We start from the raw sequence: 115343 nt of genomic DNA on the forward strand, positions 1-115343 counted from the left end.
GCCCGCAATCGCTGCAAAAGAATTTGTACTGGGTGAATGAGCCTTATAAGTTCGACGTCGTACGCTGGATGAATCATTTGGGCGAAGATAAAAAACCGTACAAATGGGAGACGGTCCCCGGGCAGTATAAACGGGAATTTACCCAACAGGCCAGCGGAGTCGTCACCGTAAGTGCGGAACGTACGATGGAAGAAGAGTACAACCAGGCGAGAAGCGCGGCAAGCAAGCGGACGAACAAGAAGTCGCAGTATGACAAGGCGGTTTTTGCAACCGATAAAGAACTGCAGAAATATGATTACCCGATCAAATCGGGCTATTATTTTAACCCGGCCGGGGAATACACTTTTACCGTTAAGACGGTGACTTATAAACAGACCACGGACGAAACCGCAGACCATCAGGATCTGGTAGACTCACTAATCAACTCTTTTAAATATGAATCGGACCTCATTTATATTAATGACGCCAAGGAACCGGTCAACGTCCGGAATGAAAAACTGGATTCCAATAACCGCGGAGGCTTTGCGAAAAAGACCGGGGTTTTGACGGCAAAGAATAACACCGGAGTGAATGGCGATGTACTGTTAAAGGTGCTGGACAGAAGCGATACGACACAAGAACGCTATACGAAAAAAGTGAACGAGATCCCGCACTCCCAAGAACGCGGGGGCTATACCCATAATTTTTGGAAAATGGTAATGGAGGGTTATAGCCTGTCCAAGACGGAAGGCAAGAACTTGTATTACAAATACCGGGAATACGTTAAAGATGGCCAGCATATTTACAGAATTACCGAGACGACGAAAGTCACGATCAAGATCAATCCTGATAATCTTCCGCTATATACGCATGCGAACATGCAGGATGGCGAGTATTACATTCGTGTTTCGATGGACAGCATCGATTTGACGAAAGGAAATCACGCCTACAAAACGCTAAGCAGCATGGAAGGCGTGGAAGAACTGGATCAGATCTGGATTACCGCAGTAGGTTCCATGTTTGACGACTTGAATAATTAGCTGCAAAGCAAGTGCATGATCCCGTCTTACTTCTTATGTCTTTTTCATCGTGTTGGGGAAGAGATATCAAGATAAGGCGGGATATTTATATTTTTGGGGGGAGCCGATGGATGGAGCAACGGGTGGATCCCGATCGGATTTTGGGATTAGCGCAAGTACTGATGCGCTTTAATCGAACGATTGAAAATAACGAGACAGGACTTTCCGGAGAGATCCGTTCTTTTCTGGCCGATATTCGAAGATCCTATCCTGAACAGGATGTCGGGCTTGCCATTCTTGAAGTGGAGAGGGCACTGGACGAAGTGCATGATTCTGCTGTCCTGGTCTGTGATGGTTTGGATCAAAAAACAACGATTTTGAAGAAAACCGCAGACGAATATACGGAAACTGAACAGCTTGTGGTTCAAATGGCATCCCGGAAACCGTCCGTTAGCTGGAGTGCCAATCTAGCCAAACTAAGTTCCTCTAATACTTCCCGGTTTGGTTCTTCCGCAGATCGAACGGATAAAACGGAAAAACCTTCGGTTGTTCAGATGCTGAAGGGATATTTTCATCAGGCACAGAAGTGGTTTCTCCAAATTCGGCTAGCGTCGTTTCAAAACGATCCGCAGATCGGGGAACTGTTGGCTCAAATGCAAAACGGAACGATGGCGGAGCAGCAGCAAGCAGCGGCACAATTGATGAAAATCAACTCGGCCATCCAAAATCTTGCGCGCTGCCAGGCCGCCTATTCCGTGTACAGCCAATATGGGAATAAGCCGTATATGAATGAGGTGCATTCGCAAGCGGAAGAATTCCGTAAAAAATTGCGGGAACTGGGGATTTCCGACTCCCTGGTCTCGGCAAACCTTTCCGCGTATTATACCGATTCCGCGCTGAATGCCTGTGTTTACGATCCGCGTCTGAGCGACTGGACGTTATTGCCGAAAGCCATATGGAGCAGTGAGGATGCCAAGCTGTCCGAAGACAAGCAAATCGCGATCCTGATGTTGACCGATCTGTATTTCAAGGCAACGACTCCCGAAGCGCGAGACGAAGTCTTGTCTATGGCTGACGGGATCCGGAACGGGTCCCTCAGTACCTACGCTTTGTTTGGCAATAAGCTGGACAGCTCGGCGGTATCCGAAATTGTGCAAAATCTGGTGAACAGCGAATGGGCGTTTCCGGAGACGATTTTGAGCATTGGGCACGATTCCAAGTTTGCCGTGTTTGCAAATTCCAATTTGTCGTATCATGAAGAAGACGTGAATGCAGTAATGGCCGATTTAAGCGGCGACTTGATTCAGGCTGAGGAAGCCTATTGGAACAGCGGCATATATACCGAGGAAAATTGGTGGCTCGATGAAGCCAAGCTTGTGGAGGCATTGGCCATGATTAGCCGGGATGCGCGCGCTGGCGGAATTTCGCTTCCGGAAGTAAGCGGGAACAAGATGGCTGCCATTCAGTATTTGTTAAAAGTCCCCGTAACCAAGGAGTGGGGAATGGACACCCTCCTTCCGCTGGAAGCCGCAATGACCAAGCAAAAGCTAGAAGGAGATTCGCTGGTTCTTACAGAAGAAAACTTAAAGGCAATTATAGACCGGTATGTCGAAATAGAGACTTCTCCCGGCGTTCAATGGGGCCAGGTCGGGGTCGGCGTATTGCAGACCATCGGCGGAGGGCTTGAAGCGGCCTTTGGCGTTACGGTAGGGACGGTAACCTCCCCGACGGTCGCCGGCGGTTTATTCGGGGCCTTTATTGCAACCCATGGAGCAAGCAATTTTACCGGCGGCCTATCGCGCATATGGAATGGTTTTCAAGGCTCCAACGCAGGCGATACCGCCAATTTCATGAAAAATGCGTACGTTGCTGTTGGAGGGGAAACCGGGGAAATGATCTACAACGGCGTAGATCTGGCCGTAGCCTTCGCGCAACCCGCCGACATTGTGACGAAAATGATCTACAAGAGCCCGACCGCTGCTATCGATGCTTATCGGGCTGAAAAGATGGTTAGTTCGGTTATGGAGGGGGCGGGTGAAGGTAGACTTAATACTTATGGAGATGCTCTTCGTAAAAATCTTGGTTCAGCCGCAGATTCACATGCAGATGAGTATAATAAAATTTTAAGACATGTAGAAGAGTCAGGAGTCAAAGTTGATTATCGTTCAGGTACACTTGCCTACGAACCTTCATTTGGTAGCCCCGGACGCTTGATTCTTGACCCTGACGCTTCAATCGGTGCAGTTCGACATGAATACAGGCATATGCTAGATGATTTTGATTTAGGTCATCCAGGAATGAGAGTGATTGCGGATAGCGACTTATTTTGGCGACTTGAATACAGGGGTTATATGGAAGAAATAAAATTAGCTAGGGAAATTCGTGATTATGATGCAGGTAGATTCATCTTGCAAGAAATGAGAGCAAGGAGACAAGAAATACTGGGGAGGTAAAAGGATGGGAGACATACAACAGATAATTGACAAAATTAAAAAGAATGACATTTCCAAAAATGATTTATTTAGTTACCTTGATAATTCAAATATTTTAATTAAAGCTAATGCTATATTCCAAGTTGTAAAGTTGAAAATACATGATGAAATCGTTTTGGAAAAATTAGCTCATCTAGCTAAAAGGTTAGATGAAGAGCCAAAGGTTCTAGGACAATACAATAACGCCTACTTTGCTTTGGCAGCATTAAGTTGGCTAGAAACGGAGCACTCAGTAAAAAGATTTGAGGAAATTGTGTTTAATATTGAACCCGATAAGCGAAGCATACTGACAAAACTTATCGAGGAAAGACCTTATTCATATCTATGAACAAAATTAACCTTGATTGGCTTTTTGCCTCTCAAGGTTTTTTTCTTCGGTGGGGCTACCCAGTGCCGAATGAACCAATCATTCAACCAATATCACATATAACCCATGTAATATATTATTGATAGATATGGCCCAATAGACGAATAAAATTTTACGAAGGGAAGATATTATGGCCTCAATAGCTGAATTAGCAGAGGAAATTAAGGCTGATACAATAAAAAATGAAGATTTATTAGTATGCTTGGAAGCTAAAAATTTAAGGGTTGTTACTATGGCAATGTTTAAATTGATTGAGAGAAATTACTGTGATATAGGAATTGTAGAGAGGCTGGCCGAACTCGGAAAACTCCTAACAGACAGTAAGTTTATTGGACCATGGCAATTCGGACATGTTGCAATAGCTACGCTATCTCTTTTAAGTCATAAGGATGCAAAGATTAAGTCTAACGAGATTTTTGAGGGACTTAGTGAAGATGATAAATTTTTAGTGGACAATTTTATTAAATCAGAATCATATAAAGCATAGGGAATATGTGTAGATTTGTAAGATTGGAGGTTACAACTCCATCAACAAACGTACAATATAACCAACACACCAAACACTAAACCATTCAAACACTTGATAAACTTTATTCCATATCCAACCTCCGTTTCTCCGACTAATCGCAATACAATTGCTCCCCCAAGTTATGCTATACTTGGAACAAATGTTCTACTAAAGTGCAGCAGGTGAAAAGATGACCAATCCGGTGGTAAATATAGCGGTAAGACCCCTGGTGGAGTATGTGTTCCGTAGCGGGGATCTGGACAGCGGGTTCCGTACAATGACCGCGCTGGCCGAGGGGACGAAGGCCCATCAAAAAGTGCAGCGGCAGTACAGGGATGCGGACCAGAAGGAAGTGTACGTATCGGCGGAGATTCCTTGCGGGGATCTCCTCTTTGTCGTGGATGGACGTTGCGACGGGCTGCTTGCGGAAGAGGACGGGCTGCTGACGATCGATGAGATCAAGTCCACCTCGGGGGACCTGGCGTTCATTACGGAAGAGACGTATCCGGTGCATTGGGCGCAGGCTAAATGCTATGCGTATATGGTGGCCAGGGAGCGCGATTTGCCGCGGATGAGGATTCAGTTGACGTACATGCAGCTTCCGACCGGTGAACTGAAACGCTATCGCCGGGAGGCGGATTTTGCCGAGCTGGAGTCTTTCGTGCAGGAAGTGGTAGCCCAATATGCTCCATTCGCCAACATGCTGCGAAACCATCGGGAAGCAAGGGATCTGAGCATCTCGGAACTCTCCTTCCCGTTCAAGACATACCGGGCAGGTCAAAGGAAATTAGCGGGAGCCGTCTACAAGACGATTGAAGAGAAAGTCAGCCTGTTCGCCAAGGCGCCTACCGGAATCGGAAAAACAATCTCCACCACGTTTCCTGCTATAAAAGCGATCGGGGAGGGACATTTGCAGCATCTGTTTTACCTGACCGCCAAGACGATTACCCGGACCGCGGCCGAGGAGGCCTTTGCGCTTATGCAGTCGGGAGGGCTGCATCTGCATGCCGTTACGATTACCGCAAAGGAAAAAGTCTGCTTCCGGGAGGAGGTCAGCTGCCGTAAAGAGGACTGTCCGTATGCCGACGGATATTACGACCGGATTAATGGCGCCGTGTTGGATATCCTGGCCCATGAGACCTTAATCGGGCGGCAAGTGATCGAGAAATACGCCCGGAAACACCGGGTTTGCCCGTTCGAATATTCGCTCGATCTCGCCTATGCGGCGGATGCGGTGATCTGCGATTATAACTATATTTTTGACCCCAAAGTGTCCTTAAAAAGAATGTTCGGCGAGCAAAAGAGCCGGACGGCGCTGCTGGTGGACGAAGCCCATAACCTTGTGGACCGGGCGCGCGAGATGTACTCGGCCGAGTTGAACAAAGCCGACTTTCTGGCCTTGCAGCGCGGATACAAAGGGGTGAATCCCGCGGTATACCGCGCCGCTAAGGCGGTCAACGGGTTCTTCATCAAGCTGCGCAAAGAGATGGAAGGGCCGCACCGGATCGACCGGAATAAACCGGAGGAACTGCTCAACCTGGCCGAGGATTTCATCCTCCACGCGGAGCAGGAACTGGCATCTCCCGGGGCGGCATCCGCAGGCAGTGAAGAGGCGGCGTTGCTGCTGCAAACCTATTTTGCCGTACAGAGCTTTGTCCGAACCGGCAAATTGTATGACGAGCGCTATGTCACTTATGCGGAGGTAACTCCCAAGGACTTGAGAATGAAAATGTTCTGCCTCGATCCCTCGCACCTGCTGCGGGAGATGGGAAAAGGATTCCGCTCCCGGATCCTGTTTTCGGCGACCCTGTCGCCATTGTCCTATTACCGGGATATGCTTGGCGCGACGCCGGAGGATTATACGGTGTCGATCCCCTCGCCGTTCGCCCGTGAGCAGCTGGACGTGCGGCTTCATCCGCTCTCGACCCGTTATCGGGACCGGGAGCAGACCAAAGATGCGCTCGCGGAATTGCTGAGGCAGCTGGCCCTCGGGCGTTCCGGCAACTATCTGTATTTTTTCCCTTCCTATGCCTACATGAATCTTATCTATGAGCAGGTCACCGCCGAGCCCATGGAGAACGTCCGCTTCCTGTTGCAGCAAGGAGCGATGTCCGAACCGGAGCGGGAGGATTTTTTGGCTGCTTTTGATGCCGGCAATAAGGAGACGCTGGTCGGGTTTGCGGTGATGGGCGGCATATTTTCCGAAGGGATCGACCTGGTCGGTGACCGGTTGACCGGGGTGGCCGTGATTGGCGTCGGGCTTCCGCAAATCGGCCTGGAGCGGGATATCATCCGGGATTATTTTAATGAACAGGGCAAGGACGGATTCGATTATGCCTATGTTTTTCCCGGGATGAACAAAGTGCTTCAAGCCGGAGGCCGGCTTATTCGTTCGGAGAACGATCACGGCGTACTGCTTCTGGTGGACGACCGGTATAAGCACCCCCATTATGCCCGGTTGCTTCCTGAAGAGTGGTCATGAATGGAGGCTTGCGTGAATACAATGTGAGGAATCAAGCGTTTGAACTTTTTGTGAAAAGTTGAGGTGAAGCGCATGACGATTACGGGAGTCACGTATATTAAAGTTTCGGTGGTTTATTTTGTCATCGGGGTGTTGCTGGGGATGTACATGTCCATGGCTCATGATTACAAGCTAACAGGGGTACATGCGCATGTCAATCTGCTCGGCTGGGCTTCCTTTGCTCTTGCAGGCTTAATTTATTGGTTATTTCCTAAAGCGGCGGCAAGCATGTTGGGCAAAATTCAGTTTTGGGCCCACTCCATCGGCCTTCCGATTATGATGATCGGTCTCGCGTTTGTGCTGGAGGGCAAGGAATCCTTTGAAGCGATCATCCCGATCGGTGCGACGCTGGTTGTGGTAAGCGTCATTTTGTTCGCCATCAATGTTTTTATGAACGTGGGGCCGCGGGCGGGAGTCCGGAAGAAATGAGGCCGTAAAAAAGCCCGCCATCCAGGTTTCATGGATGGCGGGCTTTTCTATGGGAGCATAGCCGCTTACTGCGGGTTGGTGGTCCAGATGCCTGCGGTTTTGACGAAAACCCGCTTCGGCAGCTTCAGCGTAGCCAAGGCCAGCTCGGCAACATCCTCCGGCTGCATCATCCGGTCTTCGTCTCCGATTTTGAGCCCCGCCTTTTCGGCAAGTTCGGTATTCACCGTACTAGGAGTAAGGGCGACGACGCGGATGTTGGACTTGCGTACCTCCTGCAGCAGAGATTCGGTCAACCCGAGCAGGGCGAATTTGGAGGCGCAGTAGGCCGAACCCGTAGCAAAGCCGCGCTCCCCGGCTGTCGAGGCAACATTGATGATATCGCCGCTTTGTTTTTCAAGCATATGAGGCAGGGCGGCACGGGTAACATAATAAGTACCCATCAGATTCACTCGGATGATTCGCTCCCAGTCTGCAGGGTCCATATCCATCAAGGTGCCGAATTGGGCGATCCCTGCATTGTTGATCAAGATATCTACGGAACCAAGCTCCTCAATGAGCTTGGACACGGCAGCCGCCGCCTCGGGTTGCTCGGAAATATCGGCCGGAGCGATATGTACCTTAATCCCATATTCTTTGCCGAGCTCCTGCTGTAAGGATTCCAAGTCAGCTGCGGTACGTGCGATCAAACCGAGATTTACGCCTTCTTTGGCGAGAGCAACCGCTAGCGCCTTACCGATCCCTTTACCTGCACCTGTGATAATAGCTGTTTTGTTTTGAAGTTCCATTTCTATTCCCTCCTAATATATTTAGTTTATTGTGTTTATTTATTATAAAGGATAATCCGGTTCATCTTCCATGCCAAAGGCTACAGAGACAACAACTCCCATAGTGACATTCTTGACTCGTTCTAAAACGAGAAGTATTATTAAATTATAATAGTTAAAAGGTATTAACTATTTAAGAATAATATTTATTATATTGGTGTCGAGGTGATCAGTCTGGACAAAGGAGATTTGCTTTCATTGATGCTTTCGCAACAGATGACTAAGTTCGTGGTCTCGTACGGCAAATTGTTGGATCCTGATCTGACTGCGCAGCAATATCTGATTCTGCAGATTTTGAGCAAAACCGAACAGCGAAATAGCTCGGAGTTGGCTCAAGAGCTGGATGTAACCTTGCCCGCAGTGACGAATCTGACGAATAAATTGGTGCGTAAGGGGTACCTTGAACGGAGAACGTCCGAAACGGATCGGCGTAGTGTAAACCTGTCCCTGACGGAACAGGGCCGGGAAGTTGAGAACCGGTTGTTAGCAAAGTACAAGGAACTGACGCGTCACCTCTGGTCTCAATTCACCGAGCAGGAGTTGGATTTGCTAGTGGCATCCTACCAAAAGATGCTTGTCGCCTTGCAGCAAAATCCCGGTATGGAACCGGATACCATCGAGCCTAAATAAAATCAGGAGGAATCAACATGGGAAGATTAGATAATAAAGTAGCTATTATTACAGGCGCCGCCGGAGGCATGGGGAAATCCGATGCGCTTCTTTTTGCCAAGGAAGGAGCCAAGGTAGTCATTACGGATATCCAGGAAGATAAAGTCTTGGCTGCCGCGGAAGAAATTAATCAAAACGGCGGCGAAGCGCTCGGCGTGGTTCATAACGTTACTTCCGAGGAGGACTGGAAGCGGGTAGTGGATGAAGCGATTGCGAAATTCGGCAAAATCGACATCCTGGTCAACAACGCCGGCATTTCCAGTCCTACGCCGATGATGGACACTACAGTCGAGCTTTGGAACAAGGTTATGGACATTAATATCAAGAGCGTGTTCCTGGGTCAAAAATACGTCATCCCGCACATGATCGACAACGGCGGAGGTTCCATCGTCAATATTTCTTCCATCGCCGGTTTGACCGGCGGGAATGGCGCAGGCCCGTACACCGCAAGTAAAGGTGCCGTACGCATGCTTACAAAAGCAACGGCGGTTGACTTTGCTAAGCACAACATCCGCTGCAACTCCGTGCATCCTGGCATTATCCAAACGCCGATGACCGAAGGATTGATGGAAGACGAGAAAATGAAAGCCTGGTTCCACTCCGTAACCCCGCTTCCTCGCTTGGGTCTCGCTGAAGACATCGCGGCGGGCGTGCTGTTCCTGGCTTCGGACGAATCGTCCTACATTACCGGGGTCGAGCTTCCGATCGATGGCGGATATACGGCGAAATAAGCAAGTTGCAATGGAATAGATGGTGGTAAGGAAAGTATGGAGAGCCCGGCAGATTGCCGGGCTTTTTTGCTGCGTGATCCTACTCGCGAATGGGGAATTAACTGGAAAATCTCCAGTTAATTTCGCTGTTTTATGCGATTTGCGAAAATTAGCTGTAAAACCTACAGCTAATTCCTCCATTTCCGCTAAGATTCATGGATTTCGGTAAAATTAGATGGAAGTTTTCCATTTAATTTAGTTCAATGGAGGAAGACGAAGAAATTAGCTGGAGGGTATACAGTTATTTTTGCGGACGCTGAACGTGACGAAGGGTCATGATTACTTGGAAAAGGAATGGATACTCCAAGCTCCGCGTACTCAGGCGCATACACGATAAAACGAGTCTTCAACGGTAGCTAGTCCTGAAGAGAAAGGAGGAGGCCGCGGTGAAAATGGAACGTTTGCTGGCTATGACGGTGCTGCTGCTGAACCGGGGCCGGATGAGCGCCAAAGAGCTGGCGGAACGGTTTGAAGTGTCCGTCAAAACGATATACAGGGATATGGAAACGTTGAACCGGGCAGGCATTCCGGTAACGGCGGTACAGGGAAATAGCGGCGGGTTCGAAATTATGGACCGGTATAAGCTGGACCGGCATCTGGTGTCCCCGGGGGAAGTCTCTTCGCTTCTCGCTGCTCTCCAAGGAGTGACTCATGCGATGGAGGACCGGACTTACAGCGATTTGCAGGAGAAATTCAAAACGCTGCTGCAACCCGCGGACAAATCGGTTTTGGAGTCCGGAGGGGGAAGCCTTGTTTTTGATTTTCAACCTTGGGGTCAGGGACCTGCCATCAAGCAAAAAGTAACGCTGCTCAGACAGGCGGTTCAAGACAAACAACTGGCGAAGCTAAGCTATATTAACCAGGATGGGACGGAGAGCATCCGAATCGTGGAGCCGTCCGCTTTGGTAATGAAAGGATCGGCATGGTATCTGCAGGGATATTGCCGGCTGCGCGGGGATTTCCGGATGTTCCGGCTGTCCCGGGTAACGGAGCTGTCGCTGCTGCCGGAATCTTTTACTCCGCGGGACGCTCCCGCATTGGACGGTTATAGCTGGGATCCCGCTTGGTCCCGCAAGGAAGAATGCGAGATCAGGCTGATCTTTCGGCCCGAGGCCCGTTATCGGATGGGCGAGATGTTTTCTCCGGAACAAATTATCCCGCTGCAGGGCGGAGATTTTGCGGTTCAGGGGAGCTTTTCTCTGGACGAGTGGTTCTATTCCTTGATACTCGGCTTCGGAGATCTGGTAAAGGTCGAGTACCCTGATTCTTTGGCTAAGGAAATTAAAGCACGGGCGGAGCGGATCGTCTCCCTATATGGATCTGGATGTTGAAATATCGGGAAGAAGAGCCGGTACATAATTTGACGCCAATTATTCTACCCTGTCTTCCCGGTAAACTGGACATACAGATGTCCACGTTCCCCTTGTAGAATGTAAATATTCATGGGGGAGGGTGCAAAGAATCATGACGACAAAATATGTACGACAAACCGAGATCAAACTGGCCGGAATCGGAGCCAGAACGACGAATGCGGCGGAAGCGGGGCCAAACGGACGCTTGCCGGAGTTATGGGAACGGTATTATCGTGAAAATATAGCCGCGGCTGTCGGCGGAGCGGATTCTACAACGCTTTATGCTTTATATACCGATTATGAGAGCGATGCGTCAGGGGCTTACACCGTAATCATCGGGCATGAACCTCAGGAGACAGGGGAAGGTCAGGAATCCGGTAAGGGGACCGAGGTCGGAAACGGTACTGGAATCGGCACGGAAATCAGCTATGGAACAGGTATAGAAACCGGTCTCCAACAGGCAGTAATCCCGGCTTCCGACTACCTTGTATTCCAATCCCGCAAAGGGCCTGTTCAAACCGTAGTGGCGGAAGCATGGGGGCAAATTTGGGCATATTTTCAGGATTCAGCGGAGAAGCGGACTTTTACCGGGGATTATGAGCTATACGATCTGCAGGATTTCGACCCTGGGAACGCAGTCGTTTCAATCTATATTGCCGTGGAATTTTAACGAAGGGGAGAAAGTCATGGAATGGGTGGAGATGACGCCGGAAATGCTGGACAGGGAGCATATCTGCTGCGCTTTAGGGGCCAAGCCTTATGAAGAGGCCGTGAATGGCAAGAAAAACTGGCTCAAAGACAGAATGGCGGAAGGGCTTGTGTTTTACCGGCTGGATGAACGGGCTAAAGTGTTTATTGAGTATTTGCCCGCGGAAGCGGCATGGGTCCCCGTGGATGCGCCGAATTACATGATGATTAATTGCCTCTGGGTTAGCGGAAAATACAAAGGGCAAGGTCACGGCCGCCTGTTGTTGGAGCACTGTATTGAGGATGCGAGGAATAGAGGCATGGACGGAGTCGTCCATGTGCTTTCCGGCAAGAAGATGCCGTATTTGAGCGACCGGAAGTTTTTTCTGCACCACGGATTCCGGATAGCGGACGAAGCAGGCCCTTATTACGAATTGGCCGTGTTAAAATGGAATGCCGCCGCGCCGGATCCCATATTCCGGGACACTGCCAAATCGCTTGCCGTTGACGAGCAAGGGGTCGTTATTTACTATACCCCGCAATGTCCGTTTGCAGCGGGCATTCTGCCCGAGTGGAGACAAGCTGCAGAAGAAAGAGGCATTCCGTTTCGGGCTTATCCGTTTCGGACCAGGGATGAGGCGCAACGGGCCCCCGCCCCTTGGACGACGTTTGCCTTCTTTTACAATGGACATTATGTGAGCCATGAGATGATGAGCCGGGCGAAATTAGAGAAGGTTCTGGACGGGATGGGCGATATTCCATGATCAACGCCCATTTTTTTTGAAATGCTTGACAAAGGTTTTTAAATATATTATCTTAATATCAAGATAAATGATATCGAGATAAAACAGATCGAGATAACTGGAGTGCAAAGGAGGTAATCTTATGGCTTACGATCAGGAAGATGCGTTGAATTTGCATATCGCTTTGACTCGGGCGAGCCAATGGGTAAGTGCCCACACGGACCGGGATATCCGCCAGTATGGGTTGACGCGTACGGAGTTCGGCGTGCTTGAACTGCTTTACCATAAAGGACCGCAGCCGATCCAGCAGATCGGGGGGAAAGTGTTGATGAGCAGCGGCAATATCACCTATGTCGTCGACAAGTTGGAGAAGCGGAACTTCGTCCGCCGCAGAGCTTGTGCGGAAGACCGTCGCCTGACCTTCGCGGAAATTACGGAGGAGGGATCGAAGTTCATTGAAGAAGTATTTCCTAAGCATGTTGATGTGATTGCCGAAGCTACGAACGGACTCAGCGCCGAGGAAAAGAAGATCGCTTCAGAGCTGCTGAAAAAGCTGGGGAAGTATGCCCAAGAGGGATTCAAATAGCGGAGCCGGAACCTGAACCGGACTGAAGGTTCGGGGCTCTTTTCAGAACCAATATCTTAATATCAAGATTCTTTATATAAAACAAAAAACTGATTAAAGGAGAAATTCATAATGAGTATAGCTATTGGATTGTTGATTTTACGGTTGGTTGTAGGTTTGTCTTTCATGGCGCATGGTGCGCAGAAGCTGTTTGGCTGGTTTGGCGGTTACGGGCCGAAAGGCACGGGCGGTTGGATGGAGTCTCTGGGGTTGAAACCGGGCGTGCTGATGGCCGTTATGGCGGGTGCGGGCGAGTTTGTCGGCGGGATTTTGTTTGCTGCAGGATTTCTGACTCCTCTCGGTGCCGTGCTTATAGCGATTACGATGATTATGGCGATCGTCACGGTGCATGGCAAGAACGGATACTGGTCGACGGCGAACGGATATGAATACAATTTGTTGATCATTGCCGTTGCCGCCGGGGTGGCCCTGATCGGTGCGGGCGATTACTCGCTGGATGCCTTGTTGTTCTAATCGAGAGTGAAACATGAAAACCGAAGAAATGAGGAGACTATGAGATGAGCGATTTTACTACCTTATTACAAAACCGCAGATCGGCCAATAAATTTCTAAAGGGCGTAGAAATTCCCGATAAGGATTTGGATGCCATTTTCAATCTGGTCAAATATGCCCCGTCGGCGTTCAACCTGCAGCATACCCGTTATGTCGTAGTTAAGAACCCGGAACTCAAGGAAAAAGTATACGAAGCCGCGAATAAACAATATAAAGTGCAGACGGCGTCGGCGGTGATTGCCGTGTTGGGGGATCCTGAGGCATACAAGGACGTAGCCATGCTGAACGAAGGATTGCTCAACTTGGGAGTGCTCAGTAAACAGGAGTACGATATGACCGTGGATTCCACGCTTGCTTTCTATGAAGAACGGGGCGAGACGTTCCAGCGCGAAGACGCGATCCGCAATGCCAGCTTGTCGGCGATGCAGATGATGCTGATTGCCAAGGATCTGGGATGGGATACCTGTCCGATGATCGGTTTCGACCCGGAGGCTTTGCGTGAAGCATTGGATATTCCCGAAGCTTACGTACCGGTGATGCTGATCGCCATCGGCAAAGAAGATCGTTCCAGCCAGCGTCCGCGCGGCTACCGTAAACCTGTCGCTGAATTCGTAAAATACATGTGAGGGGGAAAATAAAATGACTCAACGTACAGCCGGAATTCATCATATCACTGCATTTGTTCAAAGCGCGCAAGCCACCGTCGACTTTTATTCGGGGGTGCTGGGATTGCGCCTGGTGAAGAAAACCATTAACTTTGACGCTCCTGAAGTGTACCATCTCTATTTTGGCGATGAGAAAGGGAGTCCGGGAACGATCATTACGTTTTTCCCTTCCCCGGGTTCACGGCGGGGCCGGATTGGCGGAGGTCAGGTCGGGATCACGACTTACGCGATACCGGTAGGAAGTCTTGACTTCTGGCATGCTCGCTTGCTGCGGTTCGGAGTATCCGTTGAAACCAGAGAGCATTTCTCCGAAAAAGTGCTGCATTTCCGGGATAATTCGGGCCTGCTGCTGGAATTGACAGAACGGGCGGAAGGCCCTGCCAGTACCTGGTCGTTCGGCGGCGTGCCGGCGGATAAAGCGATCAAGGGCTTCGGGGGCGCCGTATTGTACAGCGCCTTCCCCGAAAAGACGGCTCATCTGCTGGAACAAGTGCTTGGCATGGAAAAAATAGGCGAGGAAGGGTCCTACGCCCGATACAAAACGGCGGGAGAGTTAGGTAATATTATCGATATCAACGTGAAGCCGATAGAGTACGGGGCCGGGGGTGCCGGAACCGTCCATCACATTGCCTGGCGGGCCAAAGATAACGAGGAGCACGCGGCATGGAGAAATAAATTGGCGGGACTTGGCTATCAGGTCACCCCGATTGTCGACCGCCAATACTTCAATGCCTTGTATTTCCGGGAAGAAGGGGGCATCCTGTTCGAAATTGCCACCGATCCTCCGGGCTTTGCCCGGGATGAGCCTGCGGACAAATTGGGTGAAAAGCTCATGCTGCCGGAGTGGTATGAAGAGCAACGGGCGCTGATCGAAGCAAATTTGGAACCGATCGAGGTTCGGGTATTGGAGGAGGATAAGGAATGAAGCATATTTTTCAGCAAGGGACCAGCTCGGAAGCGCCGGTGCTGGTACTCTTTCACGGTACCGGCGGTACGGAGCGGGACCTGCTGCCGCTGGCGGGAATGATCTCGCCGCAATCCTCGGTGCTGAGCGTGCGGGGGAATGTACTGGAGAACGGCATGCCGCGTTTTTTCAAGCGGCTTGCGGAAGGCGTCTTTGACGAGGAGGATCTCGTATTCCGGACGAAGGAGCTGAATGACTTCCTGGATGAAGCTGCCGTCAGCTATGGCTTTAACCGCCGAAATTTGGTGGCGGTGGGGTATTCCAACGGCGCGAACATTGCCGGGAGCCTGCTGTTTCATTACGGCGACGCGCTGCGCGGGGCGATCCTGCATCATCCGATGGTCCCGCGCCGGGGCATCGCGCTTCCGGATTTGTCCGGGGCGCCCGTCTTCATCGGAGCGGGACGGAACGACCCGCTTTGTCCGCCGCAGGAATCGGAGGAGCTCGAACGCCTGCTCGGCGGAGCCGGGGCAGCGGTAACGCTCCATTGGGAAGCCTCCGGCCACCAACTGACATCCTCCGAAATCGATGCCGCATCGGCTTGGTATCAGCGGACGTTTGCATAAGCAAGGAAGGGGGAATCTGGAGCCATGTTATCCATTAATCCGGATCAGCAAAGCGAACGGGATAACTATAAACTGCTGACGGGCAGCATTATCCCGAGACCCGTTGCCTTTGTGACCACGTTGTCCGGGGCAGGCATATTGAATGCGGCCCCCTTCAGCTATTTTAATATCGTGACGGCCGATCCGCCGATGGTGTCCGTTTCGGTCCAGCGCAAACAGGGCCACCCTAAAGATACCGCCCGAAACGCAGTGGACCAGGGTTCCTTCGTCGTCCATATCGCGGATGAGTCCTATATCCGGCAAATCAACGAGACGGCGGCCGCACTGCCCCCGGAGGAGAGCGAGATCGCTTTGGCGGGACTCACGCCGGTCCCGAGCGAGGTTATCCCGGTGCCCGGCGTGGCCGAGGCCAAGGTTCGGATGGAATGCGTGCTGGAGCGGGCGGTTCCGCTTGGCGGCACGGAGGAAGCACCGGCGGCCGATCTGTTGATCGGCCGGGTGGTCCGCTTTCATATCCACGAGTCCGTGTATGAGAACGGCCGGATCCATGCGGCGGAGCTGGGCGCGGTAAGCCGGCTTGCCGGCAACGACTATGCCAAAGTAGGAGCGGTATTCTCCATTCAGAGGCCGGAATAAAGAACTTTGTCCATGATAAAGAGCGTTTTCCGCAACCCGGGTTGCAGGAAAGCGCTTTTTTGATTACTCTCTTAATGTGCGAGCACAAAGGCAGATAAAGAACCTGGAGGGATGGACGGATGAAGTATCGGGCATTAGGGAATACAGGGCTGCAGGTCAGCGAAGTCAGTTTCGGCACGTGGGGGATCGGCGGGGACTGGGGCAACTCGGACGATGCCGAGGCGCTGCGCGGCCTGGAATTTGCCATCGGGCAGGGCGTCAACTTTTTCGATACGGCGGATGTTTACGGCGGGGGCCATGCGGAAGAATTGCTGGCGAAAGCGACACAAGGCAAAGAGGATGAGATTCATATCGCCACCAAGTTTTGCCGGGCGGGCGATATTCATGATCCCCAAACCTACTCCGCGGCTTCGATTCGCGAGTTCTGCGAGGGCAGCCTGAAGCGATTGCGGCGGGAGCGTATCGACCTGTATCAAATTCATTGCCCTCCGTTTGAGATATTGAAGGATGGCCGGGTGTTTGAAGAACTGGACAAGCTTCAGGCCGAGGGCAAAATCCGTCATTACGGCGTGAGCGTCGAAACGGTGGAAGAGGGTCTGTTCTGTCTGGACGTTCCCGGGGTGAAGGCGCTGCAAGTCATCTTCAACCTGTTCCGGCAAAAACCGGCGGAAGCCTTGTTTCCTAAAGCCGCGCAGCAGGGCGCGGGCATTCTGGTGCGGCTGCCGCTGGCGAGCGGGCTGCTGACCGGCAAGTTTACGAAGCAGACCACGTTCGGTACGAACGACCACCGGAACTTTAACGCGAACGGCGAGGCGTTCAATGTGGGCGAGACGTTTGCCGGATTGCCGTTTGCCAAGGGCGTGGAGCTGGCTTCCCGGCTGTCCTGGATCGCCGAGGGACGGGGCGATATGGCCCGTGCGTCCATGCGGTGGATCCTCGATTGTCCGGAGGTTAGCTGCGTCATCCCGGGCTTTAAAAACGTCCGCCAGGTCGAGGATAATCTGGGTGCGATTGACGTTCCTTCCTTTTCTCCGGAAGAAGCGGAGCGCTTGCGCGAATTTTACCGGAGCGAGGTTGCGGAGCATATCCGCGGAGGGTATTAAATTTCAAGTTTAGGAGGAGACCTGTCAGAATGCAGCGGTTTCCCTAAGACGGTTCCGGACTGCGCGACTGCCTTTTCCGTATAAACCTAAGATTTAGAAGATAAAACCTTTAATTCGGATACTAACTTCAAAGCGCCCATTTACTATAATTGGAAATAGGTATGGTTCTTATATCCATCCCGGTTTGCTAGAGATAGTTTTTGATAGGTTAGATCCAAATAATGCATATTTATGAATGAATTAGGACTGAATTAAACAGAATTGAATATAACGATAAGGGTAGCGCTAAATTTCCAGTGCTACCTTTATTTATGCAGTCCATGTATGTTTTAGTTTTCGCTACCATACAAGTATGGTAGCATTGAATTATGAGTACGCTTTCATAAAGATGAAGAGTCAACCAGGAAGGGGCGTGAAAATAGTGATGAACGTGCTTTTGGTGGATGATGAGCCTTGGGTGCTGGAGGGTCTCCGCACTATGGTTAACTGGAAGAATCACGGCTTTCAGGTATGCGGGGAGGCCTTGAACGGACCGGATGCTTTGAAGATGATTCAGGAACTGCGGCCGGAACTGGTCGTTACCGATATCAACATGCCTGTCCTGAGCGGGCTGGAACTGGTGGAGCAGTCCAACAAGACGCTGACACGGCCGCCCAAGTTCGTCATTTTAAGCGGTTACGATAATTTCAATTATGCTCTTACCGCGATGCGGCACAAGGTCACGGAATATTTACTGAAACCGATCGACGAGGAAGAGATCGAAACCATATTGGACCGGGTCGGAAAAAGAATCCGGGAGGAACACGCCGCGGAGCAGAGCCAAAGCCGCGTGCAGTTTCTGTTCAAGAATAATCTCCTGAACCGGTTGATTCAGGGAGAATATAACGAGGTTCTGGAGCACCAGGCGGCCCGTTCCCTCGATTTGGAGACGGAAACGGAGTTAAGATGCGTGCTGGTTGAGGCCGTTCCCGGTTGTGATGATCTAAGGCAGCGAATCCAGGGATATTTTGCGCAGGAGAAGGATCGGTCCTTTCAGGATATCTCGGGAAGAGTCGGGATAATCGTGCAGGAGGATAATTTCCCTTCTGCCGTGCTGGAGGAGATCTGTTTGCGGATGCACAGGGACTTGTCGGACAGCTTGCTGCGGCCCGTTATAGTAACGCTAAGCGAAACCCTGAAGGGGATTTCGTCCATCCGCGATCTGTACCTGCAAACGCTGGAGGTTGGCAAGTCCAAGCGCTGTCAGGGGAAAGAAGGCGTGTTTTACTATAAGTATTGCAAGCAGCCGTCAGGGACGGTCGATGTCTACAAAGAAAAGATCAAACAGCTGTCCGAAAAGGTTACGGCATATGATGAAAGCAAAATCCGCGGCCTGGTTGACGAGATCCTGAACTCTTTCGCCTCTGGTCTACAGGAGATAGAAATCGCAAAGGCTCATATTGCCGACCTTGAGCTGACGCTGTGCAGAGAGGTTGCGGATACGAACGGAGAGCCGGACGTTTTGATGAAAAGGATGTGGGAACAACATGGCAGCCTGAGCGGCATAAGCAATTATCCCGCGCTAAAGTCGTATGTTCGGGATTTGTGCCTGGAGGCGGCTTCCTTCCTTTCCCGGCTGACCTTGCAAAACGAGAATAATACGATTTTTCATGTCATTCAATACGTGGACAGGGAATACAAGAACAAGCTGCAGCTTCAGGACTTGGCCAAGCATTTTCATATGAACGCCACCTATTTGGGTCAATTGTTCAAGAAGGAAACCGGCAAACCCTTCAACGAATACTTAAACGAAAAACGGATCGAGGAAGCCAAAAGCCTGCTGAAGCGAACCCAGATCAAAATATCCGATGTGGCGCTGCAAGTGGGCTATCCGAACACGGATTATTTTATCAGCAAATTTAAAAGCAGCACGGGGATGCTTCCCTCGGCATATAAACATGAAGCGGAGAACAAGCAGGCAGATCATTAGCAGGACGGTGCGCACATGTTGAAAAGACGATTCAAGTTCAGAAAAATCGTGAACGATATCCCGCTCAATTATAAATTTATCCTGATCTATCTGGTCGGCGTGCTGCTGCCGATCATCATCATCAATCTCGTGGTGATGAACCGGATGTCCGACCTCATTAAGGAGCGGGAGCAGCAGAACCTGGAAATCTCGCTGGAACGGGCCAGAAAGGATATCCATGACTTCATGGACGGCGGAGTGGCGGTCAGCCATGCCTTAAATACGGACAAAACGCTTTACGAAATGCTGGACCGGACTTATCAAAACCCGGTGGATTTTTATGAAACGTTCGACGAACAGCTTCGCAACCGGTTAAGCAGCTATATTCCGGTAAACAATCAGCTTTTGCGCATCGGCATCTACACGGACAATCCGACGGTCGTCTCGGGAGGCAATTATCACGTAATCGACCGGGAGGTTAAAAACAGCGATTGGTACCGGTTATGGAACGAATCCAGCGACCCTGTCATGGTGGCCGCCTATCGGGCTACCGAAGTGAGCAACCTGACCTCCACGGTCCCTTATCTTAGCGTAATTGAAGAAATGGACTACTTCGATTCTTTCGATAAGTTTTACAAGCTGCTGCGGATCGATATCGACCTCAGTAAAATTTATGATGTAATCGTCCGGGAACAGGAGTATCTTGATTTATACCTGGTCAACGAGAAGAACGAAATCATTATGTCCGCGGAAAGCGGCTATCAGCGGGGAGTCACCGATGCCTACCCGTTGTTTCGTTTAAGCGGCGAACAGAAGGAAAAAGATGTCCATACGGTGTCCATCGGCACGGCCCGATACGTTAAGGGGTGGAAGCTGGTCGGGATCACCCAGGGAACGCGCGTGACGAAGGCCATGCTCGATATGCAGATTTCCATCGGCGTTTTGGCTGCGGTTATAACGCTTTTTACGTCCGTTTTTATCTACATCATGCTCAGATCGTATAACTACCGGGTGAAACGGTTGTCCCGGCATATGCAGAAGGTCACGAACGAGAAGTTCGACCTGATCCGGATTGATGAAGGCCGCGACGAGATCGGTGGACTGATCCAGAACTTCAATATGATGACCGCGCGGATCAACTCTCTGATCAATAACGTGTATAAATTGGAGATTCAGAAGAAAAGCCTGGAGATGGAGCGGGTAAGGGCAGAGCTGAACTTTCTGCAAAGCCAGATGAACCCTCATTTCCTGTTCAATACGCTGAATGCGATTCTGGTTGTCTGCACCAAATACAATTATTCCGAGGTGACGGATATTATCAAGAGCCTGTCCAAGCTGTTGCGGAGACTGCTTAGCTGGAAAGAGGACCTGGTGACCCTGGAGGAAGAGATCCTGTTTACCGAAATGTACCTAAAAATCGAAAAATTCAGGTTCAGGGATAAATTCCAATACCGGTTTGATATTGACGAGAATGTGCTTCACTATAAAATACCGAAAATGAGCATCCAGCCGCTTGTCGAAAATGCCTGCAAGCACGGAATTCAAGCCGTTGATGAAGCGGGAATCATCACCGTCAGCGCGACGCTCTCCGACGGACGGCTCCGCATTGCCGTTTCCGACAACGGGAAGGGGATCGAGCCGGGCAAGCTGAGGGAGATGATACTGGCCGTGCGGAGCGAGAATGTTTCCGGCAACAGCATCGGAATCCGGAACGTGTATCGAAGACTGGAGCTTTATTACGATGATTTGGTTCGCTTTGACATGGTGAGCCAACCGAATGAAGGAACGGAGGTCTCCTTTGAAATTCCGATCAAGCAACTGAATCAACAAGAAGGACTGGACGGGGAGGAATGAGCGTGAGATTTAAAGTGCTCTTGATTGACGATGAACCTGGAGCTTTGGAAGGCATGCAGCTGTGGATCGATTGGGAGCGGCTTGGCTATGAAATTTGCGGAACCTCCAGCAACGGGGCGGAGGGATTGAGAAGCATCGGGGAGCTGAATCCGGACCTCGTGGTAACGGACGTGAACATGCCGCTTATGGACGGGCTGGAAATGATCGAGTCCTGGCAAAAGAACGGCGACCGGAAAGTCAGCTTCGTCATTGTGAGCGGTTATAGCGAATTTGATTATGCACGGAGGGCGATGCGTTATGGCATCGTCCATTATTTGCTGAAGCCGATCGAACAGGATGAAGCCGAGAAGGAGCTCAAGGCGGTGTATCAAGAGCTTCTTCAGGAATATGAAAAACAAAACATCAGCCGGATCGCATCTTACGAAGAAACGGTCAGCTTGCTTAAAAAGGCGGTTATGGAGGAGCTGCAACCCCCCTCCGATTCGGCCATTCTGGAACACTTGTCTGCCAGCCGTGAGGCATGGAATTTCTGCCTCGTCAAATGTGATCCGAAGGCGTATGCGCTGCTGAGGGAAACTGCGGCTTCTTTGATACGGAATCAGGAAGCAATGTATCTGATCGATTTGGAGATGCACTGTTTTGGCATTGTATACGGCTATACCCCATCAAGGGGATATGCGGACGAAGCCTGGGAAATCCTGACCCGATTATCGCAGTCCTATTCTCCCTACCGCGTTTTTATTTCTATAGGAGCCGGAGAATCTTCGCTGGCAAACCTGGCGGGTTGTTATAAAAAGGCCAGCGAAGTCATTTTGCACAATTTTTATGACTCCGGATACGCCGAAATTAAGGAATACGAATCGGTCGGAGATGTCGTTTTTCAGTACCATTATGACCAAATCCGGCTTATGGACGGAATCATTGGCGCGATGAATTTGCTGGATATCTGCGGTTTGGAGGAAGCCATAGGTTCGGCAGTACAAAGCTTCCGGGAAATGGCGATAGCTCCGGAAATCGTAAAGAAGATTGTCATTCATCTGATGTACAAAATCATGGAGTACCTGCGGGGTCTGGAAGGAGAGCCGGCGTCTTCGCTATTGGCGAAATACAATTTGCTCCTGTCCAGCCTGTCCGACGCGGTTCTTCTCCTTGAGGACTTGATGGGGTATTTACTCGGTTGCGGCCAGGATACCATCAATCTCATGCTTCAGGAACAAGCGCGCAAATCGCAAGGTATCATCCAGGAAATTAATGAATACATTCGCGGACACTACCGGGAAACCTTGACCATAAAAATGCTGTCCGAGATATTTTACCTGCATCCGGTCTATTTGGGTCAGCTCCTGCTGCGGAAAAACGGCATCAGCTTTAACGAACTGGTACATAACCTGCGAATCGAGGAAGCTGTGACGCTCCTGCAACAGAACCGGCTAAAAAACAGCGAGATTGCCGAGAAAGTCGGTTATCTCAACTACGGACAATTTTTGAAACAATTTGAGAAGCGGATGGGAGTCTCGCCAAACGAGTTTAAAAACATGATCTAATATTTTTGGGGTTAATGCTTTAATTGCGATATAGTTCCATTTTGGTAGCGCTTTTAAAATAAAGATAAGTTACATGAAAGGGCTTTCAAGTCCGGATGTAACAAATATATGCGGAGGTGCTTTACATGGGGGGCAAGTCCAAATCAATTTTCCGGCTTAGCTTGATCATGTTGTTATCGCTCAGCGTCATCCTGTCGGGATGCGGCGGCAACAACAATACTGCAAATTCCGGAAACGGCAATAACGGCAAGCAGGCAGAATCCGGAAACAATACCGGAGACAAGGTTGAACCGCTCGAAATCACGGCATTTATCGGGGAAGCCGGCCAGCAGCCGACACCGGACAACAAGATTTACAAAAAGATGAAAGACGAGCTGGGAGTTACTGTCAAGATGGAATTCCTGGCCGGAGATATTAACCAAAAGCTCGGCGTTATGATTGCCGGTTCCGATTATCCGGACATTATGACGGCGAATACGAAACTGACGGCGGCCGGTGCCTTTATTCCGCTGGAAGACCTCATCGAAGAACACGCTCCGAATTTGAAGAAACACTATGAGAAGTACTGGAACATGATGAAGGACCCTAACGACGGCCATATCTACATCCTGCCGAACTATGGGGCATATAACGGCGAAGTGAGCACCACTTGGTATTCCGGACCGGCTTTCTGGATTCAAAAAGCGGTTCTGGAAGACGCAGGATATCCTCAAGTAAAAACGCTTGACGAGTATTTCGACCTGATCGCCAACTACAAAGAGAAAAACCCGACCATCGACGGCAGCCCGACGATCGGTTTTGAAATTTTGAACTATGACTGGAGAAACTGGGGCCTGTTCAATGCTCCTCAGCATCTGATCGGTCATCCGAACGATGGCGGCGTCGTCGTGAAGGACGGCAAAGCGGAAGTGTTCGCGGATAAAGACTATGCCAAGCAGTACTATCAAAAGCTGAACGAAGTCAATGCCCAAGGCCTGATCGATAAAGAAACATTCACTCAAAACTACGACCAATACTTGGCCAAAATTTCCAGCGGCACGGTTCTCGGGATGTTTGACCAGCACTGGAACTTCCAAAGCGCCGAGGATGCTTTGACGACTCAGCAAAAACTGGAAAGAACCTATGTGGGTCTTCCGTTAGTATATGACAAAAACACGAAAGACCACTATTTGGACCGTCCGGCACTTAACCTGAACAACGGTTTCGGGATCAGCGTCAACGGCAAAGATAAAGCCGTTCAAATTCTCAAAATGTGGGATCGTATGATTCAAGAGGATTGGCAAAAAGTCCTCTCCTGGGGGATTGAAGGCGAAGACTATATCGTGAACGAAGAAGGCCGGTTCATGAAAACTCAGGAGCAACGCGATGACTTTACGGATGCCACCTGGAAGTTGGCTAACAAAGCGGACGCTTTCTATAAATTCAGCCCGAAAATGCAAGGTTATTTCGAAGACGGCAATGCTACGGACGCAGCCGCTCAGCCGGAAGAATATAAAGCAGGCCTGAAAGAGTATGACAAGAAGTTCCTTGAAGCTTACGGCTTTAACAGCTATGTAGATTTCTTCAGCCCGGCGCCGGAGAACCCGATTTATTATCCGGCATGGTCCGTGGATCTGGTGGAAGGCTCCGAAGCCAAAATCGTCAATACGAAGCAAAACGATCTGTCGACCAAATATTTGCCGAAAGCGATTTTGGCCAAACCGGCGGAATTCGAATCCGTATGGAGCGACTATGCCAAGGAAATCGGCAAGCTCAATATCAAATCTTATGAAGACCGTATCAATGAAGTTCTGCAATGGAGAATTGACACCTGGACCGTGAAATAAGGTATTGGTTCAAAATCGGAAAATGGAAGGCTAACCGCCTTCCATTTTCCGAAATATTAGGCTTTGTGGGGAGAAAAGAACATGGATGAGACCTTAACAAAAAAAAGCGCCGTCCGGAAGCCGAAAAAAGCGAAGAAACAGCCGATTACATGGTCCCTCGTTAAAGACCAGAAACAATTGATTTTCATGTCGGTTCCTCTGTTAGCTTATATCATCCTGTTTGCCTATGTCCCTATTTGGGGATGGACGATGGCTTTTCAGGATTACAAGCCCGCTCTCGATTTCGGCGACCAAAAATGGGTGGGATTCAAGCATTTCAAATTTTTGTTCCAGGACGATAACTTCTTGCGGGTACTGAGAAATACGCTCGGGATGAGTATCATCAACCTGATACTCGGATTTGTAACCGCCATTATACTGGCTTTGCTGCTGAATGAAATCAAGAAGATTTTTTGGAAAAGAACGGTACAAACGATTTCTTATTTGCCGCACTTCTTGTCCTGGATTATCGTAACCGGGATCGTAGCTACATCGCTTGCTTCCGACGGGATTATCAACGACCTCCTGATGAAGCTCCATTTGATAAAAGAGCCGATTTTGTGGCTCAGCGAAGGGAAATACTTCTGGGGCGTTGTCGGAGCCTCGCATGTTTGGAAAGAGGTCGGCTGGAATACGATTATTTATTTGGCCGCTATGGCCTCTATCGACCCTGCTTTATATGAAGCGGCAGATATAGACGGCGCAAGCCGATACAGCAAGATGAGACACGTTACGCTGCCAGGTATTAAACCAACTATCGTTATCCTGCTGATCATGCAAGTCGGGCACATTTTGGAAGCCGGATTTGAAATTCAGTATCTGCTCGGGAACGGACTCGTCGTAGACTGGGCGGAAACGATCGATATCTTTGTCTTGAAATACGGGATTGCTCAAGGGAACTATTCCATGGCTACCGCCGGCGGTATATTTAAAACGGTCGTTAGCGTCACGATGCTGCTTATTGCAAACTGGACCGCTAAACGACTAGGGGAAGAGAGGCTGTTATAGACATGGCAAATCAATCAATCAGCCCTGGGCATGCAACTGCTGCCGCTGTGAATAGACGGATGGGAAGAAGAAAACTTGAGCCGATTCTTTTTAATACATTCAATACCCTCTTTATGATCTTTCTCGTGGTTGTCACTCTATATCCGTTTTTGAACACGATCGTCGTTTCCTTCAACGCCGGCAACGATACGATCCGAGGCGGGCTATACTGGTGGCCGAGACAATTTACGTTGCAAAACTACAAGGCGGTTTTTGCTTCAGGCACGATATACAATGCTTTTGGAATTTCAGTTGCTAGAACGGTTCTTTCGACGGTGCTTAACATTTTTCTGACAACGATGCTCGCCTACACGTTGAGCCGCAAGGAATATGTGTTCCGTAAACCGATTACGTTAATTTTCATACTGACGATGTATTTTAACGCCGGTCTGATTCCGGGGTACTTCCTGATGAAGGACCTGCACCTGATCAATACCTTCTGGGTCTATGTCATCCCTTCGATGATGAGCGCGTTCAACATGATCGTCATCCGTACCTATATCGGGACGATTCCGGAGAGCCTGGTCGAATCGGCGAGAATCGACGGCGCGGGGGATTTTAAGATCTTCTGGCGAATCATTTTCCCGCTGTGTAAACCGGTTCTGGCCACCATTGCCCTATTTGTGGCAGTAGGGGCCTGGAATCAATGGTTTGACGCCTTCCTGTACACGTCTTCCAGACAGGAGCTCAGTACCCTGCAATACGAGCTCATGAAGCTGATATCTTCCAGTATGAACGCGAACAGCAACCCGGCCGTGTCCAACGGGGCAGGCATGACCCAGGACTCCATCTCGATGGTAACTCCGTTATCCATCCGGGCTGCGGTAACCGTAGTCGCTTCCGTGCCGATCCTCTTGGTATATCCGTTCATGCAGAAGTACTTTGTAGTCGGACTGAATGTAGGGAGCGTAAAAGAATAATGACTAAACCCAAACAACAGGTAACCTACGCCAACCCGGTACTTCCGGGATTCTACCCCGACCCGAGCATCGCTCGGGCCGGGGATGATTTTTATTTGATTTGCAGTTCCTTCGAGTATTTCCCGGGCGTGCCGATCTTCCGCAGCCGGGATCTGATTCACTGGGAGCAAATCGGGCATGTGCTGGACCGGCCCGGTCAGTTGGATTTGCGTGGCCGGTTAAGCTCGGACGGCATCTATGCGCCGGCCCTCCGGTATCATGACGGAACGTTCTACATGATTACGACGGATGTACGGGGGATCGGCAATTTTTATGTGACCGCAACGGATCCTGCGGGTCCCTGGTCTGATCCGATCCTCGTTCCGTATGGCGGAATCGACCCGTCCCTGTTTTTCGACGATGACGGCAAAGTGTACGTGACCGCCCAGCAAGGTGCGGACTACGATTCGCATGCGATCCAGTACGAGATCGATATCGCTACGGGGAAGGCCTTGTCCGAGCCGGTCGTCATTTGGAGAGGCGACGGCGGTCCCTGGACGGAAGGTCCCCATTTGTACAAAATAGGCGGAATGTATTACATCATGACCGCCTCCGGCGGAACCGCGAAGGACCACCGGGAGATTATTGGTCGGAGCTCCAATCCGTACGGGCCGTTCGAGTTGTACGAGCAGCCGATCCTGACGCATCGGAGCATCGAGCATCCGATTCAGTACCTGGGGCACGCCGATCTGGTCGAGGACAGCAATGGCGATTGGTGGGCGGTGTTCCTTGGCGTGCGGCTCGTCGATTCGGGTTACAGCGTGCTGGGCAGAGAAACCTTCCTTGCGCCGGTAAGCTGGAATGAAGCGGGCTGGCCGATGATCGACAACAATGAAGGCATCGTGAATCTGGAAATGAGCGTAATGCGGCTGCCGGGGGGTTCGCCGGCAATGGCGAAGACGACGGCGTTTTCGGAAGGAAGCGACGATTTTGACAGAAGCGAGCTATCGCATATTTGGACCTTCCTGCGCAACCCTGCAGAGGGAAGCTGGTCCTTAGAGGAGCGGCCCGGTTGGCTCACTTTGCGCGGACAGGCCGCAGGATTGAATGAAGTCGGCCAGGTGGCTTTTGTCGGCAGAAGACAGCAGCATGTACAAGCGGAATGGAGTACCTATCTTGAATATGGTTCGATCATGGATGGGGAAGAGGCCGGAATTTGCGCCCGAAGGGATGAGAACGCCCACTACGAAATCTTCATGAAGCAGGAGGCCGGACGGAGAACGATCGGAGTCAGGTTGACCGTGAGGGGCGAATGGTTGATAGCTGCCGAAGTGCCGATGGATTCCGACGGGGTCTATTTAAAAATCCGTTCCGATGTCACCGAGTATTCGATGTACTACTCGTTGGACGGACAGGAATGGATTAGGCTCGGCGGCGGGCCTGCCCGTGCCTTGTCACCGGAAGACTTTGTGAAGAAAATGTGCTTTACAGGGGTAGTTATCGGCCTTTACGCCAGCGGTAACGGAAAAGCCGCTTCAGGAAAGGCTCATTTCGACTGGTTTGTGACCCGGCAGACAAGAGGAGGTAATTGAAGTGAGTTCAACCGACTTGGCCGTGTCTGCGCTTAAGGATTGGTTTGCAAATGATTTCCGGATCGGCGCGGCGGTGAATCCCCGCACGATCCGAACGCAAGAAAATTTGTTGGAGCGTCACTTTAACAGCATCACCGCAGAGAACGAAATGAAGTTTGTCAGCGTGCATCCGGAAGAGGAGACCTATACCTTCGATGAAGCAGATGAGCTTGTCGCCTTTGCCCGTAAGCACGGTATGGCCATGCGCGGCCATACACTGGTTTGGCATAACCAAACGGGCGACTGGCTGTTCAAGGACAGCCATGGCGGGACCGCCAGTAAGGCATTGCTGCTGGAACGGCTTCGTTCCCATATTCAGGCCGTGGTCGGGCGCTACAAAGATCATATTTATGCGTGGGATGTGGTCAATGAAGTGATCGCCGATGAAGGCGACGCTTTGTTCCGCCCGTCGAAGTGGCTTGATATCGCCGGCCCCGACTTTATTGCCGAAGCGTTTCGCTTTGCCCATGAAGCCGATCCGAACGCGCTGTTATTCTATAACGATTACAACGAGTCGCATCCGCTCAAACGCGACAAGATTTATACCTTGGTCAAGTCTTTGCTGGACCGGGGTGTGCCGATTCACGGTATCGGCCTGCAGGCTCATTGGAACCTGTACGATCCGTCGCTGGACGACATCCGGGCCGCGATCGAGAAGTACGCTTCCTTGGGACTGCAATTACAGCTGACGGAACTGGATGTATCGGTATTCCGTTTTGAAGATAAACGAACCGACCTGGTCAAGCCGGAACCGGGGATGCTGGCGAGACAGGCCGAGGTGTATGAGGCCGTATTCCGGCTGTTGAGGGAGTATCGCGAATTCATCAGCGGAGTTACGTTCTGGGGCGCCGCAGATGACTATACCTGGTTGGACGATTTCCCGGTGCGCGGCCGGAAAAACTGGCCCTTCCTGTTCGACGAGCAGCATCAGCCAAAGCCTGCGTTCGACCGTTTGGCAAAACTGGCCGGTAGATGAGTCCGGTTGCAGCATGCTAGGCGAAAGCGGAGCTATTTTAAATAAAAAGAAGCAGGAAAGAAGAAAGAAGCGCCCTCCATTGGGGTGTTTCTTTCCATTTTAAAGTACTTTTGCAGGAGGAAAACAGCATGGGAATGGAGAGTACGTTGTATAAAACCTGGCTTCAATATAACGAAGCTGCCGGTGCCGAATTTCGTCGCGAGTACGGAGAGTTACTGGGCCGGGTCGTTATGGCGGGAGATTCTTCGAGTCTTTGCGCGGCTGCGGCGAATGAACTGAAGGCAGGCCTGAAGTCCATACTGCGGATAGATCCCGTATTTATGAACAAAGCCCCTGCCGGCGGTTCTTTCCTGCGGATCGAATTAAAAGCGGGGGATACCGTAGGGACGGGCAGAACTGGACGAAGTTGGGAAAAGGAGGAAGACGCCTTTTCGCTGAAAGTGATCGCGACGGACGAGGGAGATCGGTTTGAATTGATCGGAGGATCTCCTTCAGGCGTATTATACGGAGTTTTCCATCTGCTTCGCGGCATTGCGCTCGGTCTTCGACCGGAAGAACTGGAGGCAGAAGAGCGACCGGTAAACCGGCTGCGGATGATCAATCAATGGGATAATGCCGACGGTTCGATTGAACGGGGTTATGCGGGCGACTCGATCTTCTATGAAGGCGGAAAAATCGTCAGCGATACTTCGCGGATTCGGGATTACGCCCGGATGCTTGCTTCGGTAGGCATCAACGCGATTTCGATCAACAATGTGAATGTGCATGAAATCGAAACCCGGTTCATTACGGAAGAGGGGCTGCCTGAAGTAGCCCGCGTGGCGGAAGTATTCCGCGATTACGGCATCGCGCTGTTCCTCAGCATTAACTTCGCTGCCCCACTGGCCATCGGAGGCATCGCCACCGCGGATCCGCTCGATCTAAACGTGCGGCAATGGTGGGTTGAAACGGCAAACCGGATTTATCGGCATATTCCCGATTTCGGCGGCTTTGTGGTCAAGGCCGATTCCGAGCATCGGCCGGGGCCATTTGCGTACGGCCGCGACCATGCCGACGGAGCGAATATGCTGGCCGAAGCGTTGGAGCCGCACGGCGGGCTCGTCATCTGGCGCTGCTTTGTATACAACTGCATGCAGGATTGGCGGGACCGGTCCACGGACCGCGCGCGTGCGGCTTTCGATCACTTTAGGCCGCTCGACGGCAAATTCCGCGACAATGTCCTGCTCCAGATCAAGAACGGTCCGATGGACTTTCAAGTACGGGAGCCGGTATCTCCTCTGTTCGGGGCGATGAGCCAAACCAATCAAGTGCTCGAATTCCAGATCACCCAGGAGTATACCGGACAACAGCGGCATTTATGTTATCTGGTGCCGCAGTGGAAGCAGGTCTTCGACTTTGATACCCATGCGGTGAGCGCAGCGGGAAAAGTAAAAAACATCATAGAAGGCTCCTTATTCGGCATGAAATTCAGTGGCGTGGCAGCGGTGTCCAATATCGGCAACGGGGAGTGCTGGACGGGACATCCGTTGGCTCAGGCCAATTTGTACGGTTATGGCCGGTTAATCTGGAACCCGGATTTGTCCGCCGAAGACATTGCCGATGAGTGGACGCGGTTGACGTTCGGAAACGACAAGGACGTCGTCGAAAAAATCGGTCAAATGCTCATGGCCTCCTGGCCGATTTACGAAAGCTATACGTCCCCGCTGGGCGTTGGCTGGATGGTTGTCCCTCATTACCATTACGGTCCTGACGTGGACGGCTACGAATATTCGCGCTGGGGGACCTATCATTTTGCCGATCGGGACGGTATCGGAGTGGACCGGACGGCCGCAACGGGTACGGGATACGTAACCCAGTATTATAACCCAAACCGGGAACAGTTCGAGTCGCTGAAAAAGTGTCCGGATGAATTACTCCTCTTCTTCCATCACGTGCCGTACAGCCACCGGCTACATTCCGGAAGCACGGTCATTCAACACATATACGACACGCATTTCGCGGGAGCCGAAGCGGCGGAAGGACTGAGTTTGATCTGGTCCGCTTTGGCGGGCAAAATCGATGCCGAGCGCTATGAAGCGGTGGAATCCAGATTAATGGAGCAGAGAGATCACGCCAAGCATTGGCGCGATGTGATCAATACTTATTTCTACCGTAAATCCGGGGTGCCGGATGAGCGGGGGAGAAGGATCTATTAAGAGATTCGCCATAATTTTAACCCTTTGTTTTCAATTATCTGTTCACTATTCTATGTTCTATGTTCTCTAATGATGGACAAATGGCTAAAATGTCTTTTAAAAGGTGGACACAAGGGGATAATTCCCCAATCCTTTTTGCGCTCAATATTTAGTTATTATAATCTTGAACCACGCTATATATAGGTTTTTGGGGAGAGGGGAGAATATATCCCTTTCACAGAAAAGTGTCCACTATTTGAAAGACATTTCTACGTTTATTCCACCCCTCGAGGACAATATTAAAGGCATCGCCTGGAATCTAATGCTCCGGGCGATGCCTTTTGGGTTTGAGTCCAAGGGGATTGCCCGCCATCGTCGCAGGACAGGACGATCTTTTGCTTGTAAGCGCGGCGTCCATTCCACCAGTTCCACTAATGCACCAGTTGAATAGATGTTACTTGTAGGTCCTATTTGTCGAACTGATATCGAGTTGCACCAGCTAAAGACAATTCCAGCCAACGCGCAAAGCAAACCTAACTTCTTACAACCAAGTAAATGGTCTTCACGGTATTCTTGCTGGGTAGAACATTAATGTGAACTTCGGACAAAGATTAACTGGAAAACTTCCAGTTAATTTTGCCTTTATCTCGCTGTATAGAGAAATAACTGGAAAACCTCCAGTTATTTTGTCCTTTTTGCGCTATAAAGCGGAATATCGAGCTAATTAACTGTAGGAAATCCAGTTAATTGGCTCGATCGGTCTGATCAGGGGAAATTAGCTGTAGTTTTTCCAGCTAACTTCAGCAACTCTAGCGCAAGTGAGGCGGTTTACCGGGACCGGGTACTGCATACTGCAAGCTGACCCGCCTCGCCCGGAGCTCTATACGGGCGCAGCACGCACCTGAATTCGCCTCCGCTGTCCCCGTCCCGCGAGCTCGCCATCGTGCTACCTTCCCATCTCGTCCCCGCCCCGTACGTGGCACTGCCCTACGTCAGCGGTATCATTCCCGTCGGTGCAACCTCGTGCCCGCCCCCCATGACCCGCCTCGCCCGGCATCTCGCCCGTGTCTCATATGAGCACCAGTCCGCATCTGCCTTCGCCTCCGCCGGCCCCATCCCGGCCCCATCAGCCACTGCCTCCGCCATCGCCGTCCCGGCCGCACCAGCCCCGCCGGCCCCATCCCGGCCCCATCAGCCACCGCCTCCGCCGTCGCCGTCCCGTCGCCGCACGCGCACTATCTCGCGTGCGGCCCGCTGCTCGGGCAACTACACGCCGGAGTACGCCATGAAGCCGCCGTCCACGGGCACGACCGTGCCGGTGACGAAGCCGGAGGTGTCGGCGTCGACGAGCCAGAGCAGCGTGCCGAGCAGGTCCTCCGGAACGCCGAAGCGGCGCATCGGCGTGTGGGTGATGATTTTGTGGGAACGCTCGGTGAGCGATCCGTCTTCATTAGTCAGCAGGCTTCGGTTCTGTTCCGTCAGGAAGAAGCCGGGGGCCATGGCATTGACGCGGATGCCGGACTCGGCCAGATGCACGGCCAGCCATTGGGTGAAGTTGTTGATCGCCGCTTTGGCCGCGCTGTAAGCGGGCACTTTGGTCATCGGGCAAGGGGCGCTCATGGACGAAATGTTAAGTACGGTCGCTCCGGGCCGCCCGATCATGTCTTTGGCAAAAATTTGCGTCGGGATCAACGTCCCGACAAAGTTAAGGTCCATGACGGTGCGCACGCCGTTCAGACTAAGGTCAAAAAAGGTGGCCACGCCAGGGTCCGCCAAGTCCTCATTCCGGAAAATTTCGTTTGTCGTATTGGCGCTGGCTTGGTTGCCTCCGGCACCGTTGATCAAAACGTCGCACGGGCCGAGTTTTTCACGCACGGCACGTTCGGCATCGCGCACGCTATCCGCATCCGTGACGTCGCAGGCCACCGCGATCGCGATGCCGCCGAGACGGCGGATTTCTTCCGCAACCTCTTCGCCGCGGCTCAGGGTGCGGTTCAATACCGCCACCTTCATGCCTTGGCGGGCCAGTTCCAGCGCCATCGCCCGGCACAGCACGCCTGAACCGCCGGTGATGACCGCTGTTTTCCCTTCTAAAGATGCATGTTTAGGCAGTGGGCACATAACCGTCTTCCTCCTTCAATGTGGACGCAGTTGCTTGTGAGGAAAAAGCGTCCCACAGCCCCCATAAATACATGATCCCGAGCGCCCGGTCGTACAGACCATAGCCGGGCCGGCAAATTTCGCCCCACAGATGGCGCCCGTGATCGGGCCGGCAATACCCATTGAAACCGCTGTCATAATAGGCTTTAACAATACCGCGAATATCGACCGTTCCGTCAGACGTACGATGGGAAGTCTCGATGAAATCCCCGTTTTCAAATACCCGGACGTTACGGATATGCGCAAAAGGAATCCGGCCCTGGAATTCATGGATCATGTCTACGATATCATTGTCCGGGTTGGCCCCCAGCGATCCGCTGCACAGCGTGATACCGTTGGCGGGACTATCGTGCAGGGCAAGGAATCTGCGGAAACCGGCCTGGTTGGTCAAGATCCGTGGAAGTCCAAAAATCGGCCAAGGCGGATCGTCCGGATGAACGCCCATCAGAATCCCGTTTTGTTCCGCGACAGGGATTACCGCATCCAGGAAATACTTCAAATTGTCCCAAAGATCCTCTTCCGACACGTCCCGATATGCCTCGAACAAGGAAGTCAGATGCTCGAGCCGTTCGGGTTCCCAACCCGGCATCGTCAGGGCACTGTTTTGATTGATCGTGTTTACCAGTTCGAAAGGATCGACGCCGCGGATTTTGGCCTGTTCAAAAAAAAGAGCGGTCGAGCCGTCATCCATCCCCTTGTGCAAATCGGTCCGCACCCAGTCGAATACGGGCATGAAATTATAGCAGATCACCTTTACGCCGGCCTGGGCCAGCTTTTCGATCGTCCGGATGTAGTTGCCGATATAATGATCGCGGGTGGGAAGGCCCAGCTTGATGTCCTCATGGACATTCACGCTCTCCACAACCTCAATATGCAAACCGTGTTGATGCGCCAGTTGCCGGACCTCCATAATCCGCTCCAACGGCCATTCTTCTCCCGCCGGGATATCGTGAAGAGCCCAAACAATGCCCTCCACACCGGGGATTTGTTTTATTTGTTCCAGCGAAACCGTGTCATTGCCTTCGCCGAACCAGCGAAATACCATTCGCATGACTTCACCGCCTTATTAAGTATGAAAATAGGAATGTAAGTTATGTGAGCCTCGTTACGGTTACTGTTACTTGGTTGCAGTGAAATAGTCCGGAAATTTCTCCTGAAGCACGTTCAGATTCGCAATGCTTAAAGTCAAATGTTCTTTCATCATCTGATCGGCACGGTTTTCATCCTGCGAACGGATGGCTTCGGCCATTTGACGGTGCTGCTCATACAAATGATCCCAATGCGGATCCGTCTTCAGCCACATAACCCGGGTCCGGTTCAGATGAGCGTTCATTTGCTGAATGACTGACCACGTGCCAAGCTTATGGCAGCCTTCGAACAATATGCGGTGGTACTCTTCGTCCAGCGCAAACATGGACTCTTCGTCATGCTTTTGCAGACTTTCCCGCTGCTGATCCAGGTTGCTGTCCATAGCGGCCAAATGTTCCGCAGGAAAGCTCCGGCAAGCCAACCGAATGACGGCCCGTTCCAATTGTTCCCGCATAAACCGCGCCTCTTCAACGAGGTCCGGGTCAATCAGCGAAACCCGCGTCCCCCGCTGGGGCAGTACCAGAACGAGCCCTTCTTGAGCCAGGCGAACGAAGCTTTCCCGGACAGGGGTTCGGCTGACCTGAAAGGCGACGGACATTTCTTTTTCCGACAAGGCCGTTCCCGGAGGGAGTTCCATAGAGACAATCTGCTGCTTTAACTGGGCATATACACTGTTCCCGGCTGAACCCGGCTGCGAATGTAACAATTCTTTCAAACGATCACCTCCTATTTTGTTCCATACTACCATACTTGTATGGTAGTATGGAACTGAAAAGATGGAAAAATTTTATCTCTTCATAAAACTGCCTCATTTCAATTATTTACTTTATTTGAATCCGCGGGGGGACGACGGAACATGCAGCAGTGGGACTTGGAAAATTTGCTTTTGAACGGCACCAGCGCCAAGAGACTTTATCATGGCTATGCCGCCGGGATGCCTATCTACGATTATCACAATCATTTGAATGCAGGCGATGTGGCCGCAAACCGGAGCTTTCGCAATCTGACCGAGCTGTGGCTGGAAGGAGATCATTACAAGTGGCGGGCGATGCGCTGGTTGGGCATTGATGAGTCCCTGATTACCGGCGACGCCGACGATTTGGCCAAATTCAAGGCTTGGGCAGGCGCCGTTCCGAGGCTTGCGGGAAATCCGCTTTATCATTGGAGCCATTTGGAGCTGCAGCGTCACTTTGGAATCGAGGAGCGGCTTAGCGGGGAAAATGCGGAAGACATCTGGCACCGCTGCAATGAGCAACTCGCGGACCGGTCGCTTCATGCTGCGGGCATTCTGCAAAAATTCGATGTGCGGGTGGCTTGCACAACGGATGATCCGGCGGACGGACTGGAGGCGCACCGGCAGATACGGCAAAGCGGCGGAATGCATACTACCGTCGTTCCGACCTTCCGGCCGGACCGGGCATTGGACATTCAAGCGGCTGATTTTAACCGATATATGAAGGAACTTGGATGCAGGGCGGAAGTACATATTACAGATTATGCAAGCCTGATCCAGGCCTTGGCACGGCGGATGGGGGAGTTCCACGAGATCGGGTGCCGGTTATCCGATCATGGTTTCGGGGAGTTCCCGTATGAAGCAGCAACGGAGTTGGAGGTACGGAGTATTTTTGCCAAAGCGATGCACGGAGAGACCCTGAATGCTTCCGAGGTAGCCAAGTACCGGACGTTCACCTTGCTGCGTCTGAGCGAAATGTATCATGCCCGCGGGTGGGCCATGCAACTGCATATTGGAGCGATACGCAATAATAATGAACGGATGACTGCGCATTTGGGGAAAAATAGCGGCTTCGACTCGATTCTGGACTATCATTTAGCGGTCTCGTTGAACGCGTTTTTGAACGAATTGGACAAAGCCGACCGCCTTCCGAAAACTATCGTATACAGTTTGTACCCTTACCATTACGAACTCATTGCCACGACGATCGGCAACTTTCAGTCCGGAGAGACGGCCGGAAAACTGCAGCTTGGAGCCGCATGGTGGTTCCATGATCAAAAGGAAGGGATGCTTCAGCAGCTTAAGGCGTTGTCTTCGGTCGGAGTCCTTAGCGCTTTTGTCGGCATGCTGACCGATTCGCGCAGCTTTATGTCTTTCCCGCGCCATGAGTATTTCCGGCGGGTGCTGTGCCGATTGCTCGGAACATGGATGGATGAGGGCGAATTGCCTGCGGATTACGATGATATCGGCGGAATGGTGCAAGACATTTGTTTCGGGAATGCGCAACGATATTTCGGCATCCCCGAAAGCAAAGCTTGATTTGGGTAAATTTCGGCGCGATCTGCACATGGATCGCGCCGGTTTCCTTTGGTACTTTTGTGGTAGCGCTATCATAAGGAAGATGAAAGGATGGTCAGTACATTGACTGGACAAACAGGAGCTTTTTATACGGGGAAATACAGGAACTTGCTGGCAGAATACGGATATGCCGAACAGGAAATACGCGAACGTTTGGAACAAACCTGGCAGGCGATGTTTGAAGGCGACGAAGACACGCGGATTTATCATCAGTCCGGTGACGATATGGGATACATGATGGATACGGGGAATTTCGATGCCAGGACGGAAGGGATGTCCTACGGTATGATGATGGCGGTTCAGATGGATCGTCAGGATATATTCGACCGCCTGTGGAGATGGACGATGACCTATATGTATATGACCGAAGGAGAAAACGCGGGTTATTTCGCCTGGTCCTGCGCTACGGACGGAACAAGGCTGTCGGACGGGCCTGCTCCGGATGGCGAGGAGTATTTTGCGATGGCGCTGTTTTTTGCTTCCCACCGCTGGGGTGACCGGGAAGCGCCTTTCGACTACGGAACGCAGGCGCGGGATTTACTCCGCATATGCATTCACAAAGGGGAGAAGGGTACGGGCCATCCGATGTGGAATCCGGATAACAAGCTGATTAAGTTCATTCCAAATTGCGAATTCTCCGACCCTTCCTATCATCTGCCGCATTTCTATGAATTGTTCGCGCTGTGGGCTTACCCGGAGGACCGGCAATTTTGGAAAGAGGCGGCTGAAGCCAGTCGGGAATATTTAAAAATCTCCTGTCACCCCGAAACCGGGCTGGCGCCGGAATATGCCCATTATGACGGGACGCCGAACAACGAGCGGGGATTCGGCCACTTCTATAGCGATTCGTACAGAGTAGCGGCAAATTTGGGGCTGGATTGGGAATGGTTTGGGGCGGAGCCTTGGGAACGCGGCGCAGCGGATAAAATCCAGGCCTTTTTCGCGGATAAGCAGCCGGACGATTATCGCAGATATACGATAGCCGGTGAACCGTTCGATGAAAAATCGCTGCATCCCGTCGGCCTGCTGGCGACGAATGCCATGGCGTCACTGGCCACAGAGGGACCGCAGGCAAAGGCAAGCGTGGATCTGTTCTGGAACACGCCGCTGCGGACCGGGGGCCGGAGATATTATGACAATTGCCTTTACTTGTTCGCGTTGATGGCTTTAAGCGGAAACTACCGGATCTGGAAGCCGTGACTCGCACTCGCTGAGGATCTCGGAAAGCCAATCAAGGATCACGAACTCAAGCTTAATCAGCCAGGGTTGGCTAGGGCTTCAAGGGCAATCGGCTACCCCGAGTGCTTAGCCAATTGCCCTTGAAGCATTCCTTCTTTCCATCGGCAAAATGCTTGCCAAGGCTGCCCGCTTTCCAACAGAGACTTGCTTGTGTAAATGCCTTCCTCCACGGAATCGGCGAGTCCGACCAGGTTGAGGCGAAGCGCTCCGTTCAGGATCACCTGGTTGATGAACGCCACAGGGGCTTCTCCGGTCAACACGGTTTCCGTGATCCGCAATTGCTCGGCGGCCGTCCAATCGGTGTCCGGAATAGTGGCTTCCAACCCGTATGCCTCCGGATCGATCACATGCAATTTTGCGTCTCCGTTTTCGACGTAGTAAGTGCGGGTAGGGCGGTCGATATATGCATCCTCCGAACCTTCCACGCCTTGGACGATCAAGGCTTTGCGGTAATTTAATCTTTGGAGAAGCTGGGCTGTCCGGTCAAACACCGTATTATGGAACACGCCGTACACGAGATAAGGGGAGTGGCTGTAGTCCACCAGCTTTTCCACGGTGTTTAGGATAGTTCGCAGACCCAGTTCTTCGCGGATTTCCCGCAGGCTTCCGAGTGGCGGGCACCATAATTCGGAAGGTACGAACAAAACTCCGGTCCGGTCGGCCGTTTGTAGCGCCCGGTCGCGGGTTAGTAGGGTATCGCCCAAGCCCATTTCCCGGAGCAGGTCGGGCAAAGTGACTCCCCATTTAGGGGGAAGCGACTCGGTGCCGTGCAAGGTAACGGGTGTTCCGGCAGCAGCTACGACAAAGGCAGTGGCGAAGCCGGCCATGAAGGATGATTTTCTTCCGTCGTAAGGGCCGGCGCAATCGAGTCCATCCGGGCGCGGCGAGCGGACGGCATGGCTGCGGCAGATTTTAACGAAGGCATACAGTTCATCCACGCTCTCCATCTTGATCCGTTCCGCCAGGAAAAAGGCGCCGATCTGAGCCGGAGATGCCGTTCTGTTCAAAATCATCTCCGCCGCGGCGAGAGCCTCTTCATAGTTCAGGTCGCGGGCACCTCGCTTGCCCCGGCCCACTTCCTTCAAGATCTCTGTCATGTTCATGGAAGATCCTCCTCTTGTACGTCTTGTTCAGGCTAAGTTCTTAATTGTTGGTGCGCTTTGACGATCGACGTTGCGATATCCACGATTCGTTTCCGCTCGTTCATCGCCCGCTTGCGGAGAACATCGTAAGCCTCCGCTTCCGGGATTCGGTTAATTTCACACAAGATCCCCTTGGCCAGATCGATCCATTTCCGTTCCTCGAGCCGGGAGACGAGCTGAGCTCGTTCATCCATCCAGTGCTGGCGTTCAAAAAAATGTTTGGCACCGAGATGAAGACCCCAATGCAGCTCGTGAGCAGACATGGATGGGGTCAGGATGCCGTCCACGGCGATGTCGTCTTCGCAGGACTCCAAAGAGGCAGCGGCCGTCGCTGGGCTGCACCACCAGAGGAGCGGAACGGCCTTCCATTTTGACAATAGATGTTCCCAGCCGGTAATGCCGGCAATAGGCAAGTCAAGGACGACAGCATCCGCTTCCCGGATTCTTTGCCGGATCTCCTCTTCCAAACTGGAGGTGAACACCTGGTATCCGTTACATTTCAGCATGACCTCAGGCTCGGCGATGGAATAGGAAGCGGAACTGGAATTGGAATTGGAATTGGAAATGTCCCTGACCGGATCCGTATCTTTTGGGGAAGTCTGTTCGCGAATAACCAGAAGAAAGCGCATCGGGAGTATAACCCTCCTCTCTTTAGCGGACTTTAAAGTTTTAGTTCCAAATATTTTTAGTCATAAAACCTGACACGGGTTCGGTTTGGCAATGATTTTAATTGTATTTTGGCGCTATATTTCTGAAAAATCAATATAATTTTCACAACATCTCTTAAAAAAGATGAAAAAAAGGCTAAGAGCAAGACCTTTTCCATTTAATTAACAATTTAAGTTATGAAACCTAACATATTTTAGATTTTATTTTATTTTTATGTTATATATATTGACATTATCAAAATTGTTGGTTATATTAACGTCAACAAATCAAATTTTATATTTCTTCCGGACACAATGGGGTGTTCGGTGAAGCGGCAACGGAGCCTGTCTTCGCATGAAAGAGGGAAAGTCATGAATGCTATATTCATGTCTGTTCCCCGGCGGAGCGGGCTTTTTGTGTTATTTTGCACTTCTGCGAGAGATGAGGAAAGACCGGGAGGAGAGAACCGAACATGGGTGAAAAAAAGAGATTAGTACTGGTAGGCAACGGGATGGCGGGAGTGCGTACGATTGAACATGTATTGAAATTGGCACCGGACACCTATGAGATTACCGTATTTGGCGCCGAACCCTATCCGAACTACAACCGGATTATGCTATCCTCGGTACTGGCAGGCGGATCCGACATGAAGGACATCGTGATCAATGATTGGGATTGGTATTCGGAAAACCGTATTAGCCTGTATACGGGAGACGAGGTTACCCGAATCGACACAGGGAACAAGAGGGTAATCTCCAAATCGGGAGTGGAGGCGAAATATGACGCACTAATTTTGGCGACCGGCTCCAATCCGTTTATGCTTCCGATCCCGGGTGCGGATAAAGAGGGCGTGATCGGGTTCCGGGATATTCGGGATTGCGATCTTATGATGGAAGCCTCCAAAAAATACGCCAAAGCGGCTGTCATCGGTGGCGGATTACTCGGACTCGAGGCGGCCAGAGGACTGCTGCATCTCGGCATGGACGTGACGGTGGTTCATATTCATCCCTTTTTGATGGAACGCCAGCTCGATGAACCTGCGGCAAAGATGCTGCAACTGGAACTGGAAGCCCAAGGAATGAAGTTTCTGATGCAAAAGCAGACGGCAGGCATCCGGGGGAATCGCCGGGCTGAAGGGCTGGATTTTGCTGACGGCAGCTCATTGTCTGCCGACCTTGTCGTGATGGCGGTAGGCATCAAACCGAACGTGGAGCTCGCGAAATCGGCCGGGATTCAAGTAGGACGCGGTATAGTAGTGGATGATTATTTGGAAACAAGCATGCCCGGCATATTCGCGGTTGGTGAATGCGCAGAGCACCGGGGAATTGCCTATGGTCTTGTTGCCCCGTTGTATGAACAAGGCAGCGTACTGGCCAAGCGATTGGCCGGGGTAGAAACAAACGGATATATGGGGTCGGTCACTTCGACCAAGCTCAAGGTGTCGGGTGTCGACGTGTTCTCGGCAGGCTATTTCCAGGATGCTCCCGGAACGCGGTCGCTGCGGATTCAGGACGATCTGGAAGGAACCTACAAAAAAATCGTGCTGCAGGACGACAAACTCGTCGGAGCCGTCTTGTTCGGAGATACGACGGACGGAGCCTCCCTTTTTTCGAAAATAAAGAGCGGAGAATCGGTGGCGGGAAAGGAAAAAGAGCTGCTGCTCGGATTTGCACCGGGGGGGTCGGGAGGAGATTCGCAGGGCGCGAGGCTTGCGGCCATGGCCGATGATGAAATCATCTGCGGCTGTAACGGCGTCAGCAAAGGCACGATCGTGAAAGCGGTCAAAGACGGCTGCGGCACGGTTGGTGAGATTAAAGCATGCACAAAAGCTTCCGGTTCCTGCGGCGGTTGTAAACCGCTGGTGGAAGGCCTTCTGCAGCTTTACGGAGACGGTGTGACCGGAGAACCGGTTAAAGAAGGAATTTGCGGCTGCACCTCCCTTGCCCGTGAGGAGATTGTGGATAGCATCAAGACAATGGGACTGAAGAGCGTCAAAGAGGTCATGAACGTACTGGAATGGCGGGTGCCGGAAGGCTGCTCCAAATGTCGTCCAGCCCTGAACTATTACCTGGGGATGCTTTGGCCTACCGAATATATGGATGAAAAAGAATCCCGGTTCGCCAACGAGCGGTATCACGCGAACATTCAGAAAGACGGTACCTTCTCCGTCGTGCCTCGCATATACGGCGGTGTGACTTCTCCTGCCGATCTCAAGAAAATCGCCGAGGTTGCAGAGAAGTACGAGGTGCCGATGGTGAAATTCACCGGCGGCCAGCGGATCGATCTGCTCGGCGTGAAAAAGGAGGATCTGCCCAAGGTATGGGCAGAGCTGGATATGCCGTCCGGCCACGCCTACGGCAAAGCGCTGCGTACGGTAAAAACATGCGTGGGCTCGACGTTCTGCCGGTTCGGTACGCAGGATTCCATCGGTATGGGGATTCGGCTGGAGAAAGCTTTTGAGCGGTTGAATACGCCAGGGAAGGTGAAGCTTGCCGTTTCGGGATGCCCGCGCAACTGCGCGGAAGCGACGATCAAGGATCTGGGCGTCGTCGCCATCGATGGCGGATGGGAGCTTTATGTCGGCGGAAACGGCGGTGTGAAAGTGCGGGCCTCGGATTTGCTCTGCACGGTCAAGACGGAGGATGAGGTCATGGAATGGACGGCCGCCTACCTGCAATATTACCGCGAACAGGCCAGTTGGAACGAACGTACCGCCCAGTGGGTGGAACGAGTGGGGCTTGGCACGATTAAGGCGGTGCTGGAAAATCCTGAGGAACGGCAAGTTCTGGCGGGCCGGATCGAAGAAACGCTGAGCCGGACGACGGATCCGTGGAAAGAGATTATTTCAAATGAAGGCTTGCGTAAAAATTTCGAACCTCTGCCCAGCGTTCAGCCGGTTGTTGGATAGCTTCGGCGCAGGTGCGGGAATTTGAGGAATTAAAATAGTTGGACTCATTCATAGGTTGGGAGGAAACGGCGATGTTGACGAAAATCAAGGTGGCCCATGTGCAGGAAATTGATGAGCAAGGGGCGCGTACTTTTGCGGTCGGGGATAAGGAAATCGCCGTATTCAAGCTCAGTGACGGCAGTGTCCGGGCCATAGAGAACCGCTGCCCCCATAAAGGAGGGCGGTTGTCGGAGGGGATGGTGTGCGGCTCGGCCGTTCACTGTCCGCTGCACGACTGGAAGATTGACCTGCACAGCGGCCGCGTGCAAGAACCGGATCACGGTTCCGTAACCGTGTACGACACGGAAGTAGATGCCGCCACCGGCTCCGTTTATATCACACTGGATTAAAAAGGAGGATGAGACCGATGGATCATGTAAAACCTGCCGAAGTGCTGGAATCGATGATTGAGGCGGGGGCGAATAAGGCCCGCTTGACTGCTTTTCAAATGCTGGTCAAAGGTTTTTTGGCCGGTGCGATTCTGGCCTGCGCTACGACACTGGCTTTTACCGCTACCTCGCAAACTTCGCTGGGGATCGTAGGCGCGCTGATCTTTCCTGTCGGTTTCGTCATCATTATTTTGCTCGGCCTGGAACTGGTGACCGGCAGCTTTGCGCTCATCCCGCTTGCGGTTCTGGAGCGTAAAACATCGGTATCCCGGATGCTGGCGAATTACGGCTGGGTCATTGCCGGTCATCTGCTGGGGTGCGCCGTATACGCAGCATTGTATGGCTTAACGATTACCAAAATGGGTACCGATATGAGCCATCCAATGATACAGACACTGATTCAGGCCAGCGAGACCAAGACGCTCGGCTATAAAACGATGGGCATGTCCGGTATGGGGCTGGTAGTCATCAAGGCCGTGCTTTGTAACTGGATGGTTACGCTGGGGGCCGTGATGGCTTTTACCTCGCGGTCCACGGCCGGGAAAATCATCGCGATGTGGCTGCCGATCCTGATCTTTTTCGCTCAGGGGTTCGAGCATGCGGTCGTTAATATGTTTGTCATTCCTGCCGGGATGATGCTTGGGGCCGATGTCAGCTTGTCGGACTGGTGGGTTTGGAACCAGCTTCCCGTATTGGTCGGCAATTTTGTCGGCGGGGTACTGCTCACAGGCTTAGGATTGTATGTTTCGCAAAAACAGAAAACCGCGTTAGGATCAAGCCGCACGTCTCCTTCCGGTTTGCACAGCCAAGGTTCTAATGATGCTCCGGCGGATCACAGGCTGATCCCGGCGGGCGCGCCCGGAACGGGAGAGAGAGCATGATCCGGCCGGGGATCGTAAGTATTGTCGGGGCGGGACCCGGGGATCCGGAACTGATCACGGTCAAGGCGCTCAAGGCCATTCGCGCGGCCGATGTCATCCTGTATGACCGCCTCGTCAACGAGGAACTGCTCTCCTATGCCGCTTCCGGTACGTTACGGATCTATTGCGGTAAAGCTCCGGGACAGCATGCGATGTCCCAGGAAACGATCCAGCGGCGCCTGGTCGAATACGCGCTGGAAGGGAGACGGGTGGTCCGCCTGAAGGGCGGGGATCCTTTCGTCTTCGGACGTGGCGGAGAAGAAGTCCTGGCGCTGGCGGCCCGGGGAATTCCTTACGAGGTGATTCCGGGCATCACCTCGGCGATCGGCGCGGCGGCGTCCAGCGGCGTCCCGCTCACGCATCGCGGGGTGGCGGCTTCCTTCGCCTGCGTGACGGGCAGCCGCTGCCCCGGGGAGAGCGATGGGCAGGGCGGGCCGCCCATCCGCTGGGATTTGCTGGCCCATGCCGTCGATACGCTCGTCATCTACATGGGCGTGGGCCAGCTCAAGGAAATCCGCGCCGAGCTGCTGCGGCACGGTAAGGCCGGATCGACGCCTGTGGCGCTCATCGAGAGCGGCACGACGGGCCGCCAGCGCACCTTCGTCAGCACGCTGACGGAGATGCACAAGCTGGCTGCCGCCGTTCAGCTCAGCAACCCGGCACTGATCGTCGTCGGCGAAGCGGCCGCGATTCGGGAGCAGCTTCACCAGCTGCAGCACCAGGCCTCAGCCATGATCGGCTGAGGTGATCGAGGTAAATACGGCAACATAATAAAACCACCGGATCCAAGGCTTGGCCTTATTTCCGGTGGTTTTTGGGATATGTTCAGATTGAATAGCCCCTGTACTATGAAAATTCATTTTAAGTACAAATAATCGTTGCTAAGCGTCTATTCGGGTTATTGTTAGGTTTCGAAAATGGTCATAGAGTCTCGTATAGCGTGAAATTGAACGCTCATCGTTAATTATAGTTGATTTTTTCATCCATTCCGACATATACCAGATTCCTTTTTCATACTTTCCACTAAGTAAGTAGTAATCTGCCAATTCAGATAATAAACCGACAATTTGATCATCTGTAATTTGTTGGTTGTTAAATTCATTTCCTGCCTGTTCTTGAAGGGATAATATTTCCGCTTCAAATTCATTGAGAATATGATCTACGTCAATCTTGTACCGGTTTGCAGCAATCATAATATTCCATAACCCCGTAAGAAGTTCATTTGCTCTTAGCTTGATGAATCTAACGTACTTTGCTAGCGCCTCCGTATCTCCAGTCATTAATTGAGTCAAATAGACGTTAGCTTGAGCCCATTCCTGAAACTGATTTTTCCAGCGCAGTGTCTCCTCGTCGGTCTCAATGATCCAATCCAAATTAGTGGATTTCTTGGCTATTTGAAGAGCTAACTCATAATTTTCTTGTTCATAGTAAACAGCCCCTATAAGCATGTTGCTATAAGCTATATAAAAGAAAAGTGGTCTAGATGGTTTTTTATAAGACTCATGTCTTTTTCTCTTATTGTGGTGTGACATAGAGTATTGAGCCCTTGCCAGATTATTCAAAGTTACAGCTACTTTATATACTTGGCTCCATCGACGCATTGATCTGTATGTGTTACCTAAATCCTTCAATGCATCTAGCTGATCGATTTCATCAAGCCTACTTACATAATGCTCAAATTGAATCGCAGCTTGATAATTTTGCTCTTGGTCCGTACCTTGGTTTATTAAAAATAGCCGATACTGGCAATATGCGAGTCGTTCCGAATGCTGGTACTTTTCACTGGAAGCTATATTTTCAAATAATAGAGCGGCCGCCTCCACCTTTCCTTGCAGAAAAAAGTCTTCTGCAGTCTCAAATAATAAAGATAAGTACATCAGACTTTCCATTAATAATTCAATAATTTTCTCAATGCAGTCAAGCTTGTCTAACTCCATGCAACGGTACAAAAAAGGTCGAACTCTGCGCCAATCTGGAGTTGTATTACTCAAATATTCATGAATGTACAGACAGTAGAAATGACCTTCGGGTAAGTTCATAACGGAAGTAATTCGGTCTAATTGTTCTACCGTAAAAACTTTTTTCTTGTTAAAGATCGCACTCAGTGTACCTGCGTTAATGTCGGTTAGTTTTGCCAACTTGCGCAAATTTAGAGCTTTTTGTTGTATAAAATCATCAAGGTGTTTTAAAATCGATTTTTTATTGCTCATTACAACTCACCTTTATATTTTAGTTCATAAATCATAATCTAAAATGTTAATATATTACAAACATAATTAACATTAAATAAATGGTCAAATATTTTTTATGGAAATTGCAGCAACATAATAAAACCACCGGATCCAAGGCTTGGCCTTATTCCCGGTGGTTTTTGGTATTTTGCAGTTTTACGTCAAATCCTAAATTTCGTTAGTTGCCCTTCAAGTAAGTACTTAGCCACAACCATGCGTGAAGCCTAATAGCTGAACAAGCCCAGGTGTTTGGACCAGAACGGGAACAGCCAATAACAACATGCTAGTTGCCAAATAATAAAGCGGTCTTCTCTTTTTCATCTTCATACACCTCACTGACCAAATTTTGATAAGTAGTCATTGTTTCAGAAGATGCCAGATTCCTATAACGTTCAAACAATCCTACTGCTTTTATTATACTACTTCTTTTGTTTATTTTTGAAGATAATCCCAAACTAACAAGTACATATTTAAATCCATCGAGATACCTATTCCTATTAAAGTAATAGTAGGCTAATTCATGCGAAAAGTCGGCAAAAGCATTAGCGATTAATTGATTGGTATATGACCCTATGGTCTGTGGTTGTTCAATATAATCGTTAATATAAGCACTAAACTGAAGGAGTGCATCGTCTACATTAAGATTAAATCGATTGGCAGCATCGACAATATTGAAGAGAGCAGGTAGTATTTCGTCCTTTTTGGGCTTGATATACTCCAAGTATTGGGGAAGTATGCCAACATCGCCTGATAATAGCTTGTATGCGTAAATATTCGCTTGTGCCCATTCTTTTAAAATTTCTATCCAATGGATCGTGTCCGGGTCTGACTCCTTTACCCAGTCTAATTCAAGATAAGCATAGGTATAATTCAGTGCTTCTTCATAATTCCTCCGTGCCTCACTTACGCAAGCGCGAAGTAATTTGGCATATGCCGAATAAAAGAATAATGGCCTGCCTGGCTTTTTTCTATTGTCTTTTTCCTCTGAATGATGTGCCCAATAATATTGTACTTTTCCCTTGTATTCCAGCGCTTGCGCAAGCTTGTCTACCTTGTCCCACTTATAAAAAGCCCGATAGGTGTTCGCCAAATCCTTCAATGCATCCAATTGATCGATTTCATCAAGCCGGTCTACATAAAGTTCAAATTGGATCGCCGCCTGGTAATTTTGTTCCTGATCCGTACCTTGTCTGATTAAAAATAGGCGATATTGGCAAAAGGCGAGCCGTTCCGAATGCTGGTGCTTTTCACTGGAAGATATACTCTCAAATAATAAAGCGGAGGCTTCCTTTTTCCCCCTCTGAAAAAAGTCCTCGGCAGTCTCGAACAGCAAAGGTGAATACATCAAATTTTCCATTAATATATCATTTATTTTCTTAATGCAGTCCAGCTTGTCCAGCTCCATGCAACGATATAAGAAAGGCCGGACCCGCCGCCAATCCGGGGTGGAATTACTTAAGTACTCTTCAATGTAATGAGTGTAAAAATGACCTTCGGGTAAATTCATCACGGAAGTAATTCTATCTAAATGTTCTACCGTAAAAACTTTGTTCTTGTTAAAGATCGCGCTAAGCGTACCTGCATTGATATCAGCTAAAGTGGCTAATTTGCGCAGATTTAAGTCCTCTTTTTTTATGAAGTCATCTAGGTGTTTGAGAATGGGGGCCGCAGTATTCATACAAATCACCTTTATTCTTTCTAATTTGATAAAATTCGGGAGTTACTAAGTTCAAAATTTGTTAATATATTACAAATAAATATAACGGTGATTTGATAAGTGGTCAATTATTTTTATCCGAGTTCATAAAATGGTCATAGAGTTGGATACTTCGTGGCCTTTAGTTAGATTAAAAAACAGGGCTGTCTCAAGAAATCAATGATCCGGGAGACAGCCCTGGGAATAAATTAGTTATTTTTGAGCTCGGCTAGCAGTTCGTAAGAACGCAGACGAGCCTTATGGTCATAAACCTGGGCGGCCACGATCAGCTCATCGGCTTGGGTTTCCTGGATGATTTGCTCCAGCCGCGCGCGTACGGTTGCAGGCGAACCGATGGCGGAGAAGCCGAGCTGTCTTTGGACGAGCGCTTCTTCCTGCGGTGTCCAAATGGAATCCATGCTGTCGACCGGAGCGCTAAGCTGGCCGGTCCGGCGGCGGATCAGGTTCAGGAACTGCTGCTCCTGGGAAGTAGCGAGCCTGCGCGCTTCGGCGTCCGTATCGGCTACGATTACGTTGACGCCGGCCATGGCGTACGGCTTCTCCAAAAATTCCGACGGCTGAAAATGGCCGCGGTACAGATCTAGCGCCGGCAGCAAGTAATCCGGCGCAAAGTGGCTGGCGAAGGCGAACGGCAGGCCCAGCGCGGCGGAAAGCTGAGCGCTGAAGCCGCTGGAGCCGAGCAGCCAGATCGGGACGTTCAGGCCTTCGCCGGGAATGGCCCGGACCCGCATCGATGAGCCCGATACGGGCTGGAAATAATCGCGGAGCTCGCGCAGCCGCTCCGGGAAATCCTGCCCGTCGCTGCCCGGCCCGCGCCGCAGGGCTTGCGAGGTCAGCTGATCGGACCCCGGCGCTCTGCCCAGGCCGAGGTCGATCCGGCCGGGGTACAGCGACTCAAGCGTGCCGAACTGCTCGGCGATGACGAGCGGCGAGTGGTTCGGCAGCATAATGCCGCCGGAACCGACCCGGATCGTGCTCGTTCCGGCGGCGACGTAGCCGATTACGACGGACGTAGCCGAGCTTGCGATGCCGGGCATGCTGTGATGCTCGGCGAGCCAGAAGCGGCGATAGCCCCATTTTTCGGCATGCCGGGCGAGATCGAGCGTATTTTGCAGAGATTGAGTTGCCGTACTTCCGGCAGTAATCGGTGCGAGATCCAATATGGACAGGGGAATCGCGGATAACTGTCTGTTATTGGAATCGATAGCAGGATGGAGACCATAATTGAGATCAGACATAGATTCGATACCTCCTGGATAAGTTAGTTTAGCTTGTGAACAGCGGAATATGACCATACCTTGTTGGTTATGAAAAGGTATGTGCTACTCACCTACTTTAGATCACTATCATACCAAAAGTAACTGGGAAATTGAAAGTTGGGGTTTCTTGTATCGTTTGCGGAGGCTCCAAGCGTGCGTTGTTTCAGTTTCGCTGCATGACGGCGGTTGGTCGGCTAGATTGGTGCTTGTCCTTGATGTTGGCTGCGGTATGAGACTAGGATTCCGTATCTGGTGGGAATTTAACTGGAAAACCTCCAGTTATTTTTGGCGAAAGGGAGGTATTTGAATAATTAACTGGAAAACCTCCAGCTAATTTGAGGATTTTGCAGCTGAAGCGGACGAATTGGGGGAATTAACTGTAGAAAATCCAGCTATTTTGATCGACCGGTCCTTTATGCGGAAATTAACTGTAGGAAATCCAGTTAATTTGCCAATTAGCCGTCGAATCCGTTCGTTCGCCCCTAAAACTGGAACAGCATGGACAGCACCCAACCTCCTCTGCATAGTAGATGAAACTTTAATGACTCCAAGTAACTCTCCACTCCCGAGTCCCAGCGAACATCCAAGTAACTCTCCACTCCCGAGCACCAGCGAACATCCAAGTAACTGTCCACTCCCGAGCACCAGCGAACATCCAAGTAACTCTCCACTCCCGAGCCCTAGCGAGCATCCAAGTAACACTCCACTCCGGAGCCCTGCGAACATCCAAGTAACTGTCCACTCCCGAGTCCCAGCGAGCATCCAAGTAACTCTCCACTCCCGAGTCCCAGCGAACATCCAAGTAACTGTCCACTCCCGAGCTCCAGCGAACATCCAAGTAACTGTCCACTCCCGAGTCCCAGCGAACATCCAAGTAACTGTCCACTCCTGAGTCCCTGCGAACATCCAAGTAACTGTCCACTCCTGAGTCCCTGCGATCCTCCAGTAACTCTTCACTCCCGAGCTCTGCCGAGCATCTAAGTAACTCTCCGCCCCCAAGCCCCACTTAGCATTCAAGTAACCGTCCACTCCCGAGCCCCGCTGAGCATCGAAGTAACTCCCCACCCCCCAAGCCCCACCGAGAACGAACACCATCAGTGCTTTTCCTCCTCACGGCACCAACCTGTACTCATCAAATTAACCGTTCCGCACCTAGCAGAGTTGAAGGGCTAGCGTCGGAACACCGGACCCGAACCAGGGGGAGCCCATAGCCCATACTCGGGTTTTGCAAAGGTCACGCTGGGGAGGAGCAAGTTTGGACCCTACCCGAAACAAAAAAACGGCCCGCCAAGCACCGAAGTGCTTGCGAGTCGTTTTCTTTCCCCGATCCACTAGATCCACTCGATCGGATCGAGCCGGATCAGCCTTTCACCGCGCCGGCGACTACGCCTTTGACGATGTATTTTTGCAGGAAGATAAAGACGATGATCGAAGGCAGCACGGCCATTACCATGGCGGTCATGGCATACTGCCAGTCGGAGGTGTATTGTCCGACGAAGGTGTATGCGGCCAGGGTCAGTGTCTTCGTATCCGGCGAGCCGTTGACCATCAGGAGCGGGAGCAGGAAGTCGTTCCAGATCCACATGACGTCGATGATGATGATCGTAGTCGTCACCGATTTCAGCAGCGGGAAGATGACGCTGAAGAACAGCCGGAAACCGGAGGCGCCGTCGATAGTGGCGCTTTCGTCGATTTCTTTCGGAATCCCTTTGACGAAGCCGTGGTAGATGAACAGGGCCAGCGGGGCGCCGAAGCCCCAGTACAAAATGCCAAGCCCCCAAGTGCTGTCGGAGAGATTCAGGTTTTTCGCCATTTGCAGCACGGTCAGCATGATCGACTGGAACGGAATCAGCATCGGCATAATGCACAGGAAATAGATGAGTGAGCTTGCCTTTGACTTTGTCCGTGCCAGCTTATAAGCGGCGATGGAGGAGATCAGGACGATCCCCGCCAGACCCAGAATCGTAATCACGGCGTTATTCAAGAACAGCCGCGGATAGTTGATGAATTTCCATACGTAGGTATAGTTTTCGAACGCCAGCGCTTTCGGAAGCGCGATTACGTCGGTCATGACCTCGGAGAAACTTTTCAAGGAGTTGATGATGGTCAGGAATAACGGATACAGGAATATCAAGGACAAAATGACCATGACGACTTCCAGAACGATTCGTCCCGTTTTTTTCGATTTCATTAGGCCTCAACCTCCCTGCGTTTGAAGATCGTTAATTGAATGACGGTGATAATGAGCACGGCTACGAACAGAATGAGCGCCTTCGCGGTACCGTATCCGTACAAATTGTTTTGGAAGGTGTCGCGGTAAATATCGTAAGCCACGGAATAAGTGGTTCCGCCAGGGCCGCCGCCGGTCAGCGACAGAATGACGTCGAACACTTTGATCGAGTTGGTAAGCGCCATGAATACGGAAATCGTAATCGAAGGAGCCAAGAGCGGCAAGGTGATATTGAAGAACCGGCGTACCGGTCCGGCACCGTCCACGGTGGCGGCTTCCTTCAAATCATCGGGTACCGATTGTAACCCGGCGATGTAGATGACCAGATAGAAACCGATGGATTGCCAAAGCGAGACCAGAAGTACTGAGATGAAGGCCAGACCCGGCTTCCCTAGCCAACTGAGCTGGAAAATTCCCCATCCGGTGCTTTCCCCTAACGATTCGAATCCTTGCATGAATATAAATTTCCAGATAAAACCGACGATAACTAAACTGAGGATGTACGGGATGAAGAATGCCGCTCTCAGCCAGTTGGTCGATTTCAGCTTCATGTCCAGCACGAGGGCCAGCAAAATGGCCAGCACATTGACAAGCACGATATAAAGGATGGCATATTTCACGGTGAACCAGGCAGCGTTCGTAAAGTTGGCGTCCCCCATAAAAATTTGCTTGAAGTTATCCAGCCCGACGAATTTCGGGTGTTTGGAAATCCCGTTCCATTTGGTCAGGGAGTAACGAATAGTCATGATGAACGGATAGTAAAACACTGCGATGACGCTAATCAGAATCGGAAGCGTAAATGCTCCGAATTCCAGTCTTTCGGCCCGTTTTCTCCCTAGCTTCAACATAATGCACCTCTTTTTTCGCAAGCGATCTTGGCGACCGCTCTTGGATTTCTGAATGCTCAAGTCCTCATTTGACTTTTTGAACAACGTCTATAATGTATTATAGAACAGGGCCTATTCTGCCCTAAATGGATTTAAGAAAACAGTTAAGGGTAAAAAGGTGAACTGTAAAAGAGTGAACAGGAAGCCCTCCCTCCGAAGGATGAGAACTATGCTTGAGCGCTTGAAAAGAGCAATAAGGAGCTTGATCGACCGGATGTCGAGACGGCTGGTCAATAAGCTTATTTTGTTTTTTTCCACGATAATTATCCTCGTTGTCGGATCTTTGACCATCATTTCGTATCAGATGATTCAAAAGGAATCCGTCGACAATAGCATGTCCAGTACGGCCAACAATTTAAAGCTGGTTAATCAAAACCTGGAGGATTATCTGGCCGGAATCGAGCAATTGTCGCTGCCGCAGATCCGGTATGACGAACTGATCCGGGCTATCTTGAATGAAGAAGACGATTACGCCGCCAAAATGTACCTGGAGGATTATTTGCGGAGCCTTTTTTATTCCCGGAAGGATTTAAACAGCATATATCTTTACCTGGTCGGTCAGGGCAAATATTATTCGATTACCCAGGAGGCTTACGATATTAAGGTAAGGGTAAGTTATGAGGGCCAAATCCCTTACCAGTCCTGGTACAAAAAGGCCATGGCAAGCCCCAACAACCGGTCTTATCAGTCTTTTGCCGACCCGAACGAGAATACGGGCTATTCGGCGATCGACGATCCCGGCTTTATGGCTTATCACCGCGTGATCCGCTCCATCGCTTCCAAGGAGCCGCGGGCCGTCATTTCATTCTATTTGAAGCCTTCGATGAAGGATGAGATCATGAAGGACATTCCATTTGAAAACGGAGAGCACCTATTGTTCCTTGATCCGGACAACGTGCCTTTTCACCTGGACGATCTGGAGTTCTACCGTCGCCTCAAGCAAGCGGACTTGCTAACCGGGTTGGGACAACGGGAGGAGCAGGAACCGATCACCTGGACGACCGAGGACAAAAAGAAGTACCTGATCGTTTATAATGTCGGCGAGCAGGACGGATGGAAGCTGATTAAACCGATCCCTTACAGCAATATTTATGAAGCCGCGCGGAAAACGCGGGATTTGAACTATCTCATCGGATTGATGTTTCTCGTGATCTCCGTCATTCTGGTGACGCTGATCGCCAACGCCATCACCCAGCCGCTCAAAAGGTTGTCCCATCAAATGAAACGTTTCAGTGAAGGGACGTTTGACGTGGAGGCGCCGGTCAAGGGACGGGACGAACTCGCCTATTTGACCCGGCATTTCAACCGGATGGTTACCCGAACGAATGACCTGATCAATGAGCGGTACAAAATGAAGCTGGTGGAAAAGAACGCGATCCTGAAAGCGTTGGAAGCGGAAATCAACCCGCATTTCTTATACAATGCCCTGCAGGCGATTTCGACCAAGGCGCTGAAAAGCGGAGATTTCGAAGTGGCCGATATGGTCGATGCTTTGGCATTAACGCTTCGATATTGCATAAGCGGGAAAGACATCGTATACGCTAAGGAGGAGCTCGGGCATATCGATCGTTATCTGGCTCTGCAAAAGGCAAGATTCGGCAGCCGGCTCGATGTTACCCTCGAATGGGACGACTCGCTGATGGAGCTCCAAATTCCGAAACTGTCGATCCAGTCGCTGGTTGAAAATTCGATCAAGCATGCCGTAGAGAAGGTATCGGTAGGAATCAGGATCAAGATCAGAGCCGAATTGGAAGAGACCCAGGCGGTAATTATGGTGGAAGACAACGGTCCGGGCATACCGCCCGCACGCATGGAGGAGATTCTGGAGTCATTCCGCACGGAATGGGAGGAGCAGGAAGGGGAGAACATCGGATTGAAGAATCTGAACACCCGGCTGAAGCTGTTATATGGGGAAGAAGCCGGACTAGAAATACAAAGCGGGGAGACCGGAACTAGAATGAGAATGTTGATTCCGCGGGGAGGCCAAAGTCATGTATAAAGTGCTCATTATTGATGACGAGGAGCCGCTGCGCGAAGCGATAACCATTTTGGGCGATTGGGAAGGTCTGCAGGTTGATGAGGTGCTTGAGGCGACGGACGGGAAATCCGGGCTGGAGATGCTGAAGCTGCACAAGCCGGATTTGGTCATGGTGGACATGAAAATGCCGGAAATGAACGGCGTGGAATTCTTGAAAATAGTGGAGACGGAATACCCGGAGTTGTTGACGATTGTGATTAGCGGATATAACGATTTCGAATTTACCCGTCAGGCAATTCACTCCAAGGTGATTGATTATTTGTTGAAGCCGATTAACCGTCAGGACCTAAACCAGGCGCTGCGTAAAGCGATCGGACTGCTGGAGGCGAAGCGCCAAATCCGCAGCGAGTCGATCACCCGCAATATTGCCTACAACATGTCATTGCCTAAGCTGAAGGAAAAAATATATCTGTCGATCTTGGAGCGCAGTTTCAAAAAGCAGAACAATAGTGCGTTTCTGTCCCTGATCGGCGCGGATGACGGCAGCCTTCGCTATGGCGTATTGGTGTTCCGGATCCTCAACATGGAGTCGATCCGCGACAGCCGCTTCAACTCCGATACGGAACTGTTGTATTTTGCCGTGGCGAACGTAATCAACGAGATGTCCGACGGGGGCCTTCAGTGTTTCAGTTTTGCTAACCCGAAGCAGGAGCGGGAGGTCATTGCTGTTTACACCTCACACGGCGGCTATCCTCAGGAGCTGATGTTTCGCTCGGAACAATTGATGAAGAAGGTCGTATCGACCTTGAGCTCGTTGTTCGGCATTATCTGCGCAGGGGGCGTCGGCGCTTCTTGCATGAATGCTTTGGAGCTGTCGGATTCTTATGAGGCCGCCAGTTTGTCGGTCCATTCGGTTGATTTGTTGAAACTTACGGGGAAGGCGGTCATCGGAACGCAGGACAAGCAGCCGACCCGGGACATTCATTCCTTGACCGGGAGGCTGCCGATGCTTCGAAGTACGTTGGAAGCGGGAAATATCCATCAGGCCAAAACGGTGCTTGGCGAATTCGTTAAAAAGGTAAGAGCCTCCGAGTTTTTCAGCCTGGGAGATGCGGACCGCATGATCCGCGAAATCGTCGTGCTTTTTAACGACATGGCATTGGAACTCGGCGTCCCGGCCGACAAAATGCCGTCTTCCGGCGGAGAACGGGCGTTGCGCTCTTTTCATCTGAAAACGGATTTTGCGTCCTTCGATGAATTTGAAGACCTCCTAATGCGGATACTGGAATATTACAACGAGCAAATTCGCCAATCGATGTCGGGAAACCGCTCTTTTCATGTGGACGATATTAAAGAATATATCGATAACCACTATTTTGAAGATATCAAGATTTCCATGTTTACGGAGAAGTATTTTCTTAGCCGGGAGTATCTGATGAAGCTGTTTAAGCAGCAGTTCGGGTACGGAATCCATGAATATGTGCAAAAAGTGCGGATGGACAAGGCCCAGCAGCTACTGGACGATTCTTCCCTGAAAATCCAGGAGATTTCGGAAATGCTCGGCTACAAGGATAAGAATTACTTCAGCAAAGCCTTCAGGAACTATTACTCCGTCTCTCCGTCCGAATACAGAAGTCAGCGTGCGGAAGGGGTTAAAAAGTGAACTATGTCATAACATCACTTTTTTACCCTTAACTCACCACTTATCTACATTTTTATCCTGTACCCTTTTCATTAGAATAAGGACCATAGCAAGCAAGACCACTAGCACAACACAACCAAGAAAGCGGGGGTTACATTTATGAAAAAGAAGATTTGGGCTACCCTTTTCAGCTTGACCCTGATCATGGGACTGTTATCCGCTTGCGGCGGCAACAATGGTGCCAATGAAGGGGCCAACGGAGGAAATGCGGCGAACAACGGGGCTGCCGACGACAACAAGAAAGTCACCATCAACATGTTTACGGCTTCTCCGGAGTACACGGATGCGTTTAATGCTTACATCGAAGAATACAAAAAAGTGAAGCCAAACGTAACGATCAACCTCGAGATCATGCAAGCGGACTATAACACGGTACTTAAATCGAGAATCGCCGCCGGAAGTACGCCGGACGTGTTCCAAACCACCGCGGGCGGGGACATCGACACCTATGCCGAATACAGCGCCGATCTTACCAATGAGCCGTTGGCCGCAGCGATGACCGATGCCGTTCGTGCCAATATGAGTTCTTCCGACGGTAAAGTGCTTGGCCTTCCGGTTAAAGGCAACCTGTTCTCCATTATCTACAACAAGAAACTTTTTGATGAAGCCGGGATTACCTCTTTCCCGAAAACAACCGCTGAAATGGACGATGCCATCGCCAAGCTGGAAGCCAAAGGAACTATTCCTTTCGCCAACGCGTATAAAGAGTGGTGGGTATGGAAACATATTTTCCAACACTTTGTTGATGCGGCGGCACAGGATGCCGGCGTAGCTCCTAAAGAGCTCGTTGACAAATTCATTGCCGGAGATGCAAAAATCAAAGACTACCCGGTTCTGTACAACAACTTTTTCTCATACGTAGACACCACAGTAAAACATGGTACGGATAAACCGCTTGAACGCGACAGCAACGCGCAAGTGAGTGACTTTGCTTCAGGCAAGGCAGCAATTATGAACGGTAAGGGTGCATGGGACGAAGAAGCTATCAAGAAAATCACGCCGGACTTCGAACTCGGCATTGCCGGTTACCCGGTGAGCGACAAAGCGGAACAATCCCAAATCATCACGGGTGCCGACCAGGCGTTGCGGATCAATAAGGATTCCAAAGTAGTCAAAGAAACCGTCGAGTTCTTCAACTGGCTGTATACTTCCGAGTACGGGAAAAACTGGTTCTCCAGCGTGGCGAAAGTCATTCCTCCGATCAAGGACGCTCCGATGCCGGAACTCGACATGCCGAAACAAATGAACGAAATCCTGAAAAACGAAGCATCGGGCGACCTGTCCGTCAACTATTCGCTGGATACGTTCCATCAAAAATTCGGTGAAATTATGCAAGCTTACATTGGCGGCAGCAAAAATAAAGACCAAGCCGTAACTGAAATTGAGCAAGCTTGGGTACAACTCGGTTCCGCCCAATAATTAAAGGCCGCAAACTCTTAACGCAGCACCGGGCGGTGCTGCGTTAAGTCTATTTAACGATGACGATGATAAAAGGCAGGTGCATCTAAAAATGTCCCAAAGATTCGATTTTGCGGAAAATGGAATTCATTTTATTTTCGAAGTGACAAGCGAAAAGGACGTACGGCTGCTTCATTTCGGTGCCAAGCCCTATGAGGAGGAGTCGGTAAGCGAAACGCAAAAACAAGGTTTTCGCCTGATGGAACTGCAGCTTACCGGCGAGGACCGGGCGGAGTATCACGGGAGAACGCACCGGGCGACGTATCCCGGTCTGCGGATGCGGTATGACGGTCATGAAGATTCCCGGAACGGGCTTGGCCGCAAGCTGGAAATTGCCCTGAAGGACCCCGATACAGACCTCCGGGCGGTGCAGCATGTTCAATTTTATGACGGGATTCCGGTGACACGCATCTGGGTGGTATTGAGCAACGGCGGAACGGAAGCACTGGGCGTGGAGTATGTTTCCACGTTCGCTTTGACCGGGATCGATAAAGAGGGTGAAATGTCCCGGGATGACAAAATGAACTTGTTCATTCCTCATACGGGCTGGCAGAGCGAATTGCAGTGGAGATCCTACCGTCTGCCGGAGCTCGGGCTTTCCCATTTGACCGACCGGACTTCCAAGCGGATCTCCTGCAGCAATACCGGCTCCTGGTCCGCGGCCGAGCATATTCCGATGGCGGTGCTGGAGAATGAGGAGGCGGGAAGCGTCCTGTTCTGGCAGATCGAGCATAACGGGTCCTGGCATTGGGAGATTATCGACCAGAATGATCATCTCGCATTGCTGGTCAGCGGTCCGACCGAGCATGACAATCACTGGTGGGTGCAGCTTGAGCCCGGCGAAGAGTTCGTTTCCGTTCCGGCCGCGGTCGGTTCGGTTAACGGGGACTTCGATGACGCCATCGGGGCGCTGACCCGATACCGCCGGGTGATCCGCCGGCCCAATGAAGATAACCGCAAGTTGCGGGTTATATTTAATGATTACATGAACTGCCTCTGGGGTAGTCCGACCACGGCCAAGCTGATCCCGCTGATCGATGCGGCCGCGGAAATAGGGAGCGAGTATTTCTGCATCGATGCCGGCTGGTACGCGCCGGGCGAGTGGTGGGACGGCGTGGGCGAATGGCTGCCGTCGGAGGAACGTTTCCCGGAAGGGATAAAATATGTCCTCGGCTACATCCGCAGCAAAGGGATGATCCCCGGCCTTTGGCTGGAGCTGGAAGTCATGGGCATCAATAGTCCGAAGCTGAAGGATACGGACGATAGCTGGTTCTTCATGCGTCATGGCAAACGGGTTAAGGACCGCAGCCGCTATCAACTGGATTACCGCAATCCGAAGGTGATACAGCATGCGACGGAAGTGATCCGCCGTTTGGTTGAGGATTATGGAGTCGGCTACATTAAGATGGACTACAACATTAATGCCGGAATCGGGACGGAACGGGATGCCGACAGCTTCGGGGACGGGCTCCTCCAGCATAACCGGGCTTATCTGCAGTGGCTGGACGGGATTTTTGCCAGATACCCGGAGTTGGTTATCGAGAACTGCTCCAGCGGCGGGATGCGGATGGACTATGCCATGCTCAGCCGGCACAGCATCCAGTCCACGAGTGATCAGGAAGACTACGTGAACTATGCGGCTATCGCGGCGGCTTCACCATCGGCTCTGACGCCGGAGCAGTCGGCGATCTGGTCGTATCCGCTGCGAGAGGGCGATGACGAAGAGGTTGTGTTCAATATGGTGAACGCGCTGCTGCTTCGCGTACACCAGAGCGGACATCTCGCCGAACTGAGCCCGCGCCGCCGGGAACTGGTCAAGGAAGCGCTGGATTACTACAAGACGATCCGTCATGATATTCCGGAGGCGTTGCCGTTTTGGCCGCTCGGTCTGCCGACCCAGCAGGACGAATGGATAAGCCTTGGACTTCGCAAGGACAACCGCGTATACTTGGCCGTCTGGCGGGTACGGGCTGCGGAGGCGGGCCGTGCGAACGAGCCGGCGGAGACTACCATCCAGCTGGACTGGTTGAAGGGCAAGCCGCTTCAAGTGCGCCGCGCCTATCCGCGGGATTTTGCGGGCGATTGTCTCTGGAACGCCGAAGACGGGGAGCTGAAGGTCGTCTTGCCGGCCGAGAAAACTGCAAGATTGTACGAGATTACCGTGGGGGAATAACGGAGCGCAATAGCATTTGACCTCATCTCCCCAGCGCGGGTTTAGAAAACCATGACTTATTGGAATGAAGGAAGGGCCGTATTCACACCCTAAGGGGGAGTACGGCCCTTAATTCCAGTTGACAGGAAACCGTTTGGTTTCATATAATAACAACATGCTTGAAAATGAAACCATAAGGTTTCCTAATGAAGAGGAGAATGATGGAATATGGAAGATAAGATGAATGAAACGCTGCCGGATATCCGGCATACCATTTTATTGCATGCCACGGCAGAGAAGGTTTGGGAGGCCGTCGCTACGGCGGAGGGATTATCGGCTTGGTTTATGCCGAATGATCTGCAGCCGGTGGTGGGACATGAATTTCATTTGCAGGCGGGACCTTTCGGGCAATCCCCGTGCAAAGTAACGTTGGTGGATCCGCCGAACCGATTGTCTTTTAATTGGGGTAAAGATTGGACGCTGACCTTTGAATTGGTGGAAAAAGAGGGGCAGATCGAGTTTACGCTCATCCACGGCGGCTGGACCGCGGCTCAAGTGACGGAGTTCGGCGAGCCCCATGACATTGTCCGCGGCCGGATGGACCAAGGCTGGGCCGGACTGGTTAACAAGCTGTCCGCCTACGTCGGAGGTTAACGATGACGTCCACGGCCACCGCGCCGAAACAAGATGTCTTTCAGGCGGTCGCGGACCCGACCCGGCGCGAGCTTCTGGGTTTGCTCGGCGACCGCGAGCTGCCGTTGAAAGACCTGACCGGCCACTTTCCGATGAGCCGAACCGCCGTCTCCAAGCATCTGCGCATCCTCTCCGATGCCGGACTGGTCCGGGAACGGAAGGTCGGCCGGGAAACGCGCTACCGGCTGGACGCCGATCCGCTGCTCGAGCTGAAGCGTTGGCTGGCTTACTTCGACCGCTTCTGGGAGAACAAGCTCTCCATGCTGAAGCACTATGTTGAATCCAGCCCGGACACCGGTACATCGGCTGCTGCGGAGGAACCCCTCCGCCTGGCCGGATCGGCACAGCAATCAACCTTGCCGCAGCAATCGTCCTCGCCGCCGGGCCACGAGGATTGACGGGAAAAACAGGAGTAGCGCCTCATCTGAGCGTTATTCCAGCGAATTAACTGGAAAACCTACAGCTAATTTCTTCGAAATCGGCCAAATTACCAATTTAACTGGAAAACCTACAGCTAATTTTTTCATTTTCAACGTAAAACGGCGAAAAAGTAATAGATAGAAAAAAATAACTGGAGTTTTTCCAGTTATTTTTTGTATTTTAACGTTAAGCGAGAAATTAACTGCAGGAATTCCAGTTAACTCCATGCACCCCACAGTAGCCTAGTGCGAGCATTGCTTTTTAAGAAACCAGCACCGACAGTCCAAAAAAACTTTACTCACCTCAACCCACTCAACGCACTCAACCCACTCAACCCACTCAACCCACTCAACCCACTCAACCCACTCAACCCACTCAACCCACTCAACCCACTCAACCCACTCAACCCACTCAACCCACTCAACCCACTCAACCCACCAACCCAACTCACCAAACTCACCAAACTCACCCAACGCACTCAACTAACTCAACCCACTAACTCAACTTACCAACTCAACCCACTCAACCCACTCAACCCACTCAACCCACTCAACCCACTCAACCCACTCAACCCACTCAACCCACTCAACCCACCAACCCAACTCACCAAACTCACCAAACTCACCAAACTCACCAAACTCACCAAACTCACCAAACTCACCTAGCTATCCTATATAACTTATCTTCCCTCTCTTCCCTCAACCATTCCCCATATGCATAACAACACTTGCTATCCACTCTCCCTATCTCCGCCAAAGTTACTTCATAAAGAACCCTTGCAGCCCCATCGGCCATTTTGCTTCCTACGGAATCCAAACAAACATGCTCATGCTAATCATTCATACTAATCACTAACGCCGTTCGCGGACACCAATTACTAAAGCCAATCTCACATGCAGGCGTAAGCATTAAAACCCCGGCTACTGGTGAACCTCCAACAGCTTTTGAAGGAACATGTCCACGGCTAAGGTGGGGGAGGCATGTTTGTTTCGAATCAGGGAGAAATCGCGCTGCAATGTTGTGCCGCCGGATTCGATTTCGAGCAGTTCGCCGCTGGCGAGTTCCTTGCGGACGACCCAGCGGGAGAGCAGTGCTACGCCGAGACCGGCGGCGACCGCCTCTTTTACGCCTTGGCTGCTGTTGAAGACATAAGACTGCTTCACGGCGAGCCTGCACTCCTGCAGAAAATGGTCGCTGAATGCGCGTGTGCCGGAGCCGTTTTCGCGCAAGATCCACACCAGGTTTTGCAGGCCGGAGTATTCTGCTCGCCGAAGTGAGGCTAAAGGGTGATCCGGAGCGGCTACCACGATCATTTCATCCTTCATGTAAGGCGTAACCCGCATATCGGACTGATCGGGAACTTCACCCTCCACCAGGCCAAGATCGAGCTCGTTCAGCCGGACGCCCCGGGTGATCTCTTCCGTATTGCCAATCGTTACTTGAAGCTCCACCTCCGGGTAGGCCGTGGCAAACTCCGCCAGCAGACGCGGCAAAATATACTCTCCGATCGTAAAGCTGGCACCGATGTGAATGGAGCCGGTCACAATTTCATGAAGCAGCCGGATTTCCTGTTTTGCCTCTTCGTACAGCGCCAGAATTTGCTTCGCCTGGCGGTACAGAATCTGGCCCTCCTCCGTCAGATTCACATGTTTGGGGGAACGGTTCAGCAGTTGGACTCCGAATTCATTTTCAAGATTGCGGATATGCAGACTAACTCCGGGCTGAGACAGATTAAGCATCTCTGCCGCCCGCGAAAAATGGCTTTGCTCGGCCACCGTAACAAATACGCGAAGTGTTTCCACGATCAAGCTTCTTCACTCCCTCTCTGATTCCATTGTATCCCCGATCCCGTAAGCGCAACAATCCAATCATTAGTATTTCTGATGATAGAAATAGCAGATTACTATTTCACTTTCCGTCCGACGGGAGATAACATGAACGTGAGGCCGCGCGGTTCCTTTCTAACAACAGGTTTGGAGTGAATGACATGGCACAAACGGTACAGACACAGATTAAGGCACGACCGTACAAGCGGAGGCAAAAATTCGGTTTTGTGCAAGGCCTCGGCCTAACCTTGCTGCTTGCGGTTACAGCCAAATACATGGCGATTCTTCCGTTCTTGAATGTCATGGGGCAGCTAGTGATCGCCATGATTCTTGGCATGGTCTGGCGGGCGATATTTGGCGTGCCTGCCCCCGCCGTAAGCGGCATAACGTTCTCAAGCAAAAAATTGCTTCGCTTCGGCATTATTCTCCTCGGGATGCGGTTAAATTTGGGAGACATGGTTCAAGCCGGGCCGCGCGTCCTCATGATAGCTCTGATTCATATTACAGTAACCCTGGTTGTCGTTTACGGTATTGCCTCACTATTGAAAGTAGACTCAAAATTAAGCATGCTGACTGCTTGCGGTACCGCCATCTGCGGGGCGGCAGCGGTGGTAGCGATTGCGCCGCAGGTGGAAGCGGGGGATGAAGAGACCGCGATAGGTGCGGCTATCGTAGCGATTCTGGGGACGATTTTTACTTTGGCGTATACCTTGCTATATCCGTTTTTCGGACTTACGCCGGAAGGCTATGGGGTATTTTCGGGGGCCACGCTGCATGAAATTGCGCATGTGATCGCGGCGGCAGCCCCTGGCGGAAAAGAAGCTGTCGACCTGGCGGTCGTAGTGAAGCTGACGCGGGTAGCGATGCTTGTCCCTGTGGCGCTATTAGTGGGCGCTTGGGTGCAAAGAAGACGGCGGGGGAGAGAAGCCATGTCTGCGGATTCATTGAACCAGCCGGATTTGTCGGATCCTTCGAATCACAACCAAAACCGGGGATTCCGTTCCATCCCGATCCCCTGGTTTATTCTTGGCTTTCTCCTCATGAGCGGGGTAAATACCCTTGGAATTGTTCCGCAACAGCTCTCGGCCTATCTTGTCGAAGCCGCCTATCTCCTTATCGCCATGGCGATGGCCGGATTGGGGCTTGGCGTGGACTTCGCGGCGTTCCGCCGTTTAGGCATCCGCCCGTTCTGGGCAGGGCTGATCGGCTCGCTGGTGTTGTCCGGGCTGGGAATGATTACTGTCCATCTTTTCGGGCTTGCGTAAACACTTCATCATCATCATCATTTCGGGTTAAAAAACTTGTAAGCAACAGTACCAATAAGACCATAATTCCGGATGCGCCTAATTGAATAATGAGCTCGTAGTCATCCGGAAGCCGGATATAGCCGAAAATCTTTTGCATTAAGAACAACAGGATCCTGAACAAGGACAGAAACACCAGAATCTTTACTGCATATAATTTTAACTTTTTCACGGAATTCACCCACCTACTAATGAATTGCTTCTAATCGATATTTTACACGAATTTGTCCATAATTTGGGAAACTCAAGAGATATAGATTTTGAGCGGAAAACCCTGACAGGCTGCTGTCAGGGTCTTTCCTTTAAGATGGGGGTATCTTTAACTTAAAACTGCCAAGGAGGTCACTTCGAATGAAACAGCAAACCGGAAAACTGGATTTAACCAAGGCCGACACCGCCTATTATACCGCCGCACGCCATCCCGAATATCTCACGCTGCCACCCTATAATTACCTCGCTTTGACCGGATACGGTTCACCTGACAGCAAGGCTTTTGCAACCGCAACGGAGTCTTTGTACAAGCTGGCCTATGGCATTAAAGGAATTTACAAGCAGACGGGAGAAGACTTTGTCGTAGCTAAACTGGAAGGTTAGTGGTGGGTCGAGAGTAAAGTGGATTCCTTTAAGGATGCGCTGGCTGTCCCCAGAGAGGAATGGCACTGGAAGTTGTTGATCCGCCAACCTGACTATGTAACGGCTGAGGCTGTTGAGAAGGCGAGGAATCTGGCGTTGGCCAAGCTCGGCCAGACCTCTCCGGGTACTTCCGTGAAATTGCATCAAGTGGCTTTTGAAAATATGGAGGAAGGCTCCTGCGTACAGATGCTTCATCAGGGTCCATTTGCCGACGAGCCTAGAACGCTGGCACAAATCCATAGCTATATTGAGGAGCGGGGTTTTACTCCGACCGGGAAGCATCACGAAATTTACTTGAGCGATTATCGCAAGACCGCCCCGGACAAGCTGAGAACGATACTACGTCAACCGGTAAAATAGTGCTCAAAAGCCCCCTATCGCAACCGGATATTTTGTCCACGACCTCTGCGAGGTATATAATGGAAGGGCAGTCTGCTTCAGTTATGCCAGCCATCATATATCGAGGAGGTTGTTGCAATGAAGTACGCGAAATTGGGAAGAAGCGGCTTGAATGTCAGCCGATTGTGCTTGGGGACGATGAATTTCGGACCGAGCACGGAGGAACGGGAAGCGTTCAAAATTATGGACGCGGCGCTGGATGCCGGGGTGAATTTTTTTGATACGGCCAACGTTTACGGCGGAACGCCGCACCGGGGCTGGACCGAGGAAATCATCGGACGCTGGTTTGCCCAGGGCGGCGGAAGAAGGGAAAAGGTCGTACTCGCTACGAAGGTATACGGAGGAATGGGCGATCTGAACGTGGACCCGAACGAGGGACCCGGATTGTCCGCCTATAAAATCCGCCGTCATCTGGAGGATTCGCTGCGTCGCCTGCAAACCGATCATATCGAGCTGTACCAGATGCATCACGTGGACCGGAGCGCATCCTGGGATGAATTGTGGAACGCCTTCGACATTGCGTTAAAACAAGGCAAGATCGGTTATGTCGGCGCCAGTAATTTTGCCGGACGCGATTTGGTCAAAGCTCAATACGAAGCAAAAGATCATGGCCTGCTGGGACTTGTCTCCGAGCAGCATAAATACAGCCTGCTCTGCCGGTTGCCGGAGCTGGAGGTCTTGCCGGCCGCCGAGGATCTTGGCATCGGCGTCATTCCGTGGAGTCCGCTGGACGGAGGTCTCCTCGGCGGCAACTGGAACCCGCAGCCGGGCTCGCGGACCGCAAAGCAGGGCGAGCGCCTGGAGAAGCTGCGCCCGCAGCTGGAGCGGTTCACCGCGCTTTGCAAAGAGCTCGGCGAGTCGGAAGCGACCGTGGCGCTGGCCTGGACGCTGGCTAATCCGGCGGTTACCGCGCCAATCATCGGGCCGCGTACGCTTCAACAATTTGAAGATACGCTACGCGTCGTCGAAGTGGAGCTAAGCGAAGACACGCTGAAGGCGCTGGATGAGATTTTCCCGGGGCCCGGCGGAGAGGCGCCGAAGGCTTACGCCTGGTAATTTTGCATAGCACTTAACGAATTTCTATCAGCCGATTTGGTTCGTCCATAAGGAGAACCGGGTCGGCTGTTTCATTTCCGATTGGCATGCAGACACGACTCTTGCCCGATTATTGTTCTTGACAGTGCATCAAATTTGAAATAAATTATATAGACCGATTGGTTTAATTTATGATGAGACGCGAGGTTAGTGATATGCCAAACCAGAATCTTACCCGTAAAACCCTGATTGAGACGACGGCCAAGCTGCTCTCGAATCAAGGCTACAATGCCACCGGGCTGAATCAGATCACTCAACTCAGCGGGGCTCCCAAGGGCTCGCTTTATTATCATTTTCCCGAAGGAAAGGAACAACTCGCTTGCGAAGCCATTCAGTACACGCAGGACCTGGCTCGAGTGAAGCTTCAAGACGTGTTTCAATCCGTTTCCGATCCGGTTGAAGCGGTTCGGAGCATGTTTGCGCTTTTGAAAGATCAGTTTGAACAAGGGGAGGCCTTAGGGGTACCGATCGGCATTATCGCCCATGAAACGGCCAAATGCAACGAAACGATCCGCCAGGCTTGCAGCAGCGCCTATGAGTGCTGGGGTGCCGAGTTTCAAAAGAAATTTGCGCCCGCCGGTTATTCGACGGAAGAGGCACGTGAGCTGTCGGTGATGATCAACGCGATCATAGAAGGCTCGGTTATTATGAGCTTGACTCAAAAAAGCAGCGATCCGTTGCGGATTGCTTCGGAAATGGTGCCGAGATTGTTCCGGAGATAGCGTTCCAATTTGGAGCAGAGGAGGATAGTCCCTTTCACTAGCTTCTATAATAAAGCTCTATTATTTTAAATTTTATATATAGAACGGTCTAGTATATTTGTTCGAACTAATACTAATATGCCAAGGCCGATGCTAATCCTCTGACTGATGGAGGACGGTTGGCCTTGTTCACATAGAGACTACTTATAGATAGAAAAATATATCCTGGATAAGTCTGGAGGAAATAATAATATGAATATTGGTTCAATGGGCGCGGATCATTCCGCCCAACCCCAGGGGATCCGAAGGCTTCCGATCACGATTGCGCTTATTATCGGCGCGTTCGTCTCGATTCTGAACGAGACCCTGTTGAACGTCGCTTACACCGATCTCATGGGCGAACTGCACGTTAGCCCTTCAACCATTCAATGGTTATCTACCGTTTACATGCTGGTGATCGGCATTCTCGTCCCGATTACCGCCTTACTGATACAATGGTTTACCACCAGGCAAATGTTCCTGTCGGCCATGATTTTATTTTTGGTCGGCACGATCGTGTGCGGCATTGCTCCTTCTTTCGGCGTTCTGCTGACGGGACGGATTATTCAAGCCGTCGGAACAGGGCTGTTGCTTCCGGTCATGATGAATACAATCCTTACGATCTATCCCCCGGAAAAAAGAGGCGCGGCGATGGGGACCATCGGCCTCGTCATCATGTTCGGTCCTGCGATCGGCCCGACGCTGTCCGGTTTGATCCTTGATGCGCTGAATTGGCGCTGGCTGTTCTTCTTCGTCATTCCTTTAGCCGTATTTTCGATTGTTTTTGCCGCCGTTTATTTGCGGAATGTATCCGAGCTTTCCAGACCTAAAGTGGATCTGATTTCGATTCTGCTGTCCACGGTCGGCTTTGGCGGTATCGTCTATGGCTTCAGTCATGCCGGGGAAGGGGAAGGCTGGTCCGATCCGGTTGTTTACACTTGTCTGATCGCGGGCTTTGTCGCACTGGCCTTGTTTGTATGGCGGCAGTTGTCGGTCAAAGAACCGACCCTGGATGTACGGGTATTCAAGTATCCGATGTTCGCGCTTGCCGCTGCGTTGCTGATGGTCATGATGATGACGCTGTTCTCCACGCTGATCCTGCTGCCGATGTATTTGCAGGGGGCGCTGCTGCTGACTCCGTTCGTGGCGGGCCTCGTCCTGCTGCCGGGCGGTGTGATCAACGGCCTGATGTCGCCGGTTGCGGGGCGGTTATTCGATAAATTCGGCCCAAGAGCGCTGATCGTACCCGGTTTGATCATTGTTATCGGAACATTGTGGTTCATGAGAGACTTAACGACTACCACGCCGGTCGGTACGGTGATTACGCTGCATATTAGCCTGCTCATCGGTATCTCTCTAGTGATGATGCCGGGGCAAACGACGGGGCTGAACCAGCTTCCGCCGCGGATGTATCCGCACGGTACTGCCATCATGAATACGCTGCAACAGGTGTCCGGGGCGATCGGTACGGCACTGTTTATCAGCATTTATTCTTCCGGCCAGTCCCGTTATTTGCAAGGCTTAGCCAATCCCGAAGATCTGGCGGAAAAGCCGAACGCTTTGGTCGCCGGGCTTCATGATGCGTTTACGATTTCGATGTTCGTAGGTCTGATTGCGCTCCTGCTCGGTTTGTTCCTTCGCCGGACGCAGGCTCCGATCGAGTATCATCCGACCGAGCCGCAGCCTAAACCTCAACCTCAGCAGTAAAAATAACAAAAAACCCGATAGGCACGCCCTAGCATGGCGATGCGTATCGGGTTTTTGAATTTCAGGCGGCATACCGGGCCGATCAGCGTGAAGGGGCAGGGCGAGATCCTTTCCGCCGGATTAGCCGTTCATTACGCTGCCGCCATTGGCGCCAAGGATCTGCCCTGTGTAGATATTGGCATCATCCGAGGCGAGAAAGAGCACCGACTTGGCGATTTCTTGCGGAAAGGCGAGCCTTCCGAGCAAATAGCGGGCATCGTTTTTGTCGCTTTCTTCCAGGGAAGAGCGGACATCGGTGAACGTACCGCCCGGCGCGACGGCATTTACCAGCACATGGGGGGCGAGCTCCCGCGCCAGCGATTTGGTAAAGGCGGTTACTCCGCCTTTGGCTGCCGCATAATGCGACAAGTCGGCCGCGCCTTGGCTGGCGAGGTCCGAGGTGACATTGATGATTTTGCCGGATTTCTGTGCCGTCATCCGGCGGGCGGCTTCGCGCGAGGTGTAGAAGGCGCCGTAAAGATGGATTTTAATCATCCGGTCCCATTGTTCGTTCGTCATCTCCGTAAGGCTGACGGTTTGGGCGATCCCCGCATTGTTGACCAGGATATCCAATCGGCCGAAGACGCTGTCGACAGCGGTAAACATGGCCTGAACCTGATCCGGGTCACTGACATCGGCGCTGTAAATTTCCGCCCGGATTCCATGGGATTCCGCCTGGCGTTGAACATCCGCGGCTTCCTTGTCATCTCCGAAATAGTTGATGAACAAGTGGTGTCCCGCCTTGGCGAGCTCCAGTGCGATCGCTTTGCCGATTCCCCGGCTGGCGCCGGTAATCAAGGCGACCTTAGGATGCGAATCATTGTTGCTGATCATAAGAAAGTGGTCTCCTTTGACTTCTAAATAGCCTTGCTTTTAAATACACAAGGACAAATATATCATCGTTTCCCGCCAAAAAGGATTATTTTAACTAAAATTTTCTTGAATTCTGTACAGTCTGTGGAATTAATCCTTGGTCGCTTGACGACGATAGGGGATAAGCGGACAATACTAGAGGGCTAACAACAAGTAGCTTTACATAAGAAAGGGAGAGCCATATGAATAAATTTTTCAAGTTAAAACAACACGGTACCACCGTCAAAACGGAACTGCTGGCGGGGGTGACCACCTTCCTGGCCATGGCTTACATTCTGGTCGTCAATCCGGCCGTACTGCACGCCGCCGGAATTCCGTTCGACCAGGTGTTCATGGCAACGGTCATTTCCGCCGTCGTCGGCACGCTGTTCATGGCGCTTTTCGCCAATCACCCGATCGCCATCGCTCCGGGGATGGGGCTTAACGCTTATTTCACCAGCGTCGTCGCATCCACCGGCTTAACTTACCAAACCGTGCTCGGCACCGTGTTTATCGCCGGCATACTGTTTCTGCTGCTCAGCCTGACCAAGCTCCGGGAAGCGCTGATCCGCGCCATTCCCGATTCGCTCAAATTCGGCATCACGGCCGGGATCGGCCTGTTTATCGCTTTTCTCGGCCTGAAAATGTCCGGCATCGTTGTCGCCAGCCCCGACAACCTCGTTACCTTCGGCGACCTGCACCGTTCGGTAACGCTGCTGACGATTTTCGGCGTCTTCGTTACGCTCGTCCTGATGGCGCGCCGTATTCCGGGTGCGCTCTTTATCGGCATGGCGCTGACCGCGGTGATCGGATATTTGACGGGTCAGCTTCATTTTGACGGCGGCGTCGTTTCCGCTCCGCCGATGCCGGTCTTTTTTGACATGGACATTCCCGGCGTTTTCAGCCAAGGGCTGTATTCCACCGTATTCGCCTTCCTGCTCGTAACGCTGTTCGATACAACGGGTACCCTGATCGGCGTGGCGGAGCAAACAGGCACGATGAAGAACGGCGAATTCCCGCGCGCCAAATCGGCGCTGCTGGCGGACGCGACGGCGACGACGGTCGGCTCGATGTTCGGCACGAGCCCGACGACCGCGTTCATCGAGTCGACAACCGGGGTAGCCGCAGGCGGACGGACCGGATTGACCTCCCTGGTCGTAGCGGTTCTGTTCCTGTTGTCCATCTTCGTCTCGCCGCTGGTAGGGGCGATCTCTTCTTTGCCGGCCATCACGGCACCGGCCCTGATCATTGTGGGCTGCTTTATGATGGAGGGTCTGGCCCGGATTCAATGGAAATCTTTTGACGAAGCATTTCCGGCCTTCGCTATCCTGCTGATGATGCCATTAACCGCCAGCATTGCGACCGGCATCGCTATCGGTTTTATCACCTACCCCGTGATGAAGCTCGTCAGCGGAAAAGGTCGGGAAGTGCATCCGCTGCTCTATGTCTTCGGAGTGATCTTCGTCATCCAGCTGGCGTTTTTCCCGGCGCATTAAAACGCCTTCAAAGAAAAAGATTTTGTCACCGGATTTAACCTGGTTGTGACCCTTTTCCGGCAGTGTGATCATATAATGGAAATATAAATAATACTTCGTGTTTAAACGTTTGAAAAAAGGTTATTTATACTTATAAACGTCAGGTATAACTTGTCGGTCGGTGTATCGAAGTTTCGTTCATAAGTCCATAGTGAAGACCGGAAAGGCGGGAACCTTGCAATGAAAAAATTAATGACGGTTCTGCTCCCCTTATTCCTTATTGTTGTAATGTCTTCGTTAACTACGTCCAGTTCAGGAGCCGCCAAAACGGAACAATCACCGGACGCACTCCGGGAATCGCGGCACTTGACCGTCTATATCGACCGGCTGAATCTCGGACCGGACGGTGGTGAAATCACGGTCGATCCCATACAATGGTACACCGGGAAAGAAGCCGAGGCCGTGTTCGCCAAATTCGAACCGGATGCCGGCATCGACGGCCCTCCGGACGGTTATTATATCGTGAATGAGGATGAACGACTGGAGCGTTATCCCGTAGCCAAGAATGCTCAAGTCCTGATGCAAATCTATGATCGTACCGGTAGTGTTGAAGATGCCGATATTTCGTGGAACGAGCCGGTGAGTCTGGAACAACTGGACCGTCTGCTCCGGCAAACCGACGTTTTTGATGTGAGCCTTTTCCCTTATCATTTGACAATCGAAAACGGGCAGGTAACCGGCATTGTGCAACAGTATGTGCCTTAATGTATACTAAGCGGCTTGAGACGGTTCCTAAGTAGGAAAAGAGGACCAGAGGGAATGAAAATATAGGGCAATCCCCTTTTGGAAAGCAAGTGAACGAACCCATCCAAGCGAGATGGATTTCCTTGTTGTCCGAGAGGGGATTTTTCGCAAATAACTGTTTTTTGACTGATATTGCTGGGGCCGCAAGCCGTAAGACGGGTTTCGGAGAAGTAGATTTTTTCATAAAACAGTACCCTTATAATTCCCAAAGGTGTAATATGGAAGAAAGTGAATCTAGTTCTTTATTACTATTTTTGGAGAGCGTGAACGGATCATGAATAGGGTACAAGAAATTCACCGGCGAAATGTACTGATGCTGAAGCTGCTTTGGAGCTTTTATTTGATTTCGCTCTTAGTCAACGTGATTGTAGATAAAAGCATATACGTCCTATATCCACCGGTCGGACTCCTTCTGGGAATTGGTTTGCTGGTGCTTGTGGCAAGTCGCCGCGTTCCGGAGCTCGCCATGTTTTTGATGGTGGCGTCGCTTTACGTTTTTTTGATGAGCCTCACTTTGAAATATCCCTATCTCGTTAATTTTATATTTCTGGGACTCATTCCCTTGTTCACTCTTTTATATCTCGATCTTAGGGCGGTTTTACTGTCAGGCATCTTATACCTTGCCACAGCCATCTATATGTTTTACGCACTGCATGATGAAATGTTTGCGGCGGTGGAGCGAAGCGATGTAGTCTATATCATTGCGTTCGGGCTGTTTTCGACTACGTTCTCTTTGTTTTTCACGAAATTCACCAAATCCCTGTGGCTGAAGGCCGAAAAAACCGGAGACCAGCTCAGCAGCATTCTGGAAAACGTCGAGATTGCGACCTGGTCGTATAATTTTAGCGATGGCATCATGCATCTGTCCGAAGGCATTGTTCATATTAGCGGGATGCCCTCGGAGGCTTTTAAGGGCGATTACCGGCTCTTGACCGACATTGTCTTGACGGCGGACAAGCCCCGCATCATGCAGGCCCAAAAAGAAATGGTCCTGGATAAGCGAAGCATTGTGACGGAGTGCCGGATTGTCCATCAAGACGGTGAATACCGCTGGACTCAAATCCGGGGGAACCCCTATTTTAACGAGCTTGGTCATTTAGAGAGGCTTGAAGGCGTCATTATCGATATCACGGAACGGAAGAGGCTGGAGGAGCAGGTCGAGTATCTGGCTTACCACGATGAATTGACCGGCCTTCCTAACCGGGCGATGTTCAATATGCGTTTTGATCAATACATACACGAGGGCACGTCCCTTTTGACGATCATGTTTATCGATCTTGACAATTTCAAGGAAGTCAACGACGCATTCGGCCACAGCGCGGGCGATCTGCTCTTGAAGGAAATTGCCGGAAGGCTGTCCGGTCATATCCGGGATACCGATATGGTCTGCCGGCTTGGCGGAGACGAGTTCCTTCTTTTGCTGTCCCATAGCGATGCAAGACACGCTTCCAAGGTGGCGGAACGGATTATCGCCAGCCTCTCCAGCCCTTTTCATTACCAGGGCTATCCGCTCGTGGCAACGCCGAGCATCGGGGTATGCGTGTACGAAGGCGGCCCTTGCGATCTGGACCAGCTCATCCGGGAGGCGGATGAGGCGATGTATGAAGCAAAGCGGGAAGGGCGCAACCGCTACTTTATTAATGCGGCATCCTCCGGTGTCACCTCGTATGTTTAATGTATAAGGAGCAGAGTTGGCACTGCTTGGTGCGCTGGATTAACTAAATTGCTAGCATGGTTAGAATTTTGCTGCAAAAGTGCAGTTTTTTGCGTTTGAGTTTCTTGGGACTAAGGGAAATACTGCAATTGTGCAGGATTTTCGCGGAAAAATCACAAAACGGGGAGTTCTGCTGGAAGAATAATGTACTTTTGCAGCAAAACTCCCTTTTTGTTGAGTAAAGTGACTGAAATGATGTAATATTGCAGTATTTTGCAAATCGGATGCAATGAAGCTCGAACCTATCCATCTAATGACGCACACAAATCGCGTAACTTAACGCTAATCAGTCAATCGGACGTACGTTATGATTCATTGCAAGCGAACTCGCCTCAATTCAACACAAGCCTGTCGCCTCGATTCATCAACCCAGCCAACTCAAACCAACCTACAGTAAACCAATCTACAGCAAACCACTTCATCGCAATCCACCGCAAAACAAACCTACCGTAAACTAACCTACCACAAACCAACCTACCGCAACCCAACCTATCGTAAACCAATCTACAGCAAACCATTCTACAGTCCAAACCAACCGTAATTAAACTATCACCTATCTAACGCATGCCTATCTATGTCCTCCCAGAGCCTTCTTTCTATAGTTGAAAACTCTAATTAAGTTGGATTAGGTCGATGGAGGTTAACTAGTCAGCACCATTACTGCAAAAGTGCAGTTTTTTTACGTTTGTGTTTCCTGGAGCTAAGGTAAATACTGCAATTGTGCAGTAATTTCGCGGTAAAATCACAAAAAAGGGAGTTTTACTGGCAGAATGATGTACTTTTGCAGCAAAACTCCCTGTTTGATAAGTAAAGTAGTTTAAATGATGTAATATTGCAGTATTTAGCCAATACGAGGATAATCTAGCTCAAGCCATGTAATCTAATGGACGCAAATTATGCAGCTAACGCTCACCAATGCAACTAACGCTCACCAGTAACTAATACTCATCAGTGCGATCTGACGCACGCGATTCATTGCACGCCAGCCCACCGCAATCTGATTCATGCCTACCGACTCAACTCACCAACCCACAACCCACCAACCAACCCAACTAACTATAATTGCTGTGCTGCGCTCGGGTGGAGTTCGTATCTCACGACGTATTTGCCTTCTCCGCCAGTTACAGGGGTGAATAGGCCTTTCGTGCAGAGTGAGTGCAGGATTCGCACTGCGGTACGATGGTTCATGGATAGGTGAGTCTCCACATCGATCGGGCGCAAAGGTCTGGCAAGCTGGAATGCAAGCCGGATAATTTCCCTTTCCGCAACACTTTTGACGCTGACTTGGGAAGATGATTCGGGTTGATAACGGCTAAGCACCATTCGCAGCAAGGTTATGCATAATTCAGGGCGATGAGCGACATCGTCATATGCGAAAGAGATGACTTGATACCCTAATGCGGTCAGAAAAGTTTCCCGGTTCAACTCGTAGCAATATTTTTGCCTGTCCATATCCCTTACGTGCGTACCGAACCCTTTAATCTCAATCACTAGCCTAATCTGGCCGGAGAGGAACATGAAATCGCAGAAATAGGAAAGCCCCCGCCAATCAAGGACTTCGAATTCCGGGTGCAGGCCGGCAAAATCCTTTCGAAGCGGCCACCAGACGTTGGCGCAGAACAATTTCTCGGCTTCCCGATGACCTCTGGCCAAGCGGCCTTTACGTTCACCAGTCCTCCTTTGCAAATGGTATTCAATAAATGAAGCATGTGCTGTCTCGAATTCCATCCTAAACACCCCTCTTAAAAATATAAAAAAACGTCCCGACTCCACCTCTTTTTTTAGGAGGGGAACGGGACGTTCTTCGTCACTTGCTTGCAAATATTAAAATGGTTAGATTGCTTATTATCGCCTATTCCTCTTCCGATCATAATAAATCGCGCCCAGCCACTGGCTGGCGGCAAACAGCACGACCATGCCGAGCACCAGCAGAAACCGGTTATCGCCTTTGCGCAAAATAAATTGCATAAAGAACAGAACGAGGGCAATTTCCGTCCACATCAGACCCCGCTTGCGGAGCGCTTTGAAATCATAGGCGCCCGTTTTCATTTTGCGTAAATTGATCCAGGCGACGACAATTAAAATCAAGAGGAAAATCAACGAACCGATGAGGTCTTCTCTTTGAAACGAACCTATTGTCCCCACCCCGCATTCCGTATGTAAATTTGTGTAAGACTGCTGTATGTATGCATTGTAACTTATCCCATGAGGAGCCGCAAACGAATATCTGCAAAAAAGACCATCAGGCAGGCGGTTCGATCGCCAACGCCGAGCCGTCCCAATGATGTACGAATTTGGAAAACTCGGCGCTCGGCAGCGGTTTGCTGAAATAATATCCCTGGAACTGGTCGCACTCCAATTCAGTCAGGTAGTTGAGCTCATCCGGCGACTCGATCCCTTCGGCTACGACCCGGAGATCCATATGATGGCCGAGTTCGATCACCGCACGGACGATGGACGATTTTTTGGAATCATCCATCAGGCCCTGGATAAAGGAACGGTCCAGCTTCATCTCGCTGATCGGCAGGCGGTCCAGTTGGCTGAGCGAGGAATAGCCGGTTCCAAAATCGTCCATGGAGATATGGATGCCCATCTTGCGCAAGTCCTCCATGATCTGGACGCCGTATTCCACGTTACGGATCAGCGTACCCTCGGTGATTTCAAGAACGAGCCATTCCGGCTCCAGCCCCGTTTCATGAAGAATCCGGGTAATCAAAGGAACGAGGTTGCTTTGGTAGAAATGCCGTGCGGAGATATTTACCGCTACGGGAAATTTGGCAAGCCCCTGGGATTGCCAGACTTTGTTTTGGCGGCAGGCTTCGCGAAGCACCCATTCGTCGATATCCAGAATGATTCCCGAGTTTTCCGCCAGAGGAATAAACTTCGCGGGAGAAACCACACCGTAGTCCGGGTGCATCCAGCGAATCAACGCCTCGGCGCCGATCACGTCTCCGCTTTCCGCATCGATCTTCGGCTGATAATATAACGTGAATTGCTCGCCATGGAGCGCGCTCTTCAGATCATTTTCAAGCTGCATATTTTCCGCGCGCTGATTTTCGATCAGGCTGTCATAAAAATGATAGAAGCCGTCGCCTTGCTCCTTTGCTACATACATGGCGATATCCGCGTTTCGCATGATGATGTCCATCTCCCCCCCGTCGAACGGAAATACGCTGATCCCGACGCTGACGGACATATACAAGGACCTTCCGTTAATCTCGAAAGGCTCATCAAGACAGTCGCAAATATGTTGCGCAATTCGCTGAACATCCGAAATATCCTCATAATGCAGGACAAACAGGAACTCGTCGCCGCTTAACCGGAACACCTTGCACTGCTCGGAGACGATACCGGAGAAACGTCGTGCGACTTTTCTCAGAAGCCGGTCGCCAACCGTATGCCCCAAGGTGTCGTTGACTTGTTTGAAGCGGTTCAAGTCGGCAAACATGACGGCAAAAGGCAAGTTACTGTCCGGGTTGTCCAGGTTCAGCGATTTGGTGTACTCCAGGAAATGAAGCCGGTTCGGCAACCCCGTTAATTCATCGTAATAAGCCAGGCTGTGCAGCTTTTTTTCCGAGTGTTGCAGCCGGTTTGTTTGCTCTTTGAGCAACAAGTTGTTTTGCTGCGAATCTTGAATCATATGTACCAGCTTGTTCGACATCTCCCGGAAATTGCGGATGAGCGAGCGAATCTCGTGGATTCGGCTTTTCGGCCAATCCGTCTTGTTTTCGGAAAATAACTTCCCCGGAAGATTGGTCGTCAGCTCCGTCAATTGGGTTAAACTTTGCAGCAGCTGGCGGTTCATGATATGACCGGCTACGGCTGCAAAGAAAAAGAAAAGCAAAAGAAACATGAATTGTCCCAGGTACTGCTTGTATATCTGTTCCTGATATTGCTGCATCGGGACCAGAACCGTCAAACTGAGAGGCAAGGGACCGAGATCCGCATTATATATGTAATTGGCGTCATGCCATTCCTGATCCGGCAGGATCTGTTGATTCTTCACCGGCATGCTTAAGAAAAAATTGTCCTGGATCACATAGTCCGACCGGGCGGGTACCGAACTGGCCAAAGCAGCGGCATCGCCGCCGTTCCCGCTGTCTGCGATTACGTTTCCTTCGGGACCGGTAATAATGAGCCGGTACTGATTGTCGGAAGCGTATCGCCGGGTCAGATTTTGCAGCTCCCTGGCTTGGGAAGTGTTTGGAGATAACGTAGTCGCAAGGGTGTCCGGATCCCAGTCACGAATCTCCTCCGAAATGGATTTGCCGGTGTTAGAGGCAAGTTGAAGCGAATGATTCGATACCGAGGCATATGTATTCCAGCTGTTATTGACTATGTAGAACAGAAAGGGCAGTGCGATCGAGATAATCATGATATGAAAAAGGACCTTGCTGAAATAAAGCGGACTTTGCTGCGAGGAGGCCCCTCTTTTGAACCTGCGTTTCGGCAAATATCTCCATAAAATATCCGCGAACAGCACGTTGAACAATCCGTTGGCCGCTGAAATAATGATCATCAACCCAAGCTCGAACGTTACCGTATGGTATGTAAAATAGTAGGCGCCCAGAATGACAGGACTACCGATCAGCAGCCAGAACAGGCCGTCCGCCAGGATCATCCGGTCTCGTTTGGTCCAACGCAGAAGCAGGCCGAGTACCGCTAATTCCAGCAGAGAGATGGCCTGAAAATACGGCTTGTCCCAAAGGAAAATGGATACGACATATACGAAAGTAGCGGCAGTAAGGCCGTATACGTTCCCATAGCAACGGATGAGCAGCAGCAGGGCGATATTGGTGAAGGTCAGCGATAATCCGAAAATCAGATGCAACTCATGAAACTCGCAAAACAAAGCGAGCGCTAGTCCTGCCAGAAATACAGCAGGCAGAAGCAGAGACGAGTATCTCTTTTGCGTCATACCCGGGGATCCCCCTATAGCCAAAAAGTGGTAAGAGTATTGGATAGATGATAGTGAGTAGGAGATATGAGGTACAGTACTTAATACCTATTTTTCATTCTACATAATTAGATAAATATCCTTTATTTTTTTAAAAAGGCGTTGAATAACTTTCCAATCACTATGTTTACGCATCAGATGAGGACATACGCCGGATGATCCCCATTTTTTTCATTGGATACCCTCGTTTGTCAAGGACTTTTAAGACAGAATTTACTTAAAAAATTAGATATCATCTTTTTAAGATATTGCAAAAGGATGATGGAGATGGCGTTACGAAAATTCCTCAAGCTGGTGGAGATCCAGACGAAAGCGGCCAGCATGATTCCCTTTTTGTTGGGCACGATTTATGCTTTATTTCGTTTTCATGAATTCCAGACAGGACATTTTATCTTAATGCTGCTTTCGCTGCTAAGCTTTGATATGGCAACAACCGCAATCAACAACTACTACGATTACAAAAAAGCTTCCAAAAAGCACGGTTACGGCTACGAGATTCATAATGCGATCGTTAACTACAAGATGAACCCCGGCGCCGTGGTCGCTATCATAGTTATTCTGCTGGCTATAGCGATAGGAGCAGGCATCGCCTTGTTCCTGGACACCGGCTGGCTGATATTGCTGCTCGGCGGATTATCGTTTGCGGTCGGAATCTTATATTCTTTCGGGCCGATCCCGATTTCCCGCATGCCGCTGGGTGAAATATTTTCCGGACTGTTCATGGGGTTCGTCATTATGTTTATCTCCGCTTATATTCATGTGGGGGACCGACTCGCCTCCCTGAAAATCGAAGGTGGGGTCATGATGCTTCAGGTTCAGCTTGTGGAGGTGGTGCTCATTTTCCTGGTCTCGATACCCGCCATACTCGGGATCGCGAACATTATGCTGGCCAACAACATCTGCGACTTGGAGGAAGATATCGAGAACAAACGGTATACCTTGCCTGTATACATCGGTCGGAAGCATGCGTTAGGGCTATTCCGGATTTTGTATTATGCGGCTTACGCGGATATCCTTGTTTTGTTTTTCCTGGGCGTGAATCCGATTCTTCTGGTATTGGCCTTATTGACCCTGATTCCGGTCAGCAAAAATATCCGGGCCTTCACCGAGAAGCCGACCAAACAATTTACATTCGCGTTGTCGGTGCAAAATTTCGTGCTCACGAATTTGGCGCGCATCGCGGTATTGGGGCTTGCCGTTCTGATTACGATGTAAGTGCCGGACATTATAATTCGAATAATTTGCAATTACGAAACCGGGGGACCGCTGCTGATGCGGTTGCCCGGTTTTTTGTAGTAAAATGAAGGGATAGGGTTAGTGGCGGTTTTGAAAGAAAGCGGAGGAGATGGACAACATGCATAAGGAGCAACCGGAAAAGGGAAGTCAAAAAATCAGCTTCGGCATTATGGGAGGGGGCTGGCGCGCCGAGTTTTATCTGCGGATCGCGCAGGCGCTCCCCGACGAGTTTGAAGTCAGTGAAATCTGGATGCGGGATGAAGCGAAAGGGCGAGAGACGGAACAACGCTGGGGCGTTAAAACGACCGCCGATCTCGAAGGGTTTCTCGAACGGCGCAATTTTTCTTTTGTCGTGCTGTCTCTGTCCCGCAGCGTAGCGGCCGAGTATATTGCAAGGCTGGCCGGCTTGGATATTCCGGTGCTGACGGAGACGCCGCCCGGAGTAAGCCTCGATGAATTGCTCCGGCTATACGACAGCGTCGGCGAGGCCGGCCGCGTGCAGGTGGCCGAACAGTTCATTCATCAGCCGATGCATGCCGCGAGGCTGGCGGTTGTCTCCTCGGGACTGCTCGGCGGAGTGTCCCATGTTCAGGTGTCGGCGGGCCACGGGTACCACGGGGTCAGTCTGATCCGGCATTTGCTTGGGGTCGGCTTTGAAGAAGCGGAAATCAGCGGCCAGCAAATCGTGACGCCCTTAATTAAAGGGCCGGGGCGTAACGGGTTACCGCAGAAGGAAGTACTGGCCGACTCCAGGCAGGATTTGGCCCTGCTGCGATTCGGAGGCCGCAGCGCCCTGTTCGACTTCTCGTATGACCAGTATTTCTCCTGGATCCGCCGCCACCGGATTCTCGTCCGGGGGCATCGCGGCGAACTGGAGGGGCGGGAAATCCGGTACCTCAAGGATTACCGGACCCCCGTCACCCTGGAACTTCGCAGGGTGGATACCGGACAGGACGGGAACCTGGAAGGCTATTGTCATGAGGGTATTCTCGCCGGTTCCGAGTGGGTGTACCGGAATCCGTTTCCGGGTGCCCGTTTGAGCGACGAGGAAATCGCTATGGCAGTTTGCCTGCGGAACATGGCGAAGTATGTTCAAGGAGGACCGTCCTTTTATAGCCTGGCGGAGGCCTCCCAGGATCAATATTTGAGTCTGCTCATGGCGGAAGCTATTGAGACGGGAGAGACGGTAACGTCCGTACGGCAACCGTGGGCGCGGGACCTCTTACGTTAAGCGGTCTACATGATGCTGTGCCGCTTTGCTTTGGACGTCAGGCCGCGCCGGGCGGTCCGTTCGGAGTCCCAACGGAAGGTGAAGATAGCAACGGCCAGAAATAGAACGGCGAATCCGGCCAGGGCCGCCAGCGCGGTCCACAAATCCATGGAGAAGACACCAGGGCTCGTAACGGCGGTGTTCATGGCCCGCACGAAATAGTGGAAGGGCTGAAGCTGCCCGAAGACCCGCACCCATTCGGGCGCATGCTGCAAGCTGTAAAATGCTTCGCTGGTGAAGAGCATCGGAAAGCTGATCAGGTTCGAGATCATGTTGACGTTGCTCTCGTCACGGGACAGGTTGGCGGCAAGAAAACCGACCGCCGTGAAGCAGACCGAGCCGATGAGCAGCACCAGAAGGATGCCTAGCAGGTTTTCTGCGCCGAGACCGATCCCGAACAGTAGCGTGCCGGTGATCAGGATGCATGCGCTCACAACTAAGGTCAGCGCCGTCCGGGCCCCCGTCGTAGCCGTGATAAACGCAGCGATGGAGAACGGGGTTGCCCGCAGCAGCTTATAAACGCCGCGGTTGCGGTGCGCCATTACGTTGAATGCGGTGACCATCGTGGACCCGAACAATACATTCATCGTGAGCACTCCGGATAGCAGTCTCTCGGAATAACCGGGTTGATTCAAATACAGCCCCAGTCCGCAAAGCATGGCGATCGGGAACAAAATCGTCCAGAATAGGGTGTGGGTATCCCTGACAATACCGCGTAACATCGTTTTAAAAATCGTGTACATCGAAGTTATTCCTCCTGATCCCCGGATAACCGGATATATAATTCTTCCAGATCGCCTGCCCGGTATTCCGCGAGCAGGCTTTCCGGCGTGCCGTCGGCGATGATGGAGCCGCCGCAGATCATGACGATCCGCATGGCCAGCTTGTGGACCTCCTCCATGTCGTGGGAGGTGAACACCACGGACGTGCCGCCATCGGCCAGCGACGTAATCAGTTCACGGACCTCGCGGCGCGCTCGCGGATCGAGGGCGGCGGTCGGTTCGTCGAGGAACAGAAGCTGCGGGTCGTGCGCCATCGCCATGGCGATGGCCAACCGCTTCTGTTGTCCTCCCGACAACCGTTCCGCCGGGGTTTTCGCCGCGTCCCCGAGTCCGCACCGCTCCAGCAGACCGAGCGCGTCGCGGTCTGCGAGCCTTACCCCGTAAAACGCGGCGAACATGGCCATATTCTCCTTGGCGTTAAAGCCGGGGAAGAAGGGGGTGCTTTGAAGCTGAACGCCGATATGACGGCGCGGTTCAGCGCACCAGTAGCTTACCGACCCTTCGTCGGGACGGCGAAGCCCCAGCAGAAGATCGAGGGTCGTCGATTTCCCCGCCCCGTTCGGGCCGATGATGGCCAGCACCTCCCCTTCGCGGATTTCCATGCTTAGGCCATTCACGGCGTGCTTTTGCCCATACTTTTTGACCAATTGTTTAGCTTCGATTAATAGAGACGGTGATATCATCATTAAATCCTCCTTTGACCAATATTATATATCCAATGTTGGATATTGGGGTAAAAAAAGAGATAGACTATACTATACTACGCAAGCTTATGGTTCCCCTACGGGAATCTCCTTCTATTTGTCCACCCAGCGTGGAAAAATCCGAAACAATGTCTTTCAAAAGGTGGACATGATTCTGAAAAAGAGATATCTTCTCCGTTTTGAAAAAAATCCAAATGTAGATGCCGGTCGCTCGAAATTTACTATATATAGGTTTTTATCTTTGAAGTAGCTAAATTGTGTCGTGTCCACTTTTAGGTGGACATTTTTGGGATTTGTCTGTGTTGGGAGTACAAAAGAGAACGAATTAAGGGGAAAAAATATCAAGATTGTTCCAATAAACCGATGATTCGGTTCAAGTAATCGATGTCCAGTTGCAGCAGAGCCATCGCGTTATCGAAGGAAGCTTCCGCAAAGGCGTTTATAGCGCCGTGGTTTCCCTTGAGCTCGCGGCCGATTTTCCAAAATGCCAGGGTTTCTTCAACCTGTTGTAAATTTTGCCGCAGGAGCGGTATCGCTTCTTCCTTCGGAACCGTTTCTACCCAGCTCAGCGCAAGCGAAAAATCCGATTTCACCGAATGGGGATTCAGCGTCAACGATTCGCGGACCATCCGTTGAAACATGTCTTCTCCGGCTTCCGTGATGGCGTAAATTTTGCGTAGCCTCGCGCCCGTGCGTTCCTCCGCTTCCGTGCGGATCAGTCCGTCTTGCTCCATTTTGTTCAAAGCATAGTAAATTGATCCCGACAACAGATTGGCCCAGGTGTCTACCCGGCTAGTCTGGATCAGCTGCTGAATTTCGTATCCGTGCATGGGTCTGTCGCGAAGTAAGGCTAATACAATCAGATTGGTCACAAAGTTTCTCCTTCAGCAATTGCGGCAAGAAATTATTTGCTTTTGACGTCGAATATCCAACGTTGGTTATTTATGGTTTGATTATAAAAAGAGGAAGCAGAAATGTCAAGCGGCGGATAGTTATAGCGTAAAATAATAAAGCCGGACCATGTCCGCAAAAATGCAGCAAGTCCGGCTTCGGGAAATGTTAATGTTCCATCATTCGCTTGGGAGTGTGCCCGGTCCCGTTAGGGATAGGACGCCCCTCTTTTTCTTAGAAGAATGTTCAAACTCCCAGCCCTGAGTTTCTTGATGCTAGAAGCGCCGCTTCTTCGGGGCGATCATGACGCCGGCGCCGATGACAATGAGGGCAATCGCCAGCAGCGGTTGGCCTAAAATCATCTTGTTATACAGGGTTCCGAATGAGAATACGGCGAAGAACAGCAGGGACAGCACGCCCAAAATATTGATCGGGATCAGCAGCCATTTGTTGCGGTTTCCGAACCAGTAGAACTCGAATAGGCCGACGGCGGGGGCCAGAATGAAGCCGGGCCAGAGGTATTGCCAGCTGTCGAACAGGGTGGATATTTGGCAGACCAGTCCGACCGTAAACAGGATTCCGCCGGGAATGAGAAGTCCGAGGGCTCTCCGTTCCGTCAGGGAGAAGTACAGCCAGTGGAAAAACAGTCCCAGGGGGATAATGAACAGCGTCGGCCAGAAATGGCCGATGAGCGAGCCCGAACTCATGGCTTCCTTGCGGAAGAAGAACAGGTACACGCCGAGCAGGATCAGTACGGGACCGAGCCAGGTTTTTTTGTTCATGTGGATCAAATCTCCTTCGTCTATGTAATCATCTTTTCACAGCATACAATAAAAGCGGCGCTGTATCTTCGGTCTCTGGGGAAGTTAAAGACTGGACCTTAGTCCAGTTCATGGCTATCTAAAAATTTCCCGCTCCAATGTGAAAAAGATCATGTATAATTAAAGTGTGATATTTTTAACACACTATAGGACATGGGAGCGTGAATCAACGGGTGAATATATGGACAACTTTTAGGAAGGCATCCCGGTTTCAGGTCATTCCCGTGATGCTGGTTCCTGTATTTCTTGGCGCACTGGGGGCTTTTATGTGGAAAGGCGTTTTCCACCCGGTGCTGTTTGTGATTACTTTGATCGGCGCGGGAGCGGCGCATTTGTTTTCGAACATGATCAATGATTTATGGGATTACCGCAACGGGGCCGATGTAATGGCCAAAGAGACGCCGGAGGTCATTTCGACGAACTCCGGTTTTTTGTCGGGTGGTCTGATGTCGGAGCGTACGTTTTCTTCGATGACCTGGTCGCTGCTTGGACTGGCCGTACTATGCGGCGTTGTTTTAAGTTTATATAGCGGTTGGCCGGTGCTTGTATTTGGCGGTTTGGGCGGTTTGATCGCCTATTTTTACGTGGCTCCGCCGATCCGGTTCGGGTACCGCGGCAAAGGGCTCAGCGAAGTGGCAATTCTGCTGTCCTTCGGCGTGCTCCCGGTAATGGGGGCCTATTACGTGCAGACCGGAGATATAAGCTATCAATCCGTGCTGCTCTCGATGCCGATCGGATTGCTGACGACGCTGGTGCTGTTCAACCACCACTTTTTGCACTGGCAGGCGGACAAGCAGGCCGGTAAAAATACGCTGGTCGTCGTCTGGGGCGAAAGAAGGGCGCTGCAATTCTCAAAAGCTTTATTGTTTTTGGCCTATATTTTTCTAATTCTATGCGCGGTGACCGGAATCCTGCCGCTTTACTCCTTGCTTGCGCTGCTTACGATCATTCCCCTGTACCGGGTATACGGGCGGCTCCAAGCGCATAATCCTTCCGCGGCTTATTTGCCGCTGATGGGTGCGTCCCTGCAAGCCTCCATCCGCTGCGGTTTGGTGATGATGGCGGCGCTGTTGGTGCAAGGTTTTATTCAATTGTAAGAGTTCATTTACATTTACTTGGGAAGCGAGGTCGAAGAGGATGGAACAACAAAAAGTATTCGGTGATTTCCATACGATATTAAATGAGGGTCAAGTTTGGAAAATAGGCGGTTTCCCGTTGCCGGACGGATCGTTTTGGGAATATCGGGAGCCGGAGGCCGTAGTTATCGTTCGCAACGGAATTCTTTACTGCCGTGCTCCGCTCAGCCGTCAGAACCATCAAATTCAAATTTTGGACAATGCCAAACATATGTACTACTCCGTGGAGGACGTCGTAGTCCCGGAATCCGGGGAAGTCAGCTTTGAACTGCAGATCCGCGCCCGTTCGCAAAACACGGCGCCCGGCGACCTTTATGACGGTTATGTATCGCTGAACTTGCTGGATTTCACGACCGGCGCGGCGCTCGATTTTTTTGCGGGTAACGACAAGTATGCCAGCGTCTACGCGGTGCTGCCATTCCCTGGTGTGGAAGTGCCGAGTAGCGATAAGACGAAATATTTTTGCGTGTTCAAGGAAGATACGGATTTCAAAGCACGGGAATTTAATACGTACAAAATCACTTACAATCGCGGCACCGATGAAGTCGTCTTCTACGTAAACGGCACGGAAATCCGCCGGGAGAGCGGGGTTCCCATCAAATTCAACCGGTTCACCATCGCGCTCGGCATCATGACCGAAAAAGACCTTACTCCGGAAGGCAGCGTATCCGTTCACGGCCAAACCGTGATCGCCGAATGGTCGCCGGTTACGGTGACGATTAAGGAGTAGGAGAGGGGAGCACCTTTTTTCCTAAACTGTGAATGCGAATAAGAATGAGAATGAGAGAGGACCGATCGGTCCTCTCTCATTTTTTTCTCCATAAGGTAGCGGATGCATATGGGCGGAAGCCGATTCGATAGTAAAACGTTTGGGAAGAGCCGACAAGAACGGTTTTGGCCCCGAGGCTATGAACCCGGCGGATTCCCTCCAAGACTACGGCCTTTCCGAGGCCCCGCTTCCGGTAAACGGGATCGGTAGCCACTGGCTCGACTACGGCGTAGCCGGCTTCCGGTTCGTACCACATGCCGCAATAGGCCGCGAAGCTTCCGTCGGGAGCGATGGCCGCCACCTTGAGGCTCAAATCCACATGGGGCCGCAGCATTTCGGCTTTCAAGGCATGTTCGCGCTCTGGCGTGTGCAGGTACTCCCCCTCGCCGTTCAACTCGTGATTAAATCCTTTCCAGAGAACGCGTCCGTATTGAAACAAATCGAGGGATTTCTCCAGCCCCGTGAGCGTAAACCCGGGAGGAAGCTCATACTGGACAGGCGTGGCATCCGGATAATACACGGAGTCGTGCTCCCGATGCTCCGTGGCGAAATAACCGAGTTCGGCCGCCATCTGCTGAAAATCGCGATCCGTATCCGCAATCACGATGGAAAACTCGCCGTTTTTCGCGAGATGTTCCTCCGCATACCGCAGCATTTCTTTTTTCAGAGAAGAATAAGCGGGCAACGTTAAACAATAGGCCGTACCAAGCTGGCAATCGAAAGTCGCTACCCCTACGAGCGCCCCGCGATGTTCCCACATCCCGATATTGCCCACTGCCGACTGGTCGAGAGAGGTATGCGTGATCATCCAATCCCAGCGGGCATAAGTAAACTCAACCGGCCCCAGGGTAATCAAAAAATCCCTGATCCGGTCGGAGTCCTCGGTCACCCCCGGAGAATTCGTATATTGTCTAAACGTGATCGGCATCCGAACAGCCTCCCTTTATATAGATAAATACATTATAGAAGGCTGTATATTTTTCAAATATATCAACTTTGGTTAGGAATTGTTTTGTACATTCAAGCCCATGAACAGGGTGGATATCAACAATACAGTTAACCGCACCTCCCACAGGGCGATAAATCGCGCCGTTAGGCGCGCTATTGAACACACCACCAAGAGCACCACCAAGAGCACCACCAAGAGCACCACCAAGAGCACCACCAGAGCACCACCAAGAGCACCACCAAGAGCACCACCAAGAGCACCACCAAGAGCACCACCAAGAGCACCACCAAGAGCACCACCAACCTAAAGCGCCGTTGCCCGCAAGAATAAAATCGTTCCCTCCGTCAAAGGCTAGGAACAGGCTGAATCCGGATGGAGACAGCACAGTAGACATCGGGAGGGTCCCAACATGACGAGCAAGCGAGAAAAGCATAACCGGCGCTTCGGAAACGGAAGCAGCAACGGACAAAATGCCGCCACAGGCAATGGCGGGGAAGGCCGTGCGGGACGGCTGAGCCAAATCAAGAACAATCCATCTCCGGGAAGCGATGTTCCCAACGAATTCATCTCCGGAAGGGACCTTTATGATCACTAACGGATGACCCTGGCTAAAAACAAACAGAAAGCCGCCTGCCCGGCTTAAATCGGGGGCGGCTCCTGTCTTATTGACCGGAATGCCAATTTGTTCAAGACGGGTTCGATTCTTAGCTCTTGGTGCCGTGCTGTTTGGTAGGAAGGCGGTCGGAAGGCGATCCTTTGCCGTTCTTTCGGTTGCGTTCGTCCTTTTCCTGCTTGTCGTGAATCTTCTCGACGAACTCATGCAAATTCTCCACGTAACATCCTCCTTTGCAGGGTCGTTGCGATGTGTTTCTCGCAATTTTACTATGCCACATTCGGCAGGGTTTCATCCCGGAATGCTGCGCAATCGCCTTTAGGATACGGGGCTCAAAGCCGAGGTGGTGTGTCAGGAGAACTGGCCTTCTGTTTGCTCCCAGCAGTAATCATTTAGCAGCAACTTTTGCGTTAAGCTGTTCTTCTGACAAAGCTGTGTACGGGGAAAAGCTACCTGGAAAACCATAACACTGCACCAAGTACCCTATTTTTACGCATATAGTACTCATACGACCCGAAATACTGCAAAAGTACATCAATTTTTTCGACGCCAGGACGAAGTAAGCATTAATAATGCAAAAGTACATCATTATCACAAATATTCGCCCATATAGCCGCAAACTCAGCAAAAAAGATGCACTTTTGCAGTAATTAGGCTTACGGTCTGATAGACTGGCCTGAATTACTGCATTCTTGCATCTTTTTGCGATAATGGAATTCAATTGTCAGCAGGCTCAGGTCAGGGTTCAGGTCCGTTAGGCCTGAACTGGAGCCGGCCTTTCTTCGCCGTGCCAGAGCTGGCGGAAGCTGTCGCTCACGGCGAGCAATTGCTCCGCCGTGCCCTCGGCTTCAATCGTGCCGTCTTTCAGCACGATGATGTGGTCCGCGTGCGAGAGCGCGGCCTTGCGGTGCGACACGACGAGGCAGGTGGCCTCGCCCCTGTCGCGGAACAGCCGCTCCCACAGCTTGCGTTCGGTTTCGACGTCGAGCGCGCTCGACAGGTCGTCGAACACGTACAGCTGTGCGTCGCGCACGAGCATCCGCGCAGCCGCGGTCCGCTGGACCTGGCCGCCGGAGAGCTTGACCCCGCGCGGCCCGACCATCGTGTCGAGGCCGTGCTGGAGCTGCGCCACGTCGTCTTCCATGACGGCGGCGTGCAGCGCCTGCTCCAGGCTGCCGCCGTCGTCCGGCAACCCGAGCAGGATGTTGTTCCGCAACTTGTCGCTGTACAGGCGCGGAATCTGCGCCGTATAAGCGCTCTGCGGCGGAACGAAGAAGTCCGCCGGCGCCTCGACGCGCTGGCCGTTCCAGGCGATCTCGCCGCCTTCGGCCGGCAAGAGGCCGAGCAGCGCCCGCAGCAGCGTCGTCTTGCCGGAGCCGATCATGCCGGTGACCACCGTGAACGATCCGCGGGACAGCCGCAGATCGATATCCTGGATGCCCCGGCCCGTTTCCGGGTAGCGGTAAGTGAGCCCGCTTACCTCCAAGACTTGCAGCGGCTCCGCAACATACTCCGCCGCCTCCTCCGCGGCTAACCCGCCTCCGCGTCCCGCTTTCGCCGCCGCTTTCGCGCTCTTGGCATCGGCCGCGGCAATTTCGGCCCGCGTCCCTGCGGCAGCCCCGCCGCCCGCAGTTTCCGCGCCCGCAAGCCCCGCGGCTTCGCCCCACCGCCGCTTGCCGAGCCCGATGTAGGCCGGCGCGGTCAGAATCCGGGCCGGCGCGCCCTGGAGCATATCCTTCAAACGTCCAAAGCTGATAGCCATTTGTTTATAGAACGTCATGAAGTTCCCCACATTGGAGATCAGTTGGGTGACGAAGGTCAAATAGTAAATGAATAAGGACAAGTCGCCGACCGAGAAGGTCCCGCTGCGCATTTTGTAGCCGGCAAGGACGAGAATCAGGCCGGTGCCCAGATTCACGGAATTCGTGAACACGGAGGACAGCGCTTCGGTAATCAGCTTATCTTTGACCATCGACTCGCGGCGGGCGTCGCTCAGCCGTTCAAACCGGCGCACGATCCGCGATTCGGCCCCGGCGACCTGGATCGCCTGGACGTTGGAGAACATCTCGCTGATCGAGCTGGTGACTTTGGCCGTCGCGGCGCGGCTGGCCGCGCGGTATTTCTGGATCCGCGCCGTGGCAACCTGCGCCGCCGTCACGACCAGAATCAACGGGACGAACACGAAGAACGTCATCTGCCCGTCGATGGAAATCAAAATATAGCTGGATACGATCACGAAGCCGATCAGCCCGAACATATCGACCGACCAGCTCATCGCCTCTTCCGATTGATCGACATCGTCCCGGAAATTGCTGATCGCTTCTCCCGGCGAACACGGAATTGCCTTGGCCCCGGGCTCCTTCAGGACATGGGCCAGCATATTCCGCCGCAGCAGGGCGCTGATCCGGAACCGGTAGCTGGCATCGGTCCAGAAGCCTCCGGCGATCAGCACGATCCGCCCCAGCGCGGCAGCGACAAGCAGGGCGGCGATGCCCCAGACGCCGTAAGGGAAATTATAGCTCCCCTCAAGGTAGTCGAAGAAGGCCTTGGTAATCAGGCCCACCAACAACGGAGCCATATGGATGATCATCCACGCGAACAGATTGGCAAAATAGAAGACAGGCCGGTAACTGAGCAGTCTCCAGAAAAAATGTCTTGTGCTCATGCCAGCACCTCCTCAAGTCCAACGGCCAGCATCCGGCTGAACCGGGAATCCGGGTTGCCGGCGAGCTCCGCCCGTGAACCGTTCTCTACGATCCGGCCGCTCTCCAGGATCAAAATCTGATCGGCCCGCTGTACCGTCGAGAGCCGGTGGGCGATCATGATGCACGTCCGCTCTTCCAGCAGGCGGCTGATTGCCGCCTCGATCCTGTTTTCGGTCAGCGGATCGAGCCGGGAAGAGGCTTCATCCAGAATGACGAGTCCCGGATCGCTCAAGAATACCCGGGCGAAGGCGAGCAGTTGGGCCTCGCCCGCCGACAGGCTTCCCCCGCCGGAAGACAGAATGCTGTCCAGTCCGTCCGGCAGCGAGGCGTACCATTCTTCAAGCCCTAATTCCTTTAGGACGGCCAGAATGTTTTCGTCATCGATACGGTCATCGAACAAAGTGAGATTGTCGCGGACGGTTCCCTCCATAATTTCGATATTTTGGGTGACCATCGCTACCCCGCTGCGCAGTTCGTGCAGCTTGCAGTTGCGAATATCGACGCCGGACAGCTCGATGGAGCCCTCTTGAGGATCATAGAAACGCAGCAGCAGCCGGGCCAGCGTCGATTTGCCGCTGCCTGTTCTCCCTAGTAGCCCGAGCGTTTGGCCCGGCTTCAAGGAGATTTCCAACTCGTGCAGCGTCGGTTCGCCATCTTCTTCGTAAGCGAACGTCAAGCGGTTAAACCGCACGGACAAGGGTCCCGACGGAAGCGGAGCGCCCGGGCCGTCGGCAATTCGCGATTTCGTTCCGAGCAGATCGCGGACGCGAATGAGGCTGGCGTCGGCTTTTTGCAGGTCTTCGAGCTGGGTGCGGATTTTTTCGATCGGCTTCGCCAGCAGCTCGGTATAGTAGAAGACAAGGTAAACGGAACCGATCGTAAGCTCGCCCCGTTTCCAGAGCCAGGCGCAGACGATGAAGGCGGCGGCGTTGCCGAGCGCAAACACGAGGATGGTTGTGCCCCACATCATCCCGAAGCCCATAAAAGCCCGGATCCGCACCGGCAGCATCCGCCGGGACAAGTCGTAGAAGCGGTTCATGACATAGCCGGCAGCACCGTTGGCACGGGTATCCTCGGTTCCTTCCAGGTGCTCGCCGATGAACCCGTAAAGCTCGGCGTTCTGAGCCCGCCATTTCTTCCAGATCGGAACGGTGAATTTGCGGATCTTCTGGATGACAAACACGGCTCCCACCACGAACAGGGACATGACCGTCCCGATCCAAATATTTTCACGGAATAATAGAAGTAAAATGCCCAGCATGAGCAGGATGTTGCCCAGCAGGTGAATCATAAAGCTGGAGAAAAAGTTGGCGAGCGCGTTGACGTCCCCGTCGACCCGTTCAATCAGCGCACCGGAGGTATTGGATTTATGGAACGACATGTCGAGCGAGAGGCAATGTTCCACCAGATCGGCCCGCAGCCGGTTGGTCGTCGTCCAGCCCAGGTTTTCGCTGTAGTAGGACGCACATACGGAGATCACCTGCTGGATCAGCGAAAAGCCGATGAAGATCGCCGCCGCATAATACAACGCAGTCAAACTGCCTTCCCCTTGGGCCGTATCGATGAAATAGCGGATGACCTGCGGATTCACGAGCTGCAAAGCGATGGACAACAGCAGGAGGACAGCCAGCCATATCAAGAGCTTCCGCTGGGGGAATACGTACCGGGTCAGCATTTCCCGGTAATGTCCAAGGGACCTGCTCCTTCGTTTGTTGCTTCCTTTCGGTGTTTCGGTTTGTTCGGTCAAAGGGGACACTCCTTCCAAATAACGCATCTATGTATATTCCGTTTAGGAGCGCCGATGACAGGTCGTTCCTAATATTCTCCAATTTATTTTATACAAAAACATATGTTCGTACAATAGGGTTTCAGCAGTAAATTGAGAGTTGTCCTGGTAAAATTTAAATTTTAAAACGGTTGACAGTGTGAAAATTGGCACGGTATAATTCTAGCTAATTGATAATGAATATCATTATTAGTTAATCGTCTGTCCTGCCGGCAGCGAATCACTTGAACTTCCTCCAGGCCAGAGGGAGCAAAGTAAGGACGAACACATGAAGAAGAAAACACTTACCATTTTAATAGCCCTATTAATCGTACTATCTATTACATCCCTGTTTATCGGAGCCTCGAGCATGTCACTCTTAGATCTGTTCGGACCGGGAAGCGGGGAGGCCTGGGAACTGCTGTGGATCAGCCGGATTCCCCGGCTGGTCAGCATCATTATTGCCGGAGTCAGCATGAGTATCGTCGGTTTGATCATGCAGCAGCTGACCCGGAATAAATTCGTGTCGCCTACGACGGCGGGCACGATGGATTCCGCCAGCTTCGGCATTATGGTAGCCCTGCTCTTGTTCACTTCGGCGGGAGCACTCGTCAAAATGTCCGTAGCCTTTGTATTCGCACTGCTAGGAACCTACATATTCATGGCAATCCTGAACCGGGTCAAGTACAAGGATACGATCTTTATCCCGCTCGTCGGGTTGATGTTCGGCGGAATCGTCAGTTCGGCGACTACTTTTTTTGCATATAAATACAATTTGATTCAGAGCATGTCCGCATGGTTGTATGGGGATTTCTCCATGATCATGCAGGGCCGTTACGAGCTGCTGTTTATCAGCGTGCCTCTGGTGGCTGTTTCCTACATCTACGCCAACAAGTTTACCGTCGCAGGCATGGGCGAGGAGTTTTCCGTCAACCTCGGTTTGAACTACAAGCAGGTCGTTAACATCGGGCTCGGCCTGGTGGCGCTCGTTACCTCGGTTGTCGTGCTGACGGTCGGGTCGATTCCTTTTCTCGGATTGATCATTCCCAACCTGGTCACGATATTTCGCGGTGACAATCTGAAAGGAAACTTGACGTACACGGCTTTGCTGGGCGCGGTGTTCGTGCTGGCCTGCGACATTTTGGGCCGGGTGATCATCTATCCGTACGAGGTGTCGATCGGACTGACCGTCGGGGTGATCGGAAGCGGTATCTTCCTGTATCTGCTGTTGAGGAGAAAGACATATGAGCAATAAAGCCAAACTATGGACCCTTGCCGGAATCGCCGTCCTGCTTGCCGTTGTTTTTATGACGATTGATGCGGGAGGGCACTGGGATTATATCCTGCCGAGACGGGGCAAAAAATTGATCGCCATCCTCCTCACGGGTACTGCCATCGCCTTTTCGACCGTGGTGTTCCAGACGATTACGAACAACCGGATTCTGACGCCGAGCATTATCGGCCTGGATTCGCTGTATATGCTTCTCCAGACGGTGATCGTTTTTCTGATCGGGGGGGCGGCCCTGACCATGATGAGCAAAAATTTGCGCTTTGTCCTGGCGGTCGGGCTGATGGTCGTGTTCGCCATGCTGTTGTACAGAATGCTGTTTCGCAGGGAAGGGCGCAACATTTATCATCTGCTGCTGATCGGACTCATTTTCGGAACCTTTTTCTCTAGCGTGACTTCGTTCCTGCAGAAACTGATCGATCCGAATGAATTTCTGGTCATTCAGGATAAAATGTTCGCCAGCTTCAACAACGTCAATTCCGATCTGCTATGGCTGTCGCTTGTCGGCGTCCTGCTCGTGGCACTTTATTTTGCAAGATTTACCAAGTATTTGGATGTGCTTTCTTTGGGCCGGGATCATGCGGTCAACCTGGGCATCAGCTATGAATACGTCGTCAAGCGGATGCTGATCGTCGTCGCGATCCTGATTTCGATTTCGACCGCGCTGGTCGGGCCGATTACGTTTCTCGGCCTGCTGGTGGCCAATGTGTCTTATCAGTTCCTGAACACCTATCGTCACAAAACGTTGATCCTCGGCGCTTCCCTGGTCAGTTTTATCGCCCTTGCCGGAGGCCAGTTGCTCGTCGAGAAAGTGTTTACCTTCTCCACTTCGCTAAGCGTCATCATCAACTTTATCGGCGGGGTGTACTTCATCTATCTGCTGCTAAAGGAGAATAAATCGTGGTAAAGGTCAGAGGAGTTTCCAAACAATACGGCGGTAAAAAGGTCGTCGACAACGTCTCGCTGGAGATCGAGAAAGGAAAGATCACTTCCTTTATCGGGCCGAACGGGGCGGGGAAGAGCACATTGATGTCCATGATCAGCAGGCTGATTGCCAAGGACGAGGGCGAAGTCCTGATCGAAGACCGGGAGGTCGGGCAATGGAAAAGCGGGGAGCTTGCCAAAAAAATATCGATTCTCAAACAGTCCAATCATATCAACATTCGGTTGACGGTGCGGGATCTCGTGAACTTTGGGCGTTTTCCCTATTCGCAGGGACGCTTGAATAAGGAAGACGAAGCCCATGTGGACGAAGCAATCCGCTATATGCACCTTGAAACGATGCAAAACAAATTTCTCGACGAACTCAGCGGGGGTCAGAAGCAACGGGCGTTCATCGCCATGGTTATCGCGCAAAACACGGAGTACGTGCTGCTTGACGAGCCGCTTAACAACCTCGATATGAACCATTCGGTACAGATTATGAAGGTGTTGCGCAGGCTGGTCGACGAGCTGGGCAAAACGGTCGTACTGGTCATCCACGACATCAATTTTGCCTCCTGTTACTCCGACTATATTGTTGCGCTGAAGGACGGCAAGGTGGTCAAGGAAGGCAAGACGGATGAAATTATCGAGCCGTCCGTGCTGCGCGAAGTTTACGATATGGAAATTCCGGTTCAGGAGATCGGCGGCAACAAGATTTGCGTGTATTTCAAATAATAAAAAGAAACGGGAGTGTAATTACGGTGAAAAACAAAAAAATCGGTCTGATCTTGACTACGCTGATGATGGTTGTTGTTCTGGCCGCTTGCGGATCCAACAACAATAACGGTAACGGCGGGAACAATGGCGGCAATGAGAATGCCGGCGCCAATACGGGGAGCACGAATACGACTCAACAGGCGGCGGCCGCGCCTGCCGAGAATGAAGAGCTTACGATCAAGCATAAGCTGGGCGAGGCCAAACTGAAGAAAAACCCTGGCAACGTAGTGGTGTTCGACTATGGCGTGCTGGAAACGCTCGACAAGCTGGGCGTGGAAGTTGCGGCTGTACCGCAAGGCAATTTGCCGGGCCATCTGAAAAAATACGAAGACAGCAAATACAAAAATGCGGGTACGTTGTTCGAGCCGGACTTTGAAGGGTTGAACGCGCTGGATCCGGGCGTCATCTTCATCTCGGGCCGTTCGTCCGAAGCTTATGAGGAATTAAACAAAATCGCTCCGACGATCTTTATGGGCGTGGACACCGCAAATTATATGGGCTCGTTCTCGGAAAACGTAAAAACGCTCGGCGAAATCTTCGGCAAGGAAGCCGAAGCGGAGCAAGAGCTTACGGCAATTAACGATTCCATCAAGGCCCTGAATGACCAAGTTTCCGCCAATGGCAAAAAAGGTCTCGTCATTTTGACGACCGGCGGCAAAGTCAGCGCCTACGGTCCGGGATCGCGCTTCGGCATCATTCACGACGTCTTCGGCGTTGCACCGGTTGACGAGAATCTTAAGGCGGATACCCACGGGGACTCCATCTCCTTTGAATTCGTTGCCGAGAAGAACCCCGATTACCTGTTCGTCGTAGACCGTGACGCGGTCGTAACGGAAGAAGGCAAGCAGGCCGAACCGGCTTCCAAGCTGGTGGAGAACGATCTCGTGAAAAAGACGAATGCCTACAAAGACGGCAAAATCGTTTACCTTGACGCGAGCTACTGGTACCTTTCCGGCGGCGGATTGCTGTCCGTACCGGAAATGCTGAAGGAAGTGCAGGAAGGGATTCAATAATTATTCAAAACACCGTCCGGAGTAAGTTCCGGACGGTGTTTTTTTTGCGGGGATCAGTTGATGTCTTTGCCACCCGCATCTTTAGGTAAAACGATTTGAAATGCCGTGTTGCCCGGGCTGTTCTCCAGCGTTAGCCGGCCCCCGTGCAATTCCACGGCGGTTTTGGCGATGGCAAGGCCGAGCCCCGTGCCGCCGTCGCTCCTTCGGGAAGCATCCCCCCGGACGAAAGGATCGAAGATGACTTCTTTAAGTTCGTCCGGGATGCCGACGCCGTTGTCGATGACGTCCAGCAGAACCTCCCGCTCCGTCTCCGACAGTCGAATAATGACTTCCGTGCCGGGCGGGTTATAAATCCGCGCGTTGTTGAGCAGATTGGATATCGTCCGCCGCATCAGTTTGCCGTCATATTCGAAGGTCACTTTGCGATGAGGCAGGCTCAGGCTCAGCAAAATTCCTTTTTCATAAAACTGTTCGTAAGTTTCCGCTGCCAGTTCCCGGATAAGTTCGGCCAGATCGCCCCGGGTTTTCTCAAGCGGATAGTCCGGGCTATCCAGCTTGGACAAGCTGAAAATATCCTCGATCAAAGAAGTGACCAATATCGATTTATTATAAATGAGTTCCAAGTACTTCGACCGTTTGTCTTCGCTCTCCACAATCCCCAATTGCAGGGCCTTGGCATAACCTTGTATGGTCGTAACGGGCGTCTTGAGGTCATGGGAGAGATTCACCAGCATTCGCTGCTTGCTGCTTTGGAGCCGCAAATTTTCGGCTGTCGCCGTTTCCAGCTTCTCCGCCATTTCATTAAATTGCTGTTGGATGAGCGAGAACTCGAACCCTGCCTGATCATCCAGGCGACGATGATATTGTCCCCGGGACATGTCCTGAATGGCTGCGGCGATTTGCTCTAAGGGAGTCGTAATCCGTTTGGCGGTCCAAAGGCTGTAAATCCATACATTCAGTACGAACAACGCTAAAACCAGCAGCAGCCACCACAAGGTGATTTCAATGGTGGCACTTTCGGGATGAACGGCGAATACAAGCAATGCCGAATTGACGATGCCGATCGTCAAAGCGAAATAGACATAGGATTTCGTAAGAGAGGAGAAGAGCTTCTCTTTTTTCTTTTTCATGGCAGCTCATCCCTTTTGGCGAACTTGTAGCCGATTCCGCGAACGGTTCGGATATAGAAAGGTTGTTTAGGAGCATCCTCAATTTTCTCGCGCAGTCTGGAGATATGGACCATGATCGTATTGGCATCATCAACATAATAGTCGGACCAAACCTGCTCAAATAATTGCTGCTTGGTGAAAATGCGGCCGGGCGATTGCATGAAGGTGGTAAGCAGCTTGTATTCAATGGAGGTCAAGGGAATTTCGCGTCCGCCTTTATAAATGACGCAGTCCCTATGATCAAGCACCAGATTCCCGATGGTCAGTTGCTCCGGGGTCTCCGGCGCGAGCTCCGCCGTTTCGTTGAATTCATAAGTCCGCCGCAGTATGGCTTGAATCCGGGCCACTACCTCCAGCGGATTAAACGGCTTGGCTATAAAATCATCGGCGCCCAGGCGCAGCCCGAGTATTTTGTCGCTGTCCTGGTTTTTGGCGGATAGCAAAATAACCGGCAGCTTGTATTCGGTTCGCAGCAGCTTCAGGAGCTGCACCCCATCCAGCTTGGGCATCATAATATCGATGACCGCCAGGTCTATTTTATTTTCCCGTATGCACCGCCACGCTTCCTCGCCATTTCCCGCCTCCAAAATATCAAGGCCTTCCCGTTCCAGAAACAGCCTTAACAGTTCGACAATTTCCGGTTCGTCGTCTACCAGCAATACGGTTCGGTTCACTACCTCATCTCCTTCCGGCTCAGTAGCTCTTCTGTCCAGGGCAGTATCTCTATCGCTAGATTGATTCTCTCTGCCCCCTCTACAATCCTTTTTCTTAAGGTTAATTTAAGGTTGCTGAAATGCCTCTGAAAGAATAGGGGGATAGTCTTAACCACGGGAGGGATTACCATGAAAAGAATGACTTATTGGCTTATGATCCTGTGGATCGGATTGGTCTTGCCGGGGGGCGGGGGGACCGCAGCAAGTGCAGCTCCCGACGCAACCTTGACTGCAGACCAGCTGGAGCAGGTCGTGGATAACGTGATGGAAGCAAATATGGATAAACTGCACATCGCGGGCTCCGCCGTTGTCGTGACAAGGGGGAATGACATTCTGTTCAGCAAGGGGTACGGATACGGTGATGTCGAACGAGAGCTTCCGATGGATCCGGCATCCACGATGATCCGCATCGGATCATTGACCAAGACGGTGGTTGGCGCGGCGGCCATGCAAGAAGTGGAGCAGGGGTTATTGTCGACCGACACGGATATTAACCAATATTTGAAAACCTACAAGGTTCCCGTTTTCGGAAAGAAGCCGATAACGCTTCACGATCTGATGACTCATACCTCGGGGCTGGACCAGGTATTGTATAACGTCGTTTCCCTATCCGAAGGGAAGACGGTCCCGGCGAGTGAATTTTTACGGCAGTATTTTTCAAAACAACCGCCTGTCCGGGAGCCTGGCGAACAATATGATTACAATAATATAAATTTCGGATTGGTTGGAAATCTGATCGAACAAACCAGCGGACAGACGCTAAACGACTATCTGACCGAGCATATATTCAAGCCCTTGGGGATGCCGAGCGCTTCTTTGGAAAAGGGTAACGTCGCCCCCAAGTCCTATCAGTATGCGGGAGAGGGGAAGTACCAGCTTCTGCCTTATGAGCATTTCAATATCCCTGGAGGCGGCGCGATCAATGTGGTACCGAATGAGTTTGCGCATTTCATGATTGCCCAGCTTAACCAAGGGATATATCAGGGCCAGGCCATTATGAAACCCGAGACACTTCGGTCCATGCAGGATCTTCAATACACCGCCCATCCCTTGTTGGAGGGTTTCGGCTATGGTCTTATGAGAGGCAAACTGACTGACGGAACGCCCATACTGTGGCATACGGGGGATGTGGAAGGATTTTCATCCAAGATGGTATTAATCCCTTCAGAGCGGATCGGCATTTATGTCGTCGTAAACACGGGTGAAGGGGGCAGCCAGCTGCAAGAACAAGTAATCGGGGCTATCGAAAAACGGATGGGCGGAGGAACAGCCGCTCCGGAAGAGCCGGAAGTTTCGGGCGGTGATTTGAAACGGTATGAGGGCCGGTACGCCTACCGTTTGAGTCCGCAGCATGGCTGGGGGAAATGGATCGCGTTTTTTGAGCGAAACAGCTTTGATGTAAAGCCAGCGGGTAACAAGCTGGAGGTGAGCGGCGTTTTTCCGCTAGGCAGCGGGGAAGTGGAGCATAAAGCCTTTTACTCCATTGGTGACCAAGTCTTCCGCGAACAAGGGGGAAGCCAGAAGCTATGGTTCCACCAGCAGGGAGGAACATGGAAAATGACCGGGATCGACGGAGCTACCCTGGAGAAGACGGAATTTTGGCAGCAGTCGTCTACATTGTTGGTGATTTTTGCGGGAATCGGCTGCTTTTGGATCGGGCTGACGGTCATCTGTCTTATTCGCTATTTGGTCCGGTTCATTAGAAAAAGAAAGCAACCGATCTCCGGTCCTATTGCTGCGATAGCTATCCTTTTTTCCGTTTATTTGCCCGTGCAGACGATCTATGGCTTGATGAAAGTGACCTATGGTTTTCCATTATGGTATAGATGGGGAATAGGTTCCTTACCTCTTGTCGCGTTCGGTATAGCCGTCTATATGGTGGTTAGAGCCGTCACGAATCGGACTTCCGGAAAATGGAGCACCGCAGGCCGGGTCTTCATTGCGGCCATTACGGTATTTTGTACGTTGTATTTGTTTTATTGGAACATGCTTCCTATCCATTATTCATAAAGGATTAGGATCTAATTTATATTTCTTCTAATCTGGGAATGATTCCAGCTACCTCCTAATATAATAATCCATATTTATTCATCAACCTCTCATCTAACCTTCATGCAAACTTTCGTGCGGGCATGGTAGAATTTAATTCAGAACTTAGATTAAGTCTAAATCCAATAGCAATTAAATTCGAAAGGATGATTTATAGATGAATAACCGGTTGACTACGAATCAGGGAGCGCCAGTAGGGGACAATCAGAACTCGAGGACAGCGGGACAACGCGGACCGACGCTGCTGGAGGATTATCATTTACTGGAGAAAATCGCCCACTTTGACCGGGAGCGGATTCCTGAACGCGTCGTCCATGCACGGGGGGCGGGGGCTCACGGGGTATTCGTTACCGAGCACGGCATGTCCGAATTTACCAAGGCGCATTTCCTGCAGGAGGTAGGACGGGAAACTCCGGTGTTTGTCCGCTTCTCGACGGTGATCCACGGACAGGGGTCGCCGGAGACGGCCCGCGACCCGCGCGGGTTTGCGGTGAAGTTTTATACGGAGGAAGGCAACTATGATCTGGTCGGAAATCATTTGCCGGTATTTTTCATCCGTGACGCGATCAAGTTCCCTGATATGGTCCACTCGTTGAAGCCCGCGCCGGATACGAATATTCAGGACCCTGCCCGCTATTGGGACTTCATGTCGCTGTCGCCGGAATCGACGCACATGATGACCTGGGTGTTTTCGGATAACGGCACGCCGGCGAGCTACCGGCAAATGGACGGATTTGGCGTACATGCATTTAAGTGGATCAATGCCGAAGGGAAAATCACCTACGTCAAATACACATGGAAGTCGAAGCAGGGCGTGGTGAATTTATCAGCGGACGAAGTGCGTGAAGTGCAAGGCGGGGACTTTAACCATGCGACGCGAGACCTTCATGATCAGATTCAGCAGGGCAACTTTCCGCTGTGGGAGCTGAACGTACAGCTGATGCCGGTCGAAGACGTCGATCTGTGGAGCTACGATCCGCTTGACCCGACGAAAGTATGGTCGGAATCCCATTATCCGCTCATTCCTGTAGGTACCATGACGCTGAACCGCAATCCGGAAAATTTCTTTGCCGAAGTGGAACAATCCGCATTTTCTCCAAGCGTGCTGGTGCCGGGGATCGAACCGTCGGAAGATAAATTGCTGCAAGGCCGGTTGTTCTCTTACCCGGATACCCAGCGTTACCGGCTTGGCGCCAATTACCTGCAAATTCCGGTCAACTGCCCGTACGCACCTGTTCGCAATCATCAGCGGGACGGCCTCATGAACGTGATGCAGGATTCGTCGCCGGTCAACTATGAGCCGAACAGCCTGGAAGAAAGCCCGAAAGAGGACCCGGGGTACCGCGACAGCGTTGTGCCGGTGAACGGCCATATCGGCCGCGAAAAAATTGCCAAGACCGATGATTTCACCCAGGCAGGCGAATTGTACCGCAGCTTTACTCCGGAAGAGCAGGCTAATCTGATCAGCAACCTGGTGAACGATCTGAAGCAAACAACGGAACAAACCCGGTTGCGCGCCATTTGCAATTTCTTCCGTGCCGATGTCGGTTATGGCATGCGTCTTGCGCAAGGCCTGGGCGTGGATATCAGCGGCTTCATTCCGGCAGCGGGGAGTCAAGAGCAAGAGGCATAAACGGGGGTTGAACCAAATAAAACATAAAGAAAGACGGAATCCGGAAGGGTTCCGTCTTTTTTTGCAGTAATGTTATATATGGGACTTCCTGGATTATCAAAGATAGATGCTTCATTGGATAATTTCCAAGCAAAGGCTGTTTTCGGAGGTTTTGTTGATATTCGGTTGGAAAATATCCAATCTAATCGTAGTCAGGACAAAGATAGGATTCATAACGGAGAGGGTGAGAGTATGACTTTTGACAACAGTCCCGTCATAACCTTACGGGATTTAAGAATGAAATTTGCGGACAGGTATGTCTTGAATGGCATCGATTTGGACGTGCACCCCGGGCAAATCATCGGATACATCGGTCCTAACGGGGCGGGTAAGAGTACGACGGTTAAAATTATGCTGGGCCTCGTTGAAGGATACGCCGGCGAAGTCCGGATTTTCGGAGCAAGCCCGAGTGACGGCGGAGTGGAATACAAGAAGCGTATCGGCTACGTGCCGGAAGTCGCGGAAATGTACGATACGCTGACGGCACGGGAGTATCTGACGTTTATAGGCGAACTGTACGGCTTGAGTCCCGGGGAGGCGGAGAGCAAAGCGAAGCGCCTGATGGAAATGTTCGGGCTGAGGGATGTGTTCAATGTGCGGATCGCCACCTTTTCCAAAGGAATGAAGCAGAAGGTGCTGATTATTTCCAGCCTGCTGCATAATCCGGATATTCTGTTCCTTGACGAGCCGCTGAGCGGGCTGGATGCCAACAGCGTGATGGTGGTGAAGGAAATTCTTGCCCTGCTGGCCGCTCAAGGGAAAACGGTCTTCTATTCCTCGCACATCATGGATGTCGTGGAAAAGATCAGCGACCGTATCATTCTCCTGGATGGGGGACGCATCGTGGCTGACGGCAGCTTCGAGCAGTTGAAGGGCCAGAGCCAGGAAGGGTCGCTGGAGCAGATCTTCAATCAGTTGACCGGATTTAACGAGCATAGGGAGATCGCGGAGCAGTTCGTGGCGATCGTGCAAGAGGTGTAGCCGATGAACGAGTCGAGTTTGCTGCGGGTGCTGGACCGGTTCAAAGGCGTTTTTGGAAAAATCGGGGTGGATTATCCCGTGATGCGGCGCATTCTCCAGGTCAAGCTGACGATGGACGGAAGAAGAGTGCCCACGATTATCGGCAAGTCCCGGAAAAAGGATGGGGAAGACGGCGGAACGGAAAAAAACCAGTTTTTCGGTTCCTTGTGGCTGTACCTGATTTTCGGGGCGTTCAGTTCCATGTTTGTGGCCCTCGGGGACAACTTTATTTTTCAGATGAGCCTCATTTTCGGCATTTTTATGTTCATGATCATGACTTCACTAATTTCGGACTTCTCCTCCGTGCTGCTGGATATCCGGGACCGCAACATCTTATCCACGAAACCGGTGAATCGCAGAACCATCGCGATGGCGAAGACGCTTCATATTTGCTTCTACCTGTTTTTCCTGACCGGGGCGATCGCAGTCGTTCCGCTGGCAGTAGGGCTTGTGCGGCACGGTATCGGCTTTTTCCTGCTATTCGCGGCGGAAATAATCTTGATGGACCTCTTAATCGTCGTAATTACGGCACTGATTTACCTGGGAGTGCTTAAATTTTTTGATGGCGAGAAGCTGAAGGACTTCATCAATTATGTGCAAATCGGACTCACCATCGCCATCGCGCTCGGGTACCAGTTGCTGATCCGGCTTTTCGATTTCGTGGATATGCAGCAAGCGGCGTTCCAGCCGAAATGGTGGCAGTTCGCCCTTCCTCCGCTGTGGTTCGGCGCACCGTTCGAGATGATGCTGCACAGGGACGGGAATCCGCTGTTTCTTTTGCTCTCCTTGCTGGCTTTGGCCGTTCCGGTGCTGGCCTTCCTATTGTATCTGAAACTGATGCCTTCGCTGGAAAAGAATCTGCAAAAGCTGTCCGACCCGGGCAGCCGCAAAAAAGAGAGTGCGGGAAAAGGGCTGAAGGCGGTATCCCGCCTGCTGTGCTCGAGCCCGCAGGAGCAAGTATTTTTTCGGTTTGCCTGGACGATGATGGGAAATGAACGCGAATTTAAGCTGAAGGTGTATCCTTCCATCGGATTCTCGCTGATTTTCCCTTTCATTTTCTTGTTCACGAATGGCACGGAGCGCGGAATCTCCGGACTTCCGGGAAGCAAGCTGTATCTGTTTATTTATTTTTGCGCCCTGCTGGTGCCGAGCGTTCTTTTAATGCTCAAATATTCGGGAAGCTACAAGGCTGCCTGGATTTACCGGGTTTTGCCGATCGGAGATCGGGTTCCGGTTTACCGGGGGACTCTGATTGCCGCCGTGGTCCGGCTCATTTTGCCCCTGTATGCGGCGGAGGCCGTCATCTTTGCCATTCTGTTCGGCGCCGGGATTGTTCCGGATTTGATTGTGGCCGGCCTCGCCATTTTAGTCTATACCGTGATTTGTTTTGCTTACCTGAGCAAAGCGTTGCCGTTCTCCGAACGGTTTGAAACGGCGCAGCAGAGCGAAGGCCTGCGCATGATTCCGCTTATGCTGCTGCTGTCGGGCTTCGGGCTGGTGCATTATGTCGCTACCCTGGTTAGTTTCGGCACCTATGTGTACGCGGCGTTGCTGCTGGCCGCCAACTGGATTCTATGGCAAAAAGCGTTTTCCTCAAAATTGCCGTGACCGGAGAGGTACGAATACAAAATCATATATCACAGACGGAGGTTGAAGATGGACAGGAGGACTAGAGAACCCGGACGGGAACGTCGTCAGGAAGGACCAAGAATCCGCCGGGAGAAGGCGACAGTCGGACACATGATCGAAATCTTCTGCAAAGGTAAGCATCCAAAGGAACAAAAGCAAGAAGGGTTATGCCCGGATTGCCGGGAGATGCACCGTTACGCCATGAACCGGTTGTCATACTGCCGTTTCGGGGAAGAGAAATCGACCTGCGTGGACTGTCCGGTCCACTGCTATGCCCCGGATCCGAGGGAAATGATCAAAGAGGTGATGCGATATGCCGGTCCGCGCATGCTGTGGTCCCACCCGGTACTGACGATCCGGCATATGGTGGATGGACGGAAATCCAGATGATTTCTAGATGACACAGTTTTTTCACAACCGGGACCCGAAATGAAAAGTCAGCGGCGCAGCAAGGTTTATTTAACTTTGTTCACGATTGTGACATCTATCATGTGATTCTTGTCACAAAATTATTACTTTTTACCCGTGTATCTTCATAATTCCGTGATAGAATTCACATTAGTTAAGAATTAATATTGTGTGAGAAAGAGGGAAGAAAAATCATGGATGTGTTAGTGCTTGCACGACTTCAATTTGCGGCGACAACCATTTTTCACTTCTTCTTCGTTCCTTTGTCCATCGGTCTGGTGCTCCTGGTTGCGATTATGGAGACCATGTATGTCGTCAAAGGGAAAGAGGAATACAAACGGATGGCGAAGTTCTGGGGGAAACTGTTCCTGATCAACTTTGCCGTCGGCGTTGTCACAGGGATTATCCAAGAGTTCCAGTTCGGAATGAACTGGTCGGACTATTCACGGTTTGTGGGTGACGTTTTCGGCGCGCCTCTGGCGGTGGAAGCCCTGTTTGCCTTCTTTATGGAGTCCACCTTTATCGGGCTGTGGATCTTCGGTTGGGACCGTTTGTCCAAAAAGGTCCACATGGTCTGCATCTGGCTGGTGGCGCTCGGAACGACCGTATCGGCGTTCTGGATTCTGGCCGCCAACTCATTCATGCAAAGACCGGTCGGCTTTGAGATCAACAATGGGCGTGCGGAAATGAACGATTTCTTTGCCCTGATCGGCAATGGCCAATTGTGGGTGGAATTTCCGCATACCGTGCTGGGTGCATTTGCCACCGGCGCATTCATGATTACGGGGATCAGTGCCTATAAATTGCTGCGCAAGCAGGATGTGCAATTTTTTAAAAAATCGTTTACGATCGCAGTCATTGTAGGTTTGGTCGCCTCCTTCTCCACCGCGTTGTTCGGCCATCAGCAGGCGCAATACCTGGTGAAAACCCAGCCGATGAAAATGGCGGCTTCCGAAGGGCTTTGGGGCAAGAGCGGCGATCCTGCACCTTGGACGGTTTACGCTCATATCGATTCGGATAATGAAAAGAACAATTTTGAAATCAAGATTCCTTATTTGCTCAGCTTCTTGTCTTACAGCTCGTTCTCGGGCGAAGTCAAAGGCATGCATGAACTGCAAGCGGAGTATGAACAAACCTATGGCCCCGGGGACTACATTCCTCCGGTACGCACGACCTTCTGGAGCTTCCGGATTATGATCGTCGCCGGCTGTCTGATGATTCTGCTTGGCTTGTACGGGGCTTATCTGGCGTGGCGCAAAAAGTTGGAAAAGCCGAATAAATTTTTCTACCGCTGCATGCTGTGGGGCATTTCGCTTCCGTTTATCGCCAATACGGCAGGCTGGGTAATGACGGAATTCGGTCGTCAGCCTTGGACGGTATTCGGCTACATGCAGACGAAGGACAGCGTTTCGCCGAGCGTGACATCAGGCCAATTGTTGTTCTCCCTGATCGCTTACTGCACGATTTACACCGCGCTGGCGATCGTGATGGTCTACTTGTTCGTGAAGACGATCAAGAAGGGGCCGTATGCCGAAAACATCGACGATCACTCGTCGGATCCGTACTCTAAGGAGGGATACCATGCTGTCTCTTAATGAACTCTGGTTTGTGCTTGTGGCCGTATTGTTCATCGGTTTCTTCTTCCTGGAGGGATTTGATTTCGGCGTCGGAATGAGCACTCGTTTTCTTGCCAAAAATGATATGGAGCGACGCGTGCTGATCAACTCCATCGGCCCGTTCTGGGACGCTAACGAAGTGTGGCTGCTGACCGCGGGCGGCGCGATGTTCGCGGCATTCCCGAACTGGTACGCCACGATGTTCAGCGGTTATTATACCCCGCTCGTAGTTCTCTTGCTCGCCTTGATCGCTCGCGGGGTGGCATTTGAATTCCGCGGGAAAGTAGCGAACGGGAAGTGGAAAGGTACCTGGGACGTGGCGATTTTCCTCGGCAGCCTGCTGCCGCCGTTCCTGCTTGGGGTCGTTTTTTCCGGCCTGATGAAAGGTTTGCCGATCGACGGCGATATGGAAATGAAAGCCGGTCTGTTCGATATGGTTAATATTTATACATTGGTAGGCGGAATTACCGTCGTTGTCCTTTGTCTGGTACACGGGCTCATGTTCGCATCGCTGCGGACGACCGGTTCCTTGCAGGAGCGTGCGCGGAAATTGGCCAAGAAATTATTGATTCCGCTGGCTGCCTTGTTCGTTATTTTTGCCGTAATGACTTATTTCCAGACGGACGTGTTCAAGGTTCGCGGTCTGGTCCTGGGATTGCTTGCCGTAGTCGGTCTGGTCTGCTTCCTGCTCGCGGGAATGTTCATGTCCAAACAAAGAGACGGCTGGGCATTCGGCATGACGGGCGCGCTCATCGCGCTCTCGATCTCTTCCGTATTCGTCGGTTTGTTCCCGCGGGTTATGGTCAGCTCGATCAGCGAGACGTTTTCGCTTACCATCCATAATGCGGCATCCGGCCAATATTCGCTGAAAGTCATGACGATCGTAGCTTTGACGCTGCTGCCGTTCGTACTGGGATACCAGATTTGGAGCTACTTTGTTTTTCATAAACGTGTTCACGAAAAGGAGCATTTGGAGTACTAATGGGTCGCGGACTAATGAAATACAAAGGGATCAAGCCGGTTCTTGTCATCATGGGCGGTCTGACCCTGATTCAAACTATTGCTATCATATTGCAGGCAAAATGGTTGGCGGAGGTCATCTCCGCCCTGTTTGCCGGCGCCAAGCTGCAGGAACAAGCCGGCGGGGTCGGCCTGTTCCTGCTTGCTTTTATGGCCCGGCAAGGAAGTGGATTGCTGATGCAGAAGGCGGCCTACCGGTTTGCCGAAGTGACCGGGCAGTCGCTGCGCAAGCAGGTGCTGACCAAGTTATTCGAGCTGGGTCCGCGCTTTGCCGGCCGGGAAGGCACGGGCAATCTCGTCACCCTCGTGCTTGAGGGCGTAACGAAGTTCCGTAACTACCTGGAGCTGTTTCTGCCGCGGATGCTGGCCACGGGGATTACTCCGGCGTTGGTTTGGTTATACGTATTTACCCTGAACAAAACCTCGGCGGTCATCTTATTGGTGACGTTGCCGATTTTGATCATTTTCATGATCCTGATCGGACTTGCGGCCCGCAAGCAGACGGAACGCCAGTTAAAAACCTACCGCACGCTGTCGAATCATTTCGTCGATTCGCTGCGCGGCTTGGAGACGCTGAAATTCCTGGGACGCAGCAAGAGTCATATCGATTCCATCGACCGGGTCAGCGATTCCTACCGGTCCGCGACGATGCGGACGCTTCGCGTCGCGTTTCTGTCTTCGTTTGCGCTGGATTTCTTTACGATGCTGTCCGTGGCGTCCGTGGCGGTGAGCCTGGGCTTGCCGCTGGTGAAGGGACAGATCGAACTGCTGCCGGCGCTGACGGTGCTGATTTTGGCGCCGGAATACTTCTTGCCGGTGCGGATGGTCGGCGCCGATTTCCACGCCACGCTGGACGGCAAAGAAGCCGGCGAAGCGATGGAAGGTATTATCGCGTCCGCGGAGAAAGAGGCGGCCAAGGCAGCGCCGGTTCCGGCGGGCGCCGATATGAAGTGGACTCCGCAAAGTACATTGGTGCTGCGCGGCGTGGGCCTGACGCATGAAGCGGAAAGGGGCTCGGACGGTTATGCCGGAGATCGGGAAAAGGCCGATATGGCCGGAACGGCGGAAGCAGGGGGAGCTGAAACGCATCCCTCTCTGGACGGCGTGGATCTGAAGATCAGCGGGATGCGCAAGATCGGCGTTATCGGCGAGAGCGGTGCCGGGAAATCGACGCTGATCGATGTGCTCGGCGGATTCCTGCGGCCGACGGCGGGAAGCATCGAATTGAACGGCACGGTGCTAGGTGACTTGAGCCCGGAAGATTGGCGGAAGCAGATTACCTATATTCCGCAAAAGCCTTATATTTTCAGCGGCTCGCTGGCTGACAACATTTCCTTTAACAAGCCGGACGCTTCGCCCGGCGATGTGAAAGTAGCCGCGGAGGCTGCCGGACTCGGCGCTTTGATCGTAAGCCTGCCCGGCGGGCTGGACGAGCCCATCGGCGGCGGAGGTCGTCCGCTCAGCGGCGGGCAGGAGCAGCGCGTGGCGTTGGCCCGGGCGCTGCTGAGCGAGCGGCCGGTGATTTTGCTCGATGAGCCGACCGCACACCTCGATATCGAGACGGAGTACGAATTGAAGGAGACGATGCTGCCGCTGTTTGCAGGGAAGCTCGTCATTCTGGCGACTCATCGCCTGCACTGGATGCGGGATATGGACGAGATCGTCGTGATGGATCAAGGCCGGGTTACCGAAACGGGTACCCATAAAGAACTTATGGCGCGCCAAGGCGCTTATTATCAATTGGCCGCAATGCAGCGGGAGGGATTGCGATGAAGGGACAGGGACAACAGGGGCAACTGGCGCAGCGGGAGCCGTGGATTACTCCGTATTTTCGGATGTACAGCGGCCGGTTTGCGCTTTACCTGATTCTTGGCGTTCTGACGCTGTTAACGGCTTCGATGCTCATGTTTACTTCGGGCTTCCTGATCTCCAAGTCGGCCACGATGCCCTACAACGTGCTGCTGGTGTATGTGCCTATTGTCGGCGTTCGGGCATTCGGCATCGGGCGGGCCGTCATCCATTATGTGGAGCGGCTTGTCGGCCATGACGCGGTACTGCGGATTCTCTCCAAAATGCGGGTGCGCCTGTACCGCGTTCTTGAGCCGCAGGCCTTGTTCATCCGGTCCCGTTACCGGACGGGGGACATTCTCGGCGCGCTGGCCGATGACATCGAGCAATTGCAGAACGTTTATATCCGTACTGTATTTCCAAGTCTCGTCGCCCTGTTTCTGTATGCCGCGGCGGTAATTGCGCTCGGTTTCTTCGACTGGACGTTTGCCTTGTTGATCGCTTTGTATATTTTCGTGCTGGTCGCGGTGCTTCCGTATATTTCGCTGAAACTGACCCGGAGGATGGACACGGCGGTGAAGCGGGAACGGAACGGGCTGTATCAGAAACTGACCGATGCCGTGATGGGAATCGGGGACTGGGTAATCAGCGGAAGATCGGCTGATTTTCTGCGCGAGTATGAACAGGATGAAGAAGCCGTCATGCGCAAGGAGCGCAAGCTGCGCGCCTGGGCCCGCTGGCGGGTGCTGATCGGACAGCTCGTAGTGGGAATTGCGGTCGTGTCGATGATTTATTGGTCCGGCTCCCAGGCGGCGGCCGGGCAGATCGACTATACGCTGATCGCGGCCTTCGTGCTGGTCGTTTTTCCTCTGGCCGACGCGTTCCTCCCGGTTTCCGAGGCGGTTCAGCGCCTTCCCGAGTACCGGGGGTCCTTGAATCGGCTGGATCGGATCTCGGGTGGGGATAGCGCCGTTCCTTCAGGGGCTTCGGCGGCTAACGTCGCCGTTTCCCCGGAAGCGGTTGATGCAGCAGCCGGCAGCGCGCATCTGCGGCTGGAAGAGGTCCGCTTCGCCTATGGCGACGGCGACGAGAATTCCGTTGACGGCGTGACGCTGGACATCCCGCAGGGCAAGCGGATCGCCGTCATCGGCCGCAGCGGAGCGGGCAAGTCGACGCTGCTGAAGCTGGTCCAGGGGGCCATCGCCCCCACGGGGGGTGCGGTTACCATCAATGGCCTGCCGTCCGCCGGTTACGGCGATGACGGCATCCCGCGGATCATCTCCGTGCTGAACCAGAACCCGCATTTGTTCGACACCACGGTGGCGAACAATATCCGGCTCGGGCGTCCGGACGCGGAGATGGAGGAGCTTGCCCGCGCGGCGGAGCAAGCGCAGCTCGCGGAGCTGGTTGCAGGTCTCCCGCAGGGGCTGGATACGCCGATGCGGGAGACCGGCCAGCGCTTCTCCGGCGGGGAGCGGCAGCGCGTCGCTTTGGCGCGCGTTCTGCTTCAGAACACGCCGGTGCTGATCCTCGACGAGCCTACGGTAGGGCTCGACCCGCGGACCGAGCGCGAGCTGCTGTCGACCATTTTTCGGTCGACGGCCGGCAAGACGCTGCTCTGGGTCACGCACCATCTGGTCTACGCGGAGCAGATGGATGAGATTATCTTCATGGAACATGGCCGCATCCTGATGCGCGGCACCCATGCACAACTGATGGAGCGTGAACCGCGATACAGCAATCTTTATCATCTGGACTGCCCGGAGGAAGATTGAAAATAGCTGCTGCATTTAGTGCACAAATGCGCGGAAGTTTAGGATGGTCTGTAGCTAGTATGCGGATAGTATGTTGAAGTGCACGGTTGGTGCCGGAGCGCATGGATAGTCAATAGCTGGTGCGTGGTTGGTGCGGAAATATGGAGATAGTCTTTTGCTAGTGCATGGTTGGGGCTGGAGTACGACTAGTTTATAGCTAGTGCGCGGTTAGTGCGGAAGTATACAGATAGTTAGTGTGTGGCTAGCGTGCGGAAGCGTAAAGATAATCCGTAGGTAGTATGCGGTTAGTGTACTGTAGTATAAAGTTAGTCGGAAGTTACTCGCAAGTTGGCCCAAGTTATTTCAGAGGTATATGAAGGTACCTTTAGGTGCATCGGGGTACGTCCGATGCACGCCGATCGATTTGCGCTGCTTTACGCTGATTTAAGCTGAGGTTACGCAGACGGTTTCTCCAAGTTACTGTTTTAACATAAATAACTGGAAAACCTCCAGTTATTTATGTCTGTAATCGGTAAATCGGCGAATTAACTGGAAAACCTCCAGTTAATTCGCCACATCGAGCATCAAACGAGCTAAATCAGTTAAATTAACTGCATGTTATCCAGTTAAATGAGGAGGATGAGGAAAAACGACCAAATTAACTGTAGGTTTTACAGTTATTTAATCGGGGAAGCCTTCCGCCAGCGTACGACAAGACGCCAATATATAAATAAAAACGGCTAGGCAAGGGGAAGAACTCCCCGAGCCTAGCCGTTTTTTTTGTTTGCCGGTGCCGGTTTACGGCTCCGTTCCCCATACCAGCGTGCCGCCGATGTAGCCGGTCAGACTGGGAGCGTCTTGGTACGACGTGGAGACGGAGTCAAAGGAATAGTCGTCGCTTTGCGAGTAATTGGTCCAGTCCGTTTTGGACATGCGGATATGGAGGTCGATGCTTTGTCCGGCTGCGAGGCTACCCGCTCCGGTCGTGAAGCCGAACTCGGAGTAATAATCCGCGCCGGTAACGGCTGTCGGCAGTTTGACGAAGGTGCCGGTCACGTTGGAGCTGCCGACCTGGGACCAGTCGCAGAAGAAGCTTTGCCCCTTGTCCCCGTCGATCGTGTAATAGTAACGCAGCTTCACGTCGCTCAGGTTGATGTCATCGCTGCCCGTATTGGTCAGCTTGATGCGGGGACTGATCGTATTGGTTGCGGATTGCAGCGAGCCGTTGAACATTTGCACCTTAAGATTCCCTGCAGGTGCCATAGTCGAATCGACGATACTTACATGCAGCGCCCGGGACGGACCGGAGCTGAATTGGAAGGTCAGATCCAGCGCCCCGAGCGGCTGGGAAGCCAGGTAGCTGCTCAGGATCGTGACATCCGTGCCCGATACGGCGTAGTCCGTACCTTCCGTCAACGGGACGTTGCCGTTTAAGATCGCAGAAAGCGTATTGCCGTTCAGCGTCAGGGTGACAGGAATGTCGGCCTGGCTGCCGGCTTTCTTGTCGAAGGCGGCCGTCACCGGCGAAATTTCCGAACCTGCTTCGGCGGTGCTGTCACTTACCGTCACCGAGAGCACCGCATCGGCTCCACCGCTGAACCGGAAGGTCAGGTTCAGTGCGCCTAGCGGCTGAGCGGCAAGATAGCTGCTCAAGATCGTGACAGTGGAACCGGAGACGGTGTAATCCGTGCCTGCCGCCAGCGGTACGCCGCCGTTCAGAATCGCGGAGAACGTATTGCCGTTCAGCGTCAGGGTGACGGGAATGTCGGCCTGGCTGCCGGTTTTCTTGTCAAAGACGGCCGTCGTTGGCGAGATGGAGCTGTTTGGCACCGGCTCCGCCAGCGTGTCGCCGTAAACGATGCCCAGTCCGTTCGTGCCGACGTAGACGCGGCCGTAAATTCTTGGATCCCCGGTGATGACCGAGTTGGTGGAAGCATACTGATGCTGGTCATCGTTGATGCGGATCCAGCTCGCCCCGGCGTCGTCGGAGCGGAAGATCCCGCGTACTCCGTCGATTTTGGCGCTGGTGTAAAGCGCCATATAATTGAGTCCCGGCGCGGCCTTGCCGAAGCCGATTACGTTTGCTTCTTGCACATTGCTCAGCCGGGTAAAGGTAGACCCGGAATCCGTAGAATGCCAGAGGCCGTATATTCCGCTGGTGCTATTGCCGCCGGCCAGCCAAATATCGCCCTCATGTCCCGGCATCGCTTTGAAATCAAGATCTCCTTCAACAGGGAGCCCCGTAGCAGCGGTTTGGGTGAATGAAACGCCACCGTTGGTGCTGATATAAAATTTACCTGCGGACCAGGCGTAAAACTTGCTCGAATTGACGCGGTCCGAAGCGATTTTTGCTCCGGCGGGAACGCCGGTGCTGGCGGTCCAGGAATTGCCGCCGTTCATGGAGTAATATACGCCTACGTCGGATGTGCTCCACAGCAGGGCGTCGCCGCTGGCGGACAAAGCCACTTCCCCGCCGCCCGTCGTTGCGGACGGTTCACCGTTGCCGGCATACCAGTTTGAACCGCCGTCCCGGGAGAAGCCGATCGACTTGGCGTTAGGGTTGACCGATTTATCGGCTTTGCCTACCCGCACGATGAAGCTAGGGTCCAGTTCGGCATAGTCGATATCGTTCGTGCTGTTCGGGTTGGTCATCATTTTGGGCGGAGCCTGAGTGAGATCGTCGTGACGGAAGCCGGTGGCATCCGGCAGCCCGCTGATCAGGTGCGCACCGCTCGGCGGGCTAATCAAATCATTGACCGCAGTCTCCTCAACGCCTTTCGCCATGACCGACAGGTTGATTTTTTTATTCAAATCCCAATCGGTAAGATTATTAGTTCCGTAAATGGTGGCCCCCGTTCCATACATCATCCGGTTCGAGTTAAACGGATCGATCTCGAGGTCGCCGATCATCCAGCCCAGCTTAGGCGAAATTTCGGGAGGGGAAGGTTGGTTTTCGAAATCCAGCCAAGGTGCTGCCGAAATATCCAGGTTATACCGCAGTGTCCGGGCCGGGTATCCGTCCCAGTCCCAGATTCGGGTCCAAGTCGAGCCGCCGTCGGTACTGCGGAAAATAATCGCGTCCGGCCACCAGGAATTAAGCGTGGCGACCATGAGGGTATTCGGGTGCTGGGCATCCACCGCAAGACCGCCATAACCGTAGTAATTATCGCTGCTGCTGGAAGAAACCGGACTGATCAGGGTCCATGCGTCGGTCGCGGTATTCAGCTTCCAGACATCGCCCTTGGTACCGTCGTACGGCCCGGCGCCATCGCTGTAAGAGATGTACAGGCTGCCGTTTGAAGCCAGGACGCCATGGTGCGGCAGATAACCGGTCGGTTGCCCCGGTATGGCCGACCAAGTGAGTCCGCCGTCGGTACTCCGGTATACGCTTTCATTTTTGTCGGCGACGCCGACGTAAATGGTTTGCGTCGTCTGGCCCGGCGTTCCTGTTGAAGGATCAAACGTAATCCAGGCTAGTCCTACGATGTCGCTTTGGTATTCGTACTCCGGATTCTCGATATAGGTTCCCGCATTTGGGAAGCTGGCAACTTTGCTCCAGGTCGCCCCGTAATCGGTGCTTCTCCACAGTCCGTTGCCGCTTCGGGCTCCGAAATACAAAATGCTGTTCTTATTCGGATCAATCGCCAGCCGCTCTCCCATAGAACGACCCGGCATATTGCCGCCGACTTTGAATGGCAAAGGCGACGCATCCCATGTTTCGCCCCTGTCGGTGGATCTCAAAATGCTGCCATTGTTCGGATCCCAACTGTTTGTGTAAGTGCCGACCGCAAGGTAGAGCCGATCCGGATCGACCGGATCCGTGGCCAGCGCATCGACGCCCGTTTTGCCCCACTCGTCCATGCCGACCCAATCCAGCAATTGAATCCAGCTGTTATCCGCCGGATTCCAGCGGTATGCTCCGCCGATATCCGTACGCGCATAGATCAGATCTGGCTCGGACGTATTAAAAATGATTCCCGGCACGAATCCGCCTCCTCCGCCCGTTACGACCTTGTTCCATTGATAACTCTCGCTAGGCGGCGCCGCCTCAGCCTTGCCCGGCAACCCGGTAAACGCGGTTCCAACAATCAGAACGGATAGAAGAAGCAAATGAAGTCCTTTTAACATCTTTTTTCTTGCCACTCAAAAAACCTCCCTACGTAAGAGTAATGGATTAAAACTCGGTAGTTACGGCCTTTCTGCAGTAGAACGTCAAAAGAATTTACGATGGGTGCTTGGTCCGGAAACAAACCGGCGTTTCGCGGATATTTCTGTGTGCGATATAAGGATGAGGGGAAGTCGAGGCGGATACCGTCTTATATCATAAGAACGAGGAACCCTGCAGGATCAAAACAAACGTAGCGTAATTGCGGTC

Annotated in this window: 94 protein-coding genes (1 of these 94 running past the window's edge); 66 read left to right on the top strand and 28 right to left on the bottom strand. The window is 52.0% G+C overall.

The window, feature by feature from the left end; genetic code table 11:
- From ACLB09_RS13935 to ACLB09_RS13960, 6 genes are all read left to right on the top strand, one after another.
- Positions 1-1019, top strand: partial view of a hypothetical protein gene (locus ACLB09_RS13935; protein WP_410770434.1) — the 3' end only. Its footprint begins 1267 nt before the window's first position; 1019 of the gene's 2286 nt are visible here — the last part of the coding sequence; the start codon falls outside the window, past its left edge; its stop codon occupies positions 1017-1019.
- 110 nt (positions 1020-1129) lie between these two features.
- Entirely contained in the window at positions 1130-3451 is a 2322-nt protein-coding gene (locus ACLB09_RS13940; protein ID WP_410770435.1) for a hypothetical protein, read from the top strand.
- Positions 3452-3455: 4 nt separating this feature from the next.
- Complete coding sequence (locus tag ACLB09_RS13945) at positions 3456-3818, top strand: hypothetical protein (RefSeq protein WP_410770436.1); 363 nt, start codon at positions 3456-3458, stop codon at positions 3816-3818.
- A 169-nt stretch (positions 3819-3987) separates the two neighbouring features.
- Entirely contained in the window at positions 3988-4344 is a 357-nt protein-coding gene (locus tag ACLB09_RS13950) for a hypothetical protein (RefSeq protein WP_410770437.1), read from the top strand.
- Between the two features lie 211 nt (positions 4345-4555).
- Entirely contained in the window at positions 4556-6847 is a 2292-nt protein-coding gene (locus ACLB09_RS13955; RefSeq protein ID WP_410770438.1) for an ATP-dependent DNA helicase, read from the top strand.
- A 72-nt stretch (positions 6848-6919) separates the two neighbouring features.
- A complete protein-coding gene (locus tag ACLB09_RS13960; RefSeq protein WP_410770439.1) occupies positions 6920-7315 on the top strand; it encodes a cytochrome-c oxidase in 396 nt (131 codons plus the stop codon).
- A 65-nt stretch (positions 7316-7380) separates the two neighbouring features.
- On the opposite strand, the gene ACLB09_RS13965 is transcribed toward ACLB09_RS13960, so the two are convergent.
- On the bottom strand, positions 7381-8100 hold the full coding sequence (locus ACLB09_RS13965; RefSeq protein ID WP_410770440.1) for a 3-ketoacyl-ACP reductase: 720 nt from the start codon (positions 8098-8100) through the stop codon (positions 7381-7383).
- 240 nt (positions 8101-8340) lie between these two features.
- Here ACLB09_RS13965 and ACLB09_RS13970 point away from each other — a divergent pair, with 240 nt between their 5' ends.
- The 21 genes from ACLB09_RS13970 (at position 8341) to ACLB09_RS14070 (ending at position 31391) form a co-directional block, all read left to right on the top strand.
- Entirely contained in the window at positions 8341-8769 is a 429-nt protein-coding gene (locus ACLB09_RS13970; protein ID WP_410770775.1) for a MarR family winged helix-turn-helix transcriptional regulator, read from the top strand.
- Positions 8770-8786: 17 nt separating this feature from the next.
- A complete protein-coding gene (locus ACLB09_RS13975; protein WP_410770441.1) occupies positions 8787-9539 on the top strand; it encodes an SDR family NAD(P)-dependent oxidoreductase in 753 nt (250 codons plus the stop codon).
- 431 nt (positions 9540-9970) lie between these two features.
- A complete protein-coding gene (locus ACLB09_RS13980; RefSeq protein WP_410770776.1) occupies positions 9971-10909 on the top strand; it encodes a helix-turn-helix transcriptional regulator in 939 nt (312 codons plus the stop codon).
- 133 nt (positions 10910-11042) lie between these two features.
- Positions 11043-11600, top strand: coding sequence for a GyrI-like domain-containing protein (locus ACLB09_RS13985; protein ID WP_410770442.1), 558 nt, complete (start codon positions 11043-11045; stop codon positions 11598-11600).
- Positions 11601-11616: 16 nt separating this feature from the next.
- Positions 11617-12381, top strand: coding sequence for a GNAT family N-acetyltransferase (locus ACLB09_RS13990; RefSeq protein ID WP_410770443.1), 765 nt, complete (start codon positions 11617-11619; stop codon positions 12379-12381).
- Positions 12382-12502: 121 nt separating this feature from the next.
- Positions 12503-12946: a MarR family winged helix-turn-helix transcriptional regulator gene (locus ACLB09_RS13995; protein ID WP_410770444.1), complete on the top strand. Its 444-nt coding sequence runs from the start codon at positions 12503-12505 to the stop codon at positions 12944-12946.
- Between the two features lie 111 nt (positions 12947-13057).
- Positions 13058-13459: a DoxX family protein gene (locus tag ACLB09_RS14000; RefSeq protein WP_410770445.1), complete on the top strand. Its 402-nt coding sequence runs from the start codon at positions 13058-13060 to the stop codon at positions 13457-13459.
- Between the two features lie 44 nt (positions 13460-13503).
- Positions 13504-14124, top strand: coding sequence for a nitroreductase family protein (locus ACLB09_RS14005; RefSeq protein WP_410770446.1), 621 nt, complete (start codon positions 13504-13506; stop codon positions 14122-14124).
- A gap of 13 nt (positions 14125-14137) precedes the next feature.
- Complete coding sequence (locus ACLB09_RS14010) at positions 14138-15088, top strand: ring-cleaving dioxygenase (RefSeq protein ID WP_410770447.1); 951 nt, start codon at positions 14138-14140, stop codon at positions 15086-15088.
- Positions 15085-15693, top strand: coding sequence for an alpha/beta hydrolase (locus ACLB09_RS14015; RefSeq protein ID WP_410770448.1), 609 nt, complete (start codon positions 15085-15087; stop codon positions 15691-15693). The genes ACLB09_RS14010 and ACLB09_RS14015 overlap by 4 nt, the downstream gene beginning before the upstream one ends.
- Positions 15694-15717: 24 nt before the next feature.
- Positions 15718-16329 (top strand): flavin reductase family protein, encoded by a 612-nt coding sequence (locus ACLB09_RS14020; RefSeq protein ID WP_410770449.1) that lies wholly within the window; start codon positions 15718-15720, stop codon positions 16327-16329.
- Between the two features lie 119 nt (positions 16330-16448).
- Positions 16449-17432, top strand: a complete 984-nt coding sequence (locus ACLB09_RS14025) for an aldo/keto reductase (RefSeq protein WP_410770450.1) — start codon at positions 16449-16451, stop codon at positions 17430-17432.
- Between the two features lie 424 nt (positions 17433-17856).
- Positions 17857-19401: a response regulator transcription factor gene (locus ACLB09_RS14030; protein WP_410770451.1), complete on the top strand. Its 1545-nt coding sequence runs from the start codon at positions 17857-17859 to the stop codon at positions 19399-19401.
- Positions 19402-19416: 15 nt separating this feature from the next.
- The gene (locus ACLB09_RS14035) at positions 19417-21234 is read left to right on the top strand and encodes a sensor histidine kinase (RefSeq protein ID WP_410770452.1); all 1818 of its coding nucleotides are present in this window, start codon (positions 19417-19419) and stop codon (positions 21232-21234) included.
- Positions 21231-22778 carry a response regulator transcription factor gene (locus ACLB09_RS14040; RefSeq protein ID WP_461729001.1) on the top strand — a complete coding sequence of 516 codons (1548 nt, stop codon included), beginning with the start codon at positions 21231-21233 and terminating at the stop codon, positions 22776-22778. The genes ACLB09_RS14035 and ACLB09_RS14040 overlap by 4 nt, the downstream gene beginning before the upstream one ends.
- Before the next feature lie 125 nt (positions 22779-22903).
- Positions 22904-24604 carry a type 2 periplasmic-binding domain-containing protein gene (locus tag ACLB09_RS14045; RefSeq protein WP_410770454.1) on the top strand — a complete coding sequence of 567 codons (1701 nt, stop codon included), beginning with the start codon at positions 22904-22906 and terminating at the stop codon, positions 24602-24604.
- A gap of 81 nt (positions 24605-24685) precedes the next feature.
- Entirely contained in the window at positions 24686-25651 is a 966-nt protein-coding gene (locus ACLB09_RS14050) for an ABC transporter permease (protein ID WP_410770455.1), read from the top strand.
- Positions 25652-25653: 2 nt separating this feature from the next.
- Positions 25654-26610, top strand: coding sequence for a carbohydrate ABC transporter permease (locus ACLB09_RS14055; RefSeq protein ID WP_410770456.1), 957 nt, complete (start codon positions 25654-25656; stop codon positions 26608-26610).
- Entirely contained in the window at positions 26610-28181 is a 1572-nt protein-coding gene (locus ACLB09_RS14060; RefSeq protein ID WP_410770457.1) for a glycoside hydrolase family 43 protein, read from the top strand. Before ACLB09_RS14055 ends, ACLB09_RS14060 begins: the two co-directional genes overlap by 1 nt.
- Before the next feature lies 1 nt (position 28182).
- The gene (locus ACLB09_RS14065; RefSeq protein WP_410770458.1) at positions 28183-29196 is read left to right on the top strand and encodes an endo-1,4-beta-xylanase; all 1014 of its coding nucleotides are present in this window, start codon (positions 28183-28185) and stop codon (positions 29194-29196) included.
- A 134-nt stretch (positions 29197-29330) separates the two neighbouring features.
- The gene (locus tag ACLB09_RS14070; RefSeq protein ID WP_410770777.1) at positions 29331-31391 is read left to right on the top strand and encodes an alpha-glucuronidase family glycosyl hydrolase; all 2061 of its coding nucleotides are present in this window, start codon (positions 29331-29333) and stop codon (positions 31389-31391) included.
- A gap of 1245 nt (positions 31392-32636) precedes the next feature.
- Here the strand turns inward: ACLB09_RS14070 and ACLB09_RS14075 are convergent.
- The 3 genes from ACLB09_RS14075 to ACLB09_RS14085 all read right to left on the bottom strand — a co-directional run bounded on the left by ACLB09_RS14075 (position 32637) and on the right by ACLB09_RS14085 (position 35334).
- On the bottom strand, positions 32637-33491 hold the full coding sequence (locus tag ACLB09_RS14075; protein WP_410770459.1) for an SDR family oxidoreductase: 855 nt from the start codon (positions 33489-33491) through the stop codon (positions 32637-32639).
- Positions 33475-34581, bottom strand: a complete 1107-nt coding sequence (gene uxuA / locus ACLB09_RS14080) for a mannonate dehydratase (RefSeq protein ID WP_410770460.1) — start codon at positions 34579-34581, stop codon at positions 33475-33477. The genes ACLB09_RS14075 and uxuA overlap by 17 nt, the downstream gene beginning before the upstream one ends.
- 66 nt (positions 34582-34647) lie before the next feature.
- Positions 34648-35334 carry a GntR family transcriptional regulator gene (locus ACLB09_RS14085; protein ID WP_410770461.1) on the bottom strand — a complete coding sequence of 229 codons (687 nt, stop codon included), beginning with the start codon at positions 35332-35334 and terminating at the stop codon, positions 34648-34650.
- Between the two features lie 141 nt (positions 35335-35475).
- Here ACLB09_RS14085 and uxaC point away from each other — a divergent pair, with 141 nt between their 5' ends.
- Together uxaC and ACLB09_RS14095 are read left to right on the top strand one after the other, a co-directional pair.
- Positions 35476-36891, top strand: coding sequence for a glucuronate isomerase (gene uxaC, locus ACLB09_RS14090; protein ID WP_410770462.1), 1416 nt, complete (start codon positions 35476-35478; stop codon positions 36889-36891).
- A 90-nt stretch (positions 36892-36981) separates the two neighbouring features.
- Positions 36982-38130, top strand: coding sequence for a glycosyl hydrolase family 8 (locus tag ACLB09_RS14095; RefSeq protein ID WP_410770463.1), 1149 nt, complete (start codon positions 36982-36984; stop codon positions 38128-38130).
- A 92-nt stretch (positions 38131-38222) separates the two neighbouring features.
- Here the strand turns inward: ACLB09_RS14095 and ACLB09_RS14100 are convergent, their stop codons facing one another.
- Positions 38223-39272: an anthranilate phosphoribosyltransferase gene (locus tag ACLB09_RS14100; protein ID WP_410770464.1), complete on the bottom strand. Its 1050-nt coding sequence runs from the start codon at positions 39270-39272 to the stop codon at positions 38223-38225.
- A gap of 32 nt (positions 39273-39304) precedes the next feature.
- Complete coding sequence (locus tag ACLB09_RS14105) at positions 39305-39940, bottom strand: ANTAR domain-containing response regulator (protein WP_410770465.1); 636 nt, start codon at positions 39938-39940, stop codon at positions 39305-39307.
- Between the two features lie 491 nt (positions 39941-40431).
- Here ACLB09_RS14105 and nirB point away from each other — a divergent pair, with 491 nt between their 5' ends.
- The 4 genes from nirB (at position 40432) to cobA (ending at position 44958) form a co-directional block, all read left to right on the top strand.
- A complete protein-coding gene (gene nirB, locus ACLB09_RS14110) occupies positions 40432-42867 on the top strand; it encodes a nitrite reductase large subunit NirB (protein ID WP_410770466.1) in 2436 nt (811 codons plus the stop codon).
- A gap of 71 nt (positions 42868-42938) precedes the next feature.
- On the top strand, positions 42939-43256 hold the full coding sequence (gene nirD, locus ACLB09_RS14115) for a nitrite reductase small subunit NirD (protein ID WP_410770467.1): 318 nt from the start codon (positions 42939-42941) through the stop codon (positions 43254-43256).
- Positions 43257-43273: 17 nt separating this feature from the next.
- A complete protein-coding gene (locus ACLB09_RS14120) occupies positions 43274-44176 on the top strand; it encodes a formate/nitrite transporter family protein (RefSeq protein ID WP_410770468.1) in 903 nt (300 codons plus the stop codon).
- On the top strand, positions 44173-44958 hold the full coding sequence (gene cobA, locus ACLB09_RS14125) for a uroporphyrinogen-III C-methyltransferase (RefSeq protein ID WP_410770469.1): 786 nt from the start codon (positions 44173-44175) through the stop codon (positions 44956-44958). The genes ACLB09_RS14120 and cobA overlap by 4 nt, the downstream gene beginning before the upstream one ends.
- Positions 44959-45096: 138 nt before the next feature.
- Here the strand turns inward: cobA and ACLB09_RS14130 are convergent, their stop codons facing one another.
- From ACLB09_RS14130 to ACLB09_RS14150, 5 genes are all read right to left on the bottom strand, one after another.
- Positions 45097-46425, bottom strand: a complete 1329-nt coding sequence (locus ACLB09_RS14130; RefSeq protein ID WP_410770470.1) for a transcriptional regulator — start codon at positions 46423-46425, stop codon at positions 45097-45099.
- 304 nt (positions 46426-46729) lie between these two features.
- Positions 46730-48124, bottom strand: a complete 1395-nt coding sequence (locus ACLB09_RS14135; RefSeq protein WP_410770471.1) for a transcriptional regulator — start codon at positions 48122-48124, stop codon at positions 46730-46732.
- Between the two features lie 227 nt (positions 48125-48351).
- Entirely contained in the window at positions 48352-49401 is a 1050-nt protein-coding gene (locus tag ACLB09_RS14140; protein ID WP_410770472.1) for an LLM class flavin-dependent oxidoreductase, read from the bottom strand.
- Between the two features lie 1381 nt (positions 49402-50782).
- Positions 50783-51613 carry a carbohydrate ABC transporter permease gene (locus ACLB09_RS14145; RefSeq protein WP_410770473.1) on the bottom strand — a complete coding sequence of 277 codons (831 nt, stop codon included), beginning with the start codon at positions 51611-51613 and terminating at the stop codon, positions 50783-50785.
- Entirely contained in the window at positions 51613-52500 is an 888-nt protein-coding gene (locus ACLB09_RS14150; protein ID WP_410770474.1) for a carbohydrate ABC transporter permease, read from the bottom strand. The genes ACLB09_RS14145 and ACLB09_RS14150 overlap by 1 nt, the downstream gene beginning before the upstream one ends.
- 208 nt (positions 52501-52708) lie before the next feature.
- Here ACLB09_RS14150 and ACLB09_RS14155 point away from each other — a divergent pair, with 208 nt between their 5' ends.
- From ACLB09_RS14155 to ACLB09_RS14180, 6 genes are all read left to right on the top strand, one after another.
- The gene (locus tag ACLB09_RS14155; RefSeq protein WP_410770475.1) at positions 52709-54538 is read left to right on the top strand and encodes a cache domain-containing sensor histidine kinase; all 1830 of its coding nucleotides are present in this window, start codon (positions 52709-52711) and stop codon (positions 54536-54538) included.
- Positions 54531-56180, top strand: coding sequence for a response regulator (locus tag ACLB09_RS14160; protein ID WP_410770476.1), 1650 nt, complete (start codon positions 54531-54533; stop codon positions 56178-56180). Before ACLB09_RS14155 ends, ACLB09_RS14160 begins: the two co-directional genes overlap by 8 nt.
- A 138-nt stretch (positions 56181-56318) precedes the next feature.
- Positions 56319-57638, top strand: coding sequence for an extracellular solute-binding protein (locus ACLB09_RS14165; RefSeq protein WP_410770477.1), 1320 nt, complete (start codon positions 56319-56321; stop codon positions 57636-57638).
- A 91-nt stretch (positions 57639-57729) separates the two neighbouring features.
- Positions 57730-59850, top strand: coding sequence for a glycoside hydrolase family 36 protein (locus ACLB09_RS14170; RefSeq protein WP_410770478.1), 2121 nt, complete (start codon positions 57730-57732; stop codon positions 59848-59850).
- Positions 59851-60057: 207 nt separating this feature from the next.
- Positions 60058-60483, top strand: a complete 426-nt coding sequence (locus tag ACLB09_RS14175; protein WP_410770479.1) for an SRPBCC family protein — start codon at positions 60058-60060, stop codon at positions 60481-60483.
- Positions 60484-60485: 2 nt separating this feature from the next.
- A complete protein-coding gene (locus ACLB09_RS14180) occupies positions 60486-60920 on the top strand; it encodes an ArsR/SmtB family transcription factor (RefSeq protein ID WP_410770480.1) in 435 nt (144 codons plus the stop codon).
- A gap of 942 nt (positions 60921-61862) precedes the next feature.
- Here ACLB09_RS14180 and ACLB09_RS14185 read toward each other — a convergent pair.
- The gene (locus ACLB09_RS14185; protein WP_410770481.1) at positions 61863-62750 is read right to left on the bottom strand and encodes a LysR family transcriptional regulator; all 888 of its coding nucleotides are present in this window, start codon (positions 62748-62750) and stop codon (positions 61863-61865) included.
- 179 nt (positions 62751-62929) lie between these two features.
- Between ACLB09_RS14185 and ACLB09_RS14190 the strand changes: the two genes are divergently transcribed.
- Positions 62930-64033 (top strand): YeiH family protein, encoded by a 1104-nt coding sequence (locus ACLB09_RS14190; protein ID WP_410770482.1) that lies wholly within the window; start codon positions 62930-62932, stop codon positions 64031-64033.
- On the opposite strand, the gene ACLB09_RS14195 is transcribed toward ACLB09_RS14190, so the two are convergent.
- Entirely contained in the window at positions 64005-64244 is a 240-nt protein-coding gene (locus ACLB09_RS14195) for a hypothetical protein (RefSeq protein WP_410770483.1), read from the bottom strand. The genes ACLB09_RS14190 and ACLB09_RS14195 overlap by 29 nt on opposite strands.
- A gap of 179 nt (positions 64245-64423) precedes the next feature.
- Between ACLB09_RS14195 and ACLB09_RS14200 the strand changes: the two genes are divergently transcribed.
- The 5 genes from ACLB09_RS14200 (at position 64424) to ACLB09_RS14220 (ending at position 68646) form a co-directional block, all read left to right on the top strand.
- Positions 64424-64666, top strand: a complete 243-nt coding sequence (locus ACLB09_RS14200) for a hypothetical protein (protein WP_410770484.1) — start codon at positions 64424-64426, stop codon at positions 64664-64666.
- An 18-nt stretch (positions 64667-64684) separates the two neighbouring features.
- The gene (locus ACLB09_RS14205; RefSeq protein ID WP_410770485.1) at positions 64685-65065 is read left to right on the top strand and encodes a GyrI-like domain-containing protein; all 381 of its coding nucleotides are present in this window, start codon (positions 64685-64687) and stop codon (positions 65063-65065) included.
- A gap of 117 nt (positions 65066-65182) precedes the next feature.
- Positions 65183-66160, top strand: a complete 978-nt coding sequence (locus ACLB09_RS14210) for an aldo/keto reductase (protein ID WP_410770486.1) — start codon at positions 65183-65185, stop codon at positions 66158-66160.
- Positions 66161-66354: 194 nt separating this feature from the next.
- Complete coding sequence (locus ACLB09_RS14215; protein WP_410770487.1) at positions 66355-66921, top strand: TetR/AcrR family transcriptional regulator; 567 nt, start codon at positions 66355-66357, stop codon at positions 66919-66921.
- A gap of 246 nt (positions 66922-67167) precedes the next feature.
- Entirely contained in the window at positions 67168-68646 is a 1479-nt protein-coding gene (locus tag ACLB09_RS14220; protein WP_410770778.1) for an MDR family MFS transporter, read from the top strand.
- 120 nt (positions 68647-68766) lie between these two features.
- Here the strand turns inward: ACLB09_RS14220 and ACLB09_RS14225 are convergent, their stop codons facing one another.
- A complete protein-coding gene (locus ACLB09_RS14225; protein ID WP_410770488.1) occupies positions 68767-69519 on the bottom strand; it encodes an SDR family NAD(P)-dependent oxidoreductase in 753 nt (250 codons plus the stop codon).
- Between the two features lie 221 nt (positions 69520-69740).
- Between ACLB09_RS14225 and ACLB09_RS14230 the strand changes: the two genes are divergently transcribed.
- The 3 genes from ACLB09_RS14230 (at position 69741) to ACLB09_RS14240 (ending at position 73491) form a co-directional block, all read left to right on the top strand.
- Positions 69741-71033 (top strand): NCS2 family permease, encoded by a 1293-nt coding sequence (locus ACLB09_RS14230; protein ID WP_410770489.1) that lies wholly within the window; start codon positions 69741-69743, stop codon positions 71031-71033.
- A gap of 219 nt (positions 71034-71252) precedes the next feature.
- Positions 71253-71777, top strand: a complete 525-nt coding sequence (locus ACLB09_RS14235) for a hypothetical protein (protein ID WP_410770490.1) — start codon at positions 71253-71255, stop codon at positions 71775-71777.
- A gap of 313 nt (positions 71778-72090) precedes the next feature.
- The gene (locus ACLB09_RS14240; RefSeq protein ID WP_410770491.1) at positions 72091-73491 is read left to right on the top strand and encodes a diguanylate cyclase domain-containing protein; all 1401 of its coding nucleotides are present in this window, start codon (positions 72091-72093) and stop codon (positions 73489-73491) included.
- A 1095-nt stretch (positions 73492-74586) separates the two neighbouring features.
- On the opposite strand, the gene ACLB09_RS14245 is transcribed toward ACLB09_RS14240, so the two are convergent.
- From ACLB09_RS14245 to ACLB09_RS14255, 3 genes are all read right to left on the bottom strand, one after another.
- A complete protein-coding gene (locus tag ACLB09_RS14245; RefSeq protein WP_410770492.1) occupies positions 74587-75258 on the bottom strand; it encodes a DUF559 domain-containing protein in 672 nt (223 codons plus the stop codon).
- 117 nt (positions 75259-75375) lie between these two features.
- Positions 75376-75675 carry a hypothetical protein gene (locus tag ACLB09_RS14250; protein WP_410770493.1) on the bottom strand — a complete coding sequence of 100 codons (300 nt, stop codon included), beginning with the start codon at positions 75673-75675 and terminating at the stop codon, positions 75376-75378.
- Positions 75676-75772: 97 nt separating this feature from the next.
- Positions 75773-78448, bottom strand: a complete 2676-nt coding sequence (locus ACLB09_RS14255; protein ID WP_410770494.1) for a putative bifunctional diguanylate cyclase/phosphodiesterase — start codon at positions 78446-78448, stop codon at positions 75773-75775.
- A gap of 306 nt (positions 78449-78754) precedes the next feature.
- Between ACLB09_RS14255 and menA the strand changes: the two genes are divergently transcribed.
- Together menA and ACLB09_RS14265 are read left to right on the top strand one after the other, a co-directional pair.
- On the top strand, positions 78755-79702 hold the full coding sequence (menA, locus tag ACLB09_RS14260) for a 1,4-dihydroxy-2-naphthoate polyprenyltransferase (protein ID WP_410770495.1): 948 nt from the start codon (positions 78755-78757) through the stop codon (positions 79700-79702).
- 139 nt (positions 79703-79841) lie between these two features.
- Complete coding sequence (locus tag ACLB09_RS14265; protein WP_410770496.1) at positions 79842-80954, top strand: Gfo/Idh/MocA family protein; 1113 nt, start codon at positions 79842-79844, stop codon at positions 80952-80954.
- Positions 80955-80959: 5 nt separating this feature from the next.
- On the opposite strand, the gene ACLB09_RS14270 is transcribed toward ACLB09_RS14265, so the two are convergent.
- From ACLB09_RS14270 to ACLB09_RS14285, 4 genes are all read right to left on the bottom strand, one after another.
- Positions 80960-81736 (bottom strand): ABC transporter permease, encoded by a 777-nt coding sequence (locus ACLB09_RS14270; protein ID WP_410770497.1) that lies wholly within the window; start codon positions 81734-81736, stop codon positions 80960-80962.
- Positions 81737-81741: 5 nt separating this feature from the next.
- Positions 81742-82461: an ABC transporter ATP-binding protein gene (locus ACLB09_RS14275; RefSeq protein ID WP_410770498.1), complete on the bottom strand. Its 720-nt coding sequence runs from the start codon at positions 82459-82461 to the stop codon at positions 81742-81744.
- Between the two features lie 359 nt (positions 82462-82820).
- Positions 82821-83351: a PadR family transcriptional regulator gene (locus ACLB09_RS14280; protein WP_410770499.1), complete on the bottom strand. Its 531-nt coding sequence runs from the start codon at positions 83349-83351 to the stop codon at positions 82821-82823.
- Positions 83352-83645: 294 nt separating this feature from the next.
- Positions 83646-84152 carry a hypothetical protein gene (locus ACLB09_RS14285; RefSeq protein ID WP_410770500.1) on the bottom strand — a complete coding sequence of 169 codons (507 nt, stop codon included), beginning with the start codon at positions 84150-84152 and terminating at the stop codon, positions 83646-83648.
- Between the two features lie 212 nt (positions 84153-84364).
- Here ACLB09_RS14285 and ACLB09_RS14290 point away from each other — a divergent pair, with 212 nt between their 5' ends.
- Complete coding sequence (locus ACLB09_RS14290; RefSeq protein ID WP_410770501.1) at positions 84365-85288, top strand: prenyltransferase; 924 nt, start codon at positions 84365-84367, stop codon at positions 85286-85288.
- A 40-nt stretch (positions 85289-85328) separates the two neighbouring features.
- Positions 85329-86057 carry a DUF6081 family protein gene (locus ACLB09_RS14295; protein ID WP_410770502.1) on the top strand — a complete coding sequence of 243 codons (729 nt, stop codon included), beginning with the start codon at positions 85329-85331 and terminating at the stop codon, positions 86055-86057.
- A 76-nt stretch (positions 86058-86133) separates the two neighbouring features.
- Here the strand turns inward: ACLB09_RS14295 and ACLB09_RS14300 are convergent, their stop codons facing one another.
- On the bottom strand, positions 86134-87024 hold the full coding sequence (locus tag ACLB09_RS14300) for a GNAT family N-acetyltransferase (RefSeq protein ID WP_410770503.1): 891 nt from the start codon (positions 87022-87024) through the stop codon (positions 86134-86136).
- 430 nt (positions 87025-87454) lie between these two features.
- Here ACLB09_RS14300 and ACLB09_RS14305 point away from each other — a divergent pair, with 430 nt between their 5' ends.
- Positions 87455-87640, top strand: coding sequence for a hypothetical protein (locus tag ACLB09_RS14305; protein WP_410770504.1), 186 nt, complete (start codon positions 87455-87457; stop codon positions 87638-87640).
- A 109-nt stretch (positions 87641-87749) separates the two neighbouring features.
- Here the strand turns inward: ACLB09_RS14305 and ACLB09_RS14310 are convergent, their stop codons facing one another.
- The 3 genes from ACLB09_RS14310 to ACLB09_RS14320 all read right to left on the bottom strand — a co-directional run bounded on the left by ACLB09_RS14310 (position 87750) and on the right by ACLB09_RS14320 (position 92038).
- The gene (locus ACLB09_RS14310) at positions 87750-87878 is read right to left on the bottom strand and encodes a DUF4023 domain-containing protein (RefSeq protein WP_410770505.1); all 129 of its coding nucleotides are present in this window, start codon (positions 87876-87878) and stop codon (positions 87750-87752) included.
- Between the two features lie 534 nt (positions 87879-88412).
- Positions 88413-90323, bottom strand: a complete 1911-nt coding sequence (locus ACLB09_RS14315) for an ABC transporter ATP-binding protein (RefSeq protein WP_410770506.1) — start codon at positions 90321-90323, stop codon at positions 88413-88415.
- Positions 90320-92038: an ABC transporter ATP-binding protein gene (locus tag ACLB09_RS14320; protein ID WP_410770779.1), complete on the bottom strand. Its 1719-nt coding sequence runs from the start codon at positions 92036-92038 to the stop codon at positions 90320-90322. Before ACLB09_RS14320 ends, ACLB09_RS14315 begins: the two co-directional genes overlap by 4 nt.
- 379 nt (positions 92039-92417) lie before the next feature.
- Here ACLB09_RS14320 and ACLB09_RS14325 point away from each other — a divergent pair, with 379 nt between their 5' ends.
- The 4 genes from ACLB09_RS14325 (at position 92418) to ACLB09_RS14340 (ending at position 96130) form a co-directional block, all read left to right on the top strand.
- Positions 92418-93383 (top strand): ABC transporter permease, encoded by a 966-nt coding sequence (locus tag ACLB09_RS14325; RefSeq protein WP_410770507.1) that lies wholly within the window; start codon positions 92418-92420, stop codon positions 93381-93383.
- Positions 93373-94323 carry an iron chelate uptake ABC transporter family permease subunit gene (locus tag ACLB09_RS14330; protein ID WP_410770508.1) on the top strand — a complete coding sequence of 317 codons (951 nt, stop codon included), beginning with the start codon at positions 93373-93375 and terminating at the stop codon, positions 94321-94323. The genes ACLB09_RS14325 and ACLB09_RS14330 overlap by 11 nt, the downstream gene beginning before the upstream one ends.
- A complete protein-coding gene (locus ACLB09_RS14335) occupies positions 94317-95075 on the top strand; it encodes an iron ABC transporter ATP-binding protein (protein WP_410770509.1) in 759 nt (252 codons plus the stop codon). The genes ACLB09_RS14330 and ACLB09_RS14335 overlap by 7 nt, the downstream gene beginning before the upstream one ends.
- Positions 95076-95140: 65 nt before the next feature.
- On the top strand, positions 95141-96130 hold the full coding sequence (locus tag ACLB09_RS14340; RefSeq protein ID WP_410770780.1) for a siderophore ABC transporter substrate-binding protein: 990 nt from the start codon (positions 95141-95143) through the stop codon (positions 96128-96130).
- A 53-nt stretch (positions 96131-96183) separates the two neighbouring features.
- Here ACLB09_RS14340 and ACLB09_RS14345 read toward each other — a convergent pair whose 3' ends face one another.
- Positions 96184-97260, bottom strand: a complete 1077-nt coding sequence (locus tag ACLB09_RS14345) for a HAMP domain-containing sensor histidine kinase (RefSeq protein WP_410770510.1) — start codon at positions 97258-97260, stop codon at positions 96184-96186.
- Positions 97257-97973 carry a response regulator transcription factor gene (locus ACLB09_RS14350; RefSeq protein ID WP_410770511.1) on the bottom strand — a complete coding sequence of 239 codons (717 nt, stop codon included), beginning with the start codon at positions 97971-97973 and terminating at the stop codon, positions 97257-97259. Before ACLB09_RS14350 ends, ACLB09_RS14345 begins: the two co-directional genes overlap by 4 nt.
- A gap of 168 nt (positions 97974-98141) precedes the next feature.
- Here ACLB09_RS14350 and ACLB09_RS14355 point away from each other — a divergent pair, with 168 nt between their 5' ends.
- The 9 genes from ACLB09_RS14355 (at position 98142) to cydC (ending at position 110989) form a co-directional block, all read left to right on the top strand.
- Positions 98142-100022, top strand: a complete 1881-nt coding sequence (locus ACLB09_RS14355) for a serine hydrolase domain-containing protein (protein ID WP_410770512.1) — start codon at positions 98142-98144, stop codon at positions 100020-100022.
- Between the two features lie 196 nt (positions 100023-100218).
- On the top strand, positions 100219-101694 hold the full coding sequence (locus ACLB09_RS14360) for a catalase (protein WP_410770513.1): 1476 nt from the start codon (positions 100219-100221) through the stop codon (positions 101692-101694).
- A 231-nt stretch (positions 101695-101925) separates the two neighbouring features.
- Complete coding sequence (locus tag ACLB09_RS14365) at positions 101926-102714, top strand: ABC transporter ATP-binding protein (protein WP_410770514.1); 789 nt, start codon at positions 101926-101928, stop codon at positions 102712-102714.
- 3 nt (positions 102715-102717) lie between these two features.
- On the top strand, positions 102718-104361 hold the full coding sequence (locus ACLB09_RS14370) for a hypothetical protein (protein WP_410770515.1): 1644 nt from the start codon (positions 102718-102720) through the stop codon (positions 104359-104361).
- 48 nt (positions 104362-104409) lie between these two features.
- Positions 104410-104772, top strand: coding sequence for a nitrous oxide-stimulated promoter family protein (locus ACLB09_RS14375; RefSeq protein ID WP_410770516.1), 363 nt, complete (start codon positions 104410-104412; stop codon positions 104770-104772).
- 212 nt (positions 104773-104984) lie between these two features.
- The gene (locus ACLB09_RS14380; RefSeq protein WP_410770517.1) at positions 104985-106385 is read left to right on the top strand and encodes a cytochrome ubiquinol oxidase subunit I; all 1401 of its coding nucleotides are present in this window, start codon (positions 104985-104987) and stop codon (positions 106383-106385) included.
- On the top strand, positions 106372-107388 hold the full coding sequence (gene cydB / locus ACLB09_RS14385) for a cytochrome d ubiquinol oxidase subunit II (protein WP_410770518.1): 1017 nt from the start codon (positions 106372-106374) through the stop codon (positions 107386-107388). The genes ACLB09_RS14380 and cydB overlap by 14 nt, the downstream gene beginning before the upstream one ends.
- On the top strand, positions 107388-109199 hold the full coding sequence (gene cydD, locus ACLB09_RS14390) for a thiol reductant ABC exporter subunit CydD (RefSeq protein WP_410770519.1): 1812 nt from the start codon (positions 107388-107390) through the stop codon (positions 109197-109199). Before cydB ends, cydD begins: the two co-directional genes overlap by 1 nt.
- Positions 109196-110989: a thiol reductant ABC exporter subunit CydC gene (gene cydC, locus ACLB09_RS14395; protein WP_410770520.1), complete on the top strand. Its 1794-nt coding sequence runs from the start codon at positions 109196-109198 to the stop codon at positions 110987-110989. The genes cydD and cydC overlap by 4 nt, the downstream gene beginning before the upstream one ends.
- A gap of 777 nt (positions 110990-111766) precedes the next feature.
- Here the strand turns inward: cydC and ACLB09_RS14400 are convergent.
- Positions 111767-115096, bottom strand: coding sequence for a X2-like carbohydrate binding domain-containing protein (locus ACLB09_RS14400; RefSeq protein WP_410770781.1), 3330 nt, complete (start codon positions 115094-115096; stop codon positions 111767-111769).
- Between the last annotated feature and the right edge of the window lie 247 nt (positions 115097-115343).

This window comes from Fontibacillus forbon, from assembly GCF_046559655.1.
Lineage (GTDB): Bacteria > Bacillota > Bacilli > Paenibacillales > Paenibacillaceae > Fontibacillus.

Bases quoted from the DNA above. Each gene is read 5' to 3' on its own strand.
- ACLB09_RS13940 (WP_410770435.1), top strand. From the start codon at position 1,130: ATGGAGCAACGGGTGGATCCCGATCGGATTTTGGGATTAGCGCAAGTA.
- ACLB09_RS13945 (WP_410770436.1), top strand. From the start codon at position 3,456: ATGGGAGACATACAACAGATAATTGACAAAATTAAAAAGAATGACATT.
- ACLB09_RS13950 (WP_410770437.1), top strand. From the start codon at position 3,988: ATGGCCTCAATAGCTGAATTAGCAGAGGAAATTAAGGCTGATACAATA.
- ACLB09_RS13955 (WP_410770438.1), top strand. From the start codon at position 4,556: ATGACCAATCCGGTGGTAAATATAGCGGTAAGACCCCTGGTGGAGTAT.
- ACLB09_RS13960 (WP_410770439.1), top strand. From the start codon at position 6,920: ATGACGATTACGGGAGTCACGTATATTAAAGTTTCGGTGGTTTATTTT.
- ACLB09_RS13965 (WP_410770440.1), bottom strand. From the start codon at position 8,100: ATGGAACTTCAAAACAAAACAGCTATTATCACAGGTGCAGGTAAAGGG.
- ACLB09_RS13970 (WP_410770775.1), top strand. From the start codon at position 8,341: ATGCTTTCGCAACAGATGACTAAGTTCGTGGTCTCGTACGGCAAATTG.
- ACLB09_RS13975 (WP_410770441.1), top strand. From the start codon at position 8,787: ATGGGAAGATTAGATAATAAAGTAGCTATTATTACAGGCGCCGCCGGA.
- ACLB09_RS13980 (WP_410770776.1), top strand. From the start codon at position 9,971: ATGGAACGTTTGCTGGCTATGACGGTGCTGCTGCTGAACCGGGGCCGG.
- ACLB09_RS13985 (WP_410770442.1), top strand. From the start codon at position 11,043: ATGACGACAAAATATGTACGACAAACCGAGATCAAACTGGCCGGAATC.
- ACLB09_RS13990 (WP_410770443.1), top strand. From the start codon at position 11,617: ATGGAATGGGTGGAGATGACGCCGGAAATGCTGGACAGGGAGCATATC.
- ACLB09_RS13995 (WP_410770444.1), top strand. From the start codon at position 12,503: ATGGCTTACGATCAGGAAGATGCGTTGAATTTGCATATCGCTTTGACT.
- ACLB09_RS14000 (WP_410770445.1), top strand. From the start codon at position 13,058: ATGAGTATAGCTATTGGATTGTTGATTTTACGGTTGGTTGTAGGTTTG.
- ACLB09_RS14005 (WP_410770446.1), top strand. From the start codon at position 13,504: ATGAGCGATTTTACTACCTTATTACAAAACCGCAGATCGGCCAATAAA.
- ACLB09_RS14010 (WP_410770447.1), top strand. From the start codon at position 14,138: ATGACTCAACGTACAGCCGGAATTCATCATATCACTGCATTTGTTCAA.
- ACLB09_RS14015 (WP_410770448.1), top strand. From the start codon at position 15,085: ATGAAGCATATTTTTCAGCAAGGGACCAGCTCGGAAGCGCCGGTGCTG.
- ACLB09_RS14020 (WP_410770449.1), top strand. From the start codon at position 15,718: ATGTTATCCATTAATCCGGATCAGCAAAGCGAACGGGATAACTATAAA.
- ACLB09_RS14025 (WP_410770450.1), top strand. From the start codon at position 16,449: ATGAAGTATCGGGCATTAGGGAATACAGGGCTGCAGGTCAGCGAAGTC.
- ACLB09_RS14030 (WP_410770451.1), top strand. From the start codon at position 17,857: ATGAACGTGCTTTTGGTGGATGATGAGCCTTGGGTGCTGGAGGGTCTC.
- ACLB09_RS14035 (WP_410770452.1), top strand. From the start codon at position 19,417: ATGTTGAAAAGACGATTCAAGTTCAGAAAAATCGTGAACGATATCCCG.
- ACLB09_RS14040 (WP_461729001.1), top strand. From the start codon at position 21,231: ATGAGCGTGAGATTTAAAGTGCTCTTGATTGACGATGAACCTGGAGCT.
- ACLB09_RS14045 (WP_410770454.1), top strand. From the start codon at position 22,904: ATGGGGGGCAAGTCCAAATCAATTTTCCGGCTTAGCTTGATCATGTTG.
- ACLB09_RS14050 (WP_410770455.1), top strand. From the start codon at position 24,686: ATGGATGAGACCTTAACAAAAAAAAGCGCCGTCCGGAAGCCGAAAAAA.
- ACLB09_RS14055 (WP_410770456.1), top strand. From the start codon at position 25,654: ATGGCAAATCAATCAATCAGCCCTGGGCATGCAACTGCTGCCGCTGTG.
- ACLB09_RS14060 (WP_410770457.1), top strand. From the start codon at position 26,610: ATGACTAAACCCAAACAACAGGTAACCTACGCCAACCCGGTACTTCCG.
- ACLB09_RS14070 (WP_410770777.1), top strand. From the start codon at position 29,331: ATGGAGAGTACGTTGTATAAAACCTGGCTTCAATATAACGAAGCTGCC.
- ACLB09_RS14075 (WP_410770459.1), bottom strand. From the start codon at position 33,491: ATGTGCCCACTGCCTAAACATGCATCTTTAGAAGGGAAAACAGCGGTC.
- uxuA (WP_410770460.1), bottom strand. From the start codon at position 34,581: ATGCGAATGGTATTTCGCTGGTTCGGCGAAGGCAATGACACGGTTTCG.
- uxaC (WP_410770462.1), top strand. From the start codon at position 35,476: ATGCAGCAGTGGGACTTGGAAAATTTGCTTTTGAACGGCACCAGCGCC.
- ACLB09_RS14095 (WP_410770463.1), top strand. From the start codon at position 36,982: ATGGTCAGTACATTGACTGGACAAACAGGAGCTTTTTATACGGGGAAA.
- ACLB09_RS14100 (WP_410770464.1), bottom strand. From the start codon at position 39,272: ATGAACATGACAGAGATCTTGAAGGAAGTGGGCCGGGGCAAGCGAGGT.
- ACLB09_RS14105 (WP_410770465.1), bottom strand. From the start codon at position 39,940: ATGCGCTTTCTTCTGGTTATTCGCGAACAGACTTCCCCAAAAGATACG.
- nirB (WP_410770466.1), top strand. From the start codon at position 40,432: ATGGGTGAAAAAAAGAGATTAGTACTGGTAGGCAACGGGATGGCGGGA.
- nirD (WP_410770467.1), top strand. From the start codon at position 42,939: ATGTTGACGAAAATCAAGGTGGCCCATGTGCAGGAAATTGATGAGCAA.
- ACLB09_RS14120 (WP_410770468.1), top strand. From the start codon at position 43,274: ATGGATCATGTAAAACCTGCCGAAGTGCTGGAATCGATGATTGAGGCG.
- cobA (WP_410770469.1), top strand. From the start codon at position 44,173: ATGATCCGGCCGGGGATCGTAAGTATTGTCGGGGCGGGACCCGGGGAT.
- ACLB09_RS14130 (WP_410770470.1), bottom strand. From the start codon at position 46,425: ATGAGCAATAAAAAATCGATTTTAAAACACCTTGATGATTTTATACAA.
- ACLB09_RS14135 (WP_410770471.1), bottom strand. From the start codon at position 48,124: ATGAATACTGCGGCCCCCATTCTCAAACACCTAGATGACTTCATAAAA.
- ACLB09_RS14140 (WP_410770472.1), bottom strand. From the start codon at position 49,401: ATGTCTGATCTCAATTATGGTCTCCATCCTGCTATCGATTCCAATAAC.
- ACLB09_RS14145 (WP_410770473.1), bottom strand. From the start codon at position 51,613: ATGAAATCGAAAAAAACGGGACGAATCGTTCTGGAAGTCGTCATGGTC.
- ACLB09_RS14150 (WP_410770474.1), bottom strand. From the start codon at position 52,500: ATGTTGAAGCTAGGGAGAAAACGGGCCGAAAGACTGGAATTCGGAGCA.
- ACLB09_RS14155 (WP_410770475.1), top strand. From the start codon at position 52,709: ATGCTTGAGCGCTTGAAAAGAGCAATAAGGAGCTTGATCGACCGGATG.
- ACLB09_RS14160 (WP_410770476.1), top strand. From the start codon at position 54,531: ATGTATAAAGTGCTCATTATTGATGACGAGGAGCCGCTGCGCGAAGCG.
- ACLB09_RS14165 (WP_410770477.1), top strand. From the start codon at position 56,319: ATGAAAAAGAAGATTTGGGCTACCCTTTTCAGCTTGACCCTGATCATG.
- ACLB09_RS14170 (WP_410770478.1), top strand. From the start codon at position 57,730: ATGTCCCAAAGATTCGATTTTGCGGAAAATGGAATTCATTTTATTTTC.
- ACLB09_RS14175 (WP_410770479.1), top strand. From the start codon at position 60,058: ATGGAAGATAAGATGAATGAAACGCTGCCGGATATCCGGCATACCATT.
- ACLB09_RS14180 (WP_410770480.1), top strand. From the start codon at position 60,486: ATGACGTCCACGGCCACCGCGCCGAAACAAGATGTCTTTCAGGCGGTC.
- ACLB09_RS14190 (WP_410770482.1), top strand. From the start codon at position 62,930: ATGGCACAAACGGTACAGACACAGATTAAGGCACGACCGTACAAGCGG.
- ACLB09_RS14200 (WP_410770484.1), top strand. From the start codon at position 64,424: ATGAAACAGCAAACCGGAAAACTGGATTTAACCAAGGCCGACACCGCC.
- ACLB09_RS14210 (WP_410770486.1), top strand. From the start codon at position 65,183: ATGAAGTACGCGAAATTGGGAAGAAGCGGCTTGAATGTCAGCCGATTG.
- ACLB09_RS14215 (WP_410770487.1), top strand. From the start codon at position 66,355: ATGCCAAACCAGAATCTTACCCGTAAAACCCTGATTGAGACGACGGCC.
- ACLB09_RS14220 (WP_410770778.1), top strand. From the start codon at position 67,168: ATGGGCGCGGATCATTCCGCCCAACCCCAGGGGATCCGAAGGCTTCCG.
- ACLB09_RS14225 (WP_410770488.1), bottom strand. From the start codon at position 69,519: ATGATCAGCAACAATGATTCGCATCCTAAGGTCGCCTTGATTACCGGC.
- ACLB09_RS14230 (WP_410770489.1), top strand. From the start codon at position 69,741: ATGAATAAATTTTTCAAGTTAAAACAACACGGTACCACCGTCAAAACG.
- ACLB09_RS14235 (WP_410770490.1), top strand. From the start codon at position 71,253: ATGAAAAAATTAATGACGGTTCTGCTCCCCTTATTCCTTATTGTTGTA.
- ACLB09_RS14240 (WP_410770491.1), top strand. From the start codon at position 72,091: ATGAATAGGGTACAAGAAATTCACCGGCGAAATGTACTGATGCTGAAG.
- ACLB09_RS14245 (WP_410770492.1), bottom strand. From the start codon at position 75,258: ATGGAATTCGAGACAGCACATGCTTCATTTATTGAATACCATTTGCAA.
- ACLB09_RS14255 (WP_410770494.1), bottom strand. From the start codon at position 78,448: ATGACGCAAAAGAGATACTCGTCTCTGCTTCTGCCTGCTGTATTTCTG.
- menA (WP_410770495.1), top strand. From the start codon at position 78,755: ATGGCGTTACGAAAATTCCTCAAGCTGGTGGAGATCCAGACGAAAGCG.
- ACLB09_RS14265 (WP_410770496.1), top strand. From the start codon at position 79,842: ATGCATAAGGAGCAACCGGAAAAGGGAAGTCAAAAAATCAGCTTCGGC.
- ACLB09_RS14270 (WP_410770497.1), bottom strand. From the start codon at position 81,736: ATGTACACGATTTTTAAAACGATGTTACGCGGTATTGTCAGGGATACC.
- ACLB09_RS14275 (WP_410770498.1), bottom strand. From the start codon at position 82,461: ATGATGATATCACCGTCTCTATTAATCGAAGCTAAACAATTGGTCAAA.
- ACLB09_RS14285 (WP_410770500.1), bottom strand. From the start codon at position 84,152: ATGAACAAAAAAACCTGGCTCGGTCCCGTACTGATCCTGCTCGGCGTG.
- ACLB09_RS14295 (WP_410770502.1), top strand. From the start codon at position 85,329: ATGGAACAACAAAAAGTATTCGGTGATTTCCATACGATATTAAATGAG.
- ACLB09_RS14300 (WP_410770503.1), bottom strand. From the start codon at position 87,024: ATGCCGATCACGTTTAGACAATATACGAATTCTCCGGGGGTGACCGAG.
- ACLB09_RS14305 (WP_410770504.1), top strand. From the start codon at position 87,455: ATGACGAGCAAGCGAGAAAAGCATAACCGGCGCTTCGGAAACGGAAGC.
- ACLB09_RS14315 (WP_410770506.1), bottom strand. From the start codon at position 90,323: ATGAGCACAAGACATTTTTTCTGGAGACTGCTCAGTTACCGGCCTGTC.
- ACLB09_RS14320 (WP_410770779.1), bottom strand. From the start codon at position 92,038: ATGCTGACCCGGTACGTATTCCCCCAGCGGAAGCTCTTGATATGGCTG.
- ACLB09_RS14325 (WP_410770507.1), top strand. From the start codon at position 92,418: ATGAAGAAGAAAACACTTACCATTTTAATAGCCCTATTAATCGTACTA.
- ACLB09_RS14330 (WP_410770508.1), top strand. From the start codon at position 93,373: ATGAGCAATAAAGCCAAACTATGGACCCTTGCCGGAATCGCCGTCCTG.
- ACLB09_RS14340 (WP_410770780.1), top strand. From the start codon at position 95,141: ATGATGGTTGTTGTTCTGGCCGCTTGCGGATCCAACAACAATAACGGT.
- ACLB09_RS14345 (WP_410770510.1), bottom strand. From the start codon at position 97,260: ATGAAAAAGAAAAAAGAGAAGCTCTTCTCCTCTCTTACGAAATCCTAT.
- ACLB09_RS14355 (WP_410770512.1), top strand. From the start codon at position 98,142: ATGAAAAGAATGACTTATTGGCTTATGATCCTGTGGATCGGATTGGTC.
- ACLB09_RS14360 (WP_410770513.1), top strand. From the start codon at position 100,219: ATGAATAACCGGTTGACTACGAATCAGGGAGCGCCAGTAGGGGACAAT.
- ACLB09_RS14365 (WP_410770514.1), top strand. From the start codon at position 101,926: ATGACTTTTGACAACAGTCCCGTCATAACCTTACGGGATTTAAGAATG.
- ACLB09_RS14370 (WP_410770515.1), top strand. From the start codon at position 102,718: ATGAACGAGTCGAGTTTGCTGCGGGTGCTGGACCGGTTCAAAGGCGTT.
- ACLB09_RS14375 (WP_410770516.1), top strand. From the start codon at position 104,410: ATGGACAGGAGGACTAGAGAACCCGGACGGGAACGTCGTCAGGAAGGA.
- ACLB09_RS14380 (WP_410770517.1), top strand. From the start codon at position 104,985: ATGGATGTGTTAGTGCTTGCACGACTTCAATTTGCGGCGACAACCATT.
- cydB (WP_410770518.1), top strand. From the start codon at position 106,372: ATGCTGTCTCTTAATGAACTCTGGTTTGTGCTTGTGGCCGTATTGTTC.
- cydD (WP_410770519.1), top strand. From the start codon at position 107,388: ATGGGTCGCGGACTAATGAAATACAAAGGGATCAAGCCGGTTCTTGTC.
- cydC (WP_410770520.1), top strand. From the start codon at position 109,196: ATGAAGGGACAGGGACAACAGGGGCAACTGGCGCAGCGGGAGCCGTGG.
- ACLB09_RS14400 (WP_410770781.1), bottom strand. From the start codon at position 115,096: ATGTTAAAAGGACTTCATTTGCTTCTTCTATCCGTTCTGATTGTTGGA.